Source organism: Pseudomonas sp. Irchel s3b5 (genome assembly GCF_900187435.1).
Taxonomy (GTDB): domain Bacteria; phylum Pseudomonadota; class Gammaproteobacteria; order Pseudomonadales; family Pseudomonadaceae; genus Aquipseudomonas.
In genome coordinates this window covers 1-101,167 of the sequence record NZ_FYDY01000021.1, presented here as the reverse complement: position 1 = coordinate 101,167, position 101,167 = coordinate 1, and the positions used below count along the sequence as shown (strand labels likewise).

The 101,167-nt window shown below is 59.2% G+C and carries 98 protein-coding genes, 4 tRNA genes and 1 riboswitch; of the genes, 30 read left to right on the top strand and 72 right to left on the bottom strand.

What is annotated here, in order from left to right; genetic code table 11:
- The 6 genes from CKW15_RS20330 to CKW15_RS20305 all read right to left on the bottom strand — a co-directional run.
- Nucleotides 1–1,316: DUF6531 domain-containing protein (locus tag CKW15_RS20330; protein ID WP_256583247.1), on the bottom strand; the 1,316-nt coding region annotated here is incomplete at its 3' end.
- Nucleotides 1,317–1,497: 181 nt separating this feature from the next.
- Nucleotides 1,498–1,932 carry a sel1 repeat family protein gene (locus tag CKW15_RS20325; RefSeq protein WP_095061691.1) on the bottom strand — a complete coding sequence of 145 codons (435 nt, stop codon included), beginning with the start codon at nucleotides 1,930–1,932 and terminating at the stop codon, nucleotides 1,498–1,500.
- Nucleotides 1,933–2,304, bottom strand: coding sequence for a hypothetical protein (locus CKW15_RS20320; protein ID WP_007898892.1), 372 nt, complete (start codon nucleotides 2,302–2,304; stop codon nucleotides 1,933–1,935).
- The gene (locus tag CKW15_RS20315; protein WP_095061695.1) at nucleotides 2,301–2,642 is read right to left on the bottom strand and encodes a helix-turn-helix transcriptional regulator; all 342 of its coding nucleotides are present in this window, start codon (nucleotides 2,640–2,642) and stop codon (nucleotides 2,301–2,303) included. Before CKW15_RS20315 ends, CKW15_RS20320 begins: the two co-directional genes overlap by 4 nt.
- A 115-nt stretch (nucleotides 2,643–2,757) precedes the next feature.
- Nucleotides 2,758–3,213 carry a YkvA family protein gene (locus tag CKW15_RS20310; protein ID WP_095061689.1) on the bottom strand — a complete coding sequence of 152 codons (456 nt, stop codon included), beginning with the start codon at nucleotides 3,211–3,213 and terminating at the stop codon, nucleotides 2,758–2,760.
- Between the two features lie 294 nt (nucleotides 3,214–3,507).
- Nucleotides 3,508–4,224 carry an FKBP-type peptidyl-prolyl cis-trans isomerase gene (locus CKW15_RS20305; RefSeq protein ID WP_095061687.1) on the bottom strand — a complete coding sequence of 239 codons (717 nt, stop codon included), beginning with the start codon at nucleotides 4,222–4,224 and terminating at the stop codon, nucleotides 3,508–3,510.
- Between the two features lie 268 nt (nucleotides 4,225–4,492).
- Here CKW15_RS20305 and CKW15_RS20300 point away from each other — a divergent pair, with 268 nt between their 5' ends.
- Nucleotides 4,493–6,295, top strand: coding sequence for a di-heme-cytochrome C peroxidase (locus CKW15_RS20300; RefSeq protein ID WP_095152624.1), 1,803 nt, complete (start codon nucleotides 4,493–4,495; stop codon nucleotides 6,293–6,295).
- Nucleotides 6,296–6,324: 29 nt separating this feature from the next.
- Nucleotides 6,325–7,461, top strand: coding sequence for a catalase family protein (locus CKW15_RS20295; protein WP_095061685.1), 1,137 nt, complete (start codon nucleotides 6,325–6,327; stop codon nucleotides 7,459–7,461).
- Nucleotides 7,462–7,649: 188 nt separating this feature from the next.
- On the opposite strand, the gene CKW15_RS20290 is transcribed toward CKW15_RS20295, so the two are convergent.
- The 4 genes from CKW15_RS20290 to CKW15_RS20275 all read right to left on the bottom strand — a co-directional run bounded on the left by CKW15_RS20290 (nucleotide 7,650) and on the right by CKW15_RS20275 (nucleotide 8,191).
- Nucleotides 7,650–7,726: transfer RNA gene (locus CKW15_RS20290), tRNA-Asp, on the bottom strand.
- Nucleotides 7,727–7,745: 19 nt separating this feature from the next.
- Nucleotides 7,746–7,821: transfer RNA gene (locus CKW15_RS20285), tRNA-Val, on the bottom strand.
- A 199-nt stretch (nucleotides 7,822–8,020) separates the two neighbouring features.
- Nucleotides 8,021–8,097: transfer RNA gene (locus tag CKW15_RS20280), tRNA-Asp, on the bottom strand.
- A gap of 18 nt (nucleotides 8,098–8,115) precedes the next feature.
- Nucleotides 8,116–8,191: transfer RNA gene (locus CKW15_RS20275), tRNA-Val, on the bottom strand.
- 160 nt (nucleotides 8,192–8,351) lie between these two features.
- Here CKW15_RS20275 and rdgC point away from each other — a divergent pair.
- The 3 genes from rdgC to sugE all read left to right on the top strand — a co-directional run bounded on the left by rdgC (nucleotide 8,352) and on the right by sugE (nucleotide 10,853).
- Entirely contained in the window at nucleotides 8,352–9,272 is a 921-nt protein-coding gene (gene rdgC, locus CKW15_RS20270) for a recombination-associated protein RdgC (RefSeq protein WP_007969735.1), read from the top strand.
- A gap of 181 nt (nucleotides 9,273–9,453) precedes the next feature.
- On the top strand, nucleotides 9,454–10,419 hold the full coding sequence (locus tag CKW15_RS20265; RefSeq protein ID WP_095061683.1) for a bile acid:sodium symporter family protein: 966 nt from the start codon (nucleotides 9,454–9,456) through the stop codon (nucleotides 10,417–10,419).
- Nucleotides 10,420–10,538: 119 nt separating this feature from the next.
- Nucleotides 10,539–10,853: a quaternary ammonium compound efflux SMR transporter SugE gene (sugE, locus tag CKW15_RS20260; RefSeq protein WP_095061681.1), complete on the top strand. Its 315-nt coding sequence runs from the start codon at nucleotides 10,539–10,541 to the stop codon at nucleotides 10,851–10,853.
- A gap of 96 nt (nucleotides 10,854–10,949) precedes the next feature.
- On the opposite strand, the gene CKW15_RS20255 is transcribed toward sugE, so the two are convergent.
- A complete protein-coding gene (locus CKW15_RS20255; RefSeq protein ID WP_095061679.1) occupies nucleotides 10,950–12,824 on the bottom strand; it encodes an MFS transporter in 1,875 nt (624 codons plus the stop codon).
- Between the two features lie 94 nt (nucleotides 12,825–12,918).
- Nucleotides 12,919–14,070, bottom strand: coding sequence for a TDT family transporter (locus CKW15_RS20250; protein WP_095061724.1), 1,152 nt, complete (start codon nucleotides 14,068–14,070; stop codon nucleotides 12,919–12,921).
- 243 nt (nucleotides 14,071–14,313) lie between these two features.
- On the opposite strand from CKW15_RS20250, the gene CKW15_RS20245 reads away from it, so the two are divergent.
- Nucleotides 14,314–17,784, top strand: a complete 3,471-nt coding sequence (locus CKW15_RS20245; RefSeq protein ID WP_095061726.1) for a PAS domain-containing hybrid sensor histidine kinase/response regulator — start codon at nucleotides 14,314–14,316, stop codon at nucleotides 17,782–17,784.
- A 72-nt stretch (nucleotides 17,785–17,856) separates the two neighbouring features.
- On the opposite strand, the gene rmuC is transcribed toward CKW15_RS20245, so the two are convergent.
- Entirely contained in the window at nucleotides 17,857–19,221 is a 1,365-nt protein-coding gene (gene rmuC / locus CKW15_RS20240) for a DNA recombination protein RmuC (protein ID WP_177450592.1), read from the bottom strand.
- Nucleotides 19,222–19,396: 175 nt separating this feature from the next.
- Entirely contained in the window at nucleotides 19,397–19,720 is a 324-nt protein-coding gene (locus tag CKW15_RS20235; RefSeq protein ID WP_095061730.1) for a hypothetical protein, read from the bottom strand.
- Nucleotides 19,721–20,704: 984 nt separating this feature from the next.
- On the opposite strand from CKW15_RS20235, the gene CKW15_RS20225 reads away from it, so the two are divergent.
- The 3 genes from CKW15_RS20225 (at nucleotide 20,705) to CKW15_RS20215 (ending at nucleotide 23,101) form a co-directional block, all read left to right on the top strand.
- Nucleotides 20,705–20,929, top strand: a complete 225-nt coding sequence (locus CKW15_RS20225; RefSeq protein WP_007898912.1) for a hypothetical protein — start codon at nucleotides 20,705–20,707, stop codon at nucleotides 20,927–20,929.
- Nucleotides 20,930–21,203: 274 nt separating this feature from the next.
- Nucleotides 21,204–21,686, top strand: a complete 483-nt coding sequence (locus CKW15_RS20220) for a hypothetical protein (RefSeq protein ID WP_095060879.1) — start codon at nucleotides 21,204–21,206, stop codon at nucleotides 21,684–21,686.
- A gap of 146 nt (nucleotides 21,687–21,832) precedes the next feature.
- A complete protein-coding gene (locus tag CKW15_RS20215; RefSeq protein ID WP_095060877.1) occupies nucleotides 21,833–23,101 on the top strand; it encodes an OmpP1/FadL family transporter in 1,269 nt (422 codons plus the stop codon).
- 90 nt (nucleotides 23,102–23,191) lie between these two features.
- Here CKW15_RS20215 and CKW15_RS20210 read toward each other — a convergent pair whose 3' ends face one another.
- The 14 genes from CKW15_RS20210 to cobO form a co-directional block, all read right to left on the bottom strand.
- Entirely contained in the window at nucleotides 23,192–23,743 is a 552-nt protein-coding gene (locus CKW15_RS20210) for a glutathione peroxidase (protein WP_095060875.1), read from the bottom strand.
- 56 nt (nucleotides 23,744–23,799) lie between these two features.
- Nucleotides 23,800–23,922, bottom strand: a complete 123-nt coding sequence (locus tag CKW15_RS28855) for a hypothetical protein (protein ID WP_256580384.1) — start codon at nucleotides 23,920–23,922, stop codon at nucleotides 23,800–23,802.
- A complete protein-coding gene (locus CKW15_RS20205; protein ID WP_095060873.1) occupies nucleotides 23,919–25,127 on the bottom strand; it encodes an MFS transporter in 1,209 nt (402 codons plus the stop codon). The genes CKW15_RS28855 and CKW15_RS20205 overlap by 4 nt, the downstream gene beginning before the upstream one ends.
- 51 nt (nucleotides 25,128–25,178) lie before the next feature.
- Nucleotides 25,179–25,583 carry a MarR family winged helix-turn-helix transcriptional regulator gene (locus tag CKW15_RS20200; protein WP_095060871.1) on the bottom strand — a complete coding sequence of 135 codons (405 nt, stop codon included), beginning with the start codon at nucleotides 25,581–25,583 and terminating at the stop codon, nucleotides 25,179–25,181.
- Between the two features lie 118 nt (nucleotides 25,584–25,701).
- The gene (locus CKW15_RS20195; RefSeq protein WP_095060869.1) at nucleotides 25,702–26,433 is read right to left on the bottom strand and encodes an adenosylcobinamide-GDP ribazoletransferase; all 732 of its coding nucleotides are present in this window, start codon (nucleotides 26,431–26,433) and stop codon (nucleotides 25,702–25,704) included.
- Between the two features lie 2 nt (nucleotides 26,434–26,435).
- Entirely contained in the window at nucleotides 26,436–27,011 is a 576-nt protein-coding gene (gene cobC, locus CKW15_RS20190; protein WP_095152622.1) for an alpha-ribazole phosphatase family protein, read from the bottom strand.
- Nucleotides 27,008–28,063, bottom strand: a complete 1,056-nt coding sequence (cobT, locus tag CKW15_RS20185) for a nicotinate-nucleotide--dimethylbenzimidazole phosphoribosyltransferase (RefSeq protein ID WP_095152621.1) — start codon at nucleotides 28,061–28,063, stop codon at nucleotides 27,008–27,010. Before cobT ends, cobC begins: the two co-directional genes overlap by 4 nt.
- A complete protein-coding gene (gene cobU / locus CKW15_RS20180; RefSeq protein ID WP_095060863.1) occupies nucleotides 28,060–28,581 on the bottom strand; it encodes a bifunctional adenosylcobinamide kinase/adenosylcobinamide-phosphate guanylyltransferase in 522 nt (173 codons plus the stop codon). The genes cobT and cobU overlap by 4 nt, the downstream gene beginning before the upstream one ends.
- Before the next feature lie 123 nt (nucleotides 28,582–28,704).
- Nucleotides 28,705–30,156, bottom strand: a complete 1,452-nt coding sequence (locus CKW15_RS20175) for a cobyric acid synthase (RefSeq protein ID WP_095152620.1) — start codon at nucleotides 30,154–30,156, stop codon at nucleotides 28,705–28,707.
- Nucleotides 30,153–31,145, bottom strand: a complete 993-nt coding sequence (gene cobD, locus CKW15_RS20170) for a threonine-phosphate decarboxylase CobD (protein WP_095060859.1) — start codon at nucleotides 31,143–31,145, stop codon at nucleotides 30,153–30,155. The genes CKW15_RS20175 and cobD overlap by 4 nt, the downstream gene beginning before the upstream one ends.
- Nucleotides 31,138–32,046: an adenosylcobinamide-phosphate synthase CbiB gene (cbiB, locus tag CKW15_RS20165; protein ID WP_095060857.1), complete on the bottom strand. Its 909-nt coding sequence runs from the start codon at nucleotides 32,044–32,046 to the stop codon at nucleotides 31,138–31,140. Before cbiB ends, cobD begins: the two co-directional genes overlap by 8 nt.
- Entirely contained in the window at nucleotides 32,043–32,693 is a 651-nt protein-coding gene (gene bluB, locus CKW15_RS20160; protein WP_095152619.1) for a 5,6-dimethylbenzimidazole synthase, read from the bottom strand. The genes cbiB and bluB overlap by 4 nt, the downstream gene beginning before the upstream one ends.
- Nucleotides 32,690–34,072 carry a cobyrinate a,c-diamide synthase gene (locus CKW15_RS20155; RefSeq protein WP_095060853.1) on the bottom strand — a complete coding sequence of 461 codons (1,383 nt, stop codon included), beginning with the start codon at nucleotides 34,070–34,072 and terminating at the stop codon, nucleotides 32,690–32,692. The genes bluB and CKW15_RS20155 overlap by 4 nt, the downstream gene beginning before the upstream one ends.
- The gene (cobO, locus tag CKW15_RS20150) at nucleotides 34,069–34,680 is read right to left on the bottom strand and encodes a cob(I)yrinic acid a,c-diamide adenosyltransferase (protein ID WP_095060851.1); all 612 of its coding nucleotides are present in this window, start codon (nucleotides 34,678–34,680) and stop codon (nucleotides 34,069–34,071) included. Before cobO ends, CKW15_RS20155 begins: the two co-directional genes overlap by 4 nt.
- An 81-nt stretch (nucleotides 34,681–34,761) precedes the next feature.
- A riboswitch (cobalamin riboswitch) is annotated at nucleotides 34,762–34,995 on the bottom strand.
- Nucleotides 34,996–35,148: 153 nt separating this feature from the next.
- On the opposite strand from cobO, the gene CKW15_RS20145 reads away from it, so the two are divergent.
- Together CKW15_RS20145 and CKW15_RS20140 are read left to right on the top strand one after the other, a co-directional pair.
- Complete coding sequence (locus CKW15_RS20145) at nucleotides 35,149–35,733, top strand: hypothetical protein (RefSeq protein WP_095060849.1); 585 nt, start codon at nucleotides 35,149–35,151, stop codon at nucleotides 35,731–35,733.
- A gap of 66 nt (nucleotides 35,734–35,799) precedes the next feature.
- Nucleotides 35,800–37,113 (top strand): sorbosone dehydrogenase family protein, encoded by a 1,314-nt coding sequence (locus tag CKW15_RS20140; RefSeq protein ID WP_095152618.1) that lies wholly within the window; start codon nucleotides 35,800–35,802, stop codon nucleotides 37,111–37,113.
- Nucleotides 37,114–37,141: 28 nt separating this feature from the next.
- Here the strand turns inward: CKW15_RS20140 and CKW15_RS20135 are convergent, their stop codons facing one another.
- The 6 genes from CKW15_RS20135 to CKW15_RS20110 form a co-directional block, all read right to left on the bottom strand.
- The gene (locus tag CKW15_RS20135) at nucleotides 37,142–37,795 is read right to left on the bottom strand and encodes an O-methyltransferase (RefSeq protein ID WP_095060845.1); all 654 of its coding nucleotides are present in this window, start codon (nucleotides 37,793–37,795) and stop codon (nucleotides 37,142–37,144) included.
- 18 nt (nucleotides 37,796–37,813) lie between these two features.
- Nucleotides 37,814–38,350: a C40 family peptidase gene (locus CKW15_RS20130; protein WP_095060843.1), complete on the bottom strand. Its 537-nt coding sequence runs from the start codon at nucleotides 38,348–38,350 to the stop codon at nucleotides 37,814–37,816.
- Between the two features lie 166 nt (nucleotides 38,351–38,516).
- Entirely contained in the window at nucleotides 38,517–39,164 is a 648-nt protein-coding gene (locus CKW15_RS20125) for a C40 family peptidase (RefSeq protein WP_095060841.1), read from the bottom strand.
- A gap of 224 nt (nucleotides 39,165–39,388) precedes the next feature.
- Nucleotides 39,389–40,093: a DnaA regulatory inactivator Hda gene (hda, locus tag CKW15_RS20120; protein WP_078470804.1), complete on the bottom strand. Its 705-nt coding sequence runs from the start codon at nucleotides 40,091–40,093 to the stop codon at nucleotides 39,389–39,391.
- 183 nt (nucleotides 40,094–40,276) lie between these two features.
- On the bottom strand, nucleotides 40,277–41,344 hold the full coding sequence (locus CKW15_RS20115; protein WP_095152617.1) for an AI-2E family transporter: 1,068 nt from the start codon (nucleotides 41,342–41,344) through the stop codon (nucleotides 40,277–40,279).
- A gap of 34 nt (nucleotides 41,345–41,378) precedes the next feature.
- Nucleotides 41,379–42,437: a DUF2066 domain-containing protein gene (locus CKW15_RS20110; RefSeq protein WP_095152616.1), complete on the bottom strand. Its 1,059-nt coding sequence runs from the start codon at nucleotides 42,435–42,437 to the stop codon at nucleotides 41,379–41,381.
- A gap of 385 nt (nucleotides 42,438–42,822) precedes the next feature.
- On the opposite strand from CKW15_RS20110, the gene purM reads away from it, so the two are divergent.
- The 5 genes from purM to CKW15_RS20085 all read left to right on the top strand — a co-directional run bounded on the left by purM (nucleotide 42,823) and on the right by CKW15_RS20085 (nucleotide 46,736).
- Complete coding sequence (gene purM / locus CKW15_RS20105; protein ID WP_095152615.1) at nucleotides 42,823–43,881, top strand: phosphoribosylformylglycinamidine cyclo-ligase; 1,059 nt, start codon at nucleotides 42,823–42,825, stop codon at nucleotides 43,879–43,881.
- Nucleotides 43,881–44,531: a phosphoribosylglycinamide formyltransferase gene (gene purN, locus CKW15_RS20100; RefSeq protein WP_095060833.1), complete on the top strand. Its 651-nt coding sequence runs from the start codon at nucleotides 43,881–43,883 to the stop codon at nucleotides 44,529–44,531. Before purM ends, purN begins: the two co-directional genes overlap by 1 nt.
- Nucleotides 44,532–44,539: 8 nt before the next feature.
- Nucleotides 44,540–45,253 carry a DUF3108 domain-containing protein gene (locus CKW15_RS20095; RefSeq protein WP_095152614.1) on the top strand — a complete coding sequence of 238 codons (714 nt, stop codon included), beginning with the start codon at nucleotides 44,540–44,542 and terminating at the stop codon, nucleotides 45,251–45,253.
- Nucleotides 45,254–45,396: 143 nt separating this feature from the next.
- Nucleotides 45,397–45,813 carry an OsmC family protein gene (locus CKW15_RS20090; RefSeq protein WP_095152613.1) on the top strand — a complete coding sequence of 139 codons (417 nt, stop codon included), beginning with the start codon at nucleotides 45,397–45,399 and terminating at the stop codon, nucleotides 45,811–45,813.
- Nucleotides 45,814–45,875: 62 nt separating this feature from the next.
- On the top strand, nucleotides 45,876–46,736 hold the full coding sequence (locus CKW15_RS20085) for a pirin family protein (protein WP_095152612.1): 861 nt from the start codon (nucleotides 45,876–45,878) through the stop codon (nucleotides 46,734–46,736).
- A gap of 179 nt (nucleotides 46,737–46,915) precedes the next feature.
- Here CKW15_RS20085 and CKW15_RS20080 read toward each other — a convergent pair whose 3' ends face one another.
- From CKW15_RS20080 to CKW15_RS20065, 4 genes are all read right to left on the bottom strand, one after another.
- Entirely contained in the window at nucleotides 46,916–47,644 is a 729-nt protein-coding gene (locus CKW15_RS20080) for a dienelactone hydrolase family protein (RefSeq protein WP_095152611.1), read from the bottom strand.
- A 68-nt stretch (nucleotides 47,645–47,712) separates the two neighbouring features.
- On the bottom strand, nucleotides 47,713–49,617 hold the full coding sequence (gene htpG / locus CKW15_RS20075; RefSeq protein WP_095060883.1) for a molecular chaperone HtpG: 1,905 nt from the start codon (nucleotides 49,615–49,617) through the stop codon (nucleotides 47,713–47,715).
- A gap of 81 nt (nucleotides 49,618–49,698) precedes the next feature.
- A complete protein-coding gene (locus CKW15_RS20070; protein ID WP_095060823.1) occupies nucleotides 49,699–50,151 on the bottom strand; it encodes a PaaI family thioesterase in 453 nt (150 codons plus the stop codon).
- Nucleotides 50,148–50,624 (bottom strand): PaaI family thioesterase, encoded by a 477-nt coding sequence (locus tag CKW15_RS20065; RefSeq protein WP_095060822.1) that lies wholly within the window; start codon nucleotides 50,622–50,624, stop codon nucleotides 50,148–50,150. Before CKW15_RS20065 ends, CKW15_RS20070 begins: the two co-directional genes overlap by 4 nt.
- A gap of 156 nt (nucleotides 50,625–50,780) precedes the next feature.
- Between CKW15_RS20065 and CKW15_RS20060 the strand changes: the two genes are divergently transcribed.
- Nucleotides 50,781–51,026 (top strand): hypothetical protein, encoded by a 246-nt coding sequence (locus CKW15_RS20060; RefSeq protein ID WP_095060821.1) that lies wholly within the window; start codon nucleotides 50,781–50,783, stop codon nucleotides 51,024–51,026.
- A 79-nt stretch (nucleotides 51,027–51,105) separates the two neighbouring features.
- Here CKW15_RS20060 and CKW15_RS20055 read toward each other — a convergent pair whose 3' ends face one another.
- From CKW15_RS20055 to sdhC, 12 genes are all read right to left on the bottom strand, one after another.
- On the bottom strand, nucleotides 51,106–51,507 hold the full coding sequence (locus tag CKW15_RS20055) for an MAPEG family protein (protein ID WP_095060819.1): 402 nt from the start codon (nucleotides 51,505–51,507) through the stop codon (nucleotides 51,106–51,108).
- Nucleotides 51,507–52,244, bottom strand: coding sequence for a DUF599 domain-containing protein (locus CKW15_RS20050; RefSeq protein ID WP_095060817.1), 738 nt, complete (start codon nucleotides 52,242–52,244; stop codon nucleotides 51,507–51,509). The genes CKW15_RS20055 and CKW15_RS20050 overlap by 1 nt, the downstream gene beginning before the upstream one ends.
- Nucleotides 52,245–52,455: 211 nt before the next feature.
- Nucleotides 52,456–53,769 (bottom strand): branched-chain amino acid transport system II carrier protein, encoded by a 1,314-nt coding sequence (gene brnQ, locus CKW15_RS20045; RefSeq protein WP_095152610.1) that lies wholly within the window; start codon nucleotides 53,767–53,769, stop codon nucleotides 52,456–52,458.
- Between the two features lie 408 nt (nucleotides 53,770–54,177).
- Nucleotides 54,178–55,059, bottom strand: a complete 882-nt coding sequence (sucD, locus tag CKW15_RS20040; protein WP_095060813.1) for a succinate--CoA ligase subunit alpha — start codon at nucleotides 55,057–55,059, stop codon at nucleotides 54,178–54,180.
- Nucleotides 55,059–56,225: an ADP-forming succinate--CoA ligase subunit beta gene (gene sucC, locus CKW15_RS20035; RefSeq protein WP_007919879.1), complete on the bottom strand. Its 1,167-nt coding sequence runs from the start codon at nucleotides 56,223–56,225 to the stop codon at nucleotides 55,059–55,061. The genes sucD and sucC overlap by 1 nt, the downstream gene beginning before the upstream one ends.
- Before the next feature lie 196 nt (nucleotides 56,226–56,421).
- On the bottom strand, nucleotides 56,422–57,858 hold the full coding sequence (lpdA, locus tag CKW15_RS20030) for a dihydrolipoyl dehydrogenase (protein ID WP_007998079.1): 1,437 nt from the start codon (nucleotides 57,856–57,858) through the stop codon (nucleotides 56,422–56,424).
- Nucleotides 57,859–57,966: 108 nt separating this feature from the next.
- Nucleotides 57,967–59,184 carry a 2-oxoglutarate dehydrogenase complex dihydrolipoyllysine-residue succinyltransferase gene (odhB, locus tag CKW15_RS20025; RefSeq protein ID WP_095060811.1) on the bottom strand — a complete coding sequence of 406 codons (1,218 nt, stop codon included), beginning with the start codon at nucleotides 59,182–59,184 and terminating at the stop codon, nucleotides 57,967–57,969.
- Nucleotides 59,185–59,226: 42 nt separating this feature from the next.
- Nucleotides 59,227–62,058, bottom strand: a complete 2,832-nt coding sequence (locus CKW15_RS20020; RefSeq protein ID WP_095152609.1) for a 2-oxoglutarate dehydrogenase E1 component — start codon at nucleotides 62,056–62,058, stop codon at nucleotides 59,227–59,229.
- Nucleotides 62,059–62,311: 253 nt separating this feature from the next.
- A complete protein-coding gene (locus CKW15_RS20015) occupies nucleotides 62,312–63,016 on the bottom strand; it encodes a succinate dehydrogenase iron-sulfur subunit (protein ID WP_008063297.1) in 705 nt (234 codons plus the stop codon).
- Nucleotides 63,017–63,027: 11 nt separating this feature from the next.
- A complete protein-coding gene (gene sdhA / locus CKW15_RS20010) occupies nucleotides 63,028–64,800 on the bottom strand; it encodes a succinate dehydrogenase flavoprotein subunit (protein ID WP_095060807.1) in 1,773 nt (590 codons plus the stop codon).
- A gap of 3 nt (nucleotides 64,801–64,803) precedes the next feature.
- Nucleotides 64,804–65,172: a succinate dehydrogenase, hydrophobic membrane anchor protein gene (gene sdhD / locus CKW15_RS20005; RefSeq protein WP_053156804.1), complete on the bottom strand. Its 369-nt coding sequence runs from the start codon at nucleotides 65,170–65,172 to the stop codon at nucleotides 64,804–64,806.
- Nucleotides 65,166–65,540, bottom strand: coding sequence for a succinate dehydrogenase, cytochrome b556 subunit (sdhC, locus tag CKW15_RS20000; RefSeq protein ID WP_032829628.1), 375 nt, complete (start codon nucleotides 65,538–65,540; stop codon nucleotides 65,166–65,168). The genes sdhD and sdhC overlap by 7 nt, the downstream gene beginning before the upstream one ends.
- 364 nt (nucleotides 65,541–65,904) lie before the next feature.
- Between sdhC and gltA the strand changes: the two genes are divergently transcribed.
- Complete coding sequence (gltA, locus tag CKW15_RS19995) at nucleotides 65,905–67,194, top strand: citrate synthase (RefSeq protein ID WP_095060805.1); 1,290 nt, start codon at nucleotides 65,905–65,907, stop codon at nucleotides 67,192–67,194.
- A 1,043-nt stretch (nucleotides 67,195–68,237) separates the two neighbouring features.
- Here the strand turns inward: gltA and CKW15_RS19985 are convergent.
- The 3 genes from CKW15_RS19985 to CKW15_RS19975 all read right to left on the bottom strand — a co-directional run bounded on the left by CKW15_RS19985 (nucleotide 68,238) and on the right by CKW15_RS19975 (nucleotide 71,340).
- Nucleotides 68,238–69,896: a cation acetate symporter gene (locus CKW15_RS19985; RefSeq protein WP_095060803.1), complete on the bottom strand. Its 1,659-nt coding sequence runs from the start codon at nucleotides 69,894–69,896 to the stop codon at nucleotides 68,238–68,240.
- Nucleotides 69,893–70,204: a DUF485 domain-containing protein gene (locus tag CKW15_RS19980; RefSeq protein ID WP_095060801.1), complete on the bottom strand. Its 312-nt coding sequence runs from the start codon at nucleotides 70,202–70,204 to the stop codon at nucleotides 69,893–69,895. The genes CKW15_RS19985 and CKW15_RS19980 overlap by 4 nt, the downstream gene beginning before the upstream one ends.
- A 284-nt stretch (nucleotides 70,205–70,488) precedes the next feature.
- Entirely contained in the window at nucleotides 70,489–71,340 is an 852-nt protein-coding gene (locus CKW15_RS19975; RefSeq protein WP_095060800.1) for a glycine betaine ABC transporter substrate-binding protein, read from the bottom strand.
- Nucleotides 71,341–71,627: 287 nt separating this feature from the next.
- Between CKW15_RS19975 and CKW15_RS19965 the strand changes: the two genes are divergently transcribed.
- A complete protein-coding gene (locus CKW15_RS19965) occupies nucleotides 71,628–73,223 on the top strand; it encodes a beta (1-6) glucans synthase (protein ID WP_095060798.1) in 1,596 nt (531 codons plus the stop codon).
- 126 nt (nucleotides 73,224–73,349) lie between these two features.
- Here the strand turns inward: CKW15_RS19965 and CKW15_RS19960 are convergent, their stop codons facing one another.
- The gene (locus CKW15_RS19960; RefSeq protein WP_095060796.1) at nucleotides 73,350–73,715 is read right to left on the bottom strand and encodes a hypothetical protein; all 366 of its coding nucleotides are present in this window, start codon (nucleotides 73,713–73,715) and stop codon (nucleotides 73,350–73,352) included.
- 225 nt (nucleotides 73,716–73,940) lie between these two features.
- On the opposite strand from CKW15_RS19960, the gene CKW15_RS19955 reads away from it, so the two are divergent.
- Together CKW15_RS19955 and CKW15_RS19950 are read left to right on the top strand one after the other, a co-directional pair.
- Nucleotides 73,941–75,239 (top strand): serine/threonine protein kinase, encoded by a 1,299-nt coding sequence (locus CKW15_RS19955; protein ID WP_095060794.1) that lies wholly within the window; start codon nucleotides 73,941–73,943, stop codon nucleotides 75,237–75,239.
- Complete coding sequence (locus CKW15_RS19950) at nucleotides 75,232–76,020, top strand: VacJ family lipoprotein (protein WP_095060792.1); 789 nt, start codon at nucleotides 75,232–75,234, stop codon at nucleotides 76,018–76,020. The genes CKW15_RS19955 and CKW15_RS19950 overlap by 8 nt, the downstream gene beginning before the upstream one ends.
- Before the next feature lie 60 nt (nucleotides 76,021–76,080).
- Here the strand turns inward: CKW15_RS19950 and CKW15_RS19945 are convergent, their stop codons facing one another.
- Nucleotides 76,081–76,995, bottom strand: coding sequence for a DUF808 domain-containing protein (locus CKW15_RS19945; protein ID WP_095060790.1), 915 nt, complete (start codon nucleotides 76,993–76,995; stop codon nucleotides 76,081–76,083).
- Nucleotides 76,996–77,129: 134 nt separating this feature from the next.
- Between CKW15_RS19945 and CKW15_RS19940 the strand changes: the two genes are divergently transcribed.
- Complete coding sequence (locus tag CKW15_RS19940) at nucleotides 77,130–77,735, top strand: TetR/AcrR family transcriptional regulator (RefSeq protein WP_095060787.1); 606 nt, start codon at nucleotides 77,130–77,132, stop codon at nucleotides 77,733–77,735.
- 113 nt (nucleotides 77,736–77,848) lie between these two features.
- Here the strand turns inward: CKW15_RS19940 and CKW15_RS19935 are convergent, their stop codons facing one another.
- Nucleotides 77,849–78,307: a transposase gene (locus CKW15_RS19935; RefSeq protein ID WP_095060785.1), complete on the bottom strand. Its 459-nt coding sequence runs from the start codon at nucleotides 78,305–78,307 to the stop codon at nucleotides 77,849–77,851.
- 198 nt (nucleotides 78,308–78,505) lie between these two features.
- Complete coding sequence (locus CKW15_RS19930) at nucleotides 78,506–78,946, bottom strand: heme-binding protein (RefSeq protein ID WP_095061631.1); 441 nt, start codon at nucleotides 78,944–78,946, stop codon at nucleotides 78,506–78,508.
- A gap of 268 nt (nucleotides 78,947–79,214) precedes the next feature.
- On the opposite strand from CKW15_RS19930, the gene gcl reads away from it, so the two are divergent.
- The 8 genes from gcl to CKW15_RS19890 all read left to right on the top strand — a co-directional run bounded on the left by gcl (nucleotide 79,215) and on the right by CKW15_RS19890 (nucleotide 88,926).
- The gene (gene gcl / locus CKW15_RS19925; protein WP_095061633.1) at nucleotides 79,215–80,990 is read left to right on the top strand and encodes a glyoxylate carboligase; all 1,776 of its coding nucleotides are present in this window, start codon (nucleotides 79,215–79,217) and stop codon (nucleotides 80,988–80,990) included.
- Between the two features lie 138 nt (nucleotides 80,991–81,128).
- Nucleotides 81,129–81,911 carry a hydroxypyruvate isomerase gene (hyi, locus tag CKW15_RS19920; RefSeq protein ID WP_095061635.1) on the top strand — a complete coding sequence of 261 codons (783 nt, stop codon included), beginning with the start codon at nucleotides 81,129–81,131 and terminating at the stop codon, nucleotides 81,909–81,911.
- Between the two features lie 123 nt (nucleotides 81,912–82,034).
- Nucleotides 82,035–82,922 (top strand): 2-hydroxy-3-oxopropionate reductase, encoded by an 888-nt coding sequence (locus CKW15_RS19915; protein ID WP_095061637.1) that lies wholly within the window; start codon nucleotides 82,035–82,037, stop codon nucleotides 82,920–82,922.
- A 177-nt stretch (nucleotides 82,923–83,099) separates the two neighbouring features.
- Nucleotides 83,100–84,374 (top strand): glycerate kinase, encoded by a 1,275-nt coding sequence (locus tag CKW15_RS19910; protein WP_095061639.1) that lies wholly within the window; start codon nucleotides 83,100–83,102, stop codon nucleotides 84,372–84,374.
- On the top strand, nucleotides 84,371–85,786 hold the full coding sequence (pyk, locus tag CKW15_RS19905) for a pyruvate kinase (protein ID WP_095061641.1): 1,416 nt from the start codon (nucleotides 84,371–84,373) through the stop codon (nucleotides 85,784–85,786). Before CKW15_RS19910 ends, pyk begins: the two co-directional genes overlap by 4 nt.
- 207 nt (nucleotides 85,787–85,993) lie before the next feature.
- A complete protein-coding gene (locus CKW15_RS19900; protein ID WP_095061643.1) occupies nucleotides 85,994–86,908 on the top strand; it encodes an urea transporter in 915 nt (304 codons plus the stop codon).
- Nucleotides 86,909–86,929: 21 nt separating this feature from the next.
- The gene (locus CKW15_RS19895) at nucleotides 86,930–87,754 is read left to right on the top strand and encodes an ion transporter (protein ID WP_095061645.1); all 825 of its coding nucleotides are present in this window, start codon (nucleotides 86,930–86,932) and stop codon (nucleotides 87,752–87,754) included.
- A 173-nt stretch (nucleotides 87,755–87,927) separates the two neighbouring features.
- Nucleotides 87,928–88,926 (top strand): sulfate ABC transporter substrate-binding protein, encoded by a 999-nt coding sequence (locus tag CKW15_RS19890; protein WP_095061647.1) that lies wholly within the window; start codon nucleotides 87,928–87,930, stop codon nucleotides 88,924–88,926.
- A 60-nt stretch (nucleotides 88,927–88,986) separates the two neighbouring features.
- On the opposite strand, the gene CKW15_RS19885 is transcribed toward CKW15_RS19890, so the two are convergent.
- The 15 genes from CKW15_RS19885 to phnC all read right to left on the bottom strand — a co-directional run bounded on the left by CKW15_RS19885 (nucleotide 88,987) and on the right by phnC (nucleotide 100,290).
- Nucleotides 88,987–89,391: a type II toxin-antitoxin system HicB family antitoxin gene (locus tag CKW15_RS19885; protein WP_095061649.1), complete on the bottom strand. Its 405-nt coding sequence runs from the start codon at nucleotides 89,389–89,391 to the stop codon at nucleotides 88,987–88,989.
- Entirely contained in the window at nucleotides 89,391–89,603 is a 213-nt protein-coding gene (locus CKW15_RS19880) for a type II toxin-antitoxin system HicA family toxin (RefSeq protein ID WP_095061651.1), read from the bottom strand. The genes CKW15_RS19885 and CKW15_RS19880 overlap by 1 nt, the downstream gene beginning before the upstream one ends.
- Before the next feature lie 118 nt (nucleotides 89,604–89,721).
- Nucleotides 89,722–90,471, bottom strand: a complete 750-nt coding sequence (gene phnP / locus CKW15_RS19875) for a phosphonate metabolism protein PhnP (RefSeq protein WP_095061653.1) — start codon at nucleotides 90,469–90,471, stop codon at nucleotides 89,722–89,724.
- A complete protein-coding gene (gene phnN, locus CKW15_RS19870; protein ID WP_095061655.1) occupies nucleotides 90,462–91,031 on the bottom strand; it encodes a phosphonate metabolism protein/1,5-bisphosphokinase (PRPP-forming) PhnN in 570 nt (189 codons plus the stop codon). Before phnN ends, phnP begins: the two co-directional genes overlap by 10 nt.
- Nucleotides 91,031–92,176, bottom strand: a complete 1,146-nt coding sequence (locus CKW15_RS19865) for an alpha-D-ribose 1-methylphosphonate 5-triphosphate diphosphatase (protein ID WP_095061657.1) — start codon at nucleotides 92,174–92,176, stop codon at nucleotides 91,031–91,033. Before CKW15_RS19865 ends, phnN begins: the two co-directional genes overlap by 1 nt.
- Entirely contained in the window at nucleotides 92,166–92,885 is a 720-nt protein-coding gene (gene phnL / locus CKW15_RS19860) for a phosphonate C-P lyase system protein PhnL (RefSeq protein ID WP_095061659.1), read from the bottom strand. Before phnL ends, CKW15_RS19865 begins: the two co-directional genes overlap by 11 nt.
- A gap of 28 nt (nucleotides 92,886–92,913) precedes the next feature.
- Nucleotides 92,914–93,720 (bottom strand): phosphonate C-P lyase system protein PhnK, encoded by an 807-nt coding sequence (gene phnK, locus CKW15_RS19855; protein ID WP_095061661.1) that lies wholly within the window; start codon nucleotides 93,718–93,720, stop codon nucleotides 92,914–92,916.
- Nucleotides 93,717–94,589, bottom strand: coding sequence for an alpha-D-ribose 1-methylphosphonate 5-phosphate C-P-lyase PhnJ (locus CKW15_RS19850; RefSeq protein WP_095061663.1), 873 nt, complete (start codon nucleotides 94,587–94,589; stop codon nucleotides 93,717–93,719). Before CKW15_RS19850 ends, phnK begins: the two co-directional genes overlap by 4 nt.
- A complete protein-coding gene (locus CKW15_RS19845) occupies nucleotides 94,582–95,658 on the bottom strand; it encodes a carbon-phosphorus lyase complex subunit PhnI (protein WP_095061665.1) in 1,077 nt (358 codons plus the stop codon). The genes CKW15_RS19850 and CKW15_RS19845 overlap by 8 nt, the downstream gene beginning before the upstream one ends.
- Nucleotides 95,658–96,248, bottom strand: a complete 591-nt coding sequence (phnH, locus tag CKW15_RS19840) for a phosphonate C-P lyase system protein PhnH (RefSeq protein WP_095061667.1) — start codon at nucleotides 96,246–96,248, stop codon at nucleotides 95,658–95,660. Before phnH ends, CKW15_RS19845 begins: the two co-directional genes overlap by 1 nt.
- Nucleotides 96,248–96,697: a phosphonate C-P lyase system protein PhnG gene (phnG, locus tag CKW15_RS19835; protein ID WP_095061669.1), complete on the bottom strand. Its 450-nt coding sequence runs from the start codon at nucleotides 96,695–96,697 to the stop codon at nucleotides 96,248–96,250. Before phnG ends, phnH begins: the two co-directional genes overlap by 1 nt.
- Before the next feature lie 11 nt (nucleotides 96,698–96,708).
- The gene (phnF, locus tag CKW15_RS19830; protein ID WP_177408863.1) at nucleotides 96,709–97,413 is read right to left on the bottom strand and encodes a phosphonate metabolism transcriptional regulator PhnF; all 705 of its coding nucleotides are present in this window, start codon (nucleotides 97,411–97,413) and stop codon (nucleotides 96,709–96,711) included.
- A gap of 39 nt (nucleotides 97,414–97,452) precedes the next feature.
- A complete protein-coding gene (gene phnE, locus CKW15_RS19825) occupies nucleotides 97,453–98,235 on the bottom strand; it encodes a phosphonate ABC transporter, permease protein PhnE (RefSeq protein WP_095061673.1) in 783 nt (260 codons plus the stop codon).
- A gap of 167 nt (nucleotides 98,236–98,402) precedes the next feature.
- Nucleotides 98,403–99,413: a phosphonate ABC transporter substrate-binding protein gene (gene phnD / locus CKW15_RS19820; RefSeq protein WP_095152608.1), complete on the bottom strand. Its 1,011-nt coding sequence runs from the start codon at nucleotides 99,411–99,413 to the stop codon at nucleotides 98,403–98,405.
- 43 nt (nucleotides 99,414–99,456) lie between these two features.
- Nucleotides 99,457–100,290 (bottom strand): phosphonate ABC transporter ATP-binding protein, encoded by an 834-nt coding sequence (phnC, locus tag CKW15_RS19815; RefSeq protein ID WP_095061677.1) that lies wholly within the window; start codon nucleotides 100,288–100,290, stop codon nucleotides 99,457–99,459.
- Nucleotides 100,291–101,167 lie beyond the last annotated feature (877 nt).

The window sequence follows — 101,167 nt, the reverse complement described above, 5'->3', positions numbered from 1 at the left end:
TCGAGTTCGACGGCGCTGCTGCGATAGAGGCGGGTGAAGTCGAACGGCAAAATGCCGTCGAGCGTACCGTCGGTGAGGGTCAGCAGTTCTTCGCCGGTGACCATCGACACCGGGCATTTGTTGGTGGCGGTGTTATCGACGGTGTCGGCGCTGTCGCCGTTGGGGTTGGTGGCCTGTTTCGGGGCATCCTCGTGGTGTTCGTTTGGCTTGAGCGTGGTGTTGCGTTTGGCATTCCAGCGCAGTTGCATCCGGCCTTTTTTAAGGCCCGCCGCGACACCGCGGGCGGCGACGGTTTTGTAGCGATCGACATAGCCGAGGAACTGCTGGATAAGGCCGAAGATCGCTTTGACGAAACCCTGAACGGCGCTCACCAACCGGGCGCCGTAGCGCGCCAGGCGCATCGCCAGATAGGCCATCCCCGCCCCGGCCGCGGTGAAGGTGAGGACGACGCCGATCAACAAATCAATCAGCAGATCCACCACCACGACCGCCAGCGTCTCGGCGGCTTGCCCGGCCATCAGGCTCGGCGGCAGCATTTCCAGCCACAGACTGCTGGCGCGCAGCAGCAGGCACATCGCGGCTTCGTCGCTGGCCAGCAGTTGCAGCCTGGCCATCGTCGCCGGAAACTGTTGCGCCAGATCGGCCAGCTGACCCGCGCCACTGCCCAGGCGCTCGGCGAACTTGTGCGGATCCTGGAGGATTTCCGAGAGCTCACCGAGGCGGTCCCACACCCCGATAATCGCCGTCCAACCTCCGGCCAGCAGCCCATTACCGGCCGCGGCAACACCCGACTGCGACCATTGCGGCTTGAAACCCGCCCACTCATAGCGCAACCAGCCTTCCAGCGACTGGGTCAGTGCAGCGTAAGACTTGAACAGCTCACCGACTTGCTCCGGGGTGACCTGACGCTGGACATGCACCTTATAAAACTTGCCCGGCGTGCCGCTGAATTGCCCTCGCCCCTGTTCATCCAGGGTGATGACGGTCCGCTCGCCTCCCTCCTGCGCCACCACCTCGACCTGAATGTTCCCCAGCGGAATGTCGTACACCGACTCGAACTTGCTCTCGATCAGCAGCGGGCCACTTTGCGGGCACTGCGCCACCGTCGAGAAAAAATCTTCGTCACCGCTGCTGACCACCGTGCTGCTATCACCGAACTTGATCACCCGTTCCATGCCCATCAGCGAGGGCAGGTCCAGCGCGTGGCTGACCTTGTCGGTAGTGCGGTTCAGGAAGCGCCCGAGTTGTTCGCGGTACAGGTTCAGGGTCTGTGGGAAATGGTCGAGCTCTTGCTCGATGCGGGCGATCTGATCCATCAGCGCACCGCACAGCGGGAGAATTCAAGGAAAACCGGGGCAAGCATGAACACTCCCTCGCACAGAAAAATGAGTGCGAGGGACTTTGCGGAGGATCCGCGAGGAAAGAAGTCAGGAAAGGATGATGTTGCTGTAGGGCGATTCGCTAAAGGAGAAACGTGGCGTAGGGACCGCTCTCACATCAGGTCGATTTGTCAGACGAGTCCGTGAAACCTGTAGCGTTGCGGGAAGCCAATTCTTCCAGTTTGATCGGCGCCAATGGATGTCCGGCTTTCGCCGCGATGGTCCAGAACCGTGCCGCTTCAGCAGGATCCGGCGCCCTGCTCGGTGTTCCCGCCAGGCTGATCACGCCGATCTGATACGCCGCCTTGCCATCGCCCGCCAAGGCCGCCAGGCGCAACAAGCGCACGCCCTCCTCACGAGCACCGAGGCCAACGCCGCGAAACGTCAGGATGTGCCCATAGAAGCTCTGAGCGCCGACATCGCCCAGGTTGGCCATAAGTGCGAACTGGCCTTCAAGCCAACTCCAGCCGCGCGGTTGACGGACAAACCACGACCAGTGAAACAGCCGGCGAGCGAGCCAGTAACCGACTCGCGTCTTCAATTGCAGAAACACTCAGGCTTCTGCCGATTCCGGGTATTCGTATTCAAATACCCGCACCACTTCCGAGGCATGCCAGGATGCCGCGGCAACACCGTCGGACGGGCCGGAAAAACGCCCCAGGCGCTCAACACACTCGAAGAACCCGGTACGCGGTAAACGGCTTGCTCCCTGGCTGATCACCAGCGAACTGCGCAACGGCTGTTCGGCCCGGGCGTCGAGTGCAGCCAGATGCTCAAGGGCCGCCGTCAGGGTTTGCATGGCCGGGGTCGGCAACTGCAAACGTTCCAGCAACGCCCGATAAGTCAGAAGATGGCGCTGACGACGCGCCTGATCCAGTTCGCCCAGCAATCCATCCCAATGTTGACGACTGATGCGTACGCTCACGATTCATCCCTCCACCCAGGCACCGTCAACTCCCAGGCCAGGCTGCGGCGAATCGCTGCGTCGGGCAGGCGCTCGCCACTTTCGATCATGGCTAGGTAAGACGGGCTGATGCCTACCGTGCGGGCCAGCGCCTCGATGGCGATGCCCTTCCCTTCGCGCAAACTGCGTAATTGATCCAGCCCCGGAAGAACCTGATCGGGTGCTGCTGCTTGAAGCTTCGCGGCTTCAGGCGACGGTTGCTCCTTGATGCCTGCCGCTTTCAACAACGCCTGATATTGAGCCCATGGCAGAACCGCATACTCGGGCTCGCCTTCGCGTGTAATTATCTGAATATCCATGACTACCCCGTAGGACAACAACACTTAGCGAGTCGGCACTTTTCCCTAGAAGTGTAATCCTAACAGCGGCCAAGGTCGCGAGGGGCATCAATCTGTGGGCGAGACGGCATCGAATTCAGTTTTTTTTCGGGCCTTGAAGGTGCAGTTGTGCCGGGGTGTCAGGCAAACGCTCGACTACCGCAAGCTTCTCGGGCATCTGACGCTTGCGCCAGGCACGGAAGGCGTTGAGTTCATCGTCGAGAACCTTCATCAGCCAGGCCAGCACGGCGATGTCATCGATCATGCCGAAGAGGGGAAGAAAATCCGGAATCGCATCCACCGGGCTGAGGAAATACATCAAGCCTGCGACGACCGAGACCAGTGCCTTTGGGCTTATGGCTCGATATTCACCTCGCCAATAAGCCAGGCAGAGTGCCTGCAACAGGCGCAGGTCGTCCTTGATTTTACCCAGGCGATTGCCTTCGCTAGCGCCTTTGCTGGCAACAGCGAACAACAAAGTCGGCAAACGCCCGCGTGCCAGCAAGCGCCCAGCCAGCGGCAGGAAACGAGCGAAACTCCAGGGTGTTTTCATCATTCCTCCCGTTGAAATGTTATCCACACAAATTGTGGATAACCTTGTGAACAGAGCTGATTTTCAGGGCTGGAAGCCCCGTTTCACAAGGGCTCGGCTCAGATCGGGCGTTTTTTGCCCATCCAAAAAATCCCATAATTTCATTGACTTGGCAGGCCGACGCGGCTACCCCCACCGTCTACATTGGCTATGACTGCCGCCTGGAGCATCTGTTCGCTTTTGTTTACCCGTACCGAACGCCAGATGCAACAACGCCCCGCATAAGCGAGGCGTTGTTCTTGAAGCAGTCGCTGATTACTTGGCAGCGGCGTCTTCTTTTGCCGGATCCTTGATCGCCAGCAGTTCCAGGTCGAATACCAGCACCGAGTTGGCTGGAATCGCCGGGCTTGGGCTTTGCGCGCCGTATGCCAGGTCAGCAGGAATGTACAGTTTGTACTTCTCGCCAACGTGCATCAGTTGCAGGCCTTCTACCCAACCCGGAATCACACCGCTGACTGGCAGATCGATCGGGCTGCCGCGCTCGACGGAGCTGTCGAATACGGTGCCATTGGTCAGCTTGCCGGTGTAGTGAACGGTCACTACGTCAGTCGGCTTAGGCTGAGCGCCGTCGGCTTTCTTGACGACTTCATACTGCAGACCCGATGCAGTAGTGGTCACGCCGGTTTTCTTGCCATTTTCTTCGAGGAATTTCTTGCCGGCGGCTGCCGACTCTTCGCTCATTTTGGCCATACGCTCTTCAGCACGCTTTTGCAGCGCGGCGAACGCTTCAACCAGTTCATCATCTTTGAGCTTCTGCTCTTTCTTGCCGACGGCATCTTCGATGCCCTGGGCGACAGCTTTGGAATCCAGGTCATCCATGCCTTCCTGAGCCAGGCTCTTGCCCATGTTCAGGCCAATGCCATAGGAAGCTTTTTGCGCCGGAGTTTTCAGCTCTACGCTGGTCTGCGAGTCACAACCCGCGAGTACCAGGCTAACCAGGGCTACCGCCGCCGCCAACCGATGCTGTTTCATGCTATTTCCTTGTTCATGCGCCTAAAGGGCAATCGAGTAAAGCCGCGAGCTTATCAGGCCGCCACGACCAATGGCTACCGGCATGAGAGCTGGAAACCTCTGATAAGTTCAGGTGTTTAAACGCTTTTCAGGAATCTGGCGATGAAGCTTCTTTTATCTTTCTCCCCTGTAGGCAATTTCTGAACCTACAGCATCTGGCGTAATGGCCTCTTGCCGCTCCGTGGACACTCAGGCATAAACGAAAGATAACTCGACAAGGATGGTCATCTTGCGCCTATTTTTCCGCCTGTTGGCTCTGCTGGCAGTCCTGCTCGGACTCGTTCTTGCAGTGGTGCTCTATTACGTCGCCAACCCGAAACTACCGGCCTGGTCGCCCGTGCAGCAGGTGCATTACCTGGAGCAATGGAGTGCCACCGACCGCGAAACCTACTACTTCACGCCTCAGGGCACCCAAGTCAAAGGGTTGCATTACGACTGGTTCACTGCCCTCGAACTGCCCTTTTCGCAACAACGATTTGCCTCGCCTGAATACCTCGCCCGCTTCGGCTTTCTGGTTGATCCCAACCAAAAACCGACGCAGAACAACCCCGGCAACCTCCCCGTAGGCTTTTCCCGCCACCAGAATCCAGACAATACGGATATGTTTCTGGATATCACCTGTGCGGCCTGCCATACCGGCGAATTGCGATTCCAGGGCCAAGCCGTGCGCATCGACGGGGGCTCGGCGCAACATGTCCTGCCTTCCAGTGTTCCTACGCTCAGAGGAGGCAGTTTCGGACAAGCCCTTGTAGCGAGTCTGACCTCGACATATTACAACCCGTGGAAATTCGAGCGTTTCGCACGCAACGTACTGGGTCAGGACTACGACGCTCGGCACAAGGAACTGCGCAAAGCATTCAAATCCTCACTCGACACCTTCTTGAAAGTCGCCTGGAACGACACCCATCGCGGGCTCTATCCGACCGAAGAAGGCCCAGGTCGCACCGACGCGTTCGGGCGTATTGCCAACGCCAGTTTCGGTGATGCGATTTCCCCCGCCAACTACCGCGTAGCCAACGCCCCGGTTGATTATCCGCAACTGTGGAGCATGTGGACGTTTGACTGGGTGCAGTGGAACGGCTCGGCACAACAACCCATGGCCCGCAACATCGGCGAGGCATTAGGTGTCGGCGCCACGCTGAATTTCTTCGACAAGAACGGTCAGCCGCTGATGGGCGAAACGCGTTATCCCTCCAGCGTTCGCGTACGCGATTTGCACCTGATCGAAGAAACCCTGCAACGACTCGCGCCACCGGCCTGGCCGGAAAATCTGCTAGGGGCAGTCGACAAACCGCTGGCGGCGAAGGGTCGCGCGCTGTTCGCCGAGACCTGTGCAGGCTGCCACGTTCCGCGCACGACCCAAGGCGAAGGACGACAGGTGCAACACCTGAAAATGCTCCCCGTGGACGCCATCGGTACCGACCCGACGGCAGCCAACAACATTGCCGACCACCGCTTCGACCTGACGCCATTGCAATGGAATCAGGCAGAGTTGGCGGAACTGGACGTTGAGCCAAAACCCACCGAACCACTGGACATGAGCAAAATGTCCGTCGCCAAAGGGCTGGCTTACGTCACGGCATTTGTATCGAACCGGGCCTACCGCGAGGCCAACATCACCCCCGCCGAGCGACCTGCAATGGACGGTTTCGGCTTGCCGATCGGTGTGCGCGAACTGCGCGCCTACAAGGCCCGCCCATTGGCAGGCGTCTGGGCGACACCACCGTTTCTGCACAACGGCTCGGTACCCAGCCTCTATCAATTGCTGTCGCCCCAGGATGAACGCTCGACCTCTTTCTACAAAGGCACATTCGAGTACGACCCGAGGCATCTGGGGTATCGCACAGAAGCCTTTACCAACGGTTTCGTGTTCGACACAAGGATCACCGGCAATCACAACAGCGGTCATGAGTTCCGCGCCGGCAAACGCGGCAATGGCGTGATCGGTCGCTGGCTGCAGCCAGAAGAACGCTGGGCACTGCTGGAGTATCTGAAAGTGTTGGGCGGTCCGCTGGAAGCGCAACTGCCATGACCCCCGACCATCGTCAAAAGGAGTTTCCCATGCTGAAAACACTTTGGCTGCGTCTGGGCGCTTTTCTCGGCAAATTGCTGCTGTGGCTGGTTGCTCTCGGGCTGCTCGCCTGGGCCCTGAGCAGTGCCTGGTATGTCTGGCAGCATCGCGGACCGGTTTCGGCGCAGGAGTTGATTCCTGACGGTGAAGCGGCGATGACCCAAGACGTCATCCAGACAGCTGTACGCATCGTTGACCAACACCGAGAAAGCACCCGCTATCTGCGTGACGCCCACGCCAAAGCCCACGGCTGCGTGAAAGCTGAAGTCCAGGTTCTGGCGGAACTGCCGAGCGAGCTGCGCCAAGGTGTCTTCAGCGAACCGGGCAAAACCTGGCAAGCGACGATGCGCTTGTCCAACGGCAACGCGTATCCCCAGTTCGACAGCATTCGCGATGCCCGAGGGATGGCGATCAAACTGCTCGATGTGCCGGGGAAACAATTGCTGACCGATCAACCGGGGCGGGGCGAACAGGATTTCGTGATGTTCAGCCATCCGAATTTCTTTGTCAGCGATGTCGCCGAGTATCGTCAGAACGTCGCCGCTCAGGCAGATGGCAAGAAAATCATGGCGTTCTTTCCCGGCTGGGATCCACGCAGCTGGCAAGTTCGGCATCTGTTTATCGCCTTGGCGACGCTGACCCCTGCTCCACCGAGTCCGACGCAGACCACCTACTTTTCAGTTTCGCCCTATAAGTTCGGTGAGGCCAACGCCAAATTTCGGGTCATGCCCGACCCGGAAAACTGCCCGGTCTACAGCCTTGCGGAGCAAAACCGCAATCTGCCGAACTTCCTGCGCAGCGCCCTGAATCAACAGCTGTCAACCGATCGAGTACCGGCTTGTTTCGTTCTGCAGATCCAGCGCCAGGATGCGAACAAGTACATGCCGATTGAGGACACGAGCATCGAGTGGAAAGAAAGCGATGTACCGTTCGAGACCGTCGCACGCATCAACGTGCCCGCGCAGGATTTCGACACCCCGGCGCTGAACCTGCAATGCGATAACCAGTCGTTCAACCCTTGGTTTGGCATTGAGGCCCACCGGCCCATTGGCGGAATCAACCGTCTGCGCAAAGCGGTTTACGAAGCGGTCAGCGATTACCGGCATGCGCGCAATGGCGGGCAGTAATCCTGTAGGAGCGAGCTTGCTCGCGAAGGGTGGAGCGAAAACGCTTAATCCAGAGGCCTAGCGTCGGCCTTGAGTTTTTCGCGAGCAAGCTCGCGCCTACAAAAAAGCCAAACGCCAGACAGCAAAAAGCCCGCATTTAGCGGGCTTTTTGTGGTGACCTGGCGTTCAGTGTTCCAGGTTACCGAATATGGCGCAGCGGACGGGACTCGAACCCGCGACCCCCGGCGTGACAGGCCGGTATTCTAACCGACTGAACTACCGCTGCGCGTAGCGTTGAAAGTAAGTGGTGGGTGATGACGGGATCGAACCGCCGACATTCTGCTTGTAAGGCAGACGCTCTCCCAGCTGAGCTAATCACCCTTTACCTTCGTTGCGGGGCACATTATGCCACAGGTTTTTATAAAGTGTTGATTTAATTGAAGTTTTTTTCAAATAAATCTAAAAACCGGTGAAACAACGCGACCTGCAGGAACAACGTACAAACTTGGAGCAGAAAAAAACCCGCGTTAGCGGGCTTTTCCGTGGTGACCTGGCGTTCAGCGTTCCAGGTTACCGAATATGGCGCAGCGGACGGGACTCGAACCCGCGACCCCCGGCGTGACAGGCCGGTATTCTAACCGACTGAACTACCGCTGCGCGTAACACTTGAACGAATGGTGGGTGATGACGGGATCGAACCGCCGACATTCTGCTTGTAAGGCAGACGCTCTCCCAGCTGAGCTAATCACCCTTCGCTTCGGTGTGGCGCGCATTCTACGGAGCGACCCAACCTCTGGCAAGCACTTTTTTAAATAATTTTCTCAGGCCTTCCAAAGGCTTAGAGAAGGGTTGGCCTATGGCACGGCGAAGACAATAATGCCCCCCTTTGCATATAAGGAGAGACTTACCCCATGTGGTTCAAAAACCTGCTTATCTATCGCCTGACCCAAGATCTGCCTGTTGATGCCGAGGCGTTGGAAACTGCACTGGCCACCAAACTGGCGCGTCCATGTGCAAGCCAGGAGTTGACCACCTACGGTTTCGTCGCGCCGTTCGGCAAAGGCGAAGACGCTCCGCTGGTGCATGTCAGCGGCGACTTCCTGCTGGTTTCCGCTCGCAAAGAAGAACGCATCCTGCCGGGCAGCGTCGTGCGTGACGCGGTCAAGGAAAAGGTCGAAGAGATCGAGGCCGAGCAAATGCGCAAGGTCTATAAGAAGGAACGCGATCAGATCAAGGATGAAATCATCCAGGCCTTCCTGCCTCGTGCCTTTATCCGCCGCTCGTCGACCTTCGCTGCCATCGCACCGAAACAGGGTCTGATCCTGGTCAACTCGGCCAGCCCGAAACGCGCTGAAGACCTGCTGTCCACCCTGCGTGAAGTGATCGGCACCCTGCCGGTACGTCCGCTGACCGTAAAAATGTCTCCAACCGCGACCATGACCGAATGGGTCACCACCCAGAAAGCCGCGGACGACTTCTTTGTGCTGGACGAGTGCGAACTGCGCGACACCCACGAAGACGGCGGCATTGTGCGCTGCAAGCGTCAGGACCTGACCAGCGAAGAAATCCAGCTGCACCTCAGCACTGGCAAAGTGGTCACTCAGTTGTCGCTGGCCTGGCAGGACAAACTGTCGTTCGTGCTCGACGACAAAATGGTGGTCAAGCGCCTGAAGTTCGAAGACCTGTTGCAGGATCAGGCGGAACAGGACGGTGGCGATGAAGCCCTCGGCCAGCTGGACGCCAGCTTCACCCTGATGATGCTGACCTTCGGCGACTTCCTGCCGGCGCTGGTTGAGGCGTTGGGTGGGGAAGAGACGCCGCAGGGCATTTAATGCACTGATTGGCGATGCCTGTAAAAGATCGCAGCCTTCGGCAGCTCCTACGTTGATTCGGTTGGCCGCAAATAATGCGGATTGACCTGATTCCTCTAGGAGCTGCCGCAGGCTGCGATCTTTTTTTGTAAGCCGCGTATGCTTAGCTCCCTAACGCTTTCACTCTAATAAGGAACAAGCCATGCGCGCACTGGCTGCTTTAAGTCGCTTTGTCGGCAACACTTTCGCTTACTGGGTTCTGATTTTCGCCGTCGTGGCCTTCCTGCAACCGGCATGGTTCCTCGGCCTCAAAGGCGCCATCGTGCCCTTGCTGGGGCTGGTGATGTTCGGCATGGGCCTGACCCTCAAACTCGAAGACTTCGCCGAAGTCGCGCGCCATCCGTGGCGTGTGGCGCTGGGCGTGGTTGCGCATTTTGTGATCATGCCCGGTGTGGCGTGGTTACTCTGCCAGGCTTTTCATTTACCACCGGAAATCGCGGTCGGCGTGATTCTGGTCGGGTGCTGCCCGAGCGGTACGTCTTCCAACGTGATGACCTGGCTGGCGCGCGGGGATCTGGCGCTGTCGGTGGCCATCGCTGCGGTCACCACCCTCCTCGCTCCGTTGCTCACACCAGCGCTGATCTGGCTGCTGGCCTCGGCCTGGTTGCCGGTCTCGTTCATGGAGCTGTTCTGGTCGATCCTGCAAGTGGTCCTGCTGCCAATCGTGTTGGGCGTGGTTGCCCAGCGTGTGCTCGGCGACAAGGTTCGTCATGCAGTGGACGTATTGCCGTTGGTGTCCGTGGTCAGCATCGTGATCATCGTGACGGCCGTGGTCGCCGCCAGCCAGGCGAAGATCGCCGAATCCGGTCTGTTGATCATGGCGGTCGTCATGTTGCACAACAGCTTTGGCTACCTGCTGGGTTACTTTACCGGTCGCGTATTCAAGCTGCCGCTGGCTCAGCGCAAATCCCTGGCACTGGAGGTCGGCATGCAAAACTCCGGATTGGGCGCTGCTTTGGCCAGTGCGCATTTTTCGCCGTTGGCGGCGGTGCCGAGCGCGCTGTTCAGCGTCTGGCACAATATTTCGGGGGCACTGCTCTCGACGTATTTCCGCCGCATGAGCGAAAAAGAAGATCGTGAAGTCGCAACCCGGCAGGCGACTGACTGATTTGCAAACTTGATCCCCCGGTTAATGCTGGGCACTATATTGCGCAACGCGAGGACGACCTCGCGGCTCAATCGAGTCATTAATCTGGGGACGACCCCGTCAATCGATGGAGGTCTCTCTTGTCCTGGATCATTCTGTTTTTCGCCGGTCTGTTCGAAGTGGGCTGGGCCGTCGGCTTGAAATACACCGACGGTTTCAGTCGCCCGGTCCCCACTGCGCTGACCGTTACGGCCATGGCCATCAGCCTTGGTTTACTGGGCCTGGCCATGAAGGAATTGCCGCTGGGCACGGCTTATGCGATCTGGACCGGTGTCGGTGCTGTCGGCACGGTGATCGCCGGGATCATTCTGTTTGGCGAGTCGATGGCGTTGTTTCGGCTGGCCAGTGTGGCGTTGATCATTGCGGGGCTGGTTGGGCTCAAGGTCAGCGCTTAGGCCACTGACGCTATTGCTAGCAGGCTAGCTCCCACATTGGAATGCATTCCCCTGTGGGAGCTAGCCTGCTAGCGATGAGGTCCGCACAGACACCTATTATCTGACTGCCCCGCGCAACTCACCGACCAATGCCTGCAACTTCACCGGTTCTACCACCTCGAACGCCACCGCCGGCCCCGCCACCAATGTCACCCGCGACCACAAACGACGAAACCATCCCTTGCCCGGATCACGGCTGAAGAAGCTCCCCCATAACCCCTGCAAGGCCAATGGAATCACCGGCACCGGCGTCTCCTCGAGAATCCGCGTGAGGCCGCCCTTGAACTCACTGATCTCGCCATCAGTCGTCAGTTTGCCCTCAGGGAAGATGCACACCAGTTCGCCATCCTTCAGATACCGGGCAATTCGGGTGAAGGCTTTTTCGTAGATCTGGATGTCTTCGTGACGCCCCGCGATCGGAATCGTCCCGGCCGTGCGAAAGATGAAATTCAGCACCGGCAGGTTGTAGATTTTGTAGTACATCACAAAGCGAATCGGCCGACGCACCGCGCCACCGATCAACAGGGCATCGACGAACGACACGTGATTGCACACCAGCAATGCCGCGCCTTCATCGGGGATCAGATCGAGATTGCGATGTTCCACGCGGTACATGGAATGGCTGAGCAGCCAGATCATGAAACGCATGGAGAACTCGGGGACGATCTTGAAGATGTAGGCGTTGACGCCGATGTTCAGCAACGACACCACCAGAAACAGTTGCGGAATCGACAGCTCGACGACACTCAGTAAAACGATCGAGACAATGGCCGAAACCACCATGAACAACGCGTTGAGAATGTTGTTGGCGGCAATCACCCGCGCGCGCTCCTTCTCGGCGGTGCGCGACTGGATCAGTGCATACAGCGGCACAATATAGAAACCACCGAAAACGCCGAGCCCAAGGATGTCGAACAGCACCAGCCAGGTGTGGCCGAAGCCGAGAATTTCGATCCAGCCATGCCCCGTGGCGCTGTCCGGAATCCCACCGGAATGCCACCACAACAGTAAGCCAAACACGGTCAGGCCAAACGATCCGAAGGGCACCAATCCGATTTCGACTTTGCGTCCGGAGAGCTTCTCGCAGAGCATCGAACCCAGGGCAATGCCCACCGAGAACACCGTCAGGATCAACGTCACCACGGTTTCGTCGCCGTGCATCCACTCCTTGGCGTAGGCCGGGATCTGCGTCAGATAGATCGCCCCGACAAACCAGAACCACGAGTTGCCGACAATCGACCGTGACACGGCCGGGGTTTGCCCCAGCCCCAGTTTCAACGTGGCCCAGGACTGACTGAAAATATTCCAGTTCAGGCGCATTTCCGGCGAAGCGGCTGCGGCCCGGGGAATGCTGCGGCTGGCGAGGTAACCGAGCACGGCGATGCCGATGATCGCGGTGGAAACGATGGGCGCGTAATGACCCGACGACATCATGATCCCGGCGCCGATGGTGCCGGCCAGAATGGCCAGGAACGTGCCCATTTCCACCAGACCGTTGCCCCCCACCAACTCATCTTCCCGCAAGGCCTGGGGCAGGATCGAATACTTCACCGGCCCGAACAGTGCCGAGTGGGTACCCATAGCGAACAGCGCCACCAGCATCAGCGACAGGTGATCGAACAGGAAGCCGACCGCACCGACCACCATGATGGCGATCTCACCGAGCTTGATCAGGCGGATCAATGCGTCCTTGGCAAACTTTTCCCCGAACTGCCCGGCCAGGGCTGAGAACAGAAAAAACGGCAGGATAAACAGCAGCGCACACAGATTGACCCAGATCGAGCGATCCCCTTCGATGGTCAGCTTGTACAGAATGGCCAGGATCAACGACTGTTTGAAGACGTTGTCGTTGAATGCCCCCAGCGACTGAGTGATGAAGAACGGCAGGAAGCGCCGGGTGCGCAGCAAGGTGAACTGTGAGGGGTGACTCATTCCATGTGTCCCTGATGTGGGTAAGAGTGGCCTGGATTCTTTTATTGGAATAGCAATCGTCGATCCAGGCCACACATTACCTAATCTTTACCGTTTATTTCTTTAATCCTGCAATGCATGGCGAGACAAACAACTCACCGCGCCACGCGCCCAGCACCGTGCGCTTGCCAACGATCAGCCACATCAGCGCCAACAACGCCACCAGCACACACCCCGCGACACTGAAAAACGTCAGATTCAAGGTACTGGCCAGTTTCAGCGTCGCCAGCGAATACACACCCAGCGGAAAGGTGAAGCCCCACCAGCCAAGATTGAAAGGAATCCCGTCGCGCAGATAACGCACGGTGATCAGCACCGCCATCAGCATCCACCACAAACCGAAGCCCCACAGCGTAATGCCGGCCACCAACCCCAACCCGGCAGCGACTTCACCGACACCCGGCAAGCCATTGGCCGCGAAAATCAGCGGCGCGTCCCCGCCCAGCAGCAACATGCCCAAGGCACCCGTGCCGATTGGACCGAGCGCCAACCAACTCGACGCGGCCATGTTTTCATGGGGCAGTTTATGCAACGCCATGCGCAGCAACAGTATCGTCAGGATGCTGAACGCCACCGGCAGGGAAAATGCCCACAGCACGTAGCTGGTCACCAACACCACCAGTTGCGAATGGGCGTCGGCCAGGTGCGGTGCCAACAAGCCACCGCTGGCCGCCGCCACTTCGGCCGCGACCACAGGAAGCAACCAGACCGCGGTCATCTGATCGATGCTGTGCTCCTGACGGGTGAACATCATGTAAGGGATCAACACGCCGCAGGCCAGTGACATCGCCACGTCCAGCCACCACAACATTTCTGCGAGGTGAATCACGCCGTCACCCCAGCGAGGAACGCCGAACACCAGGAAACCGTTGATGATGGTTGCCAGGCCCATCGGGATGGTGCCGAAAAACATCGAAACCGTGGAATGGCCGAAAATTCGCCGCGCCTCGTCAAAAAACATGACCCAACGCGCAGCGTAGATCGCTGTGAACAGCAGAAACAACACGATATTGAACAGCCAAAGCGCTTCGGCGATGGCATGCAGACCGGGTATTGCAACCGGTAGTTGCGCCAGCGCCAACGCCAGCACGCCGGTGCCCATGGTGACGGCGAACCAGTTCGGGGTGAATTGGCGAATCACTTCGCGCGGGTGCTGCAAGTGGGTGAAAGGCTTGATGCCGGGCTTGATGCTATTGGCGCATGTCATGGCGAACTCCTGTCCTCATGTGAGGTAGAGCCCATGCTAGATCCAAAAAGAATATCTATATAACGGGTAATATCTCTATAACTTATCTATTTCACAGATATAACATTGATCTTATGCGTCCAGCACAAACAACCTGTGACACCCCGCCACGCCACGACCTTGGTCGACACTGACTAACCGGGGCGGCCGTGCGAGACTGTCTGTCCGGGCGGGAGGCCCGGAAGTCTTTTGCCGGGAGTTTCCATGTCGCTGTCCACCGGGCTGATTGCCGCCGTCGCCCTGGCCTATATGGCCATCATGTTCGCCATCGCCTTCTACGGCGACCGTCGCAGCGCGCCGTTGCCGCCGCGCGTGCGGGCGTGGGTATACAGTCTGTCGCTGGCAGTCTATTGCACCAGCTGGACCTTTTTTGGCGCCGTGGGTCAGGCTGCCGAACAACTCTGGTCATTCCTGCCGATCTACCTCGGGCCGATCCTGTTGTTGCTCGGGGCGCCGTGGGTCCTGCAAAAAATGGTGATGATCAGCAAGCAGGAGAACATCACCTCCATCGCCGACTTCATCGCCGCACGCTACGGCAAATCCCAGTCATTGGCGGTCGTGGTAGCGCTGATCTGCCTGGTCGGCGTGCTGCCTTACATCGCCCTGCAGCTCAAGGGCATCGTGCTCGGCGTAAACCTGTTGATCGGCGCCGGGGCCGATGCCATGGGGACCCGCGCCCAGGACACTGCGCTGATCGTGTCGCTGGTATTGGCGCTGTTTACCATCGTGTTTGGTACCCGCAACCTCGACGCCACGGAGCACCACCGCGGCATGGTGCTGGCGATTGCCTTCGAATCATTGGTCAAGCTGTTCGCCTTTCTCGCCGTCGGGGCGTTCGTGACTTACGGTCTGTACGATGGTTTCGAAGACCTGTTCGACCAGGCCATGCTCGCGCCGCGCCTTGAAGAATACTGGAAGGAAACCATCAACTGGCCGTCGATGGTGGTACAGACCGGCGTCGCGATGATGGCGATCATCTGTTTGCCACGGCAGTTCCACGTCACGGTCGTGGAGAACATCGAGCCGCAGGATTTGCGCTTGGCCAAATGGGTATTCCCGGCCTACCTCGCCCTGGCGGCATTGTTTGTCGTGCCTATCGCCCTCGCCGGCCAGATGATGCTGCCCAGTTCGGTGTTGCCAGACTCGTTCGTGATCAGTCTGCCACTGGCTCAGGCACATCCGGCGCTGGCCCTGCTGGCGTTTATCGGTGGTGCTTCGGCGGCTACCGGCATGGTGATTGTGGCCAGCGTGGCGCTGTCGACCATGGTCTCCAACGACATGCTGTTGCCGTGGTTGCTGCGACGCAACAATGCCGAACGTCCCTTCGAAGTGTTCCGTCAGTGGATGCTCTCGGTACGCCGCGTCAGCATCGTGGTCATTCTGCTGCTGGCCTACGTCAGCTATCGCTTGTTGGGCTCCACCGCGAGCCTGGCGACCATCGGCCAGATCGCCTTCGCCGCCGTAACCCAATTGGCCCCCGCCATGCTCGGCGCCCTGTACTGGAAACAGGCCAACCGCCGCGGTGTGTTTGCCGGCCTTGCTGCCGGCACCTTCCTGTGGTTCTACACCTTGGTCCTGCCAATTGCCGCCCACGGCCTCGGCCTGTCGTTGAGCAGTTTCCCCGGCCTCGCATGGCTGCACTCAAACCCGATGAACCTGCCGATCACCCCGCTGACCCAAGGCGTGGTGCTGTCCCTGGCCGGCAACTTCACGCTGTTCGCCTGGGTCTCGGTGTTGTCCCGCACCCGGGTTTCCGAGCACTGGCAGGCCGGCCGCTTCATCGGCCAGGAGATCAGCGCCCGCCCCAGCGCCCGTTCGCTGCTGTCGGTGCAAATCGATGACCTGCTGCAACTGGCCGCACGTTTTGTCGGCGAAGAACGCGCTCGCCAGAGCTTCATCCGCTTCGCCTATCGCCAGGGCAAAGGCTTCAATCCAAACCAGAACGCCGACGGTGAATGGATCGCCCACACCGAACGATTGCTGGCCGGTGTGCTTGGGGCATCTTCGACACGCGCTGTAGTAAAAGCCGCCATCGAAGGTCGGGAAATGCAACTGGAGGACGTCGTACGAATCGCCGACGAAGCCTCGGAGGTGCTGCAATTCAATCGCGCCCTGTTGCAAGGGGCCATCGAGAACATCACCCAAGGCATCAGCGTGGTCGACCAGTCGCTGAAGCTGGTGGCCTGGAACCGTCGTTACCTGGAATTGTTCAACTACCCCGACGGTTTGATCAGCGTCGGCCGGCCAATTGCCGACATCATCCGCTACAACGCCGATCGCGGACTGTGCGGCCCCGGTGAAGCCGAGGTGCACGTCGCCCGCCGCCTGCACTGGATGCGCCAGGGGCGTGCGCATACTTCCGAGCGGCTGTTCCCCAACGGACGGGTGATCGAACTGATCGGCAACCCGATGCCTGGCGGCGGCTTCGTCATGAGTTTCACCGACATCACCCCGTTCCGCGAGGCTGAGCAAGCCCTGACCGAAGCCAACGAAAGCCTCGAGCAGCGAGTCACCGCACGCACCCATGAACTGTCGCAACTCAACGTCGCCCTGACCGAAGCCAAGGGCACCGCCGAGGCGGCGAACCAGTCTAAAACCCGTTTTCTGGCAGCGGTCAGCCATGACTTGATGCAACCGTTGAACGCGGCGCGGCTGTTCTCTGCCGCCCTCTCTCATCAGGGTGATGACCTGTCGCGCGAAACACAGAAACTGGTGGCGCATCTCGACAGTTCACTGCGTTCGGCCGAAGACTTGATCAGCGACCTGCTGGACATTTCCCGCCTGGAAAACGGCAAGATCAATCCGGACCGCAAGCCTTTTGCCCTCAACGAACTGTTTGACACCCTCGGTGCAGAGTTCAAGGCACTGGCGCAGGAGCAAGGGCTGACATTCCGTGTTCGTGGCAGTGCACTGCGCGTCGACAGCGACATCAAGCTGCTGCGACGGATTCTGCAGAACTTCCTGACCAACGCTTTCCGCTATGCCAAAGGCCCGGTGTTACTGGGTGTGCGCCGACATAAGGGCGAACTGTGCCTGGAAGTCTGGGACCGCGGCCCGGGCATTCCGGAAGATAAGCAGCGGGTGATTTTCGAAGAGTTCAAACGCCTCGACAGCCACCAGACCCGTGCCGAAAAAGGACTGGGGCTAGGCCTGGCGATTGCCGACGGCCTGTGCCGCGTCCTCGGTCATACCTTGCGCGTGCGCTCGTGGCCGGGACGCGGCAGTGTGTTCAGCGTGAGCGTGCCTTTGGCTCGATCACAGGTTGTCATGCCGGCAAAGCCCCTGGAACTCAACGGAAAGTTACTCAACGGGGCGCAAGTGTTGTGCATCGATAACGAAGACAGCATCCTGATCGGCATGAACAGTTTGCTCACGCGCTGGGGCTGTCAGGTCTGGACCGCTCGCAACCGTGATGAGTGTCTGAAGTTGCTTGATAAGGGCGTGCGCCCGCATTTGGCGCTGGTGGATTATCACCTCGATCACGGCGACACCGGGACAGAACTGATGGCCTGGTTACGCACCCGACTGGGCGAGCCGGTGCCGGGCGTGGTGATCAGCGCCGATGGTCGGCCGGAGACAGTGGCTCAGGTGCATGCGGCGGGGCTGGATTACCTGCCAAAACCGGTGAAGCCTGCGGCGTTGAGGGCATTGTTGAGTCGGCATTTGCCGTTGTAACGATCGCAGCCTTCGGCAGCTCCTACATAGATCGGCACTGTAGGAGCTGCCGCAGGCTGCGATCTTTTGATTTCATTCCGGCAACTCGACCAAGCCGTCCACATCCGTCATCGCCCGTTCCAGCAAATCCGCTGGCAGGCTCTTACTGGCGCGTGCCCCCAGCAACTTGAGCTGTTCGCTACGACTGACCAGATTGCCGCGGCCTTCTGTCAGCTTGTTGCGTGCCGAGCTGTAGGCCTTGTCCAGTTGCTGCAGGCGATTGCCGACTTCGTCCAGATCCTGAATGAACAGCACGAACTTGTCGTACAGCCACCCGGCGCGCTCAGCGATCTCCCGAGCATTCTGGCTTTGGCGCTCCTGCTTCCACAAACTGTCGATCACCCGCAGGGTCGCCAGCAAAGTGGTCGGGCTGACAATCACGATGTTGCGGTCAAACGCTTCCTGAAACAGTGTTGGCTCAGCCTGCAATGCAGCGGAAAACGCCGCTTCAATCGGCACGAACAGCAAAACGAAATCCAGGCTGTGCAAGCCGTCGAGACGTTTGTAATCCTTGCCGGCCAAGCCTTTGACGTGATTACGCAACGACAGCACATGCTGCTTGATCGCAATCTGGCCGATGGCCTCGTCTTCGGCTGCTACATATTGCTGGTAGGCGGTGAGACTGACTTTGGAGTCGACCACCACCTGCCTGTCGCCCGGCAGATAGATGATCACGTCGGGCTGGAATCGCTCGCCATCCGGGCCTTTGAGATTGACCTGGGTCTGGTATTCGCGGCCCTTTTCCAACCCCGCGTGCTCAAGCACCCGCTCCAGAATCAATTCACCCCAGTTGCCTTGGGTCTTCTGCCCTTTCAAGGCACGTGTCAGGTTCGTCGCTTCGTCGCTCAGGCGCAGGTTCAACTGCTGCAAACGTTCCAGTTCCTTGGCCAGGGAGAAACGTTCGCGGGCCTCGGCCTGGTAGCTTTCTTCGACGCGTTTTTCGAATGACTGGATGCGTTCTTTCAGGGGATCCAGCAATTGCCCAAGGCGTTGCTGACTGGTTTCGGCAAAACGCTGCTCGCGCTCATCGAAGATTTTCCCCGCCAGCTCGGCGAACTGTGCGCGCAGCTCGTCTCGCGAGCCTTGCAGGTCGTTGAGGCGTTGTTGATGGCTGTCCTGTTGTTCACGCAGTTCGGCGTTCAGCGAGGCTGCCTGGGCATCCAGACGGCGCAACTCGGCTTCTTTGCCGGCGCGTTCGAGGTTCCAGGCATGGGCGGCGTCGCGAGCGTCATCACGTTCGATCTGCAACAACTCGACTTCCCGGCGCAGGGCGGCCAGGTCTGCCTGCTTGGCAGCGTTGGCTTGAGTCAGATCACCGATTTCATCGCGGCACGAATCAAGCTGCGCATTCAGTCCGTCCTGGGCCAGTTGCGACATGGCCAATCGCTCTTGCAGCAGCGCGACGTCTGCCTGCGCAGTACCCGCTCGACGTTGAAGCTGCCAGGCCAGTACCAACAACGGCAGCGCTGCACCCGCCAGACCAAGCAATACGCTGGTCAAGTCCATCGCCATAACCACTCCCGCCATCCCGATAAAGCTTGAAGGTTAACCAAGGCGCCAGGTCTTGGACAGCTCAGTCTTCGATCAGCCCCAACTCCTGTTGCGCACGACGATCCCCTGCCCGAGCCGCCTGACGCAAAAGGTCCTGGCCGATCCGGCGATCCCGTGCGTTCCCGCATTCACGGCACATCAACTGACCGAGACGACTTTGTGCGGACACCACGCCTTCACGGGCCGGTTGCTTGAGCAATCGGCCGGCGATGTGTTTGACGTTAGGGTTTTCACCCAGCCGCGGGCTATCCAAAAGCCACTCGGCCACACGCATTGAAAAGCGTTTGGTAGGAGAAACAGAAGGAGGTGTCGAGGATGTGGAATCAGAGGCTGAGCGAAACTTCATAAAGCACTGTGGGGCAGATCGGAAGGCGCGCAACTTTACTCTCTTTTTCTGACAGGTAAAGCTGAAAATAACCCGGCAGGCCCGTCCTAGAGCAAGCGCTCGGGACAATCCACAGAAGCTGTGGATAACTCAGTGGACAACCGCCCGCGAACCCCCGCAAAGCCCTGTGGAATGGGGCTCGCAGTCAAACTGACGATTTTTTCACCAGTAAAAAAAAGCGATGTTTTTCATTGACTTAAATTTTGCTAGCAGGCAGCCATCAGGCTTGAACGTGAGATGACAGAGCGGTGACAGACTCTGCAACTAATGTGCACAAGTCCCTTTGTGATGGTTATATCCATGCACTTTTTCGGCGCACTGGGCACGATGTCTGGGGATAACACTCGACAAACGGTCGAATCATGCAATTTTTTGCGTTACAACTTCGATGACCAGTGGTCGGATTGTCTAGCGATTCAGAGCGATATCACGGGGGTATGCCCTGGCAGGATCGGCCTGCCAGAAAACCGTCTGTAACTTCTTTTGCTATCACCCTTCCCTTCGCTACTTCAATCCGTTAGTATCCGCGGCGTTAGTACCAAGCTGAAAGTCAATTCTGGTCGAACAAATCCCCCCGGTCAGCCTTCCCGAAGGAAGCTTCCACCGAACAAGCGGGATCGACCACCTCGATGGTTTCCAGGTAAAACTTGCGTCAACACAGCCTTTGAATCGAAAGCAAAGGGTGTTGCCAGGCTCACTTACTCTGACTGAACCAACCTGCAAATTGATCAGGATCTTCACCCCGGGCCCAGAACCTTTGCCCTTGATGTGTTGCCTGCCCTCCTAAGTACCTACCTGCCGGCCCAAGCGCGCAAATAATTCAGCGCTTCAAACTGGCTGCTTTGTTCCAGTCGGGTTCTTCGTTCGATCAATGGTGATCGACGTTACTGGAACGTTTTAACGTTGCACGGTTCTTATCCGTGTCATTTGCAGGAACACCCAATAATGTCTACTCAAATCCATACTCAGGATGCCATTCGCACCCTAACCAACGCTTTTGCACCAATGAACTGCCTGATCATGGCCGCTCGCAAAGGCTGCTTCAGCTTCACGCTGGTTAACGAACACGGCATCGCCCGTCACAGCGAGCGTCTGTACCCCGATCAATACTCCAGCGCCGAACCGCTGCAGGCCGTGATCGAGCGTACCCGTCAGGCACTGGTTGCCTGATACGCCAGAAAGGCTGGAAACCCAAAGGCCCCGCTCAAAAAGCGGGGCTTTTTATTGCCCGATGTTTCCCTTTTTTAAGGTTCAGGCTAAGCACAAACCGGTATAACGGTTATAACTCGCAGCCAGAAATATTTTAAAAACAGGCCTTTACAGCGCGAATATGACACTACACTTCAACTCAAGCGGCTTGACCCGCTTGCGGCGAGCCTGAGTCGATTCACTGCTGCCAAAGCCCTTCAGGCATCGCCGTCCATATTGAGGTTTCGAGGGTTTTATGGGTATCGCTGCCAGCGAACTGTGCCGTTATGTCATTCGTCCCACCCTGATTTATCTGGGACGTCATAGCGCTACTGCCGAATCCCTGCTGCTGGGCATCGCCGCCAGCCAGTCCGCCCTGGGATCCGCCCTTCATGACCGCCGCGGACACGGCCTGTACCGTATCGCCGAACCTCGCCACCAGGCCCTTTGGGACCATTACCTGGCACTGGACCCGGAGCGTGCAAGCCTGGTCCGCGGACTGGCCAGCCAACACGCCTTTCTCAGTGGTCCGCACCTCGAATTGACCGTCAACCTGCGTTACGCCACTGCCATCGCTTGGCTGCTGGTAGAAGAACAGAACACTCCCCTCCCCGCCGCTGACGATTTGTTGGGTATGGCCAGAATCTGGCGCCAGACATTTCAACCCCAAGGTCGTCTGCGTGATTTCACCTGCGCCTGGCAAACTTGTGTTTCACCCATGAATCAGGTTGCCTGCTGAAAAATCCTGTATCCAAAATTCGCGCAACGCGCCGCCATTTGGTCGGATTGTCCTACAAAACCGCTCTAAATCAAGCATTACAGCCTATGGCGCTGGGACGAAAATGTTGGTAATTTTCGCCCCGGTGATCACCAGGAGTTCTAATAATGAAAAAAGTAATGCTCAAAACCACCCTTAGCCTCGCCGCTGCCATGGCATCCACCCAGATCTTTGCGAGTGGCTTTGCCATCAACGAACAAAGCATCAGCGGGATGGGTACAGGTTTTGCCGGGCGATCTTCCGTTGCCGATGATGCATCCACTATTTTTGGTAACCCTGCCGGCATGTCTCGCCTCAAGCGCGAACAAGTCACCGGCGGTGTTGCAATGCTCGACGCGCATACCGATATCAGCGACGCCAGCTCCTCTCCGAAAAGCGGCAGCAACGATGGCGACATGGTTCCATTCATCGCTGTCCCTATGGGCTACTACGTCAAGCCAATCGATGACCAGTGGGCCGTCGGCGTAGGCATTTACGCTCCGTTCGGCCTGGTGACCGATTACGAGAACGGCTTTGCCGGCCGTTACTTCGGCACCAACAGCGAAGTCAAAGTCGTCACCATCCAGCCGACCGTCAGCTACGCCTTCAACGACAAGGTATCGATCGGTTTCGGTCCGACCATCAACCGCATCGAAGGCACCCTGGAATCGGATATCTCGCTGCACCCACGCTTTGCGGACGGTAACGTCAAGATCAAGGGTGACGACACCGCGCTGGGCTACAACATCGGCATCCTGGTTCAAGCCACCGACAGCACCCGCGTCGGCCTGACCTATCACTCGAAAGTGAAGTACACGCTCGAAGGTGACACCAAGGTCAACTACGGCTTCCTGACCAACCTGCGCCAGAACCCGAACCAGAAGTACGATGCTTCGCTGGACGTGACCACGCCTGAGTCGGTTGACTTCTCGGTTACCCATCAGCTTGACGACCAGTGGACCCTCTACGCCGGCAGCACCTGGACTCGCTGGAGCCGCCTGAAAGAAATCAGCGTCGAGAACAGTGGCGTACCAGCTGGCTTGCAACCTGCGTTCGGTACCATCACCGAAGAGCAGAACTGGCACGACACCTGGGCTCATGCCATCGGTGCTTCCTACCAGATTGACAAGCAATGGGTCCTGCGTACCGGTTTCTCCGTTGACCAGTCACCGACCAACAACGAAAACCGCTCCCCACGCATCCCGACTGGCGACCGCAAGATTTTCAGCCTGGGCGCTGGCTGGAGCCCGACCGACGACCTGACCATCGACGTGGCGTACTCGTACCTGGTTGAAGAAGACGTCAAGGTCAACAACGACAACGACCGCCAAACCTACAACGCCAAGTATGAAAACTCGGCCAACGGTTTCGGTGTCGGTGCGACCTACCGCTTCTGATAATTCCCGGCGAGCCTGAACGGCTCGCCGCCGGATTCAAAAAAAGCCCCGCTCTCTTGCACAGAGGCGGGGCTTTTTAGCGGGCGCTTATCAGGGTTTCGACGCCAGGGCTTTCTCCACCGCAGCGATGAACTCCGGATCATCAGGCTTGGTCAGGCTGGAAAAGCTGGCGACGACCTTGCCCTGGCGATCGACCACGTATTTGTAGAAATTCCACTTCGGCGCGCTGCTCTGTTCGGCAAGCACCTTGAACAGATGTGTCGCCTCGTCGCCACGAACCTTTTGCGGCTCGGTCATGGTGAAGGTCACGCCGTAGTTCACGTAGCAGACCTTGGCGGTTTCGGCGCCGTCGCCGGCCTCCTGCTTGAAGTCATTGGACGGCACGCCGATCACTTCCAGGCCTTGATCCTTGAAACGCTGGCTCAGCGCCTCAAGGCTTTTGAATTGCGGGGCAAAGCCACAGAAGCTCGCGGTATTGACCACCACCAGCGGCTTGCCGGCGAAGCGTTCGCACAAGTCGATCGTTTCCTTGGCCCGAAGCTTGGGTAGCGAGCCTTGCAAAAGCTCAGGGCAACTTGCCGCTTGAGCCCACCCGGTAAATGCGACCAGTAACGCGGGAACTGCCAGCCAGCGTATCGGCATATCGGGATATCCTTGAGAAGTCGTCAGCGGTGGAAGTTACTCGCCCTCACAACCGGCTAGCAAGTCCCCATGCCCAACTGCATCAAGGCCAACCCACCCTGCTGCCAGCCCCACCACACGGCGGCGAGCAGCAACGCGCAAACAGCAATAATCGTGATGCGTGGCCAAAGGCTGTTCATGTCGCACTCATTCGGGTTTGAAGACGCTCTACCGGCCGCTCACGCACCGGCCAGTTCAAGGCGGCGGCCAACAGACTCAGAAGAATCGCCACCTGCCAGATCAAGTCATAGCTCCCCATGCGGTCGTACACCACCCCGCCCAACCAGCCGCCGAGGAACGAGCCGAGCTGGTGAAACAGGAAAACAATCCCACCGAGCATGGACAGGTTTCGCACGCCAAACAAGGTGGCGACCGTACCGTTAGTCAACGGCACCGTCGACAACCACAAGAACCCCATGGCCATGCCGAACAGATAGGCGCTGGTGGTCGTCACCGGTGCCCAAAGAAACAGTGCGATGACCACCGCCCGCAACAGATACAACCCCGTGAGCAAACGGGGTTTGGACATACGTCCGCCGAGCCAGCCGGCGGTGTAGGTTCCGAAAATGTTGAACAGGCCGATCAACGCCAACACCGTGGTGCCGACTGTCGCCGGAAGGTGCTGATCCACCAGATAGGCCGGCAAATGCACGCCGATAAACACCACCTGAAATCCGCACACGAAGAAGCCGAACGCCAGCAACCAGAAACCGGAATGTGAACAGGCCTCACACAACGCCTCGCCCAGGGTTTGTTCGTGCCCGAGCACTGGCAAAGGCTTGTCCTTGAGCATCGTCACCAACGGTACGATCAGCGCGATCAACAGACCCAGCGCCAGCAAGGCTGCCGACCAACCCAGCCAGCCGATCAAACCCAAGGTGCCGGGCAACATGGCGAACTGGCCGAACGAGCCCGCAGCACTGGCGATGCCCATGCCCATGCTGCGTTTCTCTGGCGGTACCGCGCGGCCGACCACGCCCAGAATCACCGAGAACGATGTACCGGACAGACCCATCCCGATCAACAGGCCCGCGCTCAGGGATAAGGTCATCGGCGAGTCGGAAAGCCCCATGCACATCAGCCCTGCCGCGTACAGGACGCCACCGATCAGCACCACTTTCGCTGCACCAAAACGGTCGGCCAACGCACCGGTAAAGGGTTGGGCCAGGCCCCAAATCAGGTTTTGCAAGGCGATGGCAAAGGCAAAGACCTCACGCCCCCAGCCGAACTCGGCGCTCATCGGCGCCAAAAACAGCCCGAAACCGTGACGAACGCCCAGAGACAACGCAAGGATCAGCGCACTCCCCAACAAAACCCAACCGCACGTACGCCACATCGATGTCATCTTATTCTCCGGTAGCGGGTATATACCCGCTTGAGGTCGGAAAAACCGGCATCACGCCAGTTCATCCAGCAGTTTCAGCAAGATTTCCCGTTTCTCGGCACCCAGGCGATCAATCAACCGCTGTTGCGCCGCCTCCCAGGCCGGCAAGGCCGCTTTCAGGCGCTCGGCGCCTGTGTCGGTGAGCAGAACGATGCGATTGCGCATGTCCTCACCCTCGACCAGCGTCACCAGGCCTTCGCCCTCCAGCACGCGCAAATTGCGTCCCAGGGTGCTGCGATCGAGGCCCATCGCTTCGGCCAGCACGGAGATACTCGGCTGATTCAGGCGTTGCAGATTGCACAGCAAAGAATACTGCGCAACGTTGATCCCGAAGCCGTCGAGAGCGCCGTCGTAGTGCCTGCTGACGCCACGGGCGGCACGACGCAGGTTGGTGCATAAACATTGGGAGTCGAGCATAGTGCGTGTATATACCCGCGAGTCGGTTAAATCAAGTTACATGGATTCTTTTCTGTGACTGGGGTGGAGCTTGGTCGATCGCCATCGCGAGCAAGCTCGCTCCTACAGTTGATCGCAATCAGACCAGCGCCAAGCCTGCCAGCACTGCAACTTCCAGCAACTCCAGCATTGCGCCCGCTGTGTCACCGGTCGTCCCGCCCAGGCGCCGCAGCATCACCTGACGCAACCAGACAAAACCCAACGTCGCCAGCACCACCGCCACCACGCCGTTCAACCCGGCGATCAACACGCAGACCACCGCGCTGAGTGCCAAAACCCGCTTGCCCGCAGAGCGCGGAAGATGATCAGCCAACGCTTGCCCCAGACCACCAGGCCGCACGTAAGGCGTCGTCAGAAATATGCCCAGCAACGCACTGCGACCGATCAATGGAACAATCAGCAACGCCAGCGCCTGTTGCTGTTCGATCAATGCCAGCAGCGCCGCGAACTTGAGCAGCAACACCAACACCAACGTGACGACCGCAATCGGCCCGCTGCGGGGGTCTTTCATGATGGTCAAGGTGCGCTCGCGGTCGCCGAAACCACCGAGCCAGGCATCGGCGCTATCTGCCAGACCATCCAGATGCAGTGCACCACTGAGCAAGACCCAAACGGTGAGCAACAGCGCCGCATGCAGCAACAGCGGCGTTCCGAGCAGCAACCCGTTCAGCGCCCAAAGAATCGCACCGAACAACAACCCCACCAGCGGGTAAAACAGCAATGACCGTCCCAACGCCTGAGGCACAGGCATGCCCGGCAAGCGAATCGGCAGGCTGCTGAGGAATTGCAGGGCGATCCAGAATGGCAACATGGTCAGACGACTTCCCTTAACACGCCACCGGACGTCACCGTCAGCGAGAACAACGCACCATGCCCGACCTCAACGTTGAGCAGTTGCTCACGCGGCAAGCCACGCGCCTGGGCCAGCAACAAACGCATGACGCCGCCATGACTGATCAGCAACACGCGCTCGCCAGCGTATGAAACCTGTAGCCGCGCCACCGCCGTCAGCACTCGCCTGGAAAAATCCGCGACCGGCTCACCTTGAGGCGGCGTAAACGCATAAGGATCGGCCCAGAACCGGCCCAGACCCCCTGCATCGGTTTCCATCAACACCGCAGCGCTTTGCCCTTCCCAGTCACCGAAATGCAGCTCTTGCAGGTCTTTGTCCAGGCTCACGGGCACAGACAGTTGCGCACCGAGTTCTTGCGCGAATCGCGCACAACGCTGCAACGGCGAACTGACCAGGCGATCCCAGGGTCGTTGCTCGACCACTGCCGCACGCATCTGCGCCCAGCCCTTGTCGGTCAGCGCATCGTCGAGGCTGCCGCGCAGGCCACCGCCCAGTTCGGTTTCACCGTGACGCAACAGATCCAGGCGCAGGGTCATACCGGACGATCCGCCACAGCCGCTTCGGCGAAGGTCGCCATCTGCCCGTGGAGGTCGCATGCCAGACGCAACAACGGAACTGCCAGCGCGGCCCCACTGCCCTCGCCCAGACGCAGGCCAAGGTCGAGCAGCGGTTCAGCGTGCAGGGTTTCCAGTACATGCCGATGACCCGGCTCGGCGCCGCGATGACCGAACAACAGCCATGGGCGACACTGCGGGTTCAAGCGCACCGCGACCAGCGCCGCGACGCTGCAAATGAAGCCGTCCACCAGCACCGCGATTCCTTCCTGGGCACAAGCCAGATAAGCGCCCACCAGCGCGGCAATCTCAAAACCGCCCAGATTGAACAGCGTCTGCAACGCATCGCCCCGCTGCGCCCCGTGTATCGCCAAGGCGCGCTCGATGACCAGCGCCTTGTAGCTGACACCGGCGGCGTTCAGTCCGGTTCCCGGCCCGGTCAAATGCGCCACTGGGCAATCGAGCAATGCACACGCCAACGCGCTGGCGGCGGTGGTGTTGCCGATGCCCATTTCACCGCCGATAAACAGTTGTGTGCCTACCGCTTTGGCCCGTTGCGCACTGTCGCGACCGGCCTGCAAAGCGAGTTCGCCCTGAGCCACGGTCATCGCCGGACCCTGTACGAAGTTCGCCGTGCCAGGACCGATGTTCAGGTGCCGCACACCCGGCAGACTGAGTGATGGCGTAATCGTGCCGAGATCGACCACTTCGAGGGAAGCGCCCAACTGCCGCGCCAATACGCTGATCGCCGCGCCACCACTGACAAAGTTGTGCAGCATCTGCCCGGTGACTTCCTGAGGGAACGCCGAAACCCCTTCGGCGACCACGCCATGATCACCGGCAAAAATCGCGATCCACAGTTGATTCAGACTCGGCTTGACCTGCCCCTGCAGACCCGCCAGTTGTATCGCCACCGACTCCAGTTGACCGAGGGAACCGGCCGGTTTGGTCAGTTGCTGCTGTCGCGCTTGCGCCTGCTCGAGTGCTTGCGCATCGACAGGTTTGCACGGGTTCAGCCACCAGGCGCGGGTCATAACGCAGTTCCTTTCAAAGTCAGGGGCAGGCCGGCGACGGTGAGGATGACGCGGTCACAGCGCTCGGCCAGGGCTTGATGCAGCCAACCGGCTTCATCGACATAACGGCGAGTCAATTCGCCCAGCGGCACGACGCCCATCCCGGTCTCGTTGCTGACAAAAATGATTTCCCCCGGCAACGATGCCAGGCAGTCCAGCAAGGACTCACGCTCGGCGCCTAAACGCTCGACATCGTCCTGCATCAGCAGATTGGTCAGCCACAAGGTCAGGCAATCCACCAGCAGGCAACGCTCGGCGCTCGCGTTCTCACGCAGCACCCGCGCCAGTTCCAGCGGTTCTTCGATCAACGCCCATTCGACGGGACGACGGGCGCGGTGATGGGCCACGCGATCGCTCATTTCCCCGTCCAGCGGTTGGCTGGTGGCGATGTAGGTCACGGCCAGCGCGCTGTCGGTGGCGAGTTTTTCGGCCAGGCGACTCTTGCCGGAGCGAGCGCCGCCGAGGATCAGTTGGAGCATGGTTTTTTTCCTAGAATCTTCGTTGAGGCGACTTCAGTCATCGCGAGCAGGCTCGCTCCCACAGGGTTATGTGGTGTTCTCTGCGGGAGCGGGCTTAGCCGCGATGAGGCCTTGAAAGGCATCTCAAATCCCGCAGAGCCGACGCAGTAATTCGGTATCCAGATGCGTCTCCACCAGGTCCGCCAGCCGCTCGATATCCCGCTCACGCAAGCCGTGGTAATCCACCTCCTGCACATCCTGCAAACCCGCCCAACACAACAGTGCGCTGCACGCTGCCGGCGACTCGAACAGGCCGTGCAGATAAGTGCCGAATATCTGCCCATCGATACTTTGCGCACCGTCGCAACGACCGTCATCCAGCAACACCGCCGCATTTTCCAGCGCGGGGCCGGTGGTCACGCCTGCATGAATTTCATAACCCGTCACCGGCGCATCTTCCAACGCCAGACGACCACGCACATTGCGTAGTTGCTTGTGCTCTTCGAGCACGGTTTCGAACGCCAGCAATCCCAAGCCTGCGCTGGAACCCGGGGCGCCTTCGAGCCCCAGTGGGTCGTGCACGTGCTCACCGAGCATTTGCAGACCGCCGCAAATCCCCAAGACCTTGCCGCCGTAACGCAGATGCCGGGCGATGGCGTTTTCCCAGCCATTGGCACGCAGAAACGCCAAATCGCTGCGCACACTTTTCGAACCGGGAAGGATGATCAGGTCGGCCGGTGGCATCGCCTGGCCCGGGCCGATGAATTGCAAATCGACTTGCGGATGCAGACGCAAGGGATCGAAATCGGTGTGATTGCTGATCCGCGGCAGTACCGGCACCACCACTTTCAGCACTTGCTCAGCCTTGTCGGTCTGGCGCTGATCGATGCCGTCCTCGGCTTCCAGGTGCAGGTCCATCACGTAGGGCAGGACGCCAATCACCGGTTTTCCGGTCCGCTCTTCCAGCCAGTCGAGCCCCGGTTGCAACAGGGCAATGTCGCCACGAAAACGGTTGATGATGAAGCCTTTGATGCGCGCCTGTTCGCTCGGTGACAGCAGTTCCAGCGTGCCCACCAGATGCGCGAAGACCCCGCCGCGATTGATGTCGGCAATCAGCAGCACCGGGCAATCCACCGCTTCGGCAAAGCCCATATTGGCGATGTCGCCGGCCCGCAGATTGATCTCGGCCGGGGAGCCCGCGCCTTCGACCATCACCACCGGATACGCCGCGCTCAACCGTTCGTGGGACGCCAGCACCGCTTGCATGGCGATGGTTTTGTAGTCGTGATAGGTGACGGCATTCATGCTTGTGATGGCGCGACCATGAATGATCACCTGCGCGCCGGTGTCGCTGTTCGGCTTGAGCAGCACGGGGTTCATGTCGGTGTGTGGTTCAAGATTAGCCGCCTGGGCCTGCACCGCCTGCGCACGACCGATCTCGCCACCGTCGGCGGTCACCGCACTGTTGAGTGCCATGTTCTGCGGTTTGAACGGCACCACGCTGACACCTTGACGGGTGACCCAGCGGCACAGCGCGGTTACCAACGTACTTTTACCGGCGTCCGAGGTGGTGCCCTGCACCATCAACGTCGTCATGGGTTTTCCTTGGCGAAAGCTTCGAGTGCAGCGGCCAGGCGTGCGAAATCGGCTTCGGCGCCCGGCAAGCCGAAACGCAGGCTGCTGTTGTGTGTGAACAGACGCAGCAGAATGCCGCGCCGGGCCATGAATTCATAAAGGACTTCGGCACGATCAGTGATCAGCCACTGGAACAAGGCGCAGCCGCCCTGAGGGTTGAATCCGTGTTGCTTCAGCAGCGAGGCCAGGCGCTCACTGGCCACTTCGGCGCGTGCCCGCTGGCGCGCATGGCCTTCGGTATCACGCAAGCATGCCTGCCCTATTGTTCGCGTCGGCCCGCTCACCGCCCACGGCCCTACTTGTTCGGCGAGCAATTTGAGCAACTTGCGCTCCGCCAGGACGAAACCCAATCGCACCCCGGCCAGACCGAAAAACTTGCCGAAGGAACGCAGCACGATCAATCCGACCTGATGGGCAAACGGCGCGAGGCTCAGCTGCGGTGTGTTGTCCATGAACGCCTCATCCACTACCAGCCAGCCACCGCGCTGGGCCAGCCGCGCGTGCCAGTCGAGCAAGCGATCAGGCGTCAGGTTCAACCCCGTGGGATTGTTTGGATTGACCACCACCAGCACGTCGAAACTGTCGATAAAGAAGTCGACTTCCTGTTCCACCACTTCGCGCACGATGTAGCCGTTGCGACGCCACGCTTCGGCATGTTCGGCATAACACGGTGACAGCACGCCGACTTTGCCTGCGCGACGCAAACGCGGCAGCAGCTGGATGGCCATTTGCGACCCGGCCACTGGCAATGCCTGCAATGTGCCGTAGTAATCACAGGCAGCGTGCTCCAGACCGTCGTCGGCTTCCGGCAGCCGCGCCCAGGCCCGCATTGGAATCTCCGGCACCGGAAACGGCCAAGGCGCCAGACCGGTCGACAGGTCCAGCCACTCACCTTCGTCTATGCAATATTCGAGCGCGGCCTTGCGCAACCTTCCACCGTGCTCAAGCATAAAACTCGGCCCCTATGCAGAGAATCAGCAGCCATAACCATACCCCGCGCTGGACCAATTGCCAGCCTCGGTCGATGGAGTCGGCGTCCGCTGGCGGGCCTTCGCCCAGTTGAGGACGCTGATGCAGTTCACCGTGATAAATCGCCGCCCCGCCCAACTCGACACCCAGCGCTCCTGCCCCTGCCGCCATCACCGGACCGGCATTCGGGCTGTCCCAGGTCGGGCCCTGAAGGCGCCAGCACTTCAGCGCCAGCCGGGTTTTGCCCAGCAACGCGTAGGTCAATGCCACCAACCTTGCGGGAATGTAATTAAGCACATCGTCGATCTTCGCCGCCGCCCAGCCAAAACGCTCAAAGCGTTCATTACGATAGCCCCACATCGCATCCAGCGTGTTGCTCAAACGGTAGAGCACCACGCCGGGAGCACCGGCCACGGCAAACCAGAACAGCGCCGCGAACACCGCGTCGCTACCGTTCTCCAGTACCGATTCGGTGGCGGCGCGGGCGACTGCGGTTTTATCCAGATCGCTGGTCTGGCGGCTGACCAGATAGCCCACGCGTTTGCGTGCTTCCTCAAGATCATCACTGCGCAGCGCCTTGGCCACGGGCTCGACATGTTCACCGAGGCTGCGCATGCCGAGCGCGCAATACAGCGCGAGAATCTCGACGATCCAGCCGACATAAGGCGCCCAGGAAAATGCAGTCGCCAACAAGGTCAGCGGCAACACGGCGATCACCCACGCCGTGACGCCATGGCTGCGCCAGCCGCGACCTTCACCGTTGAAACGTTGTTCGATGCGGTCGGCAAAACGGCCGAACGCCACCAGCGGATGCCAGCGTTTGGGTTCACCCAGCAGCGCATCCAGCGCAACCGCGGCGACACTCAACAACGCCACACTCATTGACTCACTCCCCAATAATTTTCATACAACAGTTCACTCAGCGGACGCGCCTGCGCCCAGCCTTCGAGCACCAGCATCGGTGCCGGATAAAATGCCTCGACCGGCCCCAGGCACAGCACCGCCAGCGGCTTCGCGCCGGGCGGCAACTGCAACAAATCCGCCAGGGCTTGTGGCTCGAACAGCGACACCCAACCCATGCCCAGTCCTTCGGCGCGGGATGCCAGCCACAGGTTCTGGATCGCGCAGGACAACGAAGCCATGTCCATTTCCGGCAACGTGCGCCGACCGAAAACATGGCGCTCTCGATCCTCCGTCAACGCGGCGACCAGCACCTCGGCACAATCGTTGATGCCTTCGACCTTGAGTTTCATGAACTCGTCGCTGCGCTCACCGAGGGCTTCGGCGGTGCGGATGCGCTCTTCTTCCACCAGTTGCTGAATCTGTCCGCGTAGAGCCCGATCGCTGATACGGATAAAGCGCCACGGCTGCATCAGCCCCACGCTGGGCGCCTGATGCGCGGCTTCGAGCAGACGTCGGAGTAGTTCTGGCTCGACCGTGCCGCCGCTGAAGTGACGCATGTCGCGACGTTCGGCGATGGCGCGGTAGACCGCTGCGCGCTCGGTTTCGGAGAAGGTGTTGTCAGTCATGACCGCTTCGCTGGCAAGCCAGTTCCTACAGGATTGAGGTGGTCCCTTGTAGGAGCGGGCTTGCCAGCGAAGGCGTCCTGAAGGTCGGGCGCAAAAAGCGCGGCAATCGCTGAGGGATTGGACGGAAAATAAAAGTGCACATAAGAAGCGGTCATCCGCCCCTCACGATAAACCGCCTCGGCCCCTCGCCCGCCGTTAGGGCTCAAGCCCCGGGCAATCGGCGTCAGCTCAGTGGTGGTCAGCGAGTGATGATACGTGTGTCCGCGCAACGACCCTTCCGGCAGCTCGACCGCTTGCAACGCCAGCGCGGCCAGGCGTTTTTGCATCACCGCATCACCGGCCAGCAAGCCAACCAGTTCGGCGCGAACACCGTCGACATCGGTCAACGAATCGAGCAGATAAAGCATGCCGCCACACTCAGCGAGCAATGGCTTGCCTGCCCCGTGGTGTGCACGGATCGCGTCAAGCATCGCGGTGTTTTTCGACAGCGCAACATGGTGCAATTCCGGATAACCGCCCGGCAGATAGAGACTGTCTACCTCCGGCAACACGCTATCGCGGATCGGCGAGAAGAATGACAACTCGGCGCCCATCGCCCGCAACAGGTCCAGGCTCGCGCCGTAGGTGAACGCAAAAGCTTCGTCCCGGGCCACGGCGATACGCACACCGGCCAGCAACGGTTCGACGTCAATCACGTCCGGCGCCGCGAACGCCACTGCGGGCGGCAGCGCCACCTCGCAACTGCTGGCCAAGGCATCGGCGGCCGCATCGAGGCGCACATCGAGATCGTTCAATTCACTGGCCTGCACCAGACCGAGGTGCCGACTCGGCAATTCGATTCCGGTTTCCCGGGACAAGGCGCCGTACCAACGCAGTCCCTCGGTCAGGCTACCTTCGAGCAACTGCGCATGGCGCAACGTACCGACGCGGTTGGCCAGCACACCGGCAAACGGCAAGTCCGGCTGATAACGCGCCAGCCCCAACGCCAATGCGCCGAAGGTCTGGGCCATGGCGGTGCCGTCAATGACGCCCAGCACCGGCACACCGAAGTGCCGCGCCAGATCCGCACTGGACGGCGTTCCGTCAAATAAACCCATGACGCCTTCGATCAGGATCAGGTCGGCTTCGCCGGCGGCTTCCCACAACAGACGGCGACTTTCCTGCTCGCCCACCATCCACATGTCCAGTTGATACACCGGCGCACCACTGGCACGCTCGAGAATCATCGGGTCGAGAAAGTCTGGCCCGCATTTGAACACGCGAACCTTGCGCCCCTGGTTGCGATGCAAACGGGCGAGCGCGGCGGTGACGGTGGTCTTGCCCTGACCGGAGGCCGGCGCGGCGATCAGTACCGCCGGGCAATGACGTGGTTGATTCACAGCTCGACGCCTTTCTGCGCTTTGATGCCGGCCTGGAAGGCGTGCTTGAGCATGCCCATTTCGGTGGCGGTGTCGGCCATCTCGATCATTTCCGGCTTGGCGGCGCGGCCCGTGACGATCACATGCTGCATCGGCGGCCGCGCCTGCAAATCGCTGAGCACCTGATCGAGGTCAAGGTAGCCATGCTTGAGGGCGATGTTCAATTCATCGAGCACCACCAGGCCGACGGACGGATCGCGCAGCAGTTCGCGGGACACTTCCCAGGCCGCTTCGGCGGCGGCGATGTCGCGCTGGCGATCCTGGGTTTCCCAGGTAAAGCCCTCGCCCATCACATGGAAACGCACTTGCTCCGGGAAACGGCGGAAGAACAACTCTTCGCCCGTGCTGTTACGCCCCTTGATGAACTGCACCACACCGCATTGCATGCCGTGGCCCATGGCGCGCGCGAGCATGCCGAACGCCGAACTGCTCTTGCCTTTGCCGTTACCGGTCAGCACCAGCAACAGGCCGCATTCATTCGGGGAATTGGCGATGCGTTCGTCGATCACCGCTTTTTTGCGCTGCATGCGCGCCAGGTGGCGTTCGTCACGATCGGGGGTGTCAGTCATGGGGAAGCTCTCCGTTGAGGCGGGAATAACGGCGGGCAGGCACAAAAAAAGAAGGCAACAAGCCTGGCATCGCCCACCGTGATGCCGTTGAATGAATCAGGCCGGTCTCCGGGCTCATGAGCGGTTTGCACCCGACTGCGCGCCTTCCCATATCGACCCTCGATACAGTGGCTCAAAGCTCAGTCTTCACTCATTTACCGTTGCGGGGGCAGCGCCGGGATCATGACCTTCAACAGTTTGAAGAGCTCATTCACCGGCTTCCCTGTTTCACTCTGTCGACCCAAGCCACAGAGCACCTGAAACAAGCCGCGAAGGTTAGAGGGTTGGGGGTGGAGCGTCAATTAAAGCCGGGACGTCGGATGGGAATATCGACTGGCGCTCAATATTCTGACGCCAATCTTGTGCCTCGCCCCCAGCAGCGATATCAAATAGCCACAAACCCACAACACAATAACAAGGGTGAGCCCCATGCAAGGCATGATCATCAGCAATCCAAAACTGGAATTCCTGCGCCCGGTACTGGAACGCTGGTTCGACTGTATTGACCGCTACAATGCCGTGCGCGGTGACGGTGACGCGCCCTACTGGCACGACGAAAAAGCCAATCTGGGACTGCTTTCAGCCGCCGCCTGGATGGCCGAAATGGTCACGCTGCAACACACGCAAACGCGCAAGCAAACCGAAGACGGCGAGCGCAACAGTCGCGCCGATCTGCTGCTTGCCTCGCCCGAAACCCGTGCCTATTTCCAGGCGACCCAGCGCTGGCCACGGGTCAACAGTCTCGATCTGACCCAGGCGTTGCTCGACATCACCAGCGACGCCAAACGCGTGAGCCACGCCAGCGACCTGAGACTCGGCTGCCTGTTCGCTGCACCGCAAAAAGCCCAGCAAGGTGCTACGCCAGAAGAGCTCCAGGACATGGTCGATGACCTGCAAAAAATAAACACCTGCGCCGTTGCCTGGTATTTCCCTTACGCCTATCGCAAATTGCGCAACGAAGCCGGCCACTATCATCCCGGTATTGCCGTGCTTTTGAAGGAAGCGCACGGCTGAAGGTTGAACCATCAAAAGGCAACACTTCTCTATGATGAGAACAAGGCATTCATAGGGAAGATCAGTATGCGCACAGCCCCGTTCGTTTTCGTTATCGCCCTCACTGGAGGGCTCGTCGCCTGTGGCGAGACCTCCAGCCTGCAAGTCTCCGACGGCACCGGCCCATCTCCCCAACTGCCCGAACCCAGTAAAACCCTGATCCCGACAGTCAACATCGCACCCGCCATCGGCTGGCCTGCGGGCGTGAAACCCATTGCCGCCGCAGGCACTCAAGTGACGGCTTTTGCCGAAGACCTTGATCACCCGCGCTGGCTCTATGTACTGCCAAACGGCGACGTGTTGGTGGCCGAAACCAACGCCCCGGCCAAACCCGATGATGGCAGTGGCATCAAGGGCTGGATCACCAAGAAAGTGATGGGCCGCGCCGGGGCCGGCGTGCCGAGCGCGAACCGCATCACCTTGCTGAGGGACAAGGATCACGACGGTATCGCCGAAACCCGCAGCGTGTTTCTGGAGAACCTCAATTCACCGTTCGGTATGACACTGGTCGGCAATGACTTCTACGTGGCCGACACGGACCGCCTGCTGCGCTTTCACTATGAGCATGGCGATACCGAAATCAAGTCCCCACCGATCAAAGTGGTCGACTTGCCGGGAGGCCCGTTGAATCACCACTGGACCAAAAATGTCATCGCCAGCAAGGATGGCCGCAAGCTCTACGTCACCGTGGGCTCCAACAGCAACGTCGCCGAAAACGGCATGGATAAAGAGGAAGGTCGCGCCGCGATCTGGGAAGTGGATCGCACCACCGGCAACCAGCGGATTTTCGCTTCAGGCTTGCGCAACCCCAATGGCCTGGCCTGGGAACCGCAAAGTGGCGCCCTATGGACCGCCGTCAACGAGCGCGATGACATCGGCAGCGACCTGGTGCCCGATTACATCACCTCGGTGCAGGATGGCGCCTTCTACGGCTGGCCGTTCAGCTATTACGGCCAGCACGTCGATGTTCGCGTCGAGCCGCAAAATCCGGATCTTGTCGCCAAGTCCCTCAAGCCGGACTATGCCGTCGGCCCACACACGGCCTCACTGGGCCTGACGTTTGCCGAAAACAGCAAACTGCCAGCACCGTTCACCCAAGGTGCATTCATTGGTCAGCACGGCTCATGGAATCGCAAGCCGCACAGTGGCTACAAAGTGATTTTCGTGCCGTTCAACGGAGGCAAACCGACCGGTCAGCCGATTGATGTACTGACCGGATTCCTCAATGACGAAGAAAAAGCCATGGGACGGCCAGTGGGTGTGGTGATTGATCGGCAGGGGGATTTGCTGGTGGCCGACGATGTAGGGAACAAGGTGTGGCGGGTGTCGGCTGTAAAATAGACAGCAAAAGATCGCAGCCTGCTGATGACTACCGTTTGCGGCAGAGCGTCAATCCATCGCCTATCGGCAACAGGGACAGATCCACTCTCGCGTCATCTTTCAACGCTCGATTAAGCGCCTGGATCGCACGGGTGTCTTTGCTCTCGGGATTTGCCTCAAGAACCCGGCCACTCCACAGGGTGTTATCGAACACCGCCAGCCCACCTACCCGCAACAGACGCAGCGAATGCTCCAGGTAGGCGGGATAGTTGGCCTTGTCGGCATCGATGAAAATCAGATCGAATTGACCTGGTTGGTCCAGCTTGCCAAGCGTCTCCAGCGCAGGCGCCAGACGCAGGTCGATTCGCCCGGCCAGCCCTGCCTCGAGCCAGTAACGGCGGGCGGTGGCATTGTAATCACCCGGAACGTCGCAACAGATCAGTGAACCGTCATCCGGCAATGCCGTCGCCATGCACAGGGCGCTGTAACCGGTGAAGGTGCCGATTTCCAGCACACGCCTGGCGCCGGTGAGTTTCACCAGCAGTGCGAGAAACTGCCCTTGCTCCGGCGCCACTTGCCAGCGCGCCATGGGCAGTGCCTGGGTTTCATCGCGCAGGCGCTTGAGCAGCGGCGTTTCGCGCAAAGAGACGTCGAGCAGGTATTGATACAACGCATCATCGAGATTGAGCGTGCGAGCGGTCATGACCACAACCTCTGGCGATTATCGATTGCGCGCCAGATGCTCCGGTTGCAGAACGCGCTTGGCGCTGAGATAGGCTTTCTGCCAATAGTTCTTGGACAAGCTGTCGAGCTTCACGGTGCCGCCGGTGGCGGGTGCATGGACGAAGCGTCCCTCGCCGACATAAATCCCGGCATGATTGACCTGGGAAGCGCCATTGGTGGCGAAGAAGATCAGGTCACCCGATTGCAGACCTTCCTTGCCGACGTTGGCCGCTTGCATCGTGATCATCTCGCGGGTGGTGCGCGGCAAGGAAATACCGGTAACGTCACGGTACACATAACCGATCAGACCACTGCAATCAAAACCCGAATCCGGTGTATTGCCACCCCAACGATAAGGCGTGCCTACGAGACCAAGGGCGCGAAACAGTACGTCTTCCGCTTCGGGCGAAAACGCTTGGGATGGACCGAAAACGATGGGAGCGCGAACCACCGGCGCAGGAGGCGGCGTACGGCTGGCACAGGCGCTGAGCAGCGCTGCGAGGAACATGATTGCGAGGCGGGCCGACATCGTCATAAGCAGAACATCCTGATCTGGCTGCGGCTTTTTTCTGCTGGGAGCGCAGAAAAGAAAACCGCCTGCGTGTGACGCAGGCGGTTTGCCATCATTAATAGATCAGAATTCTAGCGGCTATCCGGCAAACTTCAAGTAAGACTTTAAGTTCACCTTACAAATTGTCCGCTTATTTGCGGGCAGTGACGATTGGCGACGCGTTTGGCGCCATTGCCAGGGCACGCTTGGCTTCGATGAAAGTCTTGCTCCAGTAGCTATCACCCAGGCTATCGATCCGCACACCACCACTACGACGGCTGCTGGAATGGATGAACTGGTTGTCGCCGAGGTAGATCCCGGCGTGACTGACGCGACCGCGACGGCCGTTGGTTGCGAAGAACAACAGGTCGCCCGGCTCAAGCTTGCTGCGCGAGACCAGAGGGGCGTCAACGTTAATCATTTCGCGAGTGGAACGAGGCAGGTTCATGCCCGCTTCTTCGCGGAACAGGTAACCGATGAAGCCACTGCAATCGAAACCGGCTTCAGAGGTGCCGCCGAAACGGTAACGGGTACCGATCAGGGACATGCCACGTTCAAGGATGCTGTCGGCCAGAACCGGCAATTGATACGACTTGCCGCCGGCGAAATCGGCGAGCTCTTTTTCGTTCGCCTGTTCTTCTTGCTCCAGCGCTTCCTGATAAAGAGAAGAAGACTGGGCTGTAGCGGAGTTCTTGACCTGCTGTTGCGATGCTTGCTGAGTCACAGGTGTGTGAGCAGCGCAACCGAACAACAGGGTAACGAGTGCGAGAGGCACGAGGGGTGCGAAGCGATTTAGCATGGGCACGACCGTGGCTGATAGTTGTAAAGAAGCCGAGACTATGCCCGCTATCAACCTCATTTGCAAATTCAATCGATCTTTATGTGACTTCTCGGTTTCTCGTTAACATCTAAGCGCTTAAGCCCATTTTGAACATTCACGCAGCCTGTCACTCGACAGGAAAGCGGATTTTTTTGGCGCCTGAAATATGCCAAACCCGCTAAACCTCTCGGTTTCAGCGGGTTTTACCAGCCCAGGGTTTCTTTCAAAAACGGGATCGTCAGCTTGCGTTGAGCCTGAAGAGAGGCCTGATCGAGACGTTCAAGCAGCTCGAACAGCGCACTCATGCTGCGGGTGCCCCGCGTCAGAATGAAATGCCCCACTTCGTCAGTCAGGTGAAGACCACGACGGGATGCGCGCAATTGCAGCGCACGCAACTTGTCTTCATCGGAAAGCGGACGCATCTGAAAGATCAGCGCCAAGGTGAGTCGGGATTTGAGATCCGCCAGTTTCACCGGCAACTCTCGGGGAGAGGTCGATGCGGCAATCAGCAGGCGTCGGCCGCTGTCACGCAAGCGATTGAACAGATGGAACAGCGCCTCTTCCCAGTCCGCCTTGCCGGCGACCGCCTGCAGGTCATCCAGACAGACCAGTTCGTACTGTTCGAGGTTGTCGAGAATTTCTATACCACGATCCAGCAGTTCGGCCAGCGGCAGATACACCGCCGGCTCCCCCATCTGCTCGAAGCGCAGACAGGCCGCTTGCAACAGGTGCGTACGCCCTACCCCATCCTTGCCCCAAAGGTAGATCAGGCTTTCGGTCCAGCCGGCGTCGGCTTCGCAAAGCCGCTCGACATAGCCGAGTGCAGCGGCGTTGGCGCCTGGGTAGTAATTGATAAAGGTGGCGTCGTCACGCAGACGCACACCTAGGGGCAGCTGAATCGGTTTCATGCTGACTGAACAGTTCCAAAGGAACCGTTAGTGGCCTCTGTGTAAAGTTTGCGAAGTTTATACCCGTGGCGCTGGTCGCACAATGCGACAGACCACAAGCAAAATCAAAGGTTTGCGTTAACGCTACGGTTTTATGACCGTTTGTTTGGCGGTCAGTGCGACCGCCACCCACTCATCATGTCGCTACGGTCCCTCGCCACTGGCGTAGATATCAGAGTCTTTATACAAATCATGGACATGACGCACCAGCACCATGATCACTGCGGCCACGGGTAGCGCCAGCAGCACACCGGTAAAGCCGAACAACTCCCCGCCAGCCAGAATCGCGAAAATTACCGCGACCGGGTGCAACCCGATCCGGTCGCCGACCAGCAACGGCGTCAGCACCATGCCCTCCAGCGCCTGACCGACCATGAACACCGCCACGATACCCAGCATGGGATACAAATCACCGCCAAACTGAAACAGGCCGGCGATCAATGCCGCGCCGATGCCGATGATGAATCCCATGTACGGCACAATTGCCGCCAGACCGGCAATCATACCGATCAACAGCCCCAGCTCCAGACCGACCAGCATCAGCCCCGCTGCGTAAATCACGCCCAATGCGACCATCACCATCAACTGCCCGCGAACGAACGCGCCGAGTACTTCGTGGCATTCGCCTGCCAGGGAGACCGCACGCTCCTCGCGATCACGAGGTAATAGATTGCGGATTTTGACCATCATCACGTCCCAATCCCGCAGCAGGTAAAAACTCACCACCGGGATCAGCACCAGATTCGCCATCAAGCCTATCAACGCCAGGCCCGAAGCCGTCGCCTGGCTCAATACCACGCCGACGATGTCCGTGGTTTGGCCCATGTGTTCACTGATCGCGGCCTTGAGTTTGTCGAACTTCCAGAATCCGTCCGACAACCCGAATTTGGACTGCGCCCAAGGCAATGCCGTGTGCTGCAACCAATCGAGCATTTGCGGCGCCAGCTCATACAACCGGAACAACTGCTTGACGAGCATCGGCACCAGCACCAATAGCAGCGCGGTAAAGATCAGCGTGAACACGGCAAACACCGCCACCACACCCCAAGTCCGCGACAGACCGGCCTTTTCCAGGCGGTCTACCAACGGATCGAACAGATAGGCCAACAGTAGCGCCACCAGAAAAGGCGTCAGAATCGGATGCAACAACCAGACAAACACGCAAAGCAGGACCACCCCACCCAGCCAGAACCAACGCCGAGAATCGGCCATGTACCACTCCTGCTTCTATATAAGGAACGAAAAACTACCAACGAAAACGCAACTGCGGTACAGGAGCGGCGACTGGCGCTACGGCGGGCGCCGAACCTTGGGCAACAGGCTGGACAGGAGCCACTGGCACGGGTGCTTGCTCGACCGGCATTTCCTGCAGTTTTGCCAGCGACATCTGCGCTCTCAACTGATCGGCGCTACCGTTGACCCGGTAAAGAATCCGCTCGCCATCGACACTTTGCAGACGCCCACCGAAGGGCTCAAGCAACCGCCCAAGCGCCGCATATCGCTCAAGACTCATGCCCTGTACTTCTATTAATTGCTGACCCGAAGCACCAGGCTTGGCAACGAATCGTGGTGCCAGGCGCTGATTGACCGCCAACATCACCGCATCGGCCAATGCTGCCTGATCGACCCCCTGTACGGTGCCGGCCTCCTTTTGATCACCCAGCCACAGCCGCCAATTGGCCTGCCACTGCCCACCTTCCTCATGCGCGTGCACCGCCAGCAAGGCATCGGCGTTGTAGCGCTCCGAAGCACCTTGCAACGGTGCTGGGTCAGTGCCTTCCAGATTGGGTGCCGTGGCGACGATCTGCTCATTCAGGTCCGCCAGCGGCAAGCGCAGCGGCAACCCACGATGCTGGGCGGCCCGACGCAGCGGCGCGGCGCTGGCCTGGCCGTCACCTACCAGGCTCGAACCTTCTGTGGAGTCATTCAACCACCAGGCCAGAATCGACGGCCGATTGGCACCCCACATCGGCAGCCCCGCCCGGCGCAGAGCCTGCTCAGTCGTACCCGGATCGAAATCGACTTTCAGCACTTCCGGCGGCCCGGCTTCAAAGCCGTACTGGCTGATGATTTGTTGCGGATCTTTGCGAACCGTCGCCAGCCCCGGGTTTTGCGCAGCCTTGGGATCACCGGTCAGGCGCAGCACCAAGGTGTCCAGCGCACGCTGAGTCGCCTGTTCACGCTCCTCGGGTGACTGGCCATTTACTGGTTCACGCACCTGATAAAGGCCTTTGACGGTTTCGGCATGACTCACAAGGCTGAACAATGACAAACAGCCCACAAACAAGAATTTACAAAAACGCATGGAAGATTCCTGACGACAAGAGCGGCTGAAACAGACCGCATGAAGACGATAGAGCAAGGCTGTGCCCCTCGCCCGACGCAAAACATTCACACGCCCCGGGTAAGTTTTTCGCACTGTCATAACGATAGACGGTTAATCGCGATACTTTATACAGCCATGCAGGTTACTAACGACACCGGGCAATAACGGTTTTTTTTCAGCTGAAATGGCCCTGCTGTCGGCCTGAGGATGGCCGCTGCCGCTCAAGCCTGATAAAATCGCGCGCCTTCGCAGACCGGCAACAGCCGGGCAGTGTCCGAATAGCGCGCATGGCTCTTGCCTACGCAGTTCGGCGGTCCCGCTGGACTCGGTCGTTACCCAGAAATCCCCCCTAAAGGCCTGGATCATGAGCAAGCAACCCTCCCTGAGCTACAAGGACGCCGGTGTAGACATCGACGCCGGTGAAGCATTGGTCGAACGCATCAAGAGCGTCGCCAAGCGCACTGCGCGCCCGGAAGTCATGGGCGGCCTGGGCGGTTTCGGCGCCCTCTGCGAAATCCCGGCCGGCTACAAGCAGCCTGTGCTGGTTTCCGGTACTGACGGCGTCGGCACCAAGCTGCGCCTGGCACTGAACCTGAACAAGCACGACACCATCGGCATCGACCTGGTCGCCATGTGCGTCAACGATCTGGTGGTGTGCGGCGCCGAACCGCTGTTCTTCCTCGACTACTATGCCACCGGCAAACTGAACGTCGACACCGCCGCTCAGGTGGTGACCGGCATCGGTGCTGGCTGCGAACTGTCGGGTTGCTCGCTGGTTGGCGGCGAAACCGCTGAAATGCCGGGCATGTACGAAGGCGAAGACTACGACCTGGCCGGTTTCTGCGTCGGCGTCGTGGAAAAAGCCGAAATCATCGACGGCTCCAAGGTTGCTGCCGGCGATGCCCTGCTCGCCCTGCCGTCTTCCGGCCCGCACTCCAACGGTTACTCGCTGATCCGCAAGATCATCGAAGTGTCCGGTGCCGACATCGAAAACACCCAGCTCGACGGCAAGCCGCTGACCGACCTGCTGATGGCCCCGACCCGCATCTACGTGAAGCCGCTGCTCAAGCTGATCAAGGAAACCGGCGCAGTCAAAGCCATGGCCCACATCACTGGTGGTGGCCTGCTGGACAACATCCCGCGCGTTCTGCCAAAAGGCGCACAAGCGATCGTTGACGTGGCGAGCTGGAACCGCCCAGCGGTATTCGACTGGCTGCAAGAGAAAGGCAACGTCGACGAGAACGAAATGCACCGCGTGCTGAACTGCGGCGTGGGCATGGTCATCTGCGTGGCTCAGGAGCACGTTGAAACTGCTCTGAACGTCCTGCGTGATGCGGGCGAACAGCCATGGGTCATCGGCCAGATCGCCTCCGCTGCCGAAGGCGCAGCCCAGGTTGAACTGAAGAACCTCAAGGCTCATTGATGTCTCAGACCTGTGATGTCGTGGTGCTGCTCTCCGGCACCGGCAGTAACTTGCAGGCCTTGATCGACAGCACGCGGACCGGCGACAGCCCGGTCCGCATCGCTGCGGTGGTTTCCAACCGCGCCGACGCCTACGGCCTGCAACGCGCCAAGGATGCGGGTATCGACACCCGCACCCTGGATCACAAGGCTTTCGAAGGTCGCGAGGCCTTCGATGCCGCGCTGATCGAACTGATCGACGCCTTCAACCCAAAACTCGTGGTACTGGCCGGTTTCATGCGCATTCTCAGCGCCGGATTCGTACGCCACTATCAGGGTCGCCTGCTCAATATCCATCCTTCGCTGCTGCCCAAATACAAAGGGTTACACACTCATCAGCGGGCTCTGGATGCCGGCGACGCCGAACATGGCTGCTCTGTGCACTTCGTCACCGAGGAACTCGATGGCGGACCACTGGTCGTACAAGCAGTAATACCGGTAGAGTTAGATGATTCGCCGCAGAGTCTGGCGCAGCGGGTCCATGTTCAGGAACACCTGATCTACCCGTTGGCCGTGCACTGGTTTGCCGAAGGTCGTCTAGCCCTCGGCGAACAAGGTGCTTTACTGGATGGACAGTTACTCGCGGCCAGCGGCCACTTGATTCGACCCTAGGAGATTTTATGCGTCGCGCCCTGCTCTTCGCTTGCGCCTTGCTTGCCTTGCCCTTTGCACAGGCGGCAGACCTTCAACCGTTCTCCGCCAGCTACACCGCCGACTGGAAACAGTTGCCCATGAGCGGCACCGCCGAACGCAGCCTCGAAAGCCTGGGCGACGGCAAATGGAAGCTCAGCTTCAAGGCGTCGATGATGATCGCCAGCCTGTCCGAAGAAAGCACCCTGACCTTGGACAAGGACACCCTGCTGCCCCATTCGTATCACTTCGAACGTGGCGGCCTGGGCAAAGCCAAGAAAGCCGACCTGGATTTCGACTGGACCGCCAAGATGGTCACTGGCACCGATCGCGGTGACCCGGTCAAGATCCCGCTCAACCGCGGCATGGTCGACAAATCCACCTACCAGCTGGCGCTGCAGCATGACGTAGCCGCCGGCAAGAAAAGCATGAGCTATCAAGTGGTTGATGATGGCGAAGTCGATACTTATGACTTCCGCGTGCTGGGTTCGGAAAAAGTCGACACCAAGGCTGGCCAGATCGAAGCGATCAAGGTCGAGCGCGTACGCGACCCGACACAAAGCAAGCGCATCACCGTTCTGTGGTTCGCCAAGGATTGGGATTACTTGCTGGTTCGCCTGCAACAGGTCGAGACCGACGGCAAGGAGTACAACATCATGCTCCTGAACGGTACGGTCAACGGTAAAGCGGTCAAAGGCAGCTAAGCCGGCTCGATAAGAGAAGCCCCGCAAACGCGGGGCTTTTTTTCGCCTGTTGAAAAAACCGGAACGCGTTCCCTCAAGCAGGCTCTATACCTTCAAGGTCTTTTTTGATCGAATGACTTTTCCTGTCGCCTGCGAGGTTTGCCATGACTGTTACCGTCAATACCGTCTCTGCCGAAGGTTTTCGCCACAGCGTACAAATCGACGATCACGAACTCTTTGCCGACGTACCCACCACGGCAGGGGGTGAAGGCTCCGCACCAGAACCCCACGACTATTTCGATGCCGCGCTCGGCGCCTGCAAAGCCTTGACCCTGAAGCTGTACGCCAAGAAGAAAGACATCCCGCTCACGAGCGTCGGTGTCGAGGTCAAACGCGACAACAGCCAAGAACAGAAAGGCAAATACGCACTGCACGTCAAACTCACCCTCAAGGGTGTACTCACCGACGCCCAGCGCGATGAACTGCACCGCGTGGCTGATCGCTGCCCGATCCACAAGCTGATGACCACCTCCGAAGTCAGCATCGAAACCCATCTGTCCGAAGGCGCGTTCAGCCAATAGCGGCAAGGGCTGCGCAAGCGGGTTATGCTCGACGGCATCACCCGCTCAGCCTGGAATGCACCATGAACACTCCGCTCGTGATCCGCCCTCGCGCCGAAGATGTCGAAGGCCAGCCGATTCTTCGCCCGTTGCCGTCGGCCAAGTGCCGCAGCGTCGGGCCATTCGTGTTTTTCGACCACATGCTGGAAACCCGTTATCCGGCCGGCAAAGGCATGAACATTCGCCAGCACCCGCACATCGGCCTCTCCACCCTCACCTACCTGTTCCAGGGGCAGATTCAGCACAAGGACAGCCTCGGCTCAGATCAAGTGGTCGGGGCGGGCGACGTCAGCTGGATGACGGCCGGCAGCGCCATTGCCCATGTTGAACGCACACCTGAGGCGCTGAAAGAAAGCGGCTTCACGATGCACGGCTTGCAGATCTGGCTGGCCTCGCCCAAGGACCATGAACAAGGTCCTGGCCATTACAGCCACCATCCGGCGTCCACGCTTCCGGTCAGCAACAACCTCGGCGTGAAGATTCGCATGATTGCTGGGACAGGCTTTTGCCTGGAATCACCGGTGCCGGTGCTTTCACCTACGTTGTATGCCGAATTGAACCTGCAAACAGCGACAACGTTGCTGATTCCGACCGAGCACGAAGAACGAGCGCTGTATGTGTTGAGCGGTGAGGTGCAACTGGATGGCGAGCCAATTGAGCCGCACACGTTAGTGGTGTTGCCAGGCGGCGAAGAAATGACTGTGTTCGCCGAAAGCGACAGTCATGCCGTTGTGTTCGGCGGTGCACCGCTGGATGGACCAAGACGGATCAATTGGAATTTCGTGGCGAGCGATCCAGCGGCCATCGATGAGGCGCGCCGTCGCTGGGCGGCCGGGGATTGGCCGACGGTGCCGGGGGAAGTTGAGCGGATCGAATTGCCCTGATGCTTGCAGCGCCTGTGATTGCCTCATCGCTGACAAGCCAGCTTTTACAGTTGACCGGCTCATTCCCGAAATTGCGTGCGGCACAATCCCTGTAGGAGCTGGCTTGCCAGCGATGGCGATCGTGAGGATCGCTATCGCCAGCAAGCCGGCTCCTACAGGTTTCGTTGCTCAGCGCTTATTCAATCCTTGAACACTTCATCCAGCAAATTATGCATCGACGTAAACGCCCGAGCGGCGACTTTGGCGTCGTACATCATCATCCCCGGTACATTGGCGTGCGGATCGGTGAACGAGTGGAACGCACCGCCGTAGCTCAGCAACTGCCAATCCACACCCGCCGCATTCATTTCATCTTCGAACGCCGGCAATTGCTCCTTCGGCACCAAAGGATCGGAAGCACCGTGCAGCACCAACACCTTACCCTTGATGTTTTTCGCATCAGCCGGATTCGGTGTGTCCAGCGTGCCATGGAACGAAACAGCCGCCTTCACCGGCGCACCGGTACGAGCGAACTCCAGCGCACAGCAACCGCCGAAGCAGAAACCGAAAGTCGCCAGTTTCGACGTATCAACGGCCACCTCACCCTGGCTTTGCAGCTGTTCGAACGCCACCTGCATGCGCTTGCGCAGCAACGGGCGGTCATTCTTCAACGGCATCATCGCCGCGCCCGCCTCGTCATTGTTGGTCGGACGAACCGATTGCCCGTAGAGGTCCGCGATCAGCACCACGTAGCCTTTGGCCGCCACCGACTTGGCGATCTCCTCGGCACCGGCGCTGACGCCCATCCAGTTCGGCGCCATCAACAGACCCGGACGCGGGCCTTTATGGTCGACATCGAAGGCCAGGCGGCTTTCGTAATCTCGTCCATCAATCTGATAGGCAACGGAACGTACAGTAATTTGGCTCATTTCTGACTCCTGATTGTTGAACACCAGAATGAAAAAAACCCGCCGAAGCGGGTTTTTCTACAACACAGTTAAGCCGATAGTTCGACCAGCAGCTTGTTCAGACGGCGCACGTACGCCGCCGGGTCTTTCAAGCTGTCGCCGGCTGCCAGAGCCGCCTGATCGAAGAGGATGTGCGACAGGTCGCCGAAGCGCTCGTCGCTCTGCTCGTTGTCGAGCTTCTCGATCAGCGGATGAGCCGGGTTGAATTCGAAGATCGGCTTCGAATCCGGAACCTTCTGACCGCTGGCCTCCAGGATCTGACGCATCTGCAAGCCCAGGTCCTGCTCACCGATGGCCAGAATCGCCGGGGAGTCGGTCAGACGATGGGAAACCCGCACTTCAGCAACGGATTCGCCCAAGGCGGCTTTCAGACGCTCAACCAGACCTTCTTTGGCCTTGGCGACTTCTTCCGCAGCCTTCTTGTCCTCCTCCGAGTCCAGGTTGCCGAGGTCCAGGTCACCGCGCGCCACGTCGACAAAGCTCTTGCCGTCGAAATCGCTGAGGTAGCTCATCAGCCACTCGTCGATGCGGTCGGTCAGCAGCAGCACTTCGATGCCTTTCTTGCGGAAGACTTCCAGGTGCGGGCTGTTTTTCACTTGCGCGTAGGTTTCGCCGGTCAGGTAGTAAATCTTGTCCTGACCTTCCTTGGCGCGTGCCAGGTAATCCGCCAGGCCGACAACCTGTTCGCCGTCGTCACCGTTGGTCGATGCGAAACGCAGCAGGCCAGCGATTTTCTCTTTGTTGGCGAAGTCTTCTGCCGGGCCTTCTTTCATAACCTGGCCGAAGTTTTTCCAGAAGCCTTTGTATTGCTCAGGCTCGTTCTTCGCCAGTTTTTCCAGCATGTCCAGAACGCGCTTGGTCAGTGCCGACTTCATGGAGTCGATGATCGGGTCTTTCTGCAGGATTTCCCGCGACACGTTCAGCGACAGGTCGTTGGAATCGACCACGCCCTTGATGAAGCGCAGGTACAACGGCAGGAAGGACTCGGCCTGATCCATGACAAATACACGCTGCACGTACAGCTTCAGGCCTTTCGGCGCTTCACGCTGGTACAGGTCGAACGGCGCACGGGTCGGCACGTACAACAGCGAGCTGTATTCCAGCTTGCCTTCGACCTTGTTGTGGCTCCAGCTCAGCGGATTTTCGAAGTCGTGAGCGATGTGCTTATAGAACTCCTGGTATTCCTCGTCCTTGATCTCGGTACGCGGACGGGTCCACAGAGCACTGGCGCGGTTGACGGTTTCCCATTCAACGGCCGGCTGCTCTTCGCCTTCGGCAGCGGCCACTTCTTTCGGCAACTCGATCGGCAAAGCGATGTGATCGGAGTACTTCTTGATGATGTTGCGCAGACGCCAGCCATCGGCGAATTCGTCTTCAGCAGATTTCAGGTGCAGGACGATGCGAGTGCCACGGTCGGCCTTTTCGACGGTAGCGACTTCAAAGTCGCCTTCGCCTTTGGACGACCAGTGCACGCCTTCGCTGGCAGCAGCGCCGGCACGACGGCTGTACACGTCAACCTTGTCGGCGACGATGAAGGCGGAGTAGAAGCCAACACCGAATTGACCGATCAGGTGCGAGTCTTTTTTCTGGTCACCGCTCAGGTGCTTCATGAAATCGGCGGTGCCAGATTTGGCGATGGTGCCCAGATGGGTGATCGCGTCTTCGCGGCTCATGCCGATACCGTTGTCTTCGAGGGTGACGGTTTTAGCGTCCTTGTCGAAGCTCACACGGATTTTCAGTTCGGCGCCACCTTCCAGCAGCTCTGGCTTGGCCAGGGCTTCGAAACGTAATTTATCGACAGCGTCAGAGGCGTTCGAGATCAATTCGCGAAGGAAAATTTCCTTGTTGGAATACAGCGAATGGATCATGAGGTGCAGCAGTTGCTTCACCTCGGTCTGGAAGCCCAGGGTTTCCTTTTGAGTTTCCACACTCATGGTCATCAAACTCCAATCAGATGGCATAAGCCGCGACCTGAATGATCGACGGCGGGTTGTCCTCAGAGTTTGGGGCACCAATCAGGATTTCAAGGGCTCTTCGACTTTGAAATGCGCGCGGGCCGTGGCAATGGGTTCGGCCTCGGTGCTTTGCCAGGCGGTAATCGCCACATTGGCGACCCTGCGACCCTGGCGACACACCTGGCAACGGGCCCAGGTATCGCGAAATTGCCCGGCCCGCAGGTAGTCCAGGGAAAAGTCGATAATCTTCGGTACGCCGGGCGATCCGGTTGCAATCAGCAGGTGCAACGCGGCGGACAATTCCATGAAACCGGCGATCACACCGCCATGAATGGCCGGCAGCAGAGGGTTGCCGATGTTGTCCTTGTTGGCCGGCAGACGAAACAGCAATTCGTCGCCCACCCGTGAGCATTCGACGCCGATCAACGTGGCGTACGGAATCAACTGCAACAGTGAGCTGTAGTCGCCCCGCTCATGAGCCGCTTGCAGTTGCTCCTGAAGGCTAATAGTCATTTCGTGTCTCCGGCAATGACGCCACCAAAGCCCTTGGTGCCTTTAATACCCTTGCCCATGCGCATGAACGTGCCCACCACATGGGCGATGGGATGCTCCGGATCGTCCTGATAGGCGAAGCCGCGCGCAAAGATCACGTCGGTGGTCACCCGGTAGCACTGGGCAAAACCGTAGACGTCTTTATGGGGCTCGGCGGCGTGCATGTAGTCGATGCGCAGGTCGAGGGTCGGACACACTTCGAATTCCGGCAGCACGCACAGTGTCGACATGCCACAAGCCGTGTCCATCAACGAGGTCAAGGCGCCGCCATGAATGACGCCGGTTTCGGGGTTGCCGACAATTTGCGGACTGTACGGCAGAACAACCGTCAGACCTTCATTGTTGGCGCTATGAACTCGCAACCCGAGTACCTGGCAATGCCGCAATGCCGACAGGAATCGTGTAGCACGCTCAAAAACGGGGTTTTCAGCCATTTGATAAAAACTCTTGAAGTGTTGGCCCGACGCCGTAGAAATCCCGGTAAAAGTTCCGCGTTAAAACAAACTTATATATCTGCAAAAATCGTGGAACTTAACCCGAACGCCCATGCTCTTAAGGCCAGTAGATATTTTCCATAAGGAGAAACACCCATGCGTAAGACTTTAGCTATTGCCTTGATGTTGACCGCTTCCCTCGGTCTCGCTGCCTGCGATAAAAAATCCGAGGACAAAGCTCAAGATGCCGCCAAACATGCTGAGCAAGCTCAGCAGGACATGAACAAAGCTCAGGATAAAGTGAACGACGCTGCGAAAGAAAACGCCGAAGCTGCCAAAGCTCAGGCTGAATCGAACGCAGCAGCGGCTAAAGAAGCCGCTCCGGAAGCACCTAAGAACTAAATCGGTTTTTAGCGTGATAAAAGAAAACCCGCCAAGTGCGGGTTTTCTTTTGCCTGGAGCTTTTGTTGTCGCGTTAGCGCTAGAGCAAAATCGTTCGAAAAGTCGGACTAACCATCAGTAACAACGAACAGACCAATCCCACCACCCAAACCAGACTGCGCTGCCAGGCCAGGTCTTTCCAGTAACAGACCAGGTAGATCACTCGCGAAATCACGAAGATGATCGCCAGCAAATCGATGAGCCATCCTGCCGTTTGAGTGGTATGCGCCATCAACACGCCTACCGCAAACAACAAGAACGCTTCGAAACTGTTCTGATGGGCCGCCACCGCGCGGGCGCCCAAACCAGTGAGTTGTGCCTGCTGTTCGCGTGGCTGGTGATTGTTGTAACCACCCTGCTCTTTCATCGCTTTGGTCACGGGCATACGCGCCACGAAGATCAGCAAGGCCGAGATAAACACACACCAGAACGGAATACTCATCAAGCCGCCTCTTTATTTGCTTCGGGCAACGGTGCCTCTGTAGGGGTATAGACCATCACGTCGAGAACGTCGGAGTGAAACTCGCGGCGATACAACACGAAGACCACACCGGCACTCATCAACATGAACAACCAGGGACTGACAAACCAGGCCAGCATGGTCATGCCGAAGTAATAGGAACGCAGCCCAAAGTTGAACTGGTTGGCGGCCATCGAAATAACCCGCGCCGCCCGGGACGCGAAGGCTTTGCGTTCCTGTTCGGACACGTGGCGCTCACCGACCATCGGTGCCGAACCGACCAGAATCGCCGCAAAGTTGTACTGGCGCATGCACCAACTGAAGGTGAAGAACGCATAGACGAACACCAGCGCCAGGCACAGCAGCTTGATCTCCGACATGCCCTGGGACGCCTGTTGCACCATCGGGATGTCGGCCAGCAATGAGACTGCCCGCTCGGAAGCGCCGAGCACCGTGAGAATACCCGCCAGGATGATCAATGTGCTGGAGGCGAAGAATGACGCGTTTCGCTCAAGGTTGCCGATCACGCTGGCGTCAGCGATGCGGTTGTCCCGCAACAGCATGCGACGCATCCAGTCTTCGCGGTACAGGTGCAGGACACTGGCCAGACATGCCGTGTCGCGGCCCTTCCAGCCCGCATAGCGGGTGTAACCGCCCCAGCAGATGACAAACCATACGGCGGCAAGAATGTGGATCAGATTGGCTTGGATGAACGACATGCAGGTCCTTGTGATGTGTTAACGGTGTACATAAACCCTGTGTAAGAGCGAGCTTGCTCGCGAAGGTCGCTCCTACAATCGATTGGGCAATGCTTCGACGTTAGCGCAACGGAAAAGACACCGCACGCCTCACAAAAAAAATGCCCCGTATCGATTGATACGGGGCATTTCTGTTTCTGCTCAAGACCCGCTTGTGGCGGGCCGTTGAAGCTTAAGCCAAGGCTTCGGCGCGTTTGCCCAGCAGGCGATCGCAAACCACGGCAATCACCAACGTCATCACCGATGGCACCAGCCAGGCCAGACCTTGCTCGCTCAGCGGCAGATGGGTCAGTTGAGCTGGCATCCAGTCCGCCAGGCCCGCACCCTTGAGTGCATCGATCAGACCGAAGATGAACGACACCAGCATCACCGGACCGACGATACGGCCCTGCTCATGCCAGAAGTCCTTGCAGAAGCTCAGCGCTACCAGCGCGATGCACGGCGGGTAGATCGCCGTCAGTACCGGGATCGAGAACGCAATGAGCTTGGTCAGCCCCAGGTTGGACACCAGCAACGAGAACGCCGCAAGGATGATGACCAATGTCTTGTAAGACAGCGGCAGTACACGGCTGAAGTACTCGGCGCAGGCACAGGTCAGGCCGACCGCCGTAACCAGGCAAGCCAGGGAAATCAGCACCGCGAGGAAACCGCTGCCCAACGAACCGAAGGTATGCTGGACGTAAGCGTGCAATACCGCCGCGCCGTTGCTCGCACCGGCGGCCACTTCATGGCTGCCCGAACCGAGGCGGAACAGGCTGATGTAAACCAGCGCCAGACCGACGCCGGCTATCAACCCGGCAATGATCGCGTAACGGGTGATCAGCGCTGGTGACTCTACGCCACGGGAACGGATGGCGTTAACGATGACGATACCGAACACCAGTGCGCCGAGGGTATCCATGGTCAGGTAACCATTGATGAACCCCTGGGAGAACGGTGCTGCGACGTACTCGGGCGTGGCAAGGCCAATGTCACCCGCTGGCAAAGCAAATGCCGCGATGCCGAGAACGGCCAGAGCGATGATCTTCAGTGGTGCGAGGAAACGGCCAACGGTATCCAGCAAACGGCCCGGATAGAGCGAGATGAAGAACACCAGCAGGAAGTACACCGAACTGTAGAGGAACAGCGCCAACGGGCTTTCGCCGGTCAATGGCGCAAGGCCCACTTCGAACGATACGGTTGCGGTACGCGGCGTCGCAAACAGCGGGCCGACCGAGAGGTAGCATACCGCCGCCAACAGACCACCAGCGACTTTACCGATCGGGCTGCTCAGCGCATCCATGGCTCCGCCGACCTTGGCCAGCGCCACCACGGTGATCACCGGAAGACCGACCGCCGTGACCAGGAAACCCAGCGCCGCCATCCAGACATGAGGTCCGGACTGTAAACCGACGATAGGCGGGAAGATGATGTTGCCAGCCCCGACGAACAGGGCAAACGTCATAAAACCAAGTGCCAGGATGTCCTGGCCTTTCAACACTTTCATTAAGGAAATACCACACTACTGAATCGGAATTTAGAGAGGGATTTCCCTATGGGTGAGGGAAATGCTGTCAGTCCGTATAAGACCAACCCTTTAAGCGCGTTGCTGCCTTGTGGGCTGCGGACGCAAAAATGGCGCGTAGCCTAACGAATTTGCCCGATAAGCGCACTGTTACGGGGCGAACATTCCGATCTGCGACACCTCTATGTCGCGTTTACGTACGTAATTATCATTTAGACGATAACTATAGGAGCTGGCTTGCCAGCGATGACGGTATATCTGACACACCGGGCAGCCTGAATCGCCAGCAAGCCGGCTCCTACAGATCCCAGAGCCTGCATGAATCCCGGAAACGACAAAGGCCACCCGAAGGTGGCCTTTGTTTGGTGAAGCGTCAGCTAAGCGCGAGGCTTACTTGACAGCCCAACCGGTCAGCTCGGACAAAGCCTTGCCGATGTCTGCCAGCGAACGCACGGTTTTAACGCCTGCGTCTTCCAGGGCAGCAAACTTCTCGTCTGCAGTGCCTTTGCCGCCAGAGATGATTGCGCCAGCATGGCCCATGCGCTTGCCCGGAGGAGCAGTCACACCAGCGATGTAGGAAACAACCGGCTTGGTCACGTGTGCCTTGATGTAGGCAGCAGCTTCTTCTTCAGCCGAACCGCCGATCTCACCGATCATTACGATCGCTTCGGTCTTCGGGTCTTCCTGGAACAGCTTCAGGATGTCGATGAAGTTCGAACCCGGGATCGGGTCACCGCCGATGCCGACGCAAGTCGACTGACCGAAACCGGCGTCAGTGGTCTGCTTCACAGCTTCGTAGGTCAGGGTGCCGGAACGGGAAACGATACCGACCTTGCCTGGCAAGTGAATGTGACCTGGCATGATGCCGATCTTGCATTCGCCTGGAGTGATCACGCCTGGGCAGTTAGGGCCGATCAGGATAACACCCAGCTCGTCGCACTTAACTTTAGCGTCCAGCATGTCCAGGGTAGGAATGCCTTCGGTGATGCAGACGATCAGCTTGATGCCGCCGAAAGCAGCTTCCAGGATCGAATCTTTGCAGAAAGGAGCCGGAACGTAGATCACGCTGGCGGTAGCGCCAGTGGCAGCTACTGCGTCTTTAACGGTGTTGAACACTGGCAGACCCAGGTGCTCGGTGCCGCCTTTGCCTGGAGTTACACCACCAACCATCTTGGTGCCGTACTCGATGGCTTGCTGGGTGTGGAAACTACCTTGCGAACCGGTAATACCCTGGCAGATAACTTTGGTGTCTTTATTGATCAGGACGCTCATTATTTGCCCTCCGCAGCTTTGACAACTTGTTGAGCAGCGTCGGTCAGGCTGGTAGCAGCGATGATGTTCAAACCGCTTTCTGCCAGTACTTTAGCGCCCAGTTCAGCGTTGTTGCCTTCAAGGCGAACAACAACCGGGATTTTCACGCCGACTTCTTTCACAGCGCCGATGATGCCTTCGGCAATCATGTCGCAACGAACGATGCCGCCGAAGATGTTGACCAATACTGCAGCGACGTTAGTGTCGGACAGGATGATCTTGAACGCTTCGGTAACGCGTTCTTTGGTAGCACCGCCGCCCACGTCAAGGAAGTTGGCTGGTTTGCCGCCATGCAGGTTGACGATGTCCATGGTACCCATGGCCAGGCCAGCACCGTTGACCATGCAACCGATGTTGCCTTCCAGTGCTACGTAGTTCAGTTCGAACTTGGCAGCGTGCGCTTCGCGCGGATCGTCTTGCGACGGATCGTGGAAAGTCTTCAGCTTAGGCTGACGGTACATGGCGTTGGCGTCGATGTTGATCTTGGCATCGAGGCAGTGCAGATCGCCGTCAGCCTTGATCACCAGCGGGTTCACTTCCAGCAGAGCCAGGTCGTGATCCTTGAACAGCTTGGCCAGACCTACGAAGATCTTGGCGAACTGAGCAACCTGCTTGCCTTCCAGACCCAGCTGGAATGCCAGCTCGCGACCCTGGAATGGCTGAGCGCCAACCAGTGGATCGATAGTGGCCTTCAGAATTTTTTCTGGAGTGTCGTGAGCGATTTTCTCGATGTCCACGCCACCTTCGGTGGAAGCCATGAACACGATACGACGGCTCGAACGGTCAACGACAGCGCCCAGGTACAGCTCTTTAGCGATATCAGTGCACGATTCAACCAGGATCTTGGTGACTGGCTGACCATTGGCGTCAGTCTGGTAAGTCACCAGACGCTTGCCCAGCCACTGCTGTGCGAAGGCTTTGGCGTCTTCTTTGCTGCGAACCAGCTTAACGCCGCCCGCTTTACCGCGACCACCGGCGTGGACCTGGGCTTTGACAACCCACTCGCTGCCGCCGATTTTGTCGCAAGCTTCTGCTGCTGCTTCCGGGGTGTCTACCGCGTAACCGGTGGAAACTGGCAGGCCGTACTCAGCGAACAGCTGCTTACCCTGATACTCGTGAAGATTCATGCTTATTACCGTCTTCGTTAGGTACTGCGCATTCGGTGCTGCACTCATTCAAGTGCCGCACCACCTTTGACTGCTGCTTGCGTAGCCTTTCCGGACAACCGGTGCAGCTACGCAAGACTGCGTCCAGCGGATATTCCGCGGTGAGTCTTGCGTGCAAGGCTCACGACGGGCCATTCCGCCGTGGTTTCTTATTGTCTTAACGCTTCTTGCGGTTGGCGATGTGAATGGCGCCGCCATTCACTGCCAAAGCTGCTTCGTGCAAGGCTTCAGACAGGGTCGGATGGGAGAAAACCATCATGCCCAGGTCTTCAGCGCTAGTGCCGAATTCCATACCGATCGCGCCCTGCTGAACCAGTTCTGCAGCGCTTGGGCCAATCACGTGGACGCCCAGCACGCGGTCTGTCTTGGCATCTGCGATGACCTTGACGAAACCACCGGTGTCGTTGGCAGCCATGGCACGGCCAGAGGCTGCGAACGGGAAGGTGCCGACGTTAACTTCAACGCCTTCAGCTTTCAAGGCCTGCTCGGTTTTACCGACCCATGCGATTTCCGGGTGAGTATAAATAACCGAAGGGATCAGGTCATAGTTCATCTGGGCCTTGTGGCCCTTGATGCGCTCGACAACCATGATGCCTTCTTCCGACGCCTTGTGCGCCAGCATCATGCCGCGAACCACGTCACCGATGGCGTAAACGCCCGGTACGGTGGTAGCGCAGTGATCGTCAACGTGCACGAAACCGCGCTCGTCCAGGGTCACGCCGCAGTCGGCAGCCAGCAGATCAGTGGTCACCGGACGGCGACCAACGGCTACGATCAGCTTGTCGAAAGTGATGTTCTGTTCGCCTTTGGCATCGGTGTAGTTCACAACGACTTCGTCGCCGTTCACTTTGGAACCGGTGACGCGAGCGCCCAGCTTGATGTCCAGACCCTGCTTGGTCAGGGTTTTCAGCGCTTCCTTGGAAACAGCGGTGTCCGCTGCCATCAGGAAGGTGTCCAGGGCTTCCAGGACAGTCACTTCTGCACCCAGACGCGACCAGACCGAACCCAGTTCCAGACCGATCACGCCAGCGCCGATCACGCCCAGACGCTTCGGTACGGATTGGAATTCCAGGGCGCCAGTCGAATCGACGATCACATTCTGGTCAACCGGAGCTGGCGGAATGTCGATCGGACGCGAACCTGGAGCCAGGATGACGTTTTCGGCTTCGATGATTTCTACCGAGCCGTCTGGCTTGGTGACTTCGACTTTCTTGCCGGCCAGCAGCTTGCCGTGACCCTGGATCGAGGTCACACCATTGGCTTTGAACAGGGTCGCAACGCCGGAGGTCAGGCCTTTGACGATGTTGGCTTTACGGCCAACCATCGCTGGCACGTCCATGGTCACGCCAGCGTGATTGATACCGTGGATCGCGAAACCGTCCTGGGCTTCGTGGAATTTCCACGAGCTGTCCAGCAGGGCTTTGGATGGAATGCAGCCGACGTTCAGGCAAGTACCGCCCAGAGCCAGTTTGCCTTCCTTGTCGGTGTACTTCTCGATGCAGGCAGTGCTGAGGCCGAGTTGGGCGGCCTTGATGGCAGCCACGTAACCGCCAGGGCCCGCGCCGATCACTACTACGTCAAATTTCTGCGACATTCAAAAAATCCTCTTTAGCAATAAAGCTACAAGCCGCAAGTTGCAAGCCTCAAGCCCACTCGCTCGCCTTGAGCTTGGGGCTTGTCGCTTGCAGCTTGCAGCTGCTCTTTAGATATCCAGCAACAGACGAGCCGGATCTTCCAGCAGGTTCTTGATGGTCACCAGGAAGGTCACAGCTTCTTTGCCATCGATCAGACGGTGATCGTAGGACAGGGCCAGGTACATCATCGGGCGAATAACGACCTGACCGTTGATGGCCATAGGACGCTGGATGATGTTGTGCATGCCCAGGATGGCTGCTTGTGGCGGGTTGACGATCGGGGTCGACATCATCGAACCGAAAGTACCGCCGTTGGTGATGGTGAAAGTACCACCGGTCATTTCGTCCATCGACAGTTTGCCGTCGCGGGCTTTCTTGCCGAAGGTGGCGATGCCGCCTTCGATTTCAGCCAGGCTCATCAGTTCGGCGTTACGCAGAACCGGTACAACCAGGCCGCGATCGCTGGAAACTGCAACGCCGACGTCAGCGTAGCCGTGGTAAACGATGTCGCCGCCGTCGATCGAAGCGTTGACAGCCGGGAAGCGTTTCAGCGCTTCGGTGGCCGCTTTCACGAAGAACGACATGAAGCCCAGGCGCACGCCGTTGTGGGACTTCTCGAACAGGTCCTTGTACTTCGAACGCAGTGCCATGACTTCGGTCATGTCGACTTCGTTGAAAGTGGTCAGCATCGCCATGTTCGATTGAGCTTCAACCAGACGCTTGGCCACGGTGGCACGAACGCGGGTCATCGGTACACGCTTCTCGATGCGGTCGCCAGCGGCGAACACAGGAGCGGCAGCCGAAGGAGCAGCAGCCTTGGCAGGCGCGGCAGCCGGAGCGGCTTTCTTGGCGGCAACAGCTGCAACCACGTCTTCCTTGGTCACACGACCGCCTTTGCCGGTGCCGGCAACGGAAGCGATGTTGATGCCGTTTTCTTCAGCCAGCTTACGGGCAGCCGGTGCAGCAACAGGATCGTCTTCGCCTTCGGTGGCTGGCGCAGCGGCTTGTGCAGCAGCAGGAGCCGCGGCAGCAGGAGCGGCAGCAGCGCCGCCCGCTTCGATCGAGCCCAGGACTTCGTCGGACAGAACGGTTTCGCCTTCGTTCTTGACGATAGCGCCCAGCACGCCGTCAGCAGTAGCCAACACTTCCAGCACAACCTTGTCGGTTTCGATGTCGACGATCAGGTCGTCGCGCTTGACCGCGTCGCCCGGTTGCTTGTGCCAGGTGGCAACGGTGCCATCGGCAACCGATTCCGGGAAAGTGGGGGCTTTGATTTCGATAGCCATTATCTGTGGGTCCTTAAATTCGGTTTCAGGTGCGCGAAGGCGTTAAACAGTAAAGGCGTCTTGCAGCAGTTTTTCCTGCTGCTCAGCGTGCATCGATGCGTAACCGCATGCCGGTGCAGCAGAAGCCTCACGGCCCGCGTACTCAAGTACGAGAGACTTGTCGAGGTTGCTGATGCTGCGACGCATATGGTGTTGGCTGCAGTACCACGCCCCCTGGTTCATCGGCTCTTCCTGACACCAAACGGCAGCTTTGACGTTGGTATAAGGAGCCAGGACTTCTTTCAAGTCGTCCTCAGGGAATGGATACAGCTGCTCGATACGCACGACGGCGATGTCGTCACGACCTTCGGCACGACGTTTTTCCAGCAGGTCGTAGTAGACCTTGCCGCTACACAGAACAACGCGTTCGACCTTTTTCGGGTCTTGGGCATCGATTTCCGGGATCACGGTCTGGAACGAACCTTCGGCCAGATCTTCCAGCGTCGAGATGGCCAGCTTGTGGCGCAGCAGCGACTTCGGTGTCAGAACGATCAATGGCTTGCGCAGCGGGCGAATGACCTGGCGACGCAGCAAGTGATAGATCTGTGCCGGCGTAGTCGGCACGGCTACCTGAATGTTGTGCTCGGCGCACAGCTGCAGGTAACGTTCCAGACGAGCCGAGGAGTGCTCCGGCCCCTGACCTTCATAACCGTGCGGCAGCAACATGGTCAGACCGCACAGACGGCCCCACTTGTGCTCGCCACTGGTGATGAACTGGTCGATAACCACCTGGGCACCGTTGGCGAAGTCGCCGAACTGGGCTTCCCAGATCACCAGCGCATCAGGCGTGGTGGTCGAGTAACCGTATTCGAACGCCAGTACGGCTTCTTCGGACAGGAACGAATCGTACAGGTCGAAACGTGGCTGGCCGTTGTACAGGTTCTGCAACGGGATGTAGGTGCCCGCGTCTTTCTGGTTGTGCAAGACAGCATGACGGTGCGAGAACGTACCGCGGCCGATGTCCTGGCCGGTCATGCGGATCGGGTGACCTTCGAACGCCAAGGTCGCGTACGCCATGGTTTCGGCGTAACCCCAGTTGATCGGCAGGCCGCCGGCTTGCATCTTCTGACGGTCTTCGTAGATCTTCGCGACCTGGCGCTGAACCACGAAGCCTTCCGGAATTTCCAGCAGCTTGGCGGACAGTTCCTGCAGGGTCTTCAGATCGAAACGAGTGTCGTGACGCGCGGTCCAGGCGTGGCCCAGATACGGACGCCAATCCACGAACAACTCTTTGTTCGGCTCTTTGACCAGGCTCTTCACTACGTGCAGACCGTTGTCCAGCGCATTGCGGTATTCGTCGACTTTCGCCTGAACACGCTCTGCGTCCAGCACACCGCCCTGGGTCAGACGATCGGCATACAGCTCACGGGTGGTGCGCTGTTTGGTGATCTGCTGATACATGATCGGCTGGGTGCCGCTTGGCTCGTCGGCCTCGTTGTGGCCGCGACGACGGTAGCAGACCAGGTCGATCACCACGTCACGCTTGAACTGCATGCGGTAGTCGATGGCCAGCTGGGTCACGAACAATACGGCTTCCGGATCATCACCATTCACATGGAGGATCGGCGCCTGGATCATTTTCGCAACGTCGGTCGCGTACTCGGTGGAACGCGAGTCCAGCGGGTTGCTGATGGTGAAACCGACCTGGTTGTTGATCACGATGTGCACGGTGCCGCCGGTTTTGAAACCGCGGGTCTGCGACATCTGGAAGGTTTCCATGACCACGCCTTGACCGGCGAATGCCGCGTCACCGTGGATGGAGATCGGCAGAACCTTCTCACCGGTTGGATCGTTACGACGATCCTGACGGGCGCGAACCGAACCCTCGACCACCGGGGAAACGATTTCCAGGTGGGACGGGTTGAACGCCATGGCCAGGTGAACTTCACCGCCGGCGGTCATCACGTTGGACGAGAAGCCCTGGTGGTACTTAACGTCACCGGAGCCCAGCTCGACCTTCTTCTTGCCTTCGAACTCGTCGAACAACTCGCGCGGGTTCTTGCCGAAGGTGTTGACCAGCACGTTCAGACGACCACGGTGGGCCATGCCGATAACGATTTCCTTGGTGCCGTAGGAACCGGAACGCTGGATCAGCTCGTCGAGCATCGGAATCAGGCTTTCGCCGCCTTCCAGACCGAAACGCTTGGTACCCGGGTACTTGGTGCCCAGGTATTTTTCCAGGCCTTCACCGGCAGTCACGCGCTCAAGCAGGTGGCTCTTGATGTCGGCGGAGTACGTCGGACGGCCGCGCACGCTTTCCAGACGCTGCTGGAACCACTGGCGCTGTTCGGAATCGGTGATGTGCGTGAATTCAGCGCCGATGGTGCGGCAATATGTCTGCTGCAACGCTTCGTGAATTTCGCGTAGGCTCGCTTCCTCTTTGCCGATGAACAGGTCGCCGGCACGGAAGGTCGTATCAAGATCGGCATTGGTCAAGCCGTAATGATTGATCGACAGGTCTGCAGGTGCAGGACGCTGCCACAGCCCCAGCGGGTCAAGCTGGGCTGCCTGGTGGCCACGCATACGGTAGGCCTGGATCAATCGCAGCACTTCAACTTGCTTCTTCTCGTGCTCACTGCTCACGCTGCCGGCGGAAACCGGTTGGGCGCGGCGCTGGTTCTTTGCCAGCAAGACGAAATGATCGCGAATTGTCGAGTGCGAAACATCGGTGGCAGAGTTGCCGTCAGCAGGCAACTTCTGGAAGTAGGTGCGCCACTCTTCTGGCACAGCGTTAGGGTCGTGCAGGTAGAGCTCGTAGAGCTCTTCCACATAGGCAGCGTTACTACCGGATAGGTAGGCGCTGTTCCACATGCGCTGCATCACGCTTTCTTGCATGCTTGGTCACCCTCGGTTAGGGGAACACCACCGGTGTCGACACCGAGCAAACTTGCAGAAGTCCGAATGCAGCGACCAAAACAAGCCACTAGGATCACACTGATAGTCCGGGTACCAGCCCGGATGCCCCTGCTTGTCTCATTTCTTCAAAATAAGAGCTGCAGCCTTTTAAGCTGCTGCTCAGGTTAAAACTACGGCGCCGGTTGAAGCCTGCGCCGTAGCATCTACGGGTACAACGGATACAGCAGCTGAATCACACGCCGCTAGACAGCAACATGTTACGGATGTGACCGATGGCCTTAGTCGGGTTCAGGCCTTTCGGACATACGTTGACGCAGTTCATGATCCCGCGGCAGCGGAATACGCTGAACGGGTCATCCAGCGAAGCCAGACGCTCGGACGTCTTGGTGTCACGGCTGTCTGCCAGGAAGCGATACGCTTGCAGCAGAGCAGCTGGACCCAGGAATTTGTCCGGGTTCCACCAGAAGGACGGGCAAGAGGTCGAGCAGCAAGCGCACAGGATGCACTCGTACAGACCGTCGAGCTTTTCACGCTCTTCAGGGGACTGCAGACGCTCGATGGCCGGAGCCGGCGTGTCGTTCTGCAGGTATGGCTTAACCTTCTCGTATTGCTTGTAGAAGATGCTCATATCGACGACCAGGTCACGGATAACCGGCAAACCTGGCAGAGGACGAACGATCAACTTGTTACCTTTTACGACAGCAGACAGCGGCGTGACGCAGGCCAGGCCGTTCTTGCCGTTGATGTTCATGCCGTCGGAACCGCAAACGCCTTCACGGCAAGAGCGACGATAGGAGAAACCTTCGTCCTGCTCTTTGATCAGGGCCAGCACGTCCAGCACCATCAGGTCTTTACCACCGGTATCAACCTGGAATTCCTGCATGAACGGCGCGGCGTCCTGATCAGGGTTGTAACGATAAACGCTGACTTGCAACATGGCGGCCACCCTTAATAAGTCCGAATCTTAGGTTCAAAAGTCGGAACAGTCTTCGGCGAGAAGTTCACGGCACGCTTGGTCACGCGCTTGTCACCCGGGAAGTACAGGGTGTGGCACAGCCAGTTTTCATCGTCACGATCTTCGAAGTCTTCACGGGCGTGAGCGCCGCGGGACTCTTTACGTACTTCGGCAGCGATGGCGGTAGCTTCGGCTACTTCCAGCAGGTTCTGCAGCTCAAGTGCTTCGATACGTGCAGTGTTGAACGCCTGCGACTTATCGTTGATCTTGACGTTGGCGATGCGCTTGCGCAGGTCCGCCAGCTGGGCAATACCCTTCTGCATGTATTCGCCAGTACGGAATACACCGAAGTAGTTCTGCATGCAGTTTTGCAGCTCGCGACGCAGGGTTGCCACGTCTTCGCCTTCGGTACGGCTGTTCAGAGCGTTCAAGCGCGACAGGGCAGCTTCGATATCGGCTTCGGTAGCGTCGTCGTATTCGATGCCATCGGTCAGTGCTTTTTCCAGGTGCAGGCCGGCAGCGCGGCCGAATACCACCAGGTCGAGCAGCGAGTTGCCGCCCAGACGGTTGGCACCGTGAACCGATACGCAAGCCACTTCACCCACTGCGAACAGGCCAGGGATGATTTCGTCGACGCCTTCGCCGTTCTGGGTGATCGCCTGACCATGAATGTTGGTGGCAACGCCGCCCATCATATAGTGGCAGGTCGGAACAACCGGAACCGGTGCAACAACCGGGTCAACGTGTGCGAAAGTCTTCGACAGTTCGCAGATGCCTGGCAGACGGCTGTGCAGCACTTCCTCGCCCAGGTGGTCGAGTTTGAGCATTACGTGGTCGCCATTCGGACCGCAACCGTTGCCGGCGATGATTTCTTTAACCATCGAGCGAGCAACAACGTCACGACCGGCAAGGTCTTTCGCGTTCGGAGCATAACGCTCCATGAAACGCTCGCCGTGCTTGTTGATCAGGTATCCACCTTCACCACGGCAACCTTCTGTAACCAGTACACCAGCGCCGGCGATGCCGGTCGGGTGGAACTGCCACATTTCGATGTCTTGTACCGGGACGCCGGCACGCAGCGCCATACCAACGCCGTCACCGGTGTTGATCAGGGCGTTGGTGGTCGAAGCGTAGATACGACCTGCACCGCCGGTTGCCAGTACGGTGGCCTTGGCGCGGATGTAGGTGGTTTCGCCGGTTTCGATGCAGATGGCGATCACGCCGACGAACTCGCCTTCGCTGTTCTTCACCAGATCGACAGCGTAGTACTCGTTCAGGAACACGGTACCGGCTTTCAGGTTGCCCTGATAAAGGGTGTGCAGCAGAGCGTGACCGGTACGGTCGGACGCAGCGCAAGTACGCGCAGCCTGGCCGCCTTTACCGTAGTCCTTGGACTGACCGCCGAATGGACGCTGGTAGATACGACCTTGCTCGGTACGCGAGAACGGCATACCCATGTGGTCCAGCTCGTAAACGGCAGCCGGGCCTTCCTGACACATGTATTCGATAGCGTCCTGGTCACCGATGTAGTCGGAACCCTTGACGGTATCGTACATGTGCCAGCGCCAGTCATCGTTCGGGTCAGCGGACGCGATGGCACAGGTGATGCCGCCCTGGGCGGAAACAGTGTGCGAACGGGTCGGAAAAACCTTGGTGATCACGGCAGTCTTGTGACCGCCCTGTGCCAGTTGCAGCGCTGCGCGCATGCCGGCACCGCCACCACCAATAATGATGGCGTCGAAAGAAATCGTTGGAATGTTAGCCATGAATCAGATACCCCAGAGAATCTGCACGCCCCAGACGAAGTAAGCGAACATCGCAACGCCGCAGACTGCCTGGAAAAGGAAACGTATAGCCGTCGCGGACTTGCCGAACGCCATTGGCGTCAGGTAGTCGGTCGCGATGGTCCACATGCCGACCCAGGCGTGAGCGCCGAGGGCAACAAGGGCCAGGAGGCTGAAGATACGCATCCCGTTGTGGGCGAACAGTTCATGCCACTGGGCGTAATCGATGCCAGGGTTGGCCGCGATGTATCCGATCAGGAAGATGAAGTAAGCCGCGAGAACGACCGCAGACACACGTTGCGCCATCCAGTCATAGAGGCCCGAACGCGAGAGGTTCGTGACGTTAGTTACCATATCCAAACTCCTGCCAGAACGATTACCACCACGGAAACGGCGATAACGATTTTCGAGCCCAGTTTGCCGCCTTCCAGCGTCTCACCGATGCCCATGTCCATGATCAAGTGGCGCACACCGGCTACCAAGTGATAAAGCAGAGCGGACAGGATGCCCCATGTCACTAGCTTGGCTAGCGGACTGGTCAGACACGCTTTCACCTGACCGAAGCCTTCCTCGGAGCTCAGCGACTTGTCCAATGCATAAAGCATGATGGCAAGGCACACGAAGAGGATGACACCGGAGATTCGGTGAAGGATGGACGTGTAAGCAGTGACTGGGAGTTTGATGGTCCTTAGGTCTAGGTTTACAGGTCGTTGGCTTTTCACGGCTTTTTTTTCACACTGAAGAGCCCCTAACAATCAGGGCAAAGTTGTTGGGGAGTGCACTGGTCAGGTAACCACCACCCAGGGATGCGACCCCCAATGAAAGCAAGCCCAAAAGCCCTTGGCGGTCGGTGGCCGAGTATAGACAGTTAGGCTACTAATGACAACGCAATCACCTAACCCAAACAGCTGATTGCGCAACTGACATAAAAGGCGTAAATGGCAGCCAATTTCGAGAAAAATGTCTGGTTAAAGCCTTTGGGAGCAAGACTTTAGGCAAATTGACATTCGAATTTATCTCACTATAGTGGTGCGGGCCCTGCGTGGGGGGTCTGTCTGATGATTTCAAGCATAAATAGGAGGCCACATGGCTGACAAAAAAGCGCAGTTGATCATCGAGGGCGCAGCCCCCGTCGAGCTGCCCATTTTAACCGGCACCGTTGGTCCCGATGTTATCGATGTTCGGGGTCTGACGGCCACGGGCCGCTTCACCTTTGACCCAGGTTTCATGTCGACCGCTTCGTGCGAGTCGAAGATCACCTATATTGATGGTGACAACGGCATTCTGCTGCACCGCGGCTACCCGATCGAACAGCTGGCTGAAAAGTCGGACTATCTGGAAACCTGCTACCTGCTGCTCAATGGCGAACTGCCGACCGCAGAACAGAAGGCCCAGTTCGTCAGCACCGTGAAGAACCACACCATGGTTCACGAGCAGCTGAAGACCTTCTTCAACGGCTTCCGTCGCGACGCCCACCCGATGGCCGTCATGTGCGGCGTAGTTGGCGCCCTCTCGGCCTTCTACCACGACTCCCTGGACATCAATAACCCGCAGCATCGCGAAATTTCCGCGATCCGCCTGGTTGCCAAGATGCCTACCCTGGCAGCGATGGTTTACAAGTACTCCATGGGCCAACCCATGATGTACCCGCGCAACGACCTGTCGTACGCGGAAAACTTCCTGCACATGATGTTCAACACCCCGTGCGAGATCAAACCGATCAGCCCGGTACTCGCCAAGGCCATGGACCGGATCTTCATCCTCCACGCCGACCACGAGCAGAACGCTTCGACCTCCACCGTCCGTCTGGCTGGCTCTTCGGGTGCCAACCCGTTCGCCTGTATCGCCGCCGGTATCGCTGCACTGTGGGGCCCTGCCCACGGCGGTGCCAACGAAGCCGTACTGACCATGCTCGATGAAATCGGCGATGTTTCGAACATCGACAAGTTCATCGCCAAGGCCAAGGACAAGAACGATCCGTTCAAACTGATGGGCTTCGGTCATCGCGTTTACAAAAACCGCGACCCGCGCGCCACCGTGATGAAGAAGACCTGCGACGAAGTGTTGAAGGAACTGGGCATCCAGAACGATCCGCAACTCGAACTGGCCATGCGCCTGGAAGAGATCGCCCTGACCGACCCGTACTTCATCGAACGTTCGCTGTACCCGAACGTCGACTTCTACTCGGGGATCATCCTCAAGGCGATCGGCATTCCAACCAGCATGTTCACCGTGATCTTCGCCCTGGCGCGGACCGTCGGCTGGATCTCCCACTGGAAAGAAATGCTCTCCAGCCCGTACAAGATTGGCCGTCCGCGTCAGTTGTACACCGGCTACGAGTCGCGTGATATCTCCAAGCTGGAAGACCGCAAGTAAGATCTGTCTTGCTGTAGCGTGTTGAGTTGCACCGGGAACGGCCTCTGCTTTTTATATAAAGAGCAGGAGGCCGTTTTTGTTTGTGCGCCTTTTTGATGGTGTACATATCCGTTTCTGCGGTTACGGCCGCTATTGGTTCCGCCCTTACGGCGGGTCACTTTGGAAAAGCCCCAAAGTAACCAAAGGGCTCTTGCCCCTGACATTCGGTGCCTCGCCGCGGCTCGGCATTCCCTCGCTCCGGTCCTGCTCCGTGGGCCCGCCGCCATCGGCCATCCATGGCCGGGGGCGGCTAAACCGGCATCCATGCCGGCTTGCCCACTGCGCAGAACCTCCTCTCGGCCTCACGAGGGGGCGTACACCGCAAAAGCGCCCGAGGCGGCCTACCGGCCGGCCTGGTTCTGATGTGTACGCGCTCTCCCTGTAGGAGCTGTCGAGTGCAACGAGGCTGCGATCTTTTGACTCTGTTTTTTTAAGATCGCAGCCTTCGGCAGCTCCTACGGAGTGATACATCCGCGAAATCAGGCCGGCAGGCAGGCCGCCATCGCTGGCAAGCCAGCTCCTACAATGGATCAGCGTACACCCACGCTCTTCACCACTCATCAGGCCGAGCGTTAGCTCGCCTTCCGCTTTTGATCCACCCGCCCCCTCGGGAGGCTGAGTGGAGGTGTTTATCCGGGGATTGGCGCACAGCGCCGTTCGACGCAATCGAGCTCATTGCATGTAGGTCGAAGCGAAGCCGACCGGAGGGCAATGCCCCCGGATGAATACCGGAGCGAAGGAACGCCGAGCCTTAGCGAGGGGCCGTACGTAAGGGACTCGCCGTAAGGGCGAAACCATAAGCCGCCGTCACCTGAATAACGGATATGTACTCAATCAACCAAGAACCAGGTCTGCCCGAAGGCCGCCATCGCTGGCAAGCCAGCTCCTACAGTAAATCGGCAACATCCAAAAATTCCGGCCGATTACCGCTCAATAAAAAAATGCCCCGATCTCTCGACCGGGGCATTCCATTCAACACATCTTAAACAGTCAAACCCAAACCCTTAGTGCGAAACAGCCCCACTCGCGCCCAGGCCAGTCTGCGAACGAACAAACTGCGGGAAGAACAGCGCCCGCTCATTGTCAGCCGCGGTCGACTTGTCAGTAATCGAGAAGAACCAGATCCCGACAAAGGCAATCAGCATCGAGAACAGCGCCGGGTACTCATACGGGAAGATAGCCTTCTCGTGATGCAGGATCTGCACCCAGATGGTCGGACCAAGCACCATCAGGCCTACAGCACTGATCAGGCCCATCCAGCCGCCGATCATCGCACCGCGGGTGGTCAGCTTCTTCCAGTACATGGAAAGCAGTAGGACCGGGAAGTTGCAGCTCGCCGCAATGGAGAACGCCAGGCCCACCATGAACGCAATGTTCTGGCTCTCGAACAGGATACCCAGACCAATTGCCAGCACCGCCAGCGCGATGGTGGTGATTTTCGAGACGCGGATCTCATCCTTCTCGTTGGCTTTGCCTTTCTTGATCACGCTGGCGTACAGGTCGTGGGAGACCGCCGAAGCACCGGCCAGGGTCAGACCGGCAACCACTGCCAGAATGGTCGCGAACGCTACCGCCGAGATGAAGCCCAGGAAGATACTGCCGCCTACCGCGTTAGCCAGGTGCACCGCCGCCATGTTGTTGCCGCCCAACAGCGCGCCAGCAGCATCTTTAAAGGCCGGGTTGGTGCTGACCAGCAGGATCGCGCCGAAGCCGATGATGAAGGTCAGGATGTAGAAGTAGCCGATGAAGCCGGTTGCGTACAACACGCTCTTGCGAGCTTCTTTAGCGTCACTCACGGTGAAGAAGCGCATCAGGATGTGTGGCAGGCCAGCGGTACCGAACATCAAGGCCAGACCGAGGGAGAACGCCGAGATCGGATCTTTCACCAGGCCGCCCGGGCTCATGATCGCTTCAGCTTTCGGGTGAACCTTGATCGCTTCGGAGAACAGCATGTTGAAGTCGAAGTTGACGTGCTTCATCACCATCAGCGCCATGAACGAAGCGCCGGACAGCAACAGAACCGCCTTGATGATCTGCACCCAGGTGGTCGCCAGCATGCCGCCGAACAACACGTACATGCACATCAGGATACCGACCAGGATCACTGCAACGTGGTAGTCGAGACCGAACAGCAGCTGAATCAGCTTGCCGGCACCCACCATTTGCGCGATCAGGTAGAACGCCACCACCACCAGCGAGCCGCACGCGGACAGCGAGCGAATCTGGGTTTGGCCCAGGCGATAGGACGCCACGTCGGCAAAGGTGTACTTGCCCAGGTTACGCAAGCGCTCGGCGATCAGGAACAGAATGATCGGCCAGCCCACCAGGAAGCCGATCGAGTAGATCAGGCCGTCGTAGCCGGAGGTGAACACCAGCGCGGAAATACCCAGGAAGGATGCTGCCGACATGTAGTCACCGGCAATCGCCAGACCGTTCTGGAAACCAGTGATCTTGCCGCCAGCGGCGTAGTAGTCAGAGGCCGAGTTGTTTTTCTTGGACGCCCAGTAAGTGATGCACAAGGTTGCGCCGACGAACGCCACGAACATAAGGATCGCGGCGACGTTCAGCGGTTGTTTCTGCACGGCGCCGGTCAGGGCGTCAGCCGCCCAGGCGCCCGGTGCGAAGGCTGCGATGCTCAACAGAGCCATTAGACGCCGGATCATTGCTGAGCCTCCTTGAGAATCGCATTGTTCAGGTCGTCGAACTCGCCGTTGGCGCGTTTTACATAGATGCCGGTCAGGATGAAGGCCGAGAGAATCAGGCCGACACCGATCGGAATGCCCCAGGTTATCGATGACTCAGGGCTGATTTTCGCCCCCAGTACATGCGGCCCGTAAGCAATCAAAAGGATGAATCCGGAGTAAAGCCCTAGCATGATCGCTGAAAGAATCCAGGCGAATCGTTCCCTCTTGCTAACCAGCTCCTTGAAGCGCGGGCTGTTTTGAATCGAGAGGTAAATGCTGTCGTTCATTGTTTTTATCCTCGCAGCACAGATTAAGTTGGAACGGTATCCACTCTATGCGGCTGCGGGGCAGGTTCCAGACGACCTTAGTCTTAGAACGCCATGACATATCTGCCAATTGCAGGAACGAGCTTGCTCGCGATGAATTTGGAGGCACCGAGTTTTTCCCGGCGGCACGCGTTAACGTTCACGCCCATCGCGAGCAAGCTCGCTCCTACAGAAAAGAAAAAGGGCCACTAGGCATAGAATGCCCAGCGACCCTGGAAGAGACTGACCTGAAGCATCAACTCAGATTATTTAATCCAGTCAGCCACACGTTCCGGGTGTTTAGCGACCCAGTCCTTCGCCGCCGCTTCAGGTTTGGCGCCATCCTGGATCGCCAGCATGACCTCGCCGATTTCGTCTTTCGAGGCCCACTGGAAGTGCTTCAGGAACTTGGCCACTTCCGGCGCTTTGGTTGCCAGCTCTTTGCTGCCGATGCTGTTGACGGTTTCAGCAGCGCCATACACGCCTTTCGGGTCTTCCAGGAAACGCAGTTTCCACTTGGCGAACATCCAGTGCGGCACCCAACCGGTCACGGCGATGGATTCGTTTTTCTTCTCGGCGCGCGTCAGCTCGGCAATCATGCCGGCGCCGGAACTGGCCTTGAGTTGATAACCGGTCAGGTCGTAATCCTTGATCGCCTGTTCGGTCTTGAGCATTACGCCTGAACCGGCGTCGATACCAACGATGCGGTTCTTGAAGGTGTCATCGGTTTTCAGATCGCCGACTGTCTTGGCTTTCACATACTCCGGTACGATCAAACCGATTTTCGCGTCTTTGAAGTTGGGGCCGTAATCGACAACCTGATCCTTGTTCTTGGTCCAGTAGTCACCGTGCGTCACTGGCAACCAGGCCGACAACATGGCGTCGAGTTTGCCGGTCGCCACGCCTTGCCACATGATCCCGGTGGCGACGGCTTGCAGCTTCACGTCATAACCGAGTTTCTGCTTGATCACTTCGGCGGCCACGTGAGTGGTCGCAACGCTGTCGGACCAGCCGTCAACATAACCGATGCTCAGGGTCTTGCTCTCGGCATTGGCGAATGTGGAGCCAACCGCAAGTACCAGAGCGGCACTCGCGCCTAAAAGTCGTCGCATCTTCATCGTTACTTCCCCGAAAGTGCTGCGCTCGACGGGTGCCGAGCCGCGTCAACGTATTGTTATGGTGCACAGCGCCTCCATCACGCCTCACCGCAAACTCGCTCCAACATCAGCGGAGTACTGACACAGCGATCATCAACCTCACGCTCTTGGCGACCTGCTCTGCCAGCGACCTCAAGCCATCGAGAAACGACATCAGAAAGCCATTAACCCTGAGCGCGACAAACACTGCGGCCAATCCGCCCGAACTTTGCATGTCAAAATCATGCAGGCCACCAAGCGCGCGGTAAATGCAGGTAACATGCGCCGCTTTGCTCCCACACGGCCTGACCATGTCCGCGATTTCCCGTTTCCCTTTCGCTGCTTATTTTTTCGCTTGCCTGCTGGGGCTGTTTGCGCTCTGCGGCTTTTGGTACGGGCTCGGTAAACCGGTGATTCTGCCGGACGTGGCCAGTGCCACGCACAAGTTGCAATGCGCCTCCTACACCCCATTCGATAAAGATCAGTCGCCGTTCGATGTGCCGTTCAATCTGCGCCCGGAGCGCATGGACGCCGATCTTGCACTGCTGTCCAAAAGTTTCGAATGCATCCGCACCTACTCCATGACTGGCCTCGAAGCCCTGCCGGACCTGGCGCGCAAGCATGGCTTGAAGCTGATGATCGGCGCCTGGGTCAACAGCAATCCGGTGGACACGGAAAAAGAGGTCGATTTGCTGATCGCCTCGGCCAATGCCAACGCCGATGTGGTGAGCGCAGTGATCGTCGGCAACGAAGCCCTCCTGCGCAAGGAAGTTACCGGACCACAACTGGCCAAGCTGATCAACAACGTCAAAAACCAGGTCAAACAACCTGTCACCTATGCCGACGTCTGGGAGTTCTGGCTCAAGCATCCGGAAATCGCCCCCGCCGTGGACTTCCTGACCATCCACTTGCTGCCCTACTGGGAAGACGATCCATCGAACATCGATGCCGCCCTGCAACATGTGGCCGAGGTACGCCAGGTGTTCGGCAACAGGTTCGCGCCCAAGGACGTGATGATTGGCGAAACCGGCTGGCCGAGCGAGGGCCGTCAGCGTGAAACCGCGCTGCCGAGCCGGGTTAACGAAGCCAAATTCATTCGCGGCTTTGTCACCCTGGCCGAGCAGCAAGGCTGGCATTACAACCTGATCGAAGCCTTCGACCAGCCGTGGAAACGCGCCAGCGAAGGTGCGGTCGGCGGTTACTGGGGATTGTTCGATGCTGACCGCCAGGACAAAGGCGTGCTGGCCGGGCCGGTGACGAACGTGCCGTACTGGTCGCAATGGCTGGTGGCGGGTGGTTTGATTTTCCTCGGCATTCTGCTTGTTGGCGGTCGGGTTCGCAGTACCCGTTCGGCACTGGTTCTTCCGTTGTTCGCCGCAGTCGCCGCCTGCTCGTTGGGCGCCTGGGGCGACCTGGCGCGGGTCACCACTCGTTTCAACAGTGAATGGCTATGGGTCGGCTTGCTGACCGTATTGAATCTGCTGATCATTGCCCACGCGGCGCTGACGCTGAGCTCACGCACCGGATGGCGTGAAAGCGCTTTCAACTTTTTGGAGCGCCACGCTGGATGGCTCGTCGCAGCTTCCGGTTTTGCAGCGGCAGTGATGATGCTGGAACTGGTGTTCGATCCGCGCTATCGCAGCTTCCCGAGCGTGGCGTTTATCGTGCCGGCACTCGTCTACCTGTGCCGCCCGGTGAGCGTGCCGCGTCGGGAGATTGCGCTGCTGACGTTCATTATTGGGGCCAGCATTGCACCGCAGTTGTTTCGTGAAGGGCTGCAGAATCAGCAGGCTTGGGGTTGGGCGCTGGTGAGTGTGTTGATGGTGGCTGCGTTGTGGCGGTGTTTGCGGGTTCGCAAGGCTTAAATTTGCAGCGCAGCTTGCGGCCCCATCGCGAGCAAGCTTGCTCCTACATTTGATTTTTGTCGCACGCCAATTTTGCGTTCGCTATAGATCTACTGCAGGAGCGAGCCTGCTCGCGATGGCAATCTATCAGGCGCTACGTGACGCCCGAACCAACCGCAACCCCGCGATCACCACCGCAAACACCGCCAACGTCGTGTTGTACAACGCCAGCGCAGGCAACCCACAAATCAGCGCCAGCACCGCCAGCCACCACCCTGCCCGACCCGGCACAACGAAGCCAACGATCGCAGCCGCCAATGCGGCCCAACCCAGGACGGCGAAGTGAATCATCAGGCCCAGGTTCGACCGTATCTGGCATTCCCAGCGGCTTGACTCATCGACGCAAATGCCCACCCACTGCGCATCTTCCATGAAGCCATAACGTGCGCCATAACTGGCGGCCAGCCAGACGGGCAGCAAAACAAGCAGCAGGATCACGGGCAGGCGGGACATGAATTACTCCAATGGGTGAAAAACGGCGGCCAGCTTAATCGCCCTTATGCTATTCGCAAGCTATAACAACAGTTTGCTAGTCATTCAATCGCTGCAAAGTGTATCGTCCAGCTACTATTACTTCGAAATCAGGCGTGTTTGGTGCCGACGCTTGGCACTTAGGCGCAAATCCGGTGGTCATAGCCTGCGACATTCAATCGGCACCTTCTTCTAAGGGATCTAGTCATGCTCCGTTCCTTGCGCTTCGCCGCCCTGTTTGGCGGCCTTATTTTGAGTGCGTCCGCACTGGCGGTCGATATCGACGCCGCCAGTTATGGCTATCCCCTCACCAATCCGTTTGAAGCGACCATCGCGACAACACCACCGGACTTGCGCCCGGAACTGCCGCTGGACGATGACATCGACCAGTCGACACTCAGCGTCACCCTGCGCCCGGAGCGGGCCTTCGAGCTGCCGGCGAATTTCTGGCCGGTGACGAAACTCGAATACCGACTCGCCACGCAGGACCATGCCGCACCGTTGATTTTCCTGATCGCCGGCACTGGCGCGCGCTATGACAGCAGCCTGAACGAATATTTGAAGAAGCTCTACTACAAGGCCGGCTACCACGTGGTGCAATTGTCGTCGCCGACCAGCTTCGACTTCATCAGCTCCGCTTCACGCTTCGCCACGCCGGGCATCACCAAGGAGGATGCCGAAGACATGTATCGGGTGATGCAGGCCATACGGGCACAAAACCCGAATCTGCCGGTCACCGACTACTACCTGACCGGTTACAGCCTGGGTGCGCTGGATGCTGCTTTTGTGGCGCACCTGGACGAAACCCGCCGCAGCTTCAACTTCAAGAAAGTCCTGCTGCTCAACCCGCCGGTGAACCTCTATACCTCGATCACCAACCTGGACAAGCTGGTGCAAACCGAGGTCAAAGGCATCAGTACTTCCACGACCTTCTATGAGCTGGTGCTGGACAAACTGACCCGCTACTTCCAGCAGAAGGGCTACATCGACCTCAACGATGCCCTGCTCTACGACTTCCAACAGTCCAAGCAGCATCTGAGCAATGAACAGATGGCCATGCTGATCGGCACATCGTTCCGCTTCTCCGCCGCCGATATCGCTTTTACCTCGGACCTGATCAACCGCCGCGGCCTGATCACGCCACCGAAGTTCCCGATCACCGAAGGCACCACCCTCACGCCGTTCTTCAAGCGTGCGCTGCAATGCGACTTCGATTGCTACATCACCGAACAGGTCATTCCGATGTGGCGCGCCCGCACCGACGGCGGCAGCCTGCTGCAATTGATCGACCAAGTCAGCTTGTATGCTCTGAAGGACTATCTGCGCGACAGCCCGAAAATTGCCGTCATGCACAACGCCGATGACGTGATTCTTGGACCAGGCGACCTGGGTTTCCTGCGCAAGACATTCGGCGACCGCTTGACCGTTTATCCGCTGGGCGGCCATTGCGGCAACCTTAACTACCGCGTCAACAGCGACGCCATGCTGGAGTTTTTCCGTGGCTAAATATCTCCTGCTTGTCACCGCGCTACTCTGTGCAGGCGTCGCCAATGCCGAAGACAGCAAAACCAACGCCCCCGTCGTGGTCGACAGTGACGGCTTCAAGGAACCGTTGAGTGAACTCAAGTTCAACCCGGGCCTGGATCAGCGCGAGTTCGAGCGTTCAACGCTCAATGCGCTGAACGTCTACGACCCGCTGGAAGAGTGGAACCGTCGTGTCTACCACTTCAACTATCGGTTCGACCAATGGGTGTTCCTGCCCGTAGTCAACGGCTATCGCTACGTCACCCCGAGCTTCTTGCGCACCGGGGTCAGCAACTTCTTCAACAACCTAGGCGATGTGCCGAACCTGTTGAACAGCTTGCTGCAACTCAAGGGCCAGCGCTCGATGGAGACCACCGCGCGACTGTTGCTCAACACCACCATTGGCGTCGCCGGTCTGTGGGACCCGGCAACCGCCATGGGCTTGCCGCGCCAGAGCGAAGACTTCGGCCAGACCTTGGGTTTCTATGGCGTACCGGGCGGCGCTTACATCGTACTGCCGATCCTCGGCCCGTCGAACCTGCGGGACACCGGTGGGTTGCTGGTGGATTACACCGCAGACTCCGCGATCAACTTCCTCAATGTTCCCGAAGTCAGCTCCAACCATCCGGAAGTCTGGATCCTGCGCGGCATCGACAAGCGCTACCAGACCAGCTTCCGCTACGGTCAACTGAACTCACCGTTTGAGTATGACAAAGTGCGTTACGTGTACACCCAGGCGCGCAAGTTGCAGATTTCCGAGTAATTCCAACGGTAAAAAATGTGGGAGCGAGCCTGCTCGCTCCCACATTGTTATGTGCTGTCTTCAGCCTTTCAGCGCTTTCCAGATCTTGCCGACAACCATCACACCGGCCAACACCACCGCACCCGCCACAATTCCCGCCGCCGCATTCAGCAACATCGGTACGATAAACCCTGCACCGCCCGCCCCTGCGCTGACACTTTCAATCCAGTGATGCACCACAGGCACACCGTGGGTCAGGATGCCGCCGCCGACCAGGAACATCGCCGCCGTGCCAATCACCGACAGGCTTTTCATCATGTAAGGCGCCGCCCGCAGAATGGCACCGCCGATGCTTTTCGCCATTTGCCCGGGCTTTTGGGTCAGCCACAGGCCCAGATCATCGAGCTTGACGATGCCCGCCACCAGGCCATAGACGCCGACCGTCATGATGATTGCGATGCCCGAAAGCACGATCACTTGCTGGGTCAACGGCGCATCGGCCACGGTGCCGAGGGTGATGGCGATGATTTCCGCCGAAAGAATGAAGTCGGTGCGCACGGCGCCTTTGATCTTGTCTTTCTCGAAGGCCACCAAGTCCGTGGCGGGATCGGCCACGGCTTCGACCAACTGCGCATGCTCGGCGGCATCCTCGGCCTTGCTGTGCAGAAACTTGTGGGCGATCTTCTCGAAACCCTCGAAGCACAGGTAAGCGCCACCAATCATCAGCAACGGGGTGACCGCCCACGGAACGAACGCACTGATCGCCAATGCCGAAGGCACCAGGATCAGTTTGTTGATGAACGACCCCTTGGCGACCGCCCAGACCACCGGGATCTCACGCTCGGCGCGCACGCCGCTGACTTGCTGGGCATTGAGCGCCAGGTCGTCGCCGAGCACGCCGGCAGTCTTCTTGGCGGCCATTTGAGTCATCAACGAAACGTCGTCCAGTACGGTGGCGATGTCGTCGATCAGCACCAGTAAACTGCTTCCTGCCATGAGTCGGGTTTCCTTCTTGAATAAATGCGATGCAGCATAGCGCGGCGCAACAGGCTACGGTGCATTCTTGAGCGCCGCGCGAGCCCGGTGATACCATGCGCAACCGCCAGAACAGGCAAGGAACCACCGGCTTTATGAGCACAATCCGCGAGCGCAACAAACAACTGATCCTGCGTGCCGCCAGTGAAGAATTTGCCGACAAAGGCTTCGCTGCGACCAAAACCAGCGATATCGCAGCCAAGGCGGGATTGCCCAAGCCCAACGTCTACTACTATTTCAAATCCAAGGAAAACCTCTACCGCGAGGTCCTGGAAAGTATCATCGAGCCGATTCTCCAGGCTTCCACGCCTTTCAATCCGGACGGCGTACCCAGTGAAGTGCTCAGCGGCTACATCCGCTCGAAAATCCGTATCTCCCGCGACCTGCCCTTCGCCTCCAAGGTGTTCGCCAGCGAAATCATGCACGGTGCACCGCACCTGAGCAGCGACCTGGTCGAACAGCTCAACGGCCAGGCCCGACACAACATCGAGTGCATCCAGACCTGGATCGACCGCGGGCAAATCGCCCCCATCGACCCTAATCACCTGATGTTCAGCATCTGGGCCGCGACCCAGACCTACGCCGATTTCGACTGGCAAATCAGTGCCATCACCGGCAAGGCCAGGCTGGATGAAGAAGATTACGAAGCGGCGGCGCAGACGATTATCCGGTTGGTGTTGAAGGGGTGTGAGCCGGATTGATGGACCGCGGTGCCTTCAATCGCTAGCAGGCTAGCTCCCACACTGGATCTGTGGCGCTCATAAAACCCTTGTGGGAGCTAGCCTGCTAGCGATGAAGACAACTCGATATCAGCTCAAACCCAGATAGCATCCCACAGCGGGTAGTCGCCAAGTTTCTCAACCAGCCCGGCCCGCAAAGGATTGGCCACGACATATCGCGCTACCCTCACCAGATCTTCCTCTCGTCGCAGTGCCCGATCATGAAAGCCTTTCTGCCAGAGAGTGACCTTGCGACCAGTAAACTGATTTACCGCTTTGGTGCTCATCGACTTGGTCTTCTGCATGAGGCCACACAATGATCCCTGCTGTAACTCAACCAGCCAATGAAAATGATCGGGCATGACAACCCAGGCCAATGAATTCGCCATGCCTTGATGCTGCGCATTTCTAAACTGATCCACGACCAAACGACCCAGGACAAAATTCTTGAATATCTGTTTTCGTCCAAACGTGTTGGTGGTCAATAGGTAAATCCGGTGGGTTTCAGCATAGCGACCACGCCGTAGGCGATGTGAAGCAGGTGAATCAGGCATTCCTTTGCCTCCTCCATGAATTGATCATGAGAAGGCTAGTTCGGCTGATTCGATCGAGACGTACAGACTTTTGGCAGGATGTGTCTGGGAAACAGCAATCGCTAGCAGGCTAGCTCCCACAGTTGATCACCGATACTCAGATAATCCCCTGTGGGAGCCAGCCTGTTGGCGATAGCGGTAGATCAATCAATACAAAACTTAAGCCACAACCCCCGCATCCGCCCTCAACCCCAACGCCTCAATGGCAGTGATCGCACACTGTTCATCAACGTCGGACAAATCCCCACTGATCCCTACCGCCCCCAGCACAGTGCCCGCCTGATCGCGAATCAACACACCGCCCGGTGCCGGCACGACGCTGCCCTGCCCCAGGCTGTTCAACGCGGCAATAAACGCTGGACGCTGCTGTGCATCCAGTGCCAATAGGCGTGAGCCCTTGCCCAGCGCGATGGCGCCCCAGGCTTTGCCGATGGCGACTTGTGGGCGTATCAGGCTGGCGCCGTCTTCGCGTTGCAGGGAAATCAGATGCCCGCCGGCATCCAGTACTGCGACGGTCAAGGGAGCCGCGGAGATTGCACGCCCGGCGGTGATGGCCTCGTTGACCAGGTTGACTGCGACTTTCAAGGTTAAAGCGCTCATGGTGCCGTCCTCATTTTGTTTTTGGGAAAGTCGTGGGGCTGCGCCGTTGTGCCGCAGACCGATGCAACAAATAGAACACAATGAGTTATTTTTTTGTATACAATAATTCTCGAAAAGCGCCGCATGCGACGAAAAGCCACAGTAGAACGGGCTTCCGACGAATGAAACAAGCGCTTGAGAAAATGGATTGACCTGCGCCGTCCGCCGTGAATACACTCTGCGCAAAGCCACTTGTATACAATTACAAAACGTAAAGAGGCACAAAACCATGAGCAAAATGAGAGCAATCGAAGCCGCCGTTCTGGTGATGCGCCGTGAAGGGGTTGATACCGCTTTTGGCATCCCGGGTGCCGCCATCAACCCGCTGTACTCCGCCCTGCAAAAGGTCGGCGGCATCGATCACGTACTCGCTCGCCACGTTGAAGGCGCCTCGCACATGGCCGAGGGCTACACCCGCACCAAGGCCGGCAACATCGGCGTGTGCATCGGGACTTCCGGCCCTGCCGGTACCGACATGGTCACCGGGCTCTACAGCGCCTCGGCCGACTCGATTCCAATCCTCTGCATTACCGGCCAGGCACCCCGCGCCCGTATGCACAAGGAAGACTTCCAGGCTGTCGACATCACCACCATCGTCAAGCCAGTGACCAAGTGGGCAACCACCGTCATGGAACCGGGCCAGGTGCCTTACGCGTTCCAGAAAGCCTTTTATGAAATGCGCTCCGGCCGTCCAGGCCCGGTGCTGATCGACCTGCCGTTCGACGTGCAGATGGCCGAAATCGAATTCGACATCGATGCTTACCAGCCGCTGCCTTTGGCCAAGCCGAGCGCTAGCCGCGTTCAGGTTGAAAAAGCCTTGGCCATGCTGGATCAGGCCGAGCGTCCATTGCTGGTCGCCGGTGGTGGCATCATCAACGCCGATGCCAGCGATCTGCTGGTCGAGTTCGCTGAACTGACGGGCATCCCGGTCATCCCGACCCTGATGGGCTGGGGCACCATCCCGGACGATCACCCGCTGATGGTGGGCATGGTTGGCTTGCAGACTTCGCACCGCTACGGCAACGCGACCATGCTCAAATCCGACGTGGTTCTGGGTATCGGTAACCGTTGGGCCAACCGTCATACCGGTTCGGTCGATGTGTACACCGAAGGCCGCAAATTCATTCACGTCGACATTGAAGGCACTCAGATCGGCCGCGTGTTCACGCCGGACCTGGGTATCGTTTCCGACGCCGCTGCCGCACTGACCGTGTTCATCGAAGTCGCTCGCGAATGGCAAGCCGCCGGCAAACTCAAAAACCGCAGCGCCTGGCTGCAAGACTGCCAGCAGCGTAAAGCCAGCCTGCAGCGCAAGACTCACTTCGACAACGTGCCGGTGAAACCGCAGCGCGTTTACGAAGAGATGAACCAGGTGTTCGGCAAAGACACTTGCTACGTCAGCACCATCGGTCTGTCGCAGATTGCCGGCGCGCAGTTCCTGCACGTCTACAAGCCACGTCACTGGATCAACTGCGGTCAGGCGGGCCCTCTGGGCTGGACCATTCCGGCAGCACTGGGTGTGGTCAAGGCTGATCCGAACCGTAAAGTCGTGGCCCTGTCGGGTGACTATGACTTCCAGTTCATGATCGAAGAATTGGCGGTGGGCGCGCAGTTCAAGCTGCCGTACATTCATGTTGTCGTGAACAACTCGTACCTGGGTCTGATCCGTCAGGCGCAGCGCGGTTTCGACATGGACTACTGCGTGCAGCTGTCCTTCGACAACCTGAACGCGCCGGAACTCAACGGCTACGGTGTGGACCACGTCGCAGTTGCCGAAGGCCTCGGCTGCAAGGCACTGCGTGTGTTCGAACCGTCCCAGATCCAGCCTGCCCTGCGCAAGGCTCAGGAACTGATCGAAGAGTTCAAGGTGCCGGTGATCGTCGAGATTATCCTGGAACGTGTGACCAACATTTCCATGGGTACCGAGATCAACGCCGTCAACGAATTCGAAGACCTGGCGCTCGTCGGCAACGACGCACCGACTGCGATTTCGTTGCTTGATTAATAGCTGCTCGCTCCCTCTGTAGGAGCCGGCTTGCTGGCGATAGCGGCGCATCAATCGCCATTGATGTGACTGACATAACGCCATCGCCAGCAAGCCGGCTCCTACAAGGGGGGCCTTACACATTTACGGGAGACCACCATGCCGCGTTTCGCAGCCAACCTGTCCATGCTGTTCACCGAACAGGACTTTCTTGCCCGTTTCGAAGCGGCCGCCAAGGCCGGTTTCAGTGGTGTCGAGTACCTGTTCCCTTATGACTTCAGCTCTGCCGAAATCAAGGCCCAGCTCGACGCTCACGGCCTGACCCAAGTGCTGTTCAACCTGCCGGCCGGTGACTGGGCCAAGGGCGAGCGCGGTATCGCGTGCCTGCCGGACCGTATCGAAGAGTTCCGCGCCGGTGTCGACCTGGCCATCGCCTACGCAAAGGTGCTGGGCAATACGCAGATCAACTGCCTGGCCGGTATTCGTCCGCAGGGTTTTGACGATGCCACCGTCGAGAAAACCTTCGTCGACAACCTCAAGTTTGCGGCCGACAAGCTGCAAGCGGCAGGTATCAAGCTGGTGATGGAAGCGATCAACACGCGTGACATCCCGGGTTTCTACCTGAACAACACGGCGCAAGCCCTGTCGATTCGCGAGCAGGTCGGCAGCGCCAACCTGTTCCTGCAATACGACATCTATCACATGCAAATCATGGAAGGCGATCTGGCCTGCACTCTGCAATCGCATCTGGGCGAGATCAACCATGTACAGCTCGCGGACAACCCGGGGCGCAACGAACCAGGCACCGGTGAAATCAACTACCGCTTCCTGTTCGAACACCTGGACCGCATTGGTTACCAGGGTTGGGTCGGTTGCGAATACAAGCCGCTGACCACCACTGAAGCGGGCCTGGGCTGGTTGAAAACCCATAACGCGATCTAACACAAATCCCTGTAGGAGCCGGCTTGCCGGCGATGGCATCACCGCGGTGTATCAGACAGACCGTGTCGCCTGGATCGCCAGCAAGCCGGCTCCTAACAAAACAAATACAACGAGGATTTTCTCATGGCTAAAATCGGATTTATCGGCACCGGCATCATGGGCCACCCAATGGCGTTGAACCTGCAGAAAGCCGGTCACAGCCTGTTCCTGTCGGCGCACCACGATGCTGCGCCTGCCGATCTGGTCGCCGCTGGCGCCATTGCCCTGGCGAACCCGAAAGAAGTCGCCCAGGAAGCCGAGTTCATCATCGTCATGGTGCCGGATACCCCGCAGGTCGATGACGTGCTGTTCCGTGCCGACGGCATCGCTGCTGGCGTAGGCAAAGGCAAAATCGTGATCGACATGAGCTCGATCTCGCCGACCGCCACCAAGGCGTTCGCTGCCAAAATCAACGAAAAAGGCGCTCAGTACCTCGACGCTCCAGTGTCCGGCGGTGAAGTCGGTGCCAAGGCTGCGACCCTGAGCATCATGGTCGGCGGCGATACCGATGCCTTCGAACGCGCTCTGCCGCTGTTCCAGGCCATGGGCAAGAACATCACTCTGGTCGGTGGCAATGGCGACGGTCAAACCGCGAAAGTCGCGAACCAGATCATCGTGGCACTGAACATCCAGGCTGTGGCCGAAGCCCTGCTGTTCGCTTCGAAAAACGGTGCTGATCCAGCCAAGGTGCGTGAAGCACTGATGGGCGGTTTCGCCTCTTCGAAGATCCTTGAAGTGCACGGCGAGCGCATGATCAAGGGCACCTTCGACCCAGGTTTCCGCATCAGCCTGCACCAGAAGGACCTGAACCTGGCCCTGCAAGGCGCCAAGGAGCTGAACATCAACCTGCCGAACACCGCCAACACCCAACAGGTGTTCAGCACCTGCGCGGCCATCGGTGGCAGCAACTGGGACCACTCGGCGCTGATCAAAGGCCTGGAACACATGGCGAACTTCTCGATTCGCAAGTAGGAGCAAGCTTGCTCGCGACAAAATCGCCTCGGTGTATCTGAAGCACCGAGGCGCCTGGATCGCTGGCAAGCCAGCTCCTACAGAGGCCGATGAAACCCTGTAGGCGCTGGCCTGCCAGCGATCCATTCAGCACTGCTCCAACGTCAATCCCAATAACAAGAATTCCAGGAGTCCGTCATGTCGGTCGATCCGCAACAATTGCTGCGCGAGCTGTTTGCCACAGCCATCGACGCGGCGCACCCGCAACAAGTCCTCGAAGCCCATTTACCTGCCGACCGCAGCGGTCGCGTGATCGTCATTGGCGCCGGCAAAGCCGCAGCTGCCATGGCCCAAGTGGTCGAGCGCTGCTGGCAGGGTGAAGTGTCCGGCCTGGTGGTGACCCGTTATGGTCACGGCGCACCGTGCGAAAAAATCGAAGTGGTCGAAGCCGCTCACCCCGTTCCCGATGCAGCCGGTCTGGCCGTCGCCAAACGCGTGCTGGAACTGGTCAGCGACCTGAACGAAAGCGATCGCGTGATTTTCCTGCTCTCGGGCGGTGGCTCTGCCCTGCTGGCACTGCCGGCCGAAGGCATCACCCTGGCCGACAAGCAGTCCATCAACAAAGCCCTGCTCAAGTCCGGCGCGACCATCGGCGAGATGAACTGCGTGCGCAAGCACCTCTCGGCGATCAAGGGTGGGCGACTGGGCAAAGCCTGCTGGCCTGCCACTGTTTATACCTATGCGATTTCCGATGTACCGGGCGACCTGGCCACGGTCATCGCCTCCGGCCCGACCGTGGCCGACCCAAGCACCTCTGCCGAAGCGCTGGCGATCCTCAAGCGCTACAACATCGAAGTGCCAGCTACCGTGCGCAACTGGCTGCAAAGCCCGGAATCGGAGACGGTCAAACCCGGCGATCCGAGTCTGGCGCGCAGCCACTTCCAGTTGATTGCCCGCCCACAGCAATCGCTTGAAGCCGCCGCGGTGAAGTGCCGTCAGGCCGGTTTCAGCCCGCTGATTCTCGGTGACCTGGAAGGCGAGTCGCGAGACGTGGCGAAGGTCCATGCCGGTATCGCGCGGCAGATCGTCCTGCACGGTCAACCGCTGGCCGCACCGTGCGTGATTCTCTCGGGCGGTGAAACCACCGTGACCGTGCGCGGCAATGGCCGTGGCGGGCGCAACGCCGAGTTCCTGCTGAGCCTGACCGACAGCCTCAAAGGCTTGCCCGGCGTCTTCGCACTGGCCGGCGACACCGACGGCATCGACGGTTCCGAAGACAACGCCGGCGCCATCATGACCCCGGACAGCTACGCCCGCGCCGCCGCCCTCGGCCTGAGTGCCAGCGATGAGCTGGACAACAACAATGGCTACGGCTACTTCGAGGCGCTCGATGCACTGATCGTCACCGAGCCGACCCGCACCAACGTCAACGACTTCCGCGCCATTCTGATTCTCGAGAGCCAAAAATCATGACGCCTGATAAAAAGGTCAAAATCCTCGCTACCCTCGGCCCGGCCATCAACGGGGTCGACGACATCCGTGAGCTGGTGCAGGCCGGGGTGAACATCTTTCGCCTGAACTTCAGCCATGGTGACCACGCCGACCACGCCCTGCGTTATCAGTGGATCCGTGAAGTCGAACGTCAGCTGAATTATCCGCTGGGCATCCTGATGGACCTGCAAGGCCCGAAACTGCGGGTCGGCAAATTCGCCGAAGGCAAGGTGCAACTGGTGCGTGGCCAGGCCCTGCGCCTGGACCTGGATACAACGCCTGGCGATGAGCGCCGGGTCAACCTGCCGCACCCGGAAATCATCGCCGCGCTGGAGCCCGGCATGGACCTGCTGCTGGACGACGGCAAGCTGCGCCTGCGCGTGGTCACGAAGTACGACGACGCCATCGACACCACCGTGCTCAACGGCGGCGAGTTGTCGGACCGCAAAGGCGTGAACGTGCCGCAAGCGGTACTCGACCTCAGCCCGCTGACAGCCAAAGATCGCCGCGACTTGAGCTTCGGTCTGGAGCTCGGCGTCGACTGGGTGGCGCTGTCATTCGTGCAACGCCCGGACGACATTCGCGAAGCCCGTACGCTGATCGGCGACAAAGCCTTCCTGATGGCGAAAATCGAAAAGCCGTCGGCGGTGGAACAACTGCGCGAGATCGCCGAATTGAGCGACGCGATCATGGTCGCCCGTGGTGACCTGGGCGTGGAAGTGCCGGCCGAGAGCGTGCCGCAGATCCAGAAAAACATCATCAGCACCTGCCGCGAGCTCGGCAAACCGGTGGTGGTCGCCACTCAGATGCTGGAGTCGATGCGCTTCTCTCCCGCGCCAACCCGCGCCGAGGTAACCGATGTGGCCAACGCCGTGGCCGAAGGTGCGGACGCGGTGATGCTGTCGGCAGAAACCGCGTCCGGCGAGTACCCGCTTGAAGCCGTGCAAATGATGAGCAAGATCATCCGTCAGGTCGAAAGCGGCCCGGATTATCAGGCTCAACTGGACGTCAGCCGGCCGAAAGCCGAGGCGACTGTTTCCGATGCGATCAGCTGCGCCATCCGCCGTATCAGCAACGTGCTGCCGGTGGCAGTGCTGGTGAACTACAGCGAATCGGGTACCTCTAGCCTGCGTGCGGCGCGGGAACGGCCAACGGTGCCGATCCTCAACCTGACGCCGAACCTGCAAACCGCGCGTCGCCTGACGGTGGCGTGGGGCGTGCACTCGGTGGTCAATGATCGACTGCGTCAAGTGGATGAAGTGTGCTCGACAGCGCTGGAGATTGCCCAGGCCCAAGGCATGGCACAGCGCGGCGATACATTATTGATCACCGCCGGTGTGCCGTTTGGACAGCCGGGGTCGACTAACTCACTGCGCATCGAGACGTTGATCTAAGCATCAGAACTTGATGTGAGCGCTAACACTTGTGGCGAGGGGGCTTGCCCCCGTTCGACTGCGTAGCAGTCGTCGTTGGGCATGACGGGTTCCACAGAGAAACCGCATGTATCGATATCGGGGCCGCTTCGCGACCCAACGGGGCAAGCCCCCCTCGCCACAATATTTATGCAAGACCTTTGATGTCCCACTGCCCCAGACTTAGCCATGCCTGCCAATCACTTCAACTCCCACTGCCCCGACTGGGCCGAAGCGCTGCTCAACGGTTTCAGTCAAATATTCCTCCAGCGCCATCCGCTCTGCGGACTGTTGTGCCTGTTGGCCATCCTGCTCACCGCGCCAGTGCTGTTTGCCGGTGCGCTACTCGGTGGCGTCGCCGGATTGCTCACTGCGCAACGTCGCGGCTATGCCAAGGCGGATCGCCAGGCCGGGCTATTCAGCTACAACGGGGTTTTGCTCGGTTTGTTGCTGAGCCTCTATTTCCCTTGGTCAGCGATGCTGCCGCCGCTGATTCTGGCCGCGGGCGGTCTGAGTGCGATGGTCACGCAACAGTGGCTCAAACGCACCTGGCTCAACCAATACCTGTCTGCCTACACGGCTCCGTTCGTGGGGATGGGCTGGTTGCTGCTGTGTTTCGCCGAACCGTCCACGCCAGCGACGGTGCCCGAATTGAACACCCTGAACCTGCTTGCTGCTGCGTTCAAGGGACTCGGTCAGGTGATGTTCCTCGACCATCCATTGGCCGGTGCGATGATCGCCTTAGGCCTGCTGATCGCTGATCGCCGCGCGTTTTGCTGGGTGGTGCTTGCAACGTTTATCGGGCTCGGCTCAAGCCTGCTTCATCACGACACGAGCGCCGCGCTGCTCGGCCTTGGCGGTTACAACGCCGTACTCGCTGCCCTCGCCTTCAGTGCGCAACGTCAACACCCTTGGCTGCCATTGCTCGGCATCGTACTGGCGCTGCTGTTGACACCGCTTTTTGCCGCCCTCGGCCTGGCCACACTGACCGCGCCTTTCATCCTCGCCTGCTGGCTGATCCGCGCCGGCATTCAGATGCTGGGCGCAGCCTCTGTCGATAGCGAGCCTTGCGCTCACGGGGGCAATCAACCTAGGCTGCGCTGATCTGCAGCCCAGGCCATTTGAATGAACAGTAACGACACGTGGCGTCATCGCCTCTACGTGATTATTTTCCAGACTGACACCATCGCCGGTCGACGCTTTGACACCAGCCTGCTGCTGATCATTTTCGCCAGCCTGGTGGTGGTGATTCTGGACAGCATCGATGACGTTCATCAGAACTACGCCAGCCTGCTGGCGTACATCGAATGGGGCTTCACGGTGATCTTTCTGGGCGAGTACATCCTGCGGCTGTACTGCTCGCCCAAACCGCTGCGCTACGCATTCAGCTTCTATGGGCTGGTGGATCTGCTGGCTATCCTGCCAGGGATCCTGGCGTTGTATTACAGCGATGCGCAGTACCTGCTGATCATCCGGGTAATCCGGATGCTGCGGATCTTTCGCGTGCTCAAGCTCGGCCCCTACCTCAAACAAGCTCATTACCTGCTGGATGCCCTGCGCGGCAGCAAACAGAAAATCCTCGTGTTCCTGCTCAGCGTCTGCACGCTGGTGACGGTGTTCGGCACGCTGATGTACGTGGTCGAGGGCCCGCAACATGGCTTTACCAGCATTCCCAAAGGCATTTACTGGGCTATCGTGACGTTGACCACCGTCGGTTACGGCGACATCGTGCCCAAGACCGCGCTGGGTCAGGTGATCTCCTCGATGGTGATGATCACCGGTTACTCGATCATCGCCGTGCCTACGGGGATTTTCACCGCCGAACTGGCGACGGCCATGCGTGGCGGTCAACTGAATCACGATTGCCCGGTGTGCGCGAAAGACAACCATGAAACCGAGGCGTCTTTCTGTTCACGTTGTGGCAACGCGCTGTTTAGAAAAATGGAATAAGCAAAGTTCTTTTTAATATTTAAAGGACTATGCATCCCCGGCTATAGTCGCTGGCTTATTGATATCTAACAAATCACCCGCAGGAGCTGCCGCAGGCTGCGATCTTTTGATCCTTGAAGGCAAAATCAAAAGATCGCAGCCTGCGGCAGCGCCTACATAAAAAGGAATGCGCAGTGAAAAAACTCTTTGGCGCCTCACTTCTCGCCGCTGGCCTGGCGCTGGGCAACATCGCCCACGCCGCACCGACCCTGCTTAACGTTTCCTACGACGTGATGCGCGATTTCTACAAGGACTACAACACTGCGTTCCAGAAGCACTGGCAAGCCGAGCACAACGAAAACATCACCTTGCAGATGTCTTTCGGCGGCTCCAGCAAACAGGCGCGTTCGGTCATCGACGGCCTGCCCGCTGACGTGATCACCATGAACATGGCGACCGACATCAACGCCCTGGCGGACAACGGCAAACTGGTACCGGAGAACTGGGTCACCCGTCTGCCGAACAACAGCGCGCCGTTCACCTCGGCCACCGTGTTCATTGTGCGCAAAGGCAACCCGAAAGCCCTGAAAGACTGGCCGGATTTGCTCAAGGATGGCGTACAGGTCATCGTCCCGAACCCGAAAACCTCCGGCAACGGTCGCTACACCTACCTGTCAGCCTGGGGCTATGTGCTGAAAAACGGCGGTGACGAGAGCAAGGCAAAAGACTTCGTCGGCAAGCTGTTCAAGCAAGCACCGGTTCTGGACACCGGTGGCCGCGCCGCTACCACCACCTTCATGACCAACCAGATCGGCGACGTGCTGGTGACTTTTGAAAACGAAGCGGAAATGATTGCCCGCGAGTTCGGCCGCGATCAGTTCGAAGTCGTCTACCCAAGCGTCTCCGCCGAGGCTGAGCCGCCGGTGTCGGTGGTCGACAAAACCGTCGACAAGAAAGGCACCCGCGCCGCCGCCGAGGAATACCTCAAGTACCTGTGGTCGCCGGAAGGCCAGGAAATCGCGGCCGCCAACTACCTGCGTCCGCGTGACCCGGCCGTGTTGGCCAAGTACACCGATCGTTTCCCGAAAGTCGACTTCCTGTCGGTCGAAAAGACCTTTGGCGACTGGCGCACCGTGCAGAAAACCCACTTCAATGACGGTGGCGTTTTCGACCAGATTTACACCGGTCAGTAAGCGCTGAGCGAACATGAAAAAGGCGACCTGCACAGGTCGCCTTTTTTTGTGGTCAACGACTCAATGTCGAACCAGCTTCTCCATCGCCGCATCCGCCAAAAACGAGGAACGGCTTTTGACATTGTGCTCTCGTACATAACGGTCTATGCGCTGAATCACGTAGCCGGGCAGCGTGACGTTGACCTTCTCGGTCTTGCCCATATACGGCGAGATATCCAGCTCCAGCATGCCCCACCCCATGTCGGCGAACTCCGGATTGCCACGATGCAAGGCCGCTGAAGTCGGCATCGGAATCGTTTCTCCATCTGCCGCCATTTCCTGCAGCATGATGTGGGCAATTTCGACCGCAGCGTTGTAAGCATCTTCAAAGGTATCCCCGGCGGTCACTGCACCGGGAATATCAGGGATCTGGATACCGATGGCGGTGTGCTCGTCGCCCCACTCGATACAGATTGGATATTGCATTATGGATCTCCTGCATAACTGGCCAGCGGGCAGTACAACCCGGCTCGCCTCCTGATGCTCTTGACCGTCCCCACCGGCAAATCCTTTTTGGGATGGGGAACGGGAATCGTGTACGGGTTGTAACGGTGCGTGAAGATGTGATGACTGCCAGTGACCCGATCCAGGGTCCATCCCGCCTCCATCAGTTCCTTGATCAATAGCCTGCTCTGCACCACCAGCCTCCTTGCTCCGGCCCGAATAAAAGTAACCCTAGAGTTATCTTTACTCAAGCACAAAAACACGAAGGGAGACGTTCGGTTGTTTTACAGATCGTGACCGATACAGATCTTTTTACAGCTCACACCCATCAAACCCGACACTGACATTGCCCGGCAATTCTTCGCGATGCTCAACCAACCACGCATCCAACGTATGCCCGACATGGGTCAACACCGCTGACGTTGGCCGCAGTTCGTCAATGCACTGCAACGCCAGGTTCAGGTCGTTGTGATTGCGCGGCGCCTGAGGTTGCGGTGGCAGGGAGCAGTCCAGCACCAGCACATCCAGCGGTTCGCGCAGTAGCCAGTCCAGGGTGGACGGTGGCAGGCCCACGGTGTCAGTCAAATAGGCAATGCGCCGTCCCTCGCCTTCGAACAGATACCCCAGGGTCGGTTTGGAGTGCAGCAACGGCAACGCGGTAACGTTCAGCGTGCCGAAGGTGCGTGTTTCAAAGGCCCCGAACGGCTGGCTGAAATCGAGAATGCCGGGGTGTTTGTAGAGGTCGGCCAGGCCTTCCGGGTCCACCGGGCCGTGCACCGGAATCACCAGGCCCTGGCCCCAACGCAGATGCAACAAGCCCTGGGCGTGATCGGCGTGGTAGTGAGTCTGCAAAATGCCGTTGAAGCTGCGCGGCGCAAAGCGCTCGCACAGGTCTGGCATGCCGCTGTCGATCAACCAGCGCTGATCGCCGCACTCGATCAGCGCACTGCAGGGTCGACGCTGCAAACGCTGATCCTTACGCGCCCGATCGCAAGCCACGCACTCGCAGCCGTAGACCGGGACTTGCCGGGCATCACCGGTGCCGAGCAACGTCAAGCGCATATCGCGGGTTCGTCGATGCAGGCGAGCAAGCGTTCCACCGTATTTTCCAGTGCCCCGGAGTTATCGAGGACATGCACCATCGGGTCGTTGCCGGCCAGTACGCTTTGGTTGAATCGGGCGTTGCGCGCCAACCGTGCGTCTATTTCCGCCACGGACTCCCGTCCTCGTGCCAGCAAGCGCTCGCGCAACACCGCTTGATCCACGGTCAGCAGCACCACAAGCATGTGCGGGTAGCGCTCACGGGCATTGTGCAAATGCCCGCGCGAGCCATTGACCAGCACATCTTGTCCCGCCTTCAGCCAATCGTCGATTTCCCGCGGGATGCCGTAGGACAAACCGTTGGCGTGCCAGCTCAGGGCAAACGCGCCTTGCGCCTCCATCTCGGCGAACTGCTGCGGGCTGACACCCAAGGCCGCCTCGCCCACCGCCTCCGCCGAACGGGTGATGACCCGCCGCACGATGCGGCAGCCTCTTTCGGCCAACCGGCCTCGCGCCGCGTCCAACAGGCTGTCCTTGCCCGACCCGGAAGGTCCGATGAGATAGATCAACCTGCCCGACATCAGTACACCCTCTTTGCTTGCCGCCAAACTTGTTGAACCGCCGTCAGACCGTCGTGACTGCGTGCTTGCACCAGATCAGCCCGCAGGCCCGCTGCAATTTCGCCACGATCATGCAAACCCGCAGCGCGGGCCGGGTTCAGGCTGACCATGCGCACCGCTTCGGCCAGGCCGATGCGATTGTTCTGCGCTGCCAGCGCGAACGTTGATTGCAACAGGCTCGCCGGGTAGTAATCGCTGGACAGGATATCCAGCAAGCCTTCGGCCGCCAGCTCTGCGGCGGCCACGTTACCCGAGTGCGATCCGCCGCGCACGATGTTCGGTGCGCCCATCAACACTTTCATGTCCCGTTCCCGGCATCCGCGCGCCGCCTCGACCGTGGTCGGGAACTCGGCGATGGTCATGCCGTAGCGCGCCGACTCCTCGACGTGGGCCAGGGTCGCGTCATCATGACTGGCCACCGACAGGCCAAGGGCCAGACAGTGTTCGACAATTGCCGCACGATACCGGTCGCTGTACTGCCGCGAGTTGGCCATTTGCAGGGCGATGAAGTCATCCATCTGCGTCGTGGTCAGGTGGTACTTGCCCATGTAGTACTCACGGTACTTGGATTCCAGCACAAACTGGCGCTGGCCCGGCGAGTGGTCCATCACTGACACCAGTTGCACCAGCGGGTTTTCCACCAGATCGCGGAACACACTCAAGGTGTCCGGGTGGCACAGCTCGCAGCGCAAGTGCAACCGGTGTTCGGCCCGGGTCAGGCCGGCATCGGACGCTTTGGTAATCGCCTCCAGCATCGCCGGCAATTTCTGCATGCGATTGCCCTTGGGGTTAACGTCGCCGATGGACACCGCATCGAACACCGTGGTGATGCCCGCCGCGATGATCTGCGCATCGTGACTGAGCACCGCCGGTACCGACGGCCAGTCCACACCGGGGCGCGGGGTCATGTGACGTTCCAGGTTGTCGGTGTGCAGCTCCACCAGACCCGGCAGCAGGTAATCACCATGCAGATCCTGCGCCTGAGGCAGGCGGCTCGGGCCTTCGCAGACTTCAGCGATCACGCCGTCGCGCAGCACCACGGTGCCGTAGAACACACGGTCAGCGGTGACCAGTTGGGCATTGCTGAGGATCTGTTCAACGGGCATCGGCGTATTCCTCTTGGCTGACTGCGGCTGGGGTCATGTCGAGATGGCGGTCGGCAACCGCTTCGCGGGCGATGCGATCGTGGAAAATGCCGATCAGTGCGGCCCCTGCAACTTTTGCTTCATTCATCAGTTCCAGCACCACCTGGCGATTGTTGTCGTCGAGTGATGCGGTGGGCTCGTCGAGCAACATCACCGGCCACGCCACCATGAAACCTCGGGCGATGTTGACCCGTTGCTGCTCGCCACCGGAGAACGTGCCGGGAGCCAGTTGCCACAGGCGTTGCGGAATGTTCAGACGGCTGAGTAGCGATTCGGCACGCGCTTGCGCCTGCTCTTTCGCCCAGCCCCGGGCCAGCGCCGGTTCCATCACCACGTCAAGGCACGCGACCCGCGGGATCACTCGCAAAAACTGGCTGACATAACCCAACGTGCGCTGACGCACTTGCAGGATGTCCCGGGGTTCGGCGCCCACCAGCTCCAGCCATTGGCCATCGTGCTGCACGCGAATGCTGCCGCCTGCGGGCAGATAGTTGCCGTACAAGGTGCGTAGCAAGGTGCTTTTACCGGCGCCGGATTGACCGTGCAGCACCAGGCATTCACCGGCCGCCACACTGAAATCGATCCCGCGCAGTACGTTGAGGACCACGCCGTGCTGCTGATGCAGGGTGAAGGTTTTCGAGAGGTCACGGACCTCGATCAAGGTATTCATCGCTCGGTTTCCACTATTGAACGGGGCTTCACGGCTGCAACACCGAAGACACCAGCAGTTGCGAATAAGGGTGTTGGGGATCGTCGAGGATCTGATCGGTCAGCCCGGTTTCCACCACCCGCGAGCGGCGCATCACCATCAGGCGGTCGGCCAGCAGACGTGCCACCGCCAAGTCGTGGGTGACAATCACCACCGCCAGATCCAGTTCCCGCACCAGTCCGCGCAGCAGGTCGAGCAAGCGCGCCTGCACCGAGACATCGAGGCCACCGGTCGGCTCGTCCATGAACACCAACCGTGGGCTCGACACCAGATTGCGGGCGATTTGCAGGCGTTGCTGCATGCCGCCAGAAAAGGTCCGGGGCAAATCGTCAATGCGCTGCGGATCGATTTCCACCTGACTCAACCAGTCGAGACCGGCCCCGCGCAGCTGCTGATAATTGCGCACACCCTGGGCCATCAGACGTTCTCCGATGTTGGCGCCAGCGGACACGCCCATGCGCAAACCGTCACGCGGGCTCTGCTCGACGAACCCCCATTCGGTACGCAGCAAGGTGCGGCGCTCGGCTTCGCTGGCGCTGTACAGGTCCAGCCATTGGTCCTGTTTGTCGCGGTAACCGATGCTGCCGCGCTGCGGCGGCAGGCGGCCGCTGAGCAGTGAGAGCAAGGTGGATTTGCCCGAGCCGGACTCGCCGACAATTCCCAAAACTTCACCGGGATACAAATCGAAGTTGACGTCCTGGCAACCTTTCTCCGGGCCGTACAACAGCGACAAATCACGCACTCGCAGCAGCGGCTCAGTGGACACGGTCACATCGTTTTTCAGCGCCTGGTTCATTGGCCCTGCTCCTGCTGGCTGACGCGCTGTGCGCAGTAATAAGTGTCGGAACAGACGAAGCTCTGGGTGCCGGCGTCGTCGAGAATCAACTCATCGAGGAACGACTCACGGCTGCCACAAATCGCGCAGCACGCTTCCCATTTCTGCGCTTCGAAGGGGTGATCCTCGAAGTCGAGGCTGGTGACTTTGGTGTACGGCGGCACCGCGTACAGACGCTTCTCGCGGCCAGCGCCGAACAGCATCAGCGCCGGGCTCATGTCGAGTTTCGGGTTGTCGAATTTGGGGATCGGCGACGGGTCCATCACGTAGCGCTCGTCCACCATCACCGGGTAGGCGTACGCCGTGGCGATGTGGCCGAAGGTGGCGATGTCTTCGTAAAGTTTGACGTGCATGACCCCGTAATCGTTGAGGGCGTGCATGGTCCGGGTCTCGGTTTCCGACGGCTCGATAAAGCGCAGCGGCTCCGGAATCGGCACCTGGTAAACCATGATCTGGTCGGCGTGCAGCGGCGTTTCCGGGATGCGGTGACGGGTCTGGATCACCGTCGCGTCCGGCGTACTTTCGGTGGTGGCGACGCCTGCGGTGCGGGCGAAGAAGCGGCGGATCGATACGGCGTTGGTGGTGTCGTCCGCGCCCTGATCGATGACCTTGAGCACGTCATCGTCACCGAGAATCGCGGCGGTCAACTGCATGCCTCCGGTGCCCCAGCCGTAAGGCAACGGCATCTCGCGACCACCGAACGGCACCTGATAACCGGGGATCGCCACGGCCTTGAGCAAGGCGCGGCGGATCATGCGTTTGGTCTGCTCATCGAGGTAGGCGAAGTTGTATGCCGCATCGCGCACGGGTGCCTGGCTCACGTCATTCATGGTTTTGGCCCTCGGCAGGCTTGCGCAGTTTGCGGATCAGTTCCAGTTCAGCCTGGAAGTCGACGTAGTGAGGCAGCTTGAGGTGCGAGACAAAACCGGCGGCCTCGACGTTGTCGCAGTGCATGAGCACGAACTCTTCCTGTTGTGCTGGCGAGACGATCTCTTCGTTGTACTCGTCGGCGCGCAACGCACGGTCCACCAGCGCCATGCCCATGGCCTTGCGCTCGGCGTGTCCGAAGGCCAGGCCGTAGCCGCGAGTGAACTGCGCCAGCTCAGTGGCCGAGCCAACGAATTGGTTGACCATCTCGCACTCAGTGACTTCGATGTTGCCCAGGTTGATCGGAAAACCCAGCTCTTCAGGGTCGATCCAGACCTCGACTTCGCCGATGCGGATTTCACCCGCGAAGGGGTGGTTGCGGCCATAACCGCGTTGGGTCGAATAGCCCAGCGCCAACAGGAAACCTTCATCGCCACGGGCCAGGGCTTGCAGGCGTTGAGCGCGACTGGCGGGCAACTCCAGCGGGTCGCGGGTGATGTCGGCCACGTTTTCGCCGCTGTCGGATTCGGTCTTGATCAGGCCTTCCTGCGCCAGCAAACCGAGGACTCGCGGGCACGCTTCGAGGCTGGCATTCGGCGTGGTTTGCGGCCCCGGATATTCGCCTTCGGCCAGCAAGGCAAAGTCCAGCAGACGGTGGGTGTAATCGAAGGTCGGACCCAGCAGTTGCCCGCCCGGCACGTCCTTGAAGGTCGCGGACAAGCGTCGGCTGAGCTGCATGTTCTGGGTATCGATCGGCAGGCTCGGGTTGAAGCGCGGCAACGTGGTGCGGTAGGCGCGCAGCAGGAAGATTGCTTCCACCAGATCCCCCGCCGCTTGCTTGATCGCCAGCGCGGCGAGTTCTTCGTCGTACAGCGAGCCTTCGCTCATCACCCGCGCCACTGCCAGCGGCAGTTGCTGACGGATCTGCTCGACACTCAACTCAGTGACCGCGGTATCGCCCCGACGTTTTTTCGCCAGCAGGCGGTGGGCATTGTCGATGGCCTGTTCGCCACCCTTGACGGCTACGTACATCAGGCACGCTCCTCTGCGATGCGGGTACTGCGCGGCAAACCGATCAGGTCGTGGCCGGCAGTGAAAAACAGGTCGAGGCCACGGGGGAATTCGTTGCGGCGTTCACGTTCGCGCCACAAGCCATCGGCTATCGGCAGCGCCACGTCGTGTTCGCTTTCAATCCCCGGCCCTCGCCACTTCAGCCCTGCCCCGCCGCCGAGGCTTGGCAGCTGAATGAGCACGGTGCAGGACTGGTCGGGATAACGATCATTGCCGGTATCGAAACCGCTCAGGTCGAGCAGGTCTTCAGAGGCAAGCAAAGCGAATCTCGCGTCTTCACGCCGGGTGGTCAGCGGGCAACCACAGTGGAACGCCAGGTTGGCGCGGATCAGCGGCGTATCGAATGACGGCGCGAGCCACAGCGGTGTGTCGACATCGAGCATTGCCAGGCAGAGTGCATAAGTCGCGGGGGCCAGGCCTTCGAGTCTCGGTGCGACCTGTAGGGTCTGGATCAATCCGGGGCCGGCCAACGCCTTGAGTGCCGCGCGAAATCCACGCTGGGCATCCAGCACCGGGTCGGCAAACGCCGGTTGCAACAACTGTGCGCTCATCAGTTTTCTCCTCGCACGAGGGTGAAGAATTCGACTTTGGTGGCGGCGGTTTCCGCCTCTTTTTGTGCCCGGCGCTCAGCTTGAGCTGCCGCCAGCGGCGTGATCATGTCCGCCAGCCAGTGCCGCTGCTGCACGCCCTGCAAATGCGCGTCGGCCAACGCGGCGAGTTCGGCATGGGCCTTGTCGCGCCCCGCCAGATAGCTGTAGCCCGTACGGCCATCGGCCAGGCGCACCACGCAGCGGGTCACGCTCATTTCACCGACGTTGAACGGCGCGCCATTGCCACCCATGCGGCCACGGACCAGGGTCATGCCGACTTCCGGGGCGCGGATCAGTTGGTATTCAATGTCGCGCAACGCATCTTCAAAGGGCTGCAATTCACTGCGACGGGCGCGGGCCAGCACACCAATCCAGTGCTGCCGTTCGGCGTGAGGAACAGGGTTTTGCATGGCGTTCTCCATCAGGTGACGACCTGGTACTGGAAGCGATCCGAACGGCTGGTGGACTGGGCCAGCTCCACGGCACGGCCGTCGCGATCGCGGGAAAGGGTGAAGACACTCAGCGCCGGCAGATGCCGGGGCATCATCAGCAGCGCGGCTTCTTCGCGGTTGGGCAATCGGGCGCCGATCAGGCTCTGGGTACGGGTCAGTGGCAGGTCCCGTTCGCTCAGGTATTTGCGCAGAGAGCCACCGGTGTAGTCGGCCAGCAGCGGCGCGTGAGTGGCGCAATAGCGATGGCGGATCAGGCTGACCGGTTGGTTGTCGAGCTTGCGCAAGGTCTGCAATTCGATCATCGGCGCCATTTCGGCGATGCCCAGATGTTGGGCTTCTTCGCGACTGGCAAAGCAGTAGCGACGCTTGAGCAGTAGCGCCTCGACGCCATGCCCCTGGGCTGACAAAGACTGGCTGTAGGCGCTCTCGGCGGTCATCGAGTAAATCAGCGGCCGCTCCAGCACCTGGGTGCCTTTGCCCTGGCGGCGCAACAGGCTGCCTTCGAACACCAACTCATCGATGGCGCGGCGCAAGGTGTGACGATTGACACCGAAGCGCTCGGCCAACATCACCTCGCCCGGCAGGAAGTCTCCGGCGCGGTACTCCGCCAGCTCCCGCCGCAGGATGTCGGCCAATTCGCGGTACACCGGCTCATCTTGTCTAGACAACTGCATGCTTTAAAAAAAGCGCCCGCGGGCACCCCTCCGAAAAAGTCAGATGAACTGCTTGCGCAGGCGTTGCGACAGGATGTCGATCAGGCTGACGATGACGATGATCACCAGCAGCACCGCGCAGGTCTGCGTGAACTGGAAGGCGCGGATGTTCTCCCACAGGATCACGCCGATACCGCCAGCGCCGACCATCCCCACCACCGTCGCCGAACGCACGTTGGCTTCGAAGCGGTACAGCGCGTAGGACACCCACAGCGGCATCACTTGCGGAATCACCCCGTAGATCACCTCTTGCAAGGCACTGGCACCGGTGGCGCGAACACCTTCGACCGGGCCCGGATCAATCGCTTCGACGGCTTCGGCGAACAGTTTGGCGAGTACGCCGGTGGTGCTGATCCACAGCGCCAACACCCCGGCAAACGGCCCCAGCCCGACAGCCACCACGAACAACATGGCGAAGACCATTTCGTTGATCGAGCGGAACGCATCCATCACCCGGCGCAGCGGTTGGTGGATCCACCACGGTGTGATGTTTTCCGAGCAGAGAATGCCCAGCGGCACCGAGCAGACAATCGCCAGCACCGTGCCCCACAGGGCGATTTGTACGGTGACGAGCATTTCCTTGAGGTACATGCGCCATTCATGGAAATCCGGCGGGAAGAAGTCCCCGGCGAACGTCGCCATGTTTCCCGAGTCGCGGTACAGCGCCATCGGATTCATTTCAGCGCCGTGCCAGGCCCAGGCCAGCAGGACCAGAAACAGGCCCCAACCGGCGTATTGCGGCCAGGTACGCTTGCCAACAGCTTCAGCGTGCAGAGTGGTCATGAGGGTTCTCTAAAAAGCGTTTAAAGAGGCGATTCACATATGTCATGGCGGGTACAAAACCCGTAGGAGCAAGCTTGCTCGCGATGGCGGCGTGACAGGCAGCGTCAATGTCGACTGACACTCAGTCATCGCGAGCAAGCTTGCTCCCACACTTACCGAGGCATGCATCAACCGGCGTTGGCGGTCTTTTTATCGCTCTTCTCGAGCAAGGTGATGCGCTCTTGCAGCTTCGCCAGCTCGGCATCGATCTCGGCCAGTTTTTTGGTTTTATCGGCCGCATCAAGCTTGGTGTCCGCAGTGATCGTGGTGCGTTGCTTGAACAACTCGAGCTGACGAATCGGCAGCAACTGGTCGTCGCTGGACTTCAGGAACTTGCCCAGTTGCATGCCCTTGAGCACCGCTTTCTCTTCGTCGGTGTCGCCGTAGCTGAAGATGAAATCGCGGATCTTGGTCTTCTCGCTGTCACTCAGCGCTTTGCTCCACACCAACGGGTCGGCAGGGATCAGCGGCGACTTCCAGATCACTTTCAACAGCGCAGCTTTATCGGGCTGGGTGACTTCCAGGCGATCCCAGCTTTCGGTGTTGAACGTCGCCACATCCAGTTGCCCCTTGGCCACGCTCAAGGCGTTGACCTCATGGCTGGAATTGAGCGTGCGCTTGAACGCGGTGGCGGCATCGACGTTGTTCTTGGCGAACACGTAGTAGCCCGGCACCAGATAGCCCGAGGTGGAGTTCGGATCACCGTTGCCGAAGGTCAGGTTCTTGGCGTCCTTCAGCATGTCGTCGACCGAATTGATCGGGCTGTCCTTGCGCGCGATCAACACGCTCCAGTAACCGGCAGCGCCACTGGCCGCGGCGGTCTGGGCGAAGATTTCACCGTTGGAACGGTCCACGGCTTCGATGGCGGCCTTGTTGCCCAGCCACGCCACATCGACCTTGTTGAAGCGCATGCCCTGGATCAGGCCGGCATAGTCGGAAGCGAATGTGGCGTTGATCTTCAGGCCGGTCTGCTTCTGCATGTCGTCAAGAAATGGCTGCCAGACGCTCTTGAGATTTTGCGAAGACTCGGTGGACATGATGCCGAAGTTGATGGCTTTTTCTTCAGCCTGGGCGGTGCCCATCAAACAACCGGTGAGCAGTGCTGCACCAGCAAAAACGCGACCGATACGGTTCAACATGGAAAGGTTTCCTGAGAGTGAACGGTTGGGGAGTCCGGAGTGATCAAACACGCGCCAGCACCAGCCGGGGTGCAGCTTCGTTGTGACGGGAAGGCTCGGAGCACATGAGGCTGGTGTCGATGTCGGCACCGTACAGATCGTTGAGGAACGCGCCACTGAGCTCAGTACCCGGGCCATCGAAATGAATCCGACCGGCCTTCAGCGCCACGGCGCGCGGGCAATAGCGGGTGGCGTAGTCGACCTGATGCAGGGTCACCACCACGGTCTTGCCGTCGCGGCGATTGATGTCGGCGAGGATTTCCATAACCTTGCGCGCCGATTCCGGATCCAGAGAGGCGATCGGCTCGTCCGCAAGGATGACTTCGGCACGCTGGGTCAGTGCACGGGCAATCGCCACGCGTTGCTGCTGCCCACCGGACAAGGTCGAGGCCCGCTGCGCGGCGAGGTCAGCCAGGCCGACGCGGGCCAGGGACTCCATGGCGAACTGTTTTTCCTCGGCATTGAACAGGCCCAGGTTGCCACGCCAGCGCGGCATGCGGCCCAGGCAACCGAGCAGCACGTTGTCGAGCACGCTCAGACGATTGACCAGGTTGAACTGCTGGAAGATGTAGCCGATGTCGGCGCGCAAGCGGCGCACCTTGCCATTGAGCCGTCCGCTCGCCTGTACTTCCCGCCCCAGCACTTTGACGCTGCCACCGTTGTTTTTATCGCAACAGGCCAGGCCCGCGAGATGGCGCAACAAGGTGGATTTGCCGGAGCCGGACGCGCCGATCAGCGCGACCATCTCACCGGCCGCGATGGTCAGTTCGAGGTCGACCAGTGCGGTTTTACGCGCAAAGGTCTTGTTCAGATGATCGACATGGATAGCTGCGTTCATGGGCTTCTCTGTCTGGTTGAACAGCCGTCCGTGGCCGTATTTGAGTTCAACAGACTTTAGGCACGGGGCATGTCAGCCCTATGACTTGCACATTTCACTGGGTGAATCATTTGATGAAGGTTTTGTGAAAGGTTGAGCTGGAGGGCTGGCGCGTTTGGTCGCGGTTGTGACCGGATTGGGTGTCCACTGGCGAACCCGGCAGACTTGACTCAGGCCGGTATTCGCCCTGGTTTTTCATGAGGGGGCATATACCGCAACCGCGTCAGAGGCGGCCTACCGGCCGGTCTGGTTCTGATGCGCGCGTGTTTCCCTGTAGGAGCTGTCGAGTGCAACTAGGCTGCGATCTTTTGACTCTGTTTTTTACAGGCAAGATCAATAGATCGCAGCCTTCGGCAGCTCCTACGGAGTGATACATCCGCAAAATCAGGTCGTCTGTCAGGCCGCCATCGCTGGCAAGCCAGCTCCTACAGTTGATTGGCGTACACCACGCTCCTCACCACTCATCAGGCCGAGCGTTAGCTCGCCTTCCACTTTTGATCCACCCGCCCCCTCGGGAGGCTGAGTGGAGGTGTTTATCCGGGGATTGGCGCGCAGCGCCGTTCGACGTAGTCGAACTCATTGCATGTAGGTCGAAGCGAAGCCGACCGGAGGGCAATGCCCCCGGATGAATACCGGAGCGAAGGAACGCCGAGCCTCAGCGAGGGGCCGTACGTAAGGGGCGAGCGTTTTTTGCTTACTTTTTTAGGCGCTCGGTACGTGTCAAGGTACCTGTCACCTTGTCTTACAGTTGCTAGCCCGTTGCGCTCTTAATTTCAGGGCGCTCTGGGTTTAAATACACAGCATCTGCCAACTTCCAGTTGCGTGTTCGAGTGCTCCA

What these genes read in the sequence shown, in the direction of transcription:
- CKW15_RS20205 (WP_095060873.1), bottom strand. Translation starts at nt 25,127, where the DNA reads ATGACATCGATGTGGCGTACGTGCGGTTGGGTTTTGTTGGGGAGTGCG.
- CKW15_RS19940 (WP_095060787.1), top strand. Translation starts at nt 77,130, where the DNA reads ATGAGCACAATCCGCGAGCGCAACAAACAACTGATCCTGCGTGCCGCC.
- CKW15_RS20210 (WP_095060875.1), bottom strand. Translation starts at nt 23,743, where the DNA reads ATGCCGATACGCTGGCTGGCAGTTCCCGCGTTACTGGTCGCATTTACC.
- CKW15_RS19915 (WP_095061637.1), top strand. Translation starts at nt 82,035, where the DNA reads ATGGCTAAAATCGGATTTATCGGCACCGGCATCATGGGCCACCCAATG.
- CKW15_RS19910 (WP_095061639.1), top strand. Translation starts at nt 83,100, where the DNA reads ATGTCGGTCGATCCGCAACAATTGCTGCGCGAGCTGTTTGCCACAGCC.
- lpdA (WP_007998079.1), bottom strand. Translation starts at nt 57,858, where the DNA reads ATGTCGCAGAAATTTGACGTAGTAGTGATCGGCGCGGGCCCTGGCGGT.
- CKW15_RS20115 (WP_095152617.1), bottom strand. Translation starts at nt 41,344, where the DNA reads ATGGCCGATTCTCGGCGTTGGTTCTGGCTGGGTGGGGTGGTCCTGCTT.
- CKW15_RS20065 (WP_095060822.1), bottom strand. Translation starts at nt 50,624, where the DNA reads ATGGCTGAAAACCCCGTTTTTGAGCGTGCTACACGATTCCTGTCGGCA.
- CKW15_RS20145 (WP_095060849.1), top strand. Translation starts at nt 35,149, where the DNA reads ATGCAAGGCATGATCATCAGCAATCCAAAACTGGAATTCCTGCGCCCG.
- CKW15_RS19935 (WP_095060785.1), bottom strand. Translation starts at nt 78,307, where the DNA reads ATGCCTGATTCACCTGCTTCACATCGCCTACGGCGTGGTCGCTATGCT.
- CKW15_RS20200 (WP_095060871.1), bottom strand. Translation starts at nt 25,583, where the DNA reads ATGCTCGACTCCCAATGTTTATGCACCAACCTGCGTCGTGCCGCCCGT.
- CKW15_RS20080 (WP_095152611.1), bottom strand. Translation starts at nt 47,644, where the DNA reads ATGAGCCAAATTACTGTACGTTCCGTTGCCTATCAGATTGATGGACGA.
- CKW15_RS20135 (WP_095060845.1), bottom strand. Translation starts at nt 37,795, where the DNA reads ATGACCGCTCGCACGCTCAATCTCGATGATGCGTTGTATCAATACCTG.
- CKW15_RS20020 (WP_095152609.1), bottom strand. Translation starts at nt 62,058, where the DNA reads ATGCAAGAAAGCGTGATGCAGCGCATGTGGAACAGCGCCTACCTATCC.
- CKW15_RS19985 (WP_095060803.1), bottom strand. Translation starts at nt 69,896, where the DNA reads ATGATCCGGCGTCTAATGGCTCTGTTGAGCATCGCAGCCTTCGCACCG.
- CKW15_RS19865 (WP_095061657.1), bottom strand. Translation starts at nt 92,176, where the DNA reads ATGCCCGTTGAACAGATCCTCAGCAATGCCCAACTGGTCACCGCTGAC.
- CKW15_RS20095 (WP_095152614.1), top strand. Translation starts at nt 44,540, where the DNA reads ATGCGTCGCGCCCTGCTCTTCGCTTGCGCCTTGCTTGCCTTGCCCTTT.
- CKW15_RS20245 (WP_095061726.1), top strand. Translation starts at nt 14,314, where the DNA reads ATGTCGCTGTCCACCGGGCTGATTGCCGCCGTCGCCCTGGCCTATATG.
- CKW15_RS20110 (WP_095152616.1), bottom strand. Translation starts at nt 42,437, where the DNA reads ATGCGTTTTTGTAAATTCTTGTTTGTGGGCTGTTTGTCATTGTTCAGC.
- phnN (WP_095061655.1), bottom strand. Translation starts at nt 91,031, where the DNA reads ATGTCGGGCAGGTTGATCTATCTCATCGGACCTTCCGGGTCGGGCAAG.
- phnP (WP_095061653.1), bottom strand. Translation starts at nt 90,471, where the DNA reads ATGCGCTTGACGTTGCTCGGCACCGGTGATGCCCGGCAAGTCCCGGTC.
- CKW15_RS20070 (WP_095060823.1), bottom strand. Translation starts at nt 50,151, where the DNA reads ATGACTATTAGCCTTCAGGAGCAACTGCAAGCGGCTCATGAGCGGGGC.
- hda (WP_078470804.1), bottom strand. Translation starts at nt 40,093, where the DNA reads ATGAAACCGATTCAGCTGCCCCTAGGTGTGCGTCTGCGTGACGACGCC.
- pyk (WP_095061641.1), top strand. Translation starts at nt 84,371, where the DNA reads ATGACGCCTGATAAAAAGGTCAAAATCCTCGCTACCCTCGGCCCGGCC.
- CKW15_RS20055 (WP_095060819.1), bottom strand. Translation starts at nt 51,507, where the DNA reads ATGAGTATTCCGTTCTGGTGTGTGTTTATCTCGGCCTTGCTGATCTTC.
- CKW15_RS20235 (WP_095061730.1), bottom strand. Translation starts at nt 19,720, where the DNA reads ATGAAGTTTCGCTCAGCCTCTGATTCCACATCCTCGACACCTCCTTCT.
- sdhA (WP_095060807.1), bottom strand. Translation starts at nt 64,800, where the DNA reads ATGGCTAACATTCCAACGATTTCTTTCGACGCCATCATTATTGGTGGT.
- CKW15_RS20315 (WP_095061695.1), bottom strand. Translation starts at nt 2,642, where the DNA reads ATGGATATTCAGATAATTACACGCGAAGGCGAGCCCGAGTATGCGGTT.
- phnK (WP_095061661.1), bottom strand. Translation starts at nt 93,720, where the DNA reads ATGAACCAGGCGCTGAAAAACGATGTGACCGTGTCCACTGAGCCGCTG.
- CKW15_RS19955 (WP_095060794.1), top strand. Translation starts at nt 73,941, where the DNA reads ATGCTCCGTTCCTTGCGCTTCGCCGCCCTGTTTGGCGGCCTTATTTTG.
- CKW15_RS20225 (WP_007898912.1), top strand. Translation starts at nt 20,705, where the DNA reads ATGTCTACTCAAATCCATACTCAGGATGCCATTCGCACCCTAACCAAC.
- CKW15_RS19850 (WP_095061663.1), bottom strand. Translation starts at nt 94,589, where the DNA reads ATGAATGACGTGAGCCAGGCACCCGTGCGCGATGCGGCATACAACTTC.
- purM (WP_095152615.1), top strand. Translation starts at nt 42,823, where the DNA reads ATGAGCAAGCAACCCTCCCTGAGCTACAAGGACGCCGGTGTAGACATC.
- CKW15_RS20140 (WP_095152618.1), top strand. Translation starts at nt 35,800, where the DNA reads ATGCGCACAGCCCCGTTCGTTTTCGTTATCGCCCTCACTGGAGGGCTC.
- CKW15_RS19975 (WP_095060800.1), bottom strand. Translation starts at nt 71,340, where the DNA reads ATGAAGATGCGACGACTTTTAGGCGCGAGTGCCGCTCTGGTACTTGCG.
- purN (WP_095060833.1), top strand. Translation starts at nt 43,881, where the DNA reads ATGTCTCAGACCTGTGATGTCGTGGTGCTGCTCTCCGGCACCGGCAGT.
- phnG (WP_095061669.1), bottom strand. Translation starts at nt 96,697, where the DNA reads ATGCAAAACCCTGTTCCTCACGCCGAACGGCAGCACTGGATTGGTGTG.
- CKW15_RS28855 (WP_256580384.1), bottom strand. Translation starts at nt 23,922, where the DNA reads ATGAACAGCCTTTGGCCACGCATCACGATTATTGCTGTTTGCGCGTTG.
- CKW15_RS19885 (WP_095061649.1), bottom strand. Translation starts at nt 89,391, where the DNA reads ATGCAATATCCAATCTGTATCGAGTGGGGCGACGAGCACACCGCCATC.
- CKW15_RS19845 (WP_095061665.1), bottom strand. Translation starts at nt 95,658, where the DNA reads ATGTACGTAGCCGTCAAGGGTGGCGAACAGGCCATCGACAATGCCCAC.
- gltA (WP_095060805.1), top strand. Translation starts at nt 65,905, where the DNA reads ATGGCTGACAAAAAAGCGCAGTTGATCATCGAGGGCGCAGCCCCCGTC.
- CKW15_RS20215 (WP_095060877.1), top strand. Translation starts at nt 21,833, where the DNA reads ATGAAAAAAGTAATGCTCAAAACCACCCTTAGCCTCGCCGCTGCCATG.
- cobC (WP_095152622.1), bottom strand. Translation starts at nt 27,011, where the DNA reads ATGACCCTGCGCCTGGATCTGTTGCGTCACGGTGAAACCGAACTGGGC.
- CKW15_RS20060 (WP_095060821.1), top strand. Translation starts at nt 50,781, where the DNA reads ATGCGTAAGACTTTAGCTATTGCCTTGATGTTGACCGCTTCCCTCGGT.
- cobT (WP_095152621.1), bottom strand. Translation starts at nt 28,063, where the DNA reads ATGACCCGCGCCTGGTGGCTGAACCCGTGCAAACCTGTCGATGCGCAA.
- CKW15_RS20130 (WP_095060843.1), bottom strand. Translation starts at nt 38,350, where the DNA reads ATGACGATGTCGGCCCGCCTCGCAATCATGTTCCTCGCAGCGCTGCTC.
- CKW15_RS20255 (WP_095061679.1), bottom strand. Translation starts at nt 12,824, where the DNA reads ATGAGTCACCCCTCACAGTTCACCTTGCTGCGCACCCGGCGCTTCCTG.
- CKW15_RS20125 (WP_095060841.1), bottom strand. Translation starts at nt 39,164, where the DNA reads ATGCTAAATCGCTTCGCACCCCTCGTGCCTCTCGCACTCGTTACCCTG.
- CKW15_RS19980 (WP_095060801.1), bottom strand. Translation starts at nt 70,204, where the DNA reads ATGAACGACAGCATTTACCTCTCGATTCAAAACAGCCCGCGCTTCAAG.
- cobO (WP_095060851.1), bottom strand. Translation starts at nt 34,680, where the DNA reads ATGACTGACACCCCCGATCGTGACGAACGCCACCTGGCGCGCATGCAG.
- CKW15_RS20195 (WP_095060869.1), bottom strand. Translation starts at nt 26,433, where the DNA reads ATGTTGCCATTCTGGATCGCCCTGCAATTCCTCAGCAGCCTGCCGATT.
- CKW15_RS19895 (WP_095061645.1), top strand. Translation starts at nt 86,930, where the DNA reads ATGAACAGTAACGACACGTGGCGTCATCGCCTCTACGTGATTATTTTC.
- CKW15_RS19900 (WP_095061643.1), top strand. Translation starts at nt 85,994, where the DNA reads ATGCCTGCCAATCACTTCAACTCCCACTGCCCCGACTGGGCCGAAGCG.
- htpG (WP_095060883.1), bottom strand. Translation starts at nt 49,617, where the DNA reads ATGAGTGTGGAAACTCAAAAGGAAACCCTGGGCTTCCAGACCGAGGTG.
- CKW15_RS19930 (WP_095061631.1), bottom strand. Translation starts at nt 78,946, where the DNA reads ATGAGCGCTTTAACCTTGAAAGTCGCAGTCAACCTGGTCAACGAGGCC.
- CKW15_RS20220 (WP_095060879.1), top strand. Translation starts at nt 21,204, where the DNA reads ATGGGTATCGCTGCCAGCGAACTGTGCCGTTATGTCATTCGTCCCACC.
- sdhD (WP_053156804.1), bottom strand. Translation starts at nt 65,172, where the DNA reads ATGGTAACTAACGTCACGAACCTCTCGCGTTCGGGCCTCTATGACTGG.
- cbiB (WP_095060857.1), bottom strand. Translation starts at nt 32,046, where the DNA reads ATGAGTGTGGCGTTGTTGAGTGTCGCCGCGGTTGCGCTGGATGCGCTG.
- sucC (WP_007919879.1), bottom strand. Translation starts at nt 56,225, where the DNA reads ATGAATCTTCACGAGTATCAGGGTAAGCAGCTGTTCGCTGAGTACGGC.
- hyi (WP_095061635.1), top strand. Translation starts at nt 81,129, where the DNA reads ATGCCGCGTTTCGCAGCCAACCTGTCCATGCTGTTCACCGAACAGGAC.
- phnD (WP_095152608.1), bottom strand. Translation starts at nt 99,413, where the DNA reads ATGTTGAACCGTATCGGTCGCGTTTTTGCTGGTGCAGCACTGCTCACC.
- cobD (WP_095060859.1), bottom strand. Translation starts at nt 31,145, where the DNA reads ATGCTTGAGCACGGTGGAAGGTTGCGCAAGGCCGCGCTCGAATATTGC.
- CKW15_RS20310 (WP_095061689.1), bottom strand. Translation starts at nt 3,213, where the DNA reads ATGAAAACACCCTGGAGTTTCGCTCGTTTCCTGCCGCTGGCTGGGCGC.
- CKW15_RS20050 (WP_095060817.1), bottom strand. Translation starts at nt 52,244, where the DNA reads ATGTCGTTCATCCAAGCCAATCTGATCCACATTCTTGCCGCCGTATGG.
- phnH (WP_095061667.1), bottom strand. Translation starts at nt 96,248, where the DNA reads ATGAGCGCACAGTTGTTGCAACCGGCGTTTGCCGACCCGGTGCTGGAT.
- phnE (WP_095061673.1), bottom strand. Translation starts at nt 98,235, where the DNA reads ATGACCACTCTGCACGCTGAAGCTGTTGGCAAGCGTACCTGGCCGCAA.
- CKW15_RS19945 (WP_095060790.1), bottom strand. Translation starts at nt 76,995, where the DNA reads ATGGCAGGAAGCAGTTTACTGGTGCTGATCGACGACATCGCCACCGTA.
- CKW15_RS20265 (WP_095061683.1), top strand. Translation starts at nt 9,454, where the DNA reads ATGCGCGCACTGGCTGCTTTAAGTCGCTTTGTCGGCAACACTTTCGCT.
- gcl (WP_095061633.1), top strand. Translation starts at nt 79,215, where the DNA reads ATGAGCAAAATGAGAGCAATCGAAGCCGCCGTTCTGGTGATGCGCCGT.
- CKW15_RS19965 (WP_095060798.1), top strand. Translation starts at nt 71,628, where the DNA reads ATGCAGGTAACATGCGCCGCTTTGCTCCCACACGGCCTGACCATGTCC.
- phnF (WP_177408863.1), bottom strand. Translation starts at nt 97,413, where the DNA reads ATGCAGTTGTCTAGACAAGATGAGCCGGTGTACCGCGAATTGGCCGAC.
- CKW15_RS20015 (WP_008063297.1), bottom strand. Translation starts at nt 63,016, where the DNA reads ATGTTGCAAGTCAGCGTTTATCGTTACAACCCTGATCAGGACGCCGCG.
- CKW15_RS20250 (WP_095061724.1), bottom strand. Translation starts at nt 14,070, where the DNA reads ATGACATGCGCCAATAGCATCAAGCCCGGCATCAAGCCTTTCACCCAC.
- cobU (WP_095060863.1), bottom strand. Translation starts at nt 28,581, where the DNA reads ATGCTCCAACTGATCCTCGGCGGCGCTCGCTCCGGCAAGAGTCGCCTG.
- sucD (WP_095060813.1), bottom strand. Translation starts at nt 55,059, where the DNA reads ATGAGCGTCCTGATCAATAAAGACACCAAAGTTATCTGCCAGGGTATT.
- bluB (WP_095152619.1), bottom strand. Translation starts at nt 32,693, where the DNA reads ATGACTGACAACACCTTCTCCGAAACCGAGCGCGCAGCGGTCTACCGC.
- CKW15_RS20085 (WP_095152612.1), top strand. Translation starts at nt 45,876, where the DNA reads ATGAACACTCCGCTCGTGATCCGCCCTCGCGCCGAAGATGTCGAAGGC.
- CKW15_RS20090 (WP_095152613.1), top strand. Translation starts at nt 45,397, where the DNA reads ATGACTGTTACCGTCAATACCGTCTCTGCCGAAGGTTTTCGCCACAGC.
- CKW15_RS20295 (WP_095061685.1), top strand. Translation starts at nt 6,325, where the DNA reads ATGCTGAAAACACTTTGGCTGCGTCTGGGCGCTTTTCTCGGCAAATTG.
- odhB (WP_095060811.1), bottom strand. Translation starts at nt 59,184, where the DNA reads ATGGCTATCGAAATCAAAGCCCCCACTTTCCCGGAATCGGTTGCCGAT.
- CKW15_RS20175 (WP_095152620.1), bottom strand. Translation starts at nt 30,156, where the DNA reads ATGACGACGTTGATGGTGCAGGGCACCACCTCGGACGCCGGTAAAAGT.
- CKW15_RS19960 (WP_095060796.1), bottom strand. Translation starts at nt 73,715, where the DNA reads ATGTCCCGCCTGCCCGTGATCCTGCTGCTTGTTTTGCTGCCCGTCTGG.
- phnL (WP_095061659.1), bottom strand. Translation starts at nt 92,885, where the DNA reads ATGAATACCTTGATCGAGGTCCGTGACCTCTCGAAAACCTTCACCCTG.
- CKW15_RS20305 (WP_095061687.1), bottom strand. Translation starts at nt 4,224, where the DNA reads ATGAAACAGCATCGGTTGGCGGCGGCGGTAGCCCTGGTTAGCCTGGTA.
- brnQ (WP_095152610.1), bottom strand. Translation starts at nt 53,769, where the DNA reads ATGAAAGTGTTGAAAGGCCAGGACATCCTGGCACTTGGTTTTATGACG.
- phnC (WP_095061677.1), bottom strand. Translation starts at nt 100,290, where the DNA reads ATGAACGCAGCTATCCATGTCGATCATCTGAACAAGACCTTTGCGCGT.
- rdgC (WP_007969735.1), top strand. Translation starts at nt 8,352, where the DNA reads ATGTGGTTCAAAAACCTGCTTATCTATCGCCTGACCCAAGATCTGCCT.